Annotated in this window: 114 protein-coding genes, 3 pseudogenes and 2 riboswitches (2 of these 119 cut by a window edge); of the genes and pseudogenes, 67 read left to right on the top strand and 50 right to left on the bottom strand. The window is 54.2% G+C overall.

Annotation, left to right across the window (positions count from 1 at the left end; translation table 11 throughout):
- The 8 genes from pbpG to ACWAU4_RS21640 form a co-directional block, all read right to left on the bottom strand.
- On the bottom strand, positions 1–805 hold the 5' portion of the coding sequence (pbpG, locus tag ACWAU4_RS21675; protein WP_082050271.1) for a D-alanyl-D-alanine endopeptidase. 101 nt of this gene lie to the left of the window's left edge; only the first 805 of its 906 coding nucleotides appear in the window; the start codon lies at positions 803–805; its stop codon lies off the left edge, out of view.
- A 91-nt stretch (positions 806–896) separates the two neighbouring features.
- Positions 897–2,975: a flagellar biosynthesis protein FlhA gene (gene flhA, locus ACWAU4_RS21670; protein ID WP_454290384.1), complete on the bottom strand. Its 2,079-nt coding sequence runs from the start codon at positions 2,973–2,975 to the stop codon at positions 897–899.
- Between the two features lie 11 nt (positions 2,976–2,986).
- Positions 2,987–4,117: a flagellar biosynthesis protein FlhB gene (gene flhB, locus ACWAU4_RS21665; RefSeq protein WP_025009120.1), complete on the bottom strand. Its 1,131-nt coding sequence runs from the start codon at positions 4,115–4,117 to the stop codon at positions 2,987–2,989.
- The gene (gene fliR / locus ACWAU4_RS21660) at positions 4,114–4,893 is read right to left on the bottom strand and encodes a flagellar biosynthetic protein FliR (RefSeq protein WP_044735535.1); all 780 of its coding nucleotides are present in this window, start codon (positions 4,891–4,893) and stop codon (positions 4,114–4,116) included. Before fliR ends, flhB begins: the two co-directional genes overlap by 4 nt.
- A 1-nt stretch (position 4,894) precedes the next feature.
- Positions 4,895–5,164 (bottom strand): flagellar biosynthetic protein FliQ, encoded by a 270-nt coding sequence (locus ACWAU4_RS21655; RefSeq protein ID WP_025009122.1) that lies wholly within the window; start codon positions 5,162–5,164, stop codon positions 4,895–4,897.
- A 4-nt stretch (positions 5,165–5,168) separates the two neighbouring features.
- Complete coding sequence (gene fliP / locus ACWAU4_RS21650) at positions 5,169–5,891, bottom strand: flagellar type III secretion system pore protein FliP (RefSeq protein WP_243890055.1); 723 nt, start codon at positions 5,889–5,891, stop codon at positions 5,169–5,171.
- A gap of 10 nt (positions 5,892–5,901) precedes the next feature.
- Complete coding sequence (gene fliN / locus ACWAU4_RS21645) at positions 5,902–6,255, bottom strand: flagellar motor switch protein FliN (RefSeq protein ID WP_028780412.1); 354 nt, start codon at positions 6,253–6,255, stop codon at positions 5,902–5,904.
- Entirely contained in the window at positions 6,221–6,937 is a 717-nt protein-coding gene (locus ACWAU4_RS21640; RefSeq protein WP_052658227.1) for a flagellar motor switch protein FliM, read from the bottom strand. The genes fliN and ACWAU4_RS21640 overlap by 35 nt, the downstream gene beginning before the upstream one ends.
- Positions 6,938–7,641: 704 nt before the next feature.
- Here ACWAU4_RS21640 and ACWAU4_RS21635 point away from each other — a divergent pair.
- From ACWAU4_RS21635 to ACWAU4_RS21600, 8 genes are all read left to right on the top strand, one after another.
- Positions 7,642–8,490 (top strand): MotY family protein, encoded by an 849-nt coding sequence (locus ACWAU4_RS21635; RefSeq protein ID WP_025009125.1) that lies wholly within the window; start codon positions 7,642–7,644, stop codon positions 8,488–8,490.
- A 70-nt stretch (positions 8,491–8,560) separates the two neighbouring features.
- Positions 8,561–9,805, top strand: a complete 1,245-nt coding sequence (locus tag ACWAU4_RS21630; RefSeq protein WP_044736033.1) for a sigma-54 dependent transcriptional regulator — start codon at positions 8,561–8,563, stop codon at positions 9,803–9,805.
- 26 nt (positions 9,806–9,831) lie between these two features.
- The gene (gene fliE, locus ACWAU4_RS21625; RefSeq protein ID WP_025009127.1) at positions 9,832–10,167 is read left to right on the top strand and encodes a flagellar hook-basal body complex protein FliE; all 336 of its coding nucleotides are present in this window, start codon (positions 9,832–9,834) and stop codon (positions 10,165–10,167) included.
- Between the two features lie 9 nt (positions 10,168–10,176).
- Entirely contained in the window at positions 10,177–11,844 is a 1,668-nt protein-coding gene (fliF, locus tag ACWAU4_RS21620; protein ID WP_025009128.1) for a flagellar basal-body MS-ring/collar protein FliF, read from the top strand.
- A gap of 10 nt (positions 11,845–11,854) precedes the next feature.
- The gene (locus tag ACWAU4_RS21615; protein ID WP_025009129.1) at positions 11,855–12,841 is read left to right on the top strand and encodes a flagellar motor switch protein FliG; all 987 of its coding nucleotides are present in this window, start codon (positions 11,855–11,857) and stop codon (positions 12,839–12,841) included.
- Complete coding sequence (fliH, locus tag ACWAU4_RS21610) at positions 12,841–13,569, top strand: flagellar assembly protein FliH (RefSeq protein ID WP_044735532.1); 729 nt, start codon at positions 12,841–12,843, stop codon at positions 13,567–13,569. The genes ACWAU4_RS21615 and fliH overlap by 1 nt, the downstream gene beginning before the upstream one ends.
- Positions 13,559–14,884: a FliI/YscN family ATPase gene (locus ACWAU4_RS21605; protein WP_025009131.1), complete on the top strand. Its 1,326-nt coding sequence runs from the start codon at positions 13,559–13,561 to the stop codon at positions 14,882–14,884. The genes fliH and ACWAU4_RS21605 overlap by 11 nt, the downstream gene beginning before the upstream one ends.
- A complete protein-coding gene (locus ACWAU4_RS21600; RefSeq protein WP_144190825.1) occupies positions 14,881–15,312 on the top strand; it encodes a hypothetical protein in 432 nt (143 codons plus the stop codon). The genes ACWAU4_RS21605 and ACWAU4_RS21600 overlap by 4 nt, the downstream gene beginning before the upstream one ends.
- Here the strand turns inward: ACWAU4_RS21600 and flgN are convergent.
- From flgN to flgA, 3 genes are all read right to left on the bottom strand, one after another.
- Entirely contained in the window at positions 15,295–15,747 is a 453-nt protein-coding gene (gene flgN, locus ACWAU4_RS21595; protein WP_062793328.1) for a flagellar export chaperone FlgN, read from the bottom strand. The genes ACWAU4_RS21600 and flgN overlap by 18 nt on opposite strands.
- A gap of 7 nt (positions 15,748–15,754) precedes the next feature.
- Positions 15,755–16,039, bottom strand: coding sequence for a flagellar biosynthesis anti-sigma factor FlgM (gene flgM, locus ACWAU4_RS21590; RefSeq protein ID WP_025009133.1), 285 nt, complete (start codon positions 16,037–16,039; stop codon positions 15,755–15,757).
- A gap of 94 nt (positions 16,040–16,133) precedes the next feature.
- On the bottom strand, positions 16,134–16,880 hold the full coding sequence (flgA, locus tag ACWAU4_RS21585; RefSeq protein ID WP_208125289.1) for a flagellar basal body P-ring formation chaperone FlgA: 747 nt from the start codon (positions 16,878–16,880) through the stop codon (positions 16,134–16,136).
- A gap of 80 nt (positions 16,881–16,960) precedes the next feature.
- On the opposite strand from flgA, the gene ACWAU4_RS21580 reads away from it, so the two are divergent.
- The 22 genes from ACWAU4_RS21580 (at position 16,961) to ACWAU4_RS21475 (ending at position 34,558) form a co-directional block, all read left to right on the top strand.
- The gene (locus ACWAU4_RS21580) at positions 16,961–17,311 is read left to right on the top strand and encodes a flagellar basal body rod protein FlgB (RefSeq protein ID WP_025009135.1); all 351 of its coding nucleotides are present in this window, start codon (positions 16,961–16,963) and stop codon (positions 17,309–17,311) included.
- Between the two features lie 2 nt (positions 17,312–17,313).
- The gene (gene flgC / locus ACWAU4_RS21575; RefSeq protein ID WP_025888439.1) at positions 17,314–17,724 is read left to right on the top strand and encodes a flagellar basal body rod protein FlgC; all 411 of its coding nucleotides are present in this window, start codon (positions 17,314–17,316) and stop codon (positions 17,722–17,724) included.
- Positions 17,725–17,735: 11 nt separating this feature from the next.
- Complete coding sequence (locus tag ACWAU4_RS21570; protein WP_107005861.1) at positions 17,736–18,401, top strand: FlgD immunoglobulin-like domain containing protein; 666 nt, start codon at positions 17,736–17,738, stop codon at positions 18,399–18,401.
- An 11-nt stretch (positions 18,402–18,412) separates the two neighbouring features.
- Positions 18,413–19,612, top strand: coding sequence for a flagellar hook protein FlgE (flgE, locus tag ACWAU4_RS21565; RefSeq protein ID WP_025888437.1), 1,200 nt, complete (start codon positions 18,413–18,415; stop codon positions 19,610–19,612).
- Between the two features lie 10 nt (positions 19,613–19,622).
- Positions 19,623–20,354 carry a flagellar basal body rod protein FlgF gene (locus ACWAU4_RS21560; RefSeq protein WP_107110818.1) on the top strand — a complete coding sequence of 244 codons (732 nt, stop codon included), beginning with the start codon at positions 19,623–19,625 and terminating at the stop codon, positions 20,352–20,354.
- Positions 20,355–20,371: 17 nt separating this feature from the next.
- Complete coding sequence (gene flgG / locus ACWAU4_RS21555; RefSeq protein ID WP_025888434.1) at positions 20,372–21,157, top strand: flagellar basal-body rod protein FlgG; 786 nt, start codon at positions 20,372–20,374, stop codon at positions 21,155–21,157.
- Between the two features lie 5 nt (positions 21,158–21,162).
- On the top strand, positions 21,163–21,825 hold the full coding sequence (gene flgH, locus ACWAU4_RS21550) for a flagellar basal body L-ring protein FlgH (protein WP_025009140.1): 663 nt from the start codon (positions 21,163–21,165) through the stop codon (positions 21,823–21,825).
- 11 nt (positions 21,826–21,836) lie between these two features.
- Positions 21,837–22,958: a flagellar basal body P-ring protein FlgI gene (locus ACWAU4_RS21545; protein ID WP_025009141.1), complete on the top strand. Its 1,122-nt coding sequence runs from the start codon at positions 21,837–21,839 to the stop codon at positions 22,956–22,958.
- Positions 22,958–23,356, top strand: coding sequence for a rod-binding protein (locus tag ACWAU4_RS21540; protein ID WP_025009142.1), 399 nt, complete (start codon positions 22,958–22,960; stop codon positions 23,354–23,356). Before ACWAU4_RS21545 ends, ACWAU4_RS21540 begins: the two co-directional genes overlap by 1 nt.
- The gene (gene flgK, locus ACWAU4_RS21535; protein ID WP_096142182.1) at positions 23,353–24,723 is read left to right on the top strand and encodes a flagellar hook-associated protein FlgK; all 1,371 of its coding nucleotides are present in this window, start codon (positions 23,353–23,355) and stop codon (positions 24,721–24,723) included. Before ACWAU4_RS21540 ends, flgK begins: the two co-directional genes overlap by 4 nt.
- A 10-nt stretch (positions 24,724–24,733) precedes the next feature.
- The gene (gene flgL, locus ACWAU4_RS21530; protein ID WP_167715513.1) at positions 24,734–25,651 is read left to right on the top strand and encodes a flagellar hook-associated protein FlgL; all 918 of its coding nucleotides are present in this window, start codon (positions 24,734–24,736) and stop codon (positions 25,649–25,651) included.
- A gap of 49 nt (positions 25,652–25,700) precedes the next feature.
- Complete coding sequence (locus ACWAU4_RS21525) at positions 25,701–26,681, top strand: hypothetical protein (protein ID WP_208125288.1); 981 nt, start codon at positions 25,701–25,703, stop codon at positions 26,679–26,681.
- A 102-nt stretch (positions 26,682–26,783) separates the two neighbouring features.
- On the top strand, positions 26,784–27,566 hold the full coding sequence (locus tag ACWAU4_RS21520) for a flagellin N-terminal helical domain-containing protein (protein ID WP_028780425.1): 783 nt from the start codon (positions 26,784–26,786) through the stop codon (positions 27,564–27,566).
- A 244-nt stretch (positions 27,567–27,810) separates the two neighbouring features.
- On the top strand, positions 27,811–29,148 hold the full coding sequence (fliD, locus tag ACWAU4_RS21515; protein ID WP_129980275.1) for a flagellar filament capping protein FliD: 1,338 nt from the start codon (positions 27,811–27,813) through the stop codon (positions 29,146–29,148).
- Positions 29,149–29,159: 11 nt separating this feature from the next.
- Entirely contained in the window at positions 29,160–29,540 is a 381-nt protein-coding gene (fliS, locus tag ACWAU4_RS21510) for a flagellar export chaperone FliS (RefSeq protein WP_025009148.1), read from the top strand.
- A complete protein-coding gene (locus tag ACWAU4_RS21505) occupies positions 29,533–29,874 on the top strand; it encodes a hypothetical protein (RefSeq protein WP_045283780.1) in 342 nt (113 codons plus the stop codon). Before fliS ends, ACWAU4_RS21505 begins: the two co-directional genes overlap by 8 nt.
- Positions 29,871–31,103 carry a flagellar hook-length control protein FliK gene (locus tag ACWAU4_RS21500; RefSeq protein WP_243756810.1) on the top strand — a complete coding sequence of 411 codons (1,233 nt, stop codon included), beginning with the start codon at positions 29,871–29,873 and terminating at the stop codon, positions 31,101–31,103. The genes ACWAU4_RS21505 and ACWAU4_RS21500 overlap by 4 nt, the downstream gene beginning before the upstream one ends.
- Positions 31,104–31,124: 21 nt before the next feature.
- The gene (locus ACWAU4_RS21495; protein ID WP_037474831.1) at positions 31,125–31,562 is read left to right on the top strand and encodes a flagellar basal body-associated FliL family protein; all 438 of its coding nucleotides are present in this window, start codon (positions 31,125–31,127) and stop codon (positions 31,560–31,562) included.
- A 22-nt stretch (positions 31,563–31,584) separates the two neighbouring features.
- Positions 31,585–32,295, top strand: coding sequence for an RNA polymerase sigma factor FliA (locus ACWAU4_RS21490; protein WP_044736031.1), 711 nt, complete (start codon positions 31,585–31,587; stop codon positions 32,293–32,295).
- A 15-nt stretch (positions 32,296–32,310) separates the two neighbouring features.
- On the top strand, positions 32,311–33,168 hold the full coding sequence (gene motA / locus ACWAU4_RS21485) for a flagellar motor stator protein MotA (RefSeq protein ID WP_025009154.1): 858 nt from the start codon (positions 32,311–32,313) through the stop codon (positions 33,166–33,168).
- Complete coding sequence (locus tag ACWAU4_RS21480) at positions 33,168–34,136, top strand: flagellar motor protein MotB (RefSeq protein WP_208125287.1); 969 nt, start codon at positions 33,168–33,170, stop codon at positions 34,134–34,136. Before motA ends, ACWAU4_RS21480 begins: the two co-directional genes overlap by 1 nt.
- Entirely contained in the window at positions 34,136–34,558 is a 423-nt protein-coding gene (locus ACWAU4_RS21475; RefSeq protein WP_123115370.1) for a hypothetical protein, read from the top strand. Before ACWAU4_RS21480 ends, ACWAU4_RS21475 begins: the two co-directional genes overlap by 1 nt.
- Positions 34,559–34,570: 12 nt before the next feature.
- Here the strand turns inward: ACWAU4_RS21475 and ACWAU4_RS21470 are convergent, their stop codons facing one another.
- The 4 genes from ACWAU4_RS21470 to ACWAU4_RS21455 all read right to left on the bottom strand — a co-directional run bounded on the left by ACWAU4_RS21470 (position 34,571) and on the right by ACWAU4_RS21455 (position 40,383).
- The gene (locus ACWAU4_RS21470) at positions 34,571–35,002 is read right to left on the bottom strand and encodes an acyl-CoA thioesterase (protein ID WP_454290383.1); all 432 of its coding nucleotides are present in this window, start codon (positions 35,000–35,002) and stop codon (positions 34,571–34,573) included.
- Positions 35,003–35,175: 173 nt separating this feature from the next.
- Complete coding sequence (gene mtnC / locus ACWAU4_RS21465; RefSeq protein WP_454290382.1) at positions 35,176–35,856, bottom strand: acireductone synthase; 681 nt, start codon at positions 35,854–35,856, stop codon at positions 35,176–35,178.
- A 239-nt stretch (positions 35,857–36,095) separates the two neighbouring features.
- On the bottom strand, positions 36,096–39,227 hold the full coding sequence (locus ACWAU4_RS21460) for an efflux RND transporter permease subunit (RefSeq protein ID WP_454290381.1): 3,132 nt from the start codon (positions 39,225–39,227) through the stop codon (positions 36,096–36,098).
- 13 nt (positions 39,228–39,240) lie between these two features.
- The gene (locus ACWAU4_RS21455) at positions 39,241–40,383 is read right to left on the bottom strand and encodes an efflux RND transporter periplasmic adaptor subunit (protein ID WP_454290380.1); all 1,143 of its coding nucleotides are present in this window, start codon (positions 40,381–40,383) and stop codon (positions 39,241–39,243) included.
- Between the two features lie 469 nt (positions 40,384–40,852).
- Between ACWAU4_RS21455 and ACWAU4_RS21450 the strand changes: the two genes are divergently transcribed.
- Both ACWAU4_RS21450 and ACWAU4_RS21445 read left to right on the top strand, forming a co-directional pair.
- A complete protein-coding gene (locus ACWAU4_RS21450) occupies positions 40,853–41,800 on the top strand; it encodes a LysR family transcriptional regulator (RefSeq protein WP_101055890.1) in 948 nt (315 codons plus the stop codon).
- Positions 41,801–41,939: 139 nt separating this feature from the next.
- A complete protein-coding gene (locus ACWAU4_RS21445; protein ID WP_226565173.1) occupies positions 41,940–42,677 on the top strand; it encodes a TorF family putative porin in 738 nt (245 codons plus the stop codon).
- 156 nt (positions 42,678–42,833) lie between these two features.
- Here the strand turns inward: ACWAU4_RS21445 and ACWAU4_RS21440 are convergent, their stop codons facing one another.
- Positions 42,834–43,298 carry a GNAT family N-acetyltransferase gene (locus ACWAU4_RS21440; protein WP_308427928.1) on the bottom strand — a complete coding sequence of 155 codons (465 nt, stop codon included), beginning with the start codon at positions 43,296–43,298 and terminating at the stop codon, positions 42,834–42,836.
- Positions 43,299–43,382: 84 nt separating this feature from the next.
- The gene (locus tag ACWAU4_RS21435; protein WP_165565923.1) at positions 43,383–44,042 is read right to left on the bottom strand and encodes a 7-cyano-7-deazaguanine/7-aminomethyl-7-deazaguanine transporter; all 660 of its coding nucleotides are present in this window, start codon (positions 44,040–44,042) and stop codon (positions 43,383–43,385) included.
- Between the two features lie 237 nt (positions 44,043–44,279).
- Between ACWAU4_RS21435 and ACWAU4_RS21430 the strand changes: the two genes are divergently transcribed.
- A complete protein-coding gene (locus tag ACWAU4_RS21430; RefSeq protein ID WP_224867748.1) occupies positions 44,280–45,026 on the top strand; it encodes a substrate-binding periplasmic protein in 747 nt (248 codons plus the stop codon).
- Here the strand turns inward: ACWAU4_RS21430 and ACWAU4_RS21425 are convergent.
- Complete coding sequence (locus tag ACWAU4_RS21425; protein ID WP_101055886.1) at positions 45,023–46,381, bottom strand: isochorismate synthase; 1,359 nt, start codon at positions 46,379–46,381, stop codon at positions 45,023–45,025. The genes ACWAU4_RS21430 and ACWAU4_RS21425 overlap by 4 nt on opposite strands.
- A gap of 342 nt (positions 46,382–46,723) precedes the next feature.
- On the opposite strand from ACWAU4_RS21425, the gene ACWAU4_RS21420 reads away from it, so the two are divergent.
- The 8 genes from ACWAU4_RS21420 to ACWAU4_RS21385 all read left to right on the top strand — a co-directional run bounded on the left by ACWAU4_RS21420 (position 46,724) and on the right by ACWAU4_RS21385 (position 54,457).
- Entirely contained in the window at positions 46,724–48,895 is a 2,172-nt protein-coding gene (locus ACWAU4_RS21420) for a TonB-dependent receptor plug domain-containing protein (RefSeq protein ID WP_454290379.1), read from the top strand.
- 2 nt (positions 48,896–48,897) lie between these two features.
- Positions 48,898–50,247 carry an ATP-binding cassette domain-containing protein gene (locus ACWAU4_RS21415; RefSeq protein WP_101055884.1) on the top strand — a complete coding sequence of 450 codons (1,350 nt, stop codon included), beginning with the start codon at positions 48,898–48,900 and terminating at the stop codon, positions 50,245–50,247.
- A complete protein-coding gene (locus ACWAU4_RS21410; RefSeq protein WP_101055883.1) occupies positions 50,237–50,920 on the top strand; it encodes an energy-coupling factor transporter transmembrane component T in 684 nt (227 codons plus the stop codon). Before ACWAU4_RS21415 ends, ACWAU4_RS21410 begins: the two co-directional genes overlap by 11 nt.
- The gene (locus tag ACWAU4_RS21405; RefSeq protein WP_234595386.1) at positions 50,907–51,461 is read left to right on the top strand and encodes a core component of ECF transporter; all 555 of its coding nucleotides are present in this window, start codon (positions 50,907–50,909) and stop codon (positions 51,459–51,461) included. Before ACWAU4_RS21410 ends, ACWAU4_RS21405 begins: the two co-directional genes overlap by 14 nt.
- Positions 51,462–51,474: 13 nt before the next feature.
- A complete protein-coding gene (locus tag ACWAU4_RS21400; protein WP_101055881.1) occupies positions 51,475–52,206 on the top strand; it encodes a DNA-binding protein in 732 nt (243 codons plus the stop codon).
- The gene (locus ACWAU4_RS21395) at positions 52,207–52,422 is read left to right on the top strand and encodes a hypothetical protein (protein ID WP_025009171.1); all 216 of its coding nucleotides are present in this window, start codon (positions 52,207–52,209) and stop codon (positions 52,420–52,422) included. It begins immediately after the preceding gene.
- Positions 52,423–52,582: 160 nt separating this feature from the next.
- Positions 52,583–53,764: an HD-GYP domain-containing protein gene (locus ACWAU4_RS21390; RefSeq protein WP_412523060.1), complete on the top strand. Its 1,182-nt coding sequence runs from the start codon at positions 52,583–52,585 to the stop codon at positions 53,762–53,764.
- Positions 53,765–53,839: 75 nt separating this feature from the next.
- Positions 53,840–54,457: a paraquat-inducible protein A gene (locus ACWAU4_RS21385; protein ID WP_144218019.1), complete on the top strand. Its 618-nt coding sequence runs from the start codon at positions 53,840–53,842 to the stop codon at positions 54,455–54,457.
- On the opposite strand, the gene ACWAU4_RS21380 is transcribed toward ACWAU4_RS21385, so the two are convergent.
- From ACWAU4_RS21380 to ACWAU4_RS21365, 4 genes are read right to left on the bottom strand one after another with little or no spacing between them, the layout of a single operon-like run.
- Positions 54,448–54,753, bottom strand: a complete 306-nt coding sequence (locus tag ACWAU4_RS21380) for a DUF3240 family protein (protein WP_025009174.1) — start codon at positions 54,751–54,753, stop codon at positions 54,448–54,450. The two genes, ACWAU4_RS21385 and ACWAU4_RS21380, sit on opposite strands and share 10 nt — an antisense overlap.
- Complete coding sequence (locus ACWAU4_RS21375; protein ID WP_101055878.1) at positions 54,750–57,803, bottom strand: efflux RND transporter permease subunit; 3,054 nt, start codon at positions 57,801–57,803, stop codon at positions 54,750–54,752. The genes ACWAU4_RS21380 and ACWAU4_RS21375 overlap by 4 nt, the downstream gene beginning before the upstream one ends.
- A 1-nt stretch (position 57,804) precedes the next feature.
- Complete coding sequence (locus tag ACWAU4_RS21370; protein ID WP_165565926.1) at positions 57,805–58,827, bottom strand: efflux RND transporter periplasmic adaptor subunit; 1,023 nt, start codon at positions 58,825–58,827, stop codon at positions 57,805–57,807.
- Positions 58,824–60,002, bottom strand: a complete 1,179-nt coding sequence (locus ACWAU4_RS21365; RefSeq protein WP_454290378.1) for a TolC family protein — start codon at positions 60,000–60,002, stop codon at positions 58,824–58,826. The genes ACWAU4_RS21370 and ACWAU4_RS21365 overlap by 4 nt, the downstream gene beginning before the upstream one ends.
- A gap of 150 nt (positions 60,003–60,152) precedes the next feature.
- Between ACWAU4_RS21365 and ACWAU4_RS21360 the strand changes: the two genes are divergently transcribed.
- Positions 60,153–60,677: a helix-turn-helix transcriptional regulator gene (locus tag ACWAU4_RS21360; protein ID WP_107005845.1), complete on the top strand. Its 525-nt coding sequence runs from the start codon at positions 60,153–60,155 to the stop codon at positions 60,675–60,677.
- A gap of 405 nt (positions 60,678–61,082) precedes the next feature.
- Here the strand turns inward: ACWAU4_RS21360 and ACWAU4_RS21355 are convergent, their stop codons facing one another.
- Both ACWAU4_RS21355 and ACWAU4_RS21350 read right to left on the bottom strand, forming a co-directional pair.
- A complete protein-coding gene (locus ACWAU4_RS21355; RefSeq protein WP_101059576.1) occupies positions 61,083–62,006 on the bottom strand; it encodes a YeiH family protein in 924 nt (307 codons plus the stop codon).
- A 224-nt stretch (positions 62,007–62,230) separates the two neighbouring features.
- Complete coding sequence (locus ACWAU4_RS21350) at positions 62,231–62,785, bottom strand: aldolase/citrate lyase/malate synthase family protein (protein WP_107005844.1); 555 nt, start codon at positions 62,783–62,785, stop codon at positions 62,231–62,233.
- A gap of 146 nt (positions 62,786–62,931) precedes the next feature.
- Here ACWAU4_RS21350 and ACWAU4_RS21345 point away from each other — a divergent pair, with 146 nt between their 5' ends.
- Entirely contained in the window at positions 62,932–64,470 is a 1,539-nt protein-coding gene (locus ACWAU4_RS21345) for a DUF3612 domain-containing protein (RefSeq protein WP_454290377.1), read from the top strand.
- A 104-nt stretch (positions 64,471–64,574) separates the two neighbouring features.
- Here the strand turns inward: ACWAU4_RS21345 and ACWAU4_RS21340 are convergent, their stop codons facing one another.
- The 3 genes from ACWAU4_RS21340 to ACWAU4_RS21330 form a co-directional block, all read right to left on the bottom strand.
- Positions 64,575–64,892 (bottom strand): hypothetical protein, encoded by a 318-nt coding sequence (locus ACWAU4_RS21340; RefSeq protein WP_187575120.1) that lies wholly within the window; start codon positions 64,890–64,892, stop codon positions 64,575–64,577.
- A 151-nt stretch (positions 64,893–65,043) separates the two neighbouring features.
- Positions 65,044–66,954: a methyl-accepting chemotaxis protein gene (locus ACWAU4_RS21335; protein ID WP_454290376.1), complete on the bottom strand. Its 1,911-nt coding sequence runs from the start codon at positions 66,952–66,954 to the stop codon at positions 65,044–65,046.
- 269 nt (positions 66,955–67,223) lie between these two features.
- Positions 67,224–68,873 carry an electron transfer flavoprotein-ubiquinone oxidoreductase gene (locus ACWAU4_RS21330; RefSeq protein WP_454290580.1) on the bottom strand — a complete coding sequence of 550 codons (1,650 nt, stop codon included), beginning with the start codon at positions 68,871–68,873 and terminating at the stop codon, positions 67,224–67,226.
- 232 nt (positions 68,874–69,105) lie between these two features.
- Positions 69,106–69,241, top strand: a riboswitch (molybdenum cofactor riboswitch).
- On the opposite strand from ACWAU4_RS21330, the gene moaA reads away from it, so the two are divergent.
- The 14 genes and pseudogenes from moaA (at position 69,229) to ACWAU4_RS21260 (ending at position 78,247) form a co-directional block, all read left to right on the top strand.
- Positions 69,229–70,209: a GTP 3',8-cyclase MoaA gene (gene moaA / locus ACWAU4_RS21325; protein ID WP_028780719.1), complete on the top strand. Its 981-nt coding sequence runs from the start codon at positions 69,229–69,231 to the stop codon at positions 70,207–70,209. (Overlaps the previous riboswitch by 13 nt.)
- A 106-nt stretch (positions 70,210–70,315) precedes the next feature.
- A pseudogene (locus ACWAU4_RS21320) lies at positions 70,316–70,468 on the top strand (molybdenum cofactor biosynthesis protein); the annotation flags it as partial.
- Positions 70,461–70,937, top strand: coding sequence for a cyclic pyranopterin monophosphate synthase MoaC (moaC, locus tag ACWAU4_RS21315; protein ID WP_025889198.1), 477 nt, complete (start codon positions 70,461–70,463; stop codon positions 70,935–70,937). The pseudogene ACWAU4_RS21320 and the gene moaC, both read left to right, overlap by 8 nt.
- A gap of 4 nt (positions 70,938–70,941) precedes the next feature.
- Entirely contained in the window at positions 70,942–71,190 is a 249-nt protein-coding gene (moaD, locus tag ACWAU4_RS21310) for a molybdopterin synthase sulfur carrier subunit (protein ID WP_025889200.1), read from the top strand.
- Between the two features lies 1 nt (position 71,191).
- Complete coding sequence (gene moaE, locus ACWAU4_RS21305; RefSeq protein WP_025889201.1) at positions 71,192–71,650, top strand: molybdopterin synthase catalytic subunit MoaE; 459 nt, start codon at positions 71,192–71,194, stop codon at positions 71,648–71,650.
- Positions 71,651–71,662: 12 nt separating this feature from the next.
- Complete coding sequence (gene modA, locus ACWAU4_RS21300; protein ID WP_144168202.1) at positions 71,663–72,463, top strand: molybdate ABC transporter substrate-binding protein; 801 nt, start codon at positions 71,663–71,665, stop codon at positions 72,461–72,463.
- A complete protein-coding gene (gene modB / locus ACWAU4_RS21295) occupies positions 72,464–73,129 on the top strand; it encodes a molybdate ABC transporter permease subunit (RefSeq protein WP_025009185.1) in 666 nt (221 codons plus the stop codon).
- Complete coding sequence (locus tag ACWAU4_RS21290) at positions 73,126–74,220, top strand: ABC transporter ATP-binding protein (protein ID WP_071237337.1); 1,095 nt, start codon at positions 73,126–73,128, stop codon at positions 74,218–74,220. The genes modB and ACWAU4_RS21290 overlap by 4 nt, the downstream gene beginning before the upstream one ends.
- Before the next feature lie 123 nt (positions 74,221–74,343).
- Positions 74,344–74,706, top strand: a complete 363-nt coding sequence (locus tag ACWAU4_RS21285; protein WP_044735496.1) for a NirD/YgiW/YdeI family stress tolerance protein — start codon at positions 74,344–74,346, stop codon at positions 74,704–74,706.
- A 55-nt stretch (positions 74,707–74,761) separates the two neighbouring features.
- Complete coding sequence (locus ACWAU4_RS21280; protein ID WP_025009188.1) at positions 74,762–75,283, top strand: PepSY domain-containing protein; 522 nt, start codon at positions 74,762–74,764, stop codon at positions 75,281–75,283.
- Between the two features lie 2 nt (positions 75,284–75,285).
- The gene (locus ACWAU4_RS21275) at positions 75,286–75,963 is read left to right on the top strand and encodes a response regulator transcription factor (protein WP_025009189.1); all 678 of its coding nucleotides are present in this window, start codon (positions 75,286–75,288) and stop codon (positions 75,961–75,963) included.
- Between the two features lie 49 nt (positions 75,964–76,012).
- Positions 76,013–77,275 carry a sensor histidine kinase gene (locus tag ACWAU4_RS21270; RefSeq protein WP_208126241.1) on the top strand — a complete coding sequence of 421 codons (1,263 nt, stop codon included), beginning with the start codon at positions 76,013–76,015 and terminating at the stop codon, positions 77,273–77,275.
- 3 nt (positions 77,276–77,278) lie between these two features.
- The gene (locus ACWAU4_RS21265; protein WP_156018528.1) at positions 77,279–77,959 is read left to right on the top strand and encodes a TIGR01621 family pseudouridine synthase; all 681 of its coding nucleotides are present in this window, start codon (positions 77,279–77,281) and stop codon (positions 77,957–77,959) included.
- 120 nt (positions 77,960–78,079) lie between these two features.
- Positions 78,080–78,247: a YqaE/Pmp3 family membrane protein gene (locus ACWAU4_RS21260; protein WP_208125277.1), complete on the top strand. Its 168-nt coding sequence runs from the start codon at positions 78,080–78,082 to the stop codon at positions 78,245–78,247.
- A 51-nt stretch (positions 78,248–78,298) separates the two neighbouring features.
- On the opposite strand, the gene ACWAU4_RS21255 is transcribed toward ACWAU4_RS21260, so the two are convergent.
- Together ACWAU4_RS21255 and ACWAU4_RS21250 are read right to left on the bottom strand one after the other, a co-directional pair.
- Positions 78,299–78,733 carry a hypothetical protein gene (locus ACWAU4_RS21255; protein WP_156018529.1) on the bottom strand — a complete coding sequence of 145 codons (435 nt, stop codon included), beginning with the start codon at positions 78,731–78,733 and terminating at the stop codon, positions 78,299–78,301.
- Between the two features lie 113 nt (positions 78,734–78,846).
- Positions 78,847–79,503: pseudogene (locus ACWAU4_RS21250) on the bottom strand (FMN-dependent NADH-azoreductase).
- Between the two features lie 108 nt (positions 79,504–79,611).
- Between ACWAU4_RS21250 and ACWAU4_RS21245 the strand changes: the two are divergent.
- Positions 79,612–80,496, top strand: a complete 885-nt coding sequence (locus ACWAU4_RS21245; protein WP_096142161.1) for a LysR substrate-binding domain-containing protein — start codon at positions 79,612–79,614, stop codon at positions 80,494–80,496.
- Here the strand turns inward: ACWAU4_RS21245 and ACWAU4_RS21240 are convergent.
- The 9 genes from ACWAU4_RS21240 to ACWAU4_RS21200 form a co-directional block, all read right to left on the bottom strand.
- Positions 80,465–80,974 carry a M23 family metallopeptidase gene (locus ACWAU4_RS21240; protein ID WP_208125276.1) on the bottom strand — a complete coding sequence of 170 codons (510 nt, stop codon included), beginning with the start codon at positions 80,972–80,974 and terminating at the stop codon, positions 80,465–80,467. The two genes, ACWAU4_RS21245 and ACWAU4_RS21240, sit on opposite strands and share 32 nt — an antisense overlap.
- A gap of 2 nt (positions 80,975–80,976) precedes the next feature.
- Entirely contained in the window at positions 80,977–81,219 is a 243-nt protein-coding gene (locus ACWAU4_RS21235; RefSeq protein ID WP_025009196.1) for a hypothetical protein, read from the bottom strand.
- Positions 81,220–81,279: 60 nt separating this feature from the next.
- Complete coding sequence (locus tag ACWAU4_RS21230) at positions 81,280–81,762, bottom strand: GNAT family N-acetyltransferase (protein ID WP_208125275.1); 483 nt, start codon at positions 81,760–81,762, stop codon at positions 81,280–81,282.
- Complete coding sequence (locus ACWAU4_RS21225; protein ID WP_208125274.1) at positions 81,762–82,358, bottom strand: hypothetical protein; 597 nt, start codon at positions 82,356–82,358, stop codon at positions 81,762–81,764. Before ACWAU4_RS21225 ends, ACWAU4_RS21230 begins: the two co-directional genes overlap by 1 nt.
- On the bottom strand, positions 82,355–83,281 hold the full coding sequence (locus ACWAU4_RS21220) for an alpha/beta hydrolase (protein WP_208125273.1): 927 nt from the start codon (positions 83,279–83,281) through the stop codon (positions 82,355–82,357). Before ACWAU4_RS21220 ends, ACWAU4_RS21225 begins: the two co-directional genes overlap by 4 nt.
- A gap of 79 nt (positions 83,282–83,360) precedes the next feature.
- Positions 83,361–83,594 (bottom strand): hypothetical protein, encoded by a 234-nt coding sequence (locus ACWAU4_RS21215; protein ID WP_115389461.1) that lies wholly within the window; start codon positions 83,592–83,594, stop codon positions 83,361–83,363.
- Positions 83,595–83,620: 26 nt separating this feature from the next.
- Complete coding sequence (locus ACWAU4_RS21210; protein ID WP_156018532.1) at positions 83,621–84,016, bottom strand: VOC family protein; 396 nt, start codon at positions 84,014–84,016, stop codon at positions 83,621–83,623.
- A 26-nt stretch (positions 84,017–84,042) separates the two neighbouring features.
- Positions 84,043–84,849 carry a hypothetical protein gene (locus tag ACWAU4_RS21205; RefSeq protein ID WP_208125272.1) on the bottom strand — a complete coding sequence of 269 codons (807 nt, stop codon included), beginning with the start codon at positions 84,847–84,849 and terminating at the stop codon, positions 84,043–84,045.
- A 3-nt stretch (positions 84,850–84,852) separates the two neighbouring features.
- Positions 84,853–85,512: a Bax inhibitor-1 family protein gene (locus tag ACWAU4_RS21200; RefSeq protein ID WP_028780736.1), complete on the bottom strand. Its 660-nt coding sequence runs from the start codon at positions 85,510–85,512 to the stop codon at positions 84,853–84,855.
- Between the two features lie 271 nt (positions 85,513–85,783).
- On the opposite strand from ACWAU4_RS21200, the gene ACWAU4_RS21195 reads away from it, so the two are divergent.
- A complete protein-coding gene (locus ACWAU4_RS21195) occupies positions 85,784–87,613 on the top strand; it encodes a LamG-like jellyroll fold domain-containing protein (RefSeq protein WP_208125271.1) in 1,830 nt (609 codons plus the stop codon).
- Between the two features lie 52 nt (positions 87,614–87,665).
- Here ACWAU4_RS21195 and moeB read toward each other — a convergent pair whose 3' ends face one another.
- Together moeB and moeA are read right to left on the bottom strand one after the other, a co-directional pair.
- Positions 87,666–88,418: a molybdopterin-synthase adenylyltransferase MoeB gene (gene moeB / locus ACWAU4_RS21190; RefSeq protein ID WP_208125270.1), complete on the bottom strand. Its 753-nt coding sequence runs from the start codon at positions 88,416–88,418 to the stop codon at positions 87,666–87,668.
- A gap of 7 nt (positions 88,419–88,425) precedes the next feature.
- Positions 88,426–89,670, bottom strand: a complete 1,245-nt coding sequence (gene moeA, locus ACWAU4_RS21185; RefSeq protein WP_144437844.1) for a molybdopterin molybdotransferase MoeA — start codon at positions 89,668–89,670, stop codon at positions 88,426–88,428.
- Between the two features lie 274 nt (positions 89,671–89,944).
- On the opposite strand from moeA, the gene ftnA reads away from it, so the two are divergent.
- On the top strand, positions 89,945–90,472 hold the full coding sequence (gene ftnA, locus ACWAU4_RS21180) for a non-heme ferritin (RefSeq protein ID WP_028780740.1): 528 nt from the start codon (positions 89,945–89,947) through the stop codon (positions 90,470–90,472).
- A gap of 43 nt (positions 90,473–90,515) precedes the next feature.
- Here the strand turns inward: ftnA and ACWAU4_RS21175 are convergent, their stop codons facing one another.
- Together ACWAU4_RS21175 and ribB are read right to left on the bottom strand one after the other, a co-directional pair.
- Positions 90,516–93,713 carry an EAL domain-containing protein gene (locus ACWAU4_RS21175; protein WP_208125269.1) on the bottom strand — a complete coding sequence of 1,066 codons (3,198 nt, stop codon included), beginning with the start codon at positions 93,711–93,713 and terminating at the stop codon, positions 90,516–90,518.
- 258 nt (positions 93,714–93,971) lie between these two features.
- Entirely contained in the window at positions 93,972–94,625 is a 654-nt protein-coding gene (gene ribB / locus ACWAU4_RS21170; RefSeq protein ID WP_025009206.1) for a 3,4-dihydroxy-2-butanone-4-phosphate synthase, read from the bottom strand.
- Between the two features lie 114 nt (positions 94,626–94,739).
- Positions 94,740–94,926: riboswitch (FMN riboswitch) on the bottom strand.
- A 219-nt stretch (positions 94,927–95,145) separates the two neighbouring features.
- On the opposite strand from ribB, the gene ACWAU4_RS21165 reads away from it, so the two are divergent.
- Together ACWAU4_RS21165 and ACWAU4_RS21160 are read left to right on the top strand one after the other, a co-directional pair.
- The gene (locus ACWAU4_RS21165; protein WP_412522395.1) at positions 95,146–97,284 is read left to right on the top strand and encodes a S9 family peptidase; all 2,139 of its coding nucleotides are present in this window, start codon (positions 95,146–95,148) and stop codon (positions 97,282–97,284) included.
- Positions 97,281–97,556, top strand: coding sequence for a GIY-YIG nuclease family protein (locus ACWAU4_RS21160; RefSeq protein ID WP_025889227.1), 276 nt, complete (start codon positions 97,281–97,283; stop codon positions 97,554–97,556). Before ACWAU4_RS21165 ends, ACWAU4_RS21160 begins: the two co-directional genes overlap by 4 nt.
- Positions 97,557–97,851: 295 nt before the next feature.
- On the opposite strand, the gene ACWAU4_RS21155 is transcribed toward ACWAU4_RS21160, so the two are convergent.
- From ACWAU4_RS21155 to ACWAU4_RS21145, 3 genes are all read right to left on the bottom strand, one after another.
- Positions 97,852–98,658 carry a phosphatase PAP2 family protein gene (locus ACWAU4_RS21155; RefSeq protein ID WP_144158179.1) on the bottom strand — a complete coding sequence of 269 codons (807 nt, stop codon included), beginning with the start codon at positions 98,656–98,658 and terminating at the stop codon, positions 97,852–97,854.
- A gap of 70 nt (positions 98,659–98,728) precedes the next feature.
- A complete protein-coding gene (locus ACWAU4_RS21150) occupies positions 98,729–99,943 on the bottom strand; it encodes a sensor histidine kinase (protein ID WP_062793344.1) in 1,215 nt (404 codons plus the stop codon).
- Positions 99,940–100,593, bottom strand: coding sequence for a response regulator transcription factor (locus tag ACWAU4_RS21145; protein WP_162173412.1), 654 nt, complete (start codon positions 100,591–100,593; stop codon positions 99,940–99,942). The genes ACWAU4_RS21150 and ACWAU4_RS21145 overlap by 4 nt, the downstream gene beginning before the upstream one ends.
- Positions 100,594–100,681: 88 nt before the next feature.
- Here ACWAU4_RS21145 and ACWAU4_RS21140 point away from each other — a divergent pair, with 88 nt between their 5' ends.
- Together ACWAU4_RS21140 and ACWAU4_RS21135 are read left to right on the top strand one after the other, a co-directional pair.
- A complete protein-coding gene (locus ACWAU4_RS21140; RefSeq protein ID WP_144190801.1) occupies positions 100,682–101,242 on the top strand; it encodes a class I SAM-dependent methyltransferase in 561 nt (186 codons plus the stop codon).
- Positions 101,243–101,332: 90 nt separating this feature from the next.
- Positions 101,333–102,124, top strand: a pseudogene (locus tag ACWAU4_RS21135) (class I SAM-dependent methyltransferase).
- A 72-nt stretch (positions 102,125–102,196) separates the two neighbouring features.
- Here ACWAU4_RS21135 and ACWAU4_RS21130 read toward each other — a convergent pair.
- Positions 102,197–103,354: an iron-containing alcohol dehydrogenase gene (locus ACWAU4_RS21130; RefSeq protein ID WP_025009216.1), complete on the bottom strand. Its 1,158-nt coding sequence runs from the start codon at positions 103,352–103,354 to the stop codon at positions 102,197–102,199.
- A gap of 193 nt (positions 103,355–103,547) precedes the next feature.
- Here ACWAU4_RS21130 and ACWAU4_RS21125 point away from each other — a divergent pair, with 193 nt between their 5' ends.
- Positions 103,548–104,417, top strand: a complete 870-nt coding sequence (locus ACWAU4_RS21125; protein ID WP_107110851.1) for an AraC family transcriptional regulator — start codon at positions 103,548–103,550, stop codon at positions 104,415–104,417.
- Here ACWAU4_RS21125 and ACWAU4_RS21120 read toward each other — a convergent pair.
- Positions 104,414–104,956 (bottom strand): type II secretion system protein, encoded by a 543-nt coding sequence (locus ACWAU4_RS21120; protein WP_101059595.1) that lies wholly within the window; start codon positions 104,954–104,956, stop codon positions 104,414–104,416. The genes ACWAU4_RS21125 and ACWAU4_RS21120 overlap by 4 nt on opposite strands.
- 151 nt (positions 104,957–105,107) lie before the next feature.
- Positions 105,108–106,172 (bottom strand): type I restriction endonuclease, encoded by a 1,065-nt coding sequence (locus tag ACWAU4_RS21115; RefSeq protein ID WP_025009219.1) that lies wholly within the window; start codon positions 106,170–106,172, stop codon positions 105,108–105,110.
- 284 nt (positions 106,173–106,456) lie between these two features.
- Here ACWAU4_RS21115 and ACWAU4_RS21110 point away from each other — a divergent pair, with 284 nt between their 5' ends.
- Positions 106,457–106,801 (top strand): hypothetical protein, encoded by a 345-nt coding sequence (locus ACWAU4_RS21110; RefSeq protein WP_025009220.1) that lies wholly within the window; start codon positions 106,457–106,459, stop codon positions 106,799–106,801.
- Positions 106,802–106,888: 87 nt separating this feature from the next.
- Here the strand turns inward: ACWAU4_RS21110 and ACWAU4_RS21105 are convergent, their stop codons facing one another.
- Positions 106,889–108,415 carry a tetratricopeptide repeat protein gene (locus ACWAU4_RS21105; protein WP_454290375.1) on the bottom strand — a complete coding sequence of 509 codons (1,527 nt, stop codon included), beginning with the start codon at positions 108,413–108,415 and terminating at the stop codon, positions 106,889–106,891.
- 174 nt (positions 108,416–108,589) lie between these two features.
- Positions 108,590–110,566: a ligand-gated channel protein gene (locus ACWAU4_RS21100; RefSeq protein WP_454290374.1), complete on the bottom strand. Its 1,977-nt coding sequence runs from the start codon at positions 110,564–110,566 to the stop codon at positions 108,590–108,592.
- A 180-nt stretch (positions 110,567–110,746) separates the two neighbouring features.
- Between ACWAU4_RS21100 and ACWAU4_RS21095 the strand changes: the two genes are divergently transcribed.
- Positions 110,747–111,637, top strand: the 5' portion of a protein-coding gene (locus tag ACWAU4_RS21095) for a LysR family transcriptional regulator (RefSeq protein ID WP_208125264.1). The gene runs 27 nt beyond the window's last position; only the first 891 of its 918 coding nucleotides appear in the window; the start codon lies at positions 110,747–110,749; its stop codon lies beyond the right edge, outside the window.

The following is a 111,637-nucleotide window of genomic DNA, read 5'->3' as shown; positions in this document are numbered from 1 at the left end:
TCTTCAGGCGGCCGGCATCGGCCAAATGGGTCAGCTTGCCGAAGGCATCCAGTACCACAAAGGCGACTTCGCGCTTGGCCATTTTGGTGAGCATAACCAGACAGTGGCCGGCGTCATCGGTATAACCCGTCTTGGTGAGGTGGATCTGCCAGTTTTTCTTGTTCACCAGGCGATTGGTGTTGTAAAACGCCAGGTTATATCTTGGCTTACGAAACATGACGCTACGGTTGGGGGCCGAACTCAGTTCGCCGATCAGAGGGTATTTCCTGGCTTCACGCAGCAGTTTGACCAGGTCTCTGGCGCTGGAGACATTCTGCTCCGACAGCCCTGTGGGTTCGACAAAGCGGCTGTCAGTCATCCCCAGTTCTGCCGCCTTGGCATTCATTGCTTTGATAAAGGCCTGGTAGCCGCCGGGGTAGTGATGTGCCAGGGTCGCGGCGGCGCGATTTTCCGAAGACATCAACGCCAGTGCCAGCGCTTCTTTACGTTTCAACTCACTGCCGATACGGATACGGGACACCACGTTTTGCATGATATCGGCCTGACTGACATCCACGGCAATCCGTTCGTTGAGCGGCAACTTGGCATCCAGTGTCACCAGCGCCGTCATCAACTTGGTGATCGAGGCTATGGGCTGTACCTGCTGTGGGTTGTCCTCATAGAGGACCTCGCCGGTTTCCAGATCCACTAGCATGGCGCTGGCCGAGGCCAGCTGTTGCAGCTCGGCCCTGGCCGGTAACTTTTGCGCAGCCCAAACCGGCAGACAGCAGCACAGCAATATTATTAAGCTGGTAAGTCTTCGCATTACCTTAATCTTCCCGCAATCATTTCTCGTAGGACTTTAGTATAAGTTTAAGGTGAATTACAACGATTTACTCCATGCCAATAATGCCCGTTTATCCCAACTGACCGGCGACCATAATGTCTTTGTTTTCAGAAATCTCATTGTAAGACAACACATTAAGACCTCTTGAAAAGGCCAGAGCATAACGGCCCAGCAGCGGGCGCAACTGAGGCGGCACCAGTAGGATAGGGTGATGTCCGGCGGCCTTGGCCTCGGCCAACAGCTGGGGCATTTTTTGCTGTAGCTGCGCCAGCAACTGCGGATCCACAGGGAAACCATCCAGTGACACGCTGCCTTGCTGCTGGGCGGTGCTCAGGGCACTCATCAGTTGTCGCTCAAGCTCTGGGGTCAGGGTCATCACCTTGAGCTGAGGCGCATCTCCACAGATGGCCTGTACTATCGCCTGCCTTAGCGCGCAGCGAACATCTGCCGCCAACAGCACGGGATCTTTGCTGTTTTCACTGCAATCCAGCAGTGTGGTGCCTATGGTCAAAATATCCCGCAAAGAAACCTGTTCCCTGAGCAGTAGCCGGTACACCTTGAGCTGCTGAATCGGCGACAGCGCCTGGCTCAGTGACTCTGCCAGCTTGGGGGCCTGGCGCGCCAGTCGTTCATTGAGTGAAATCACATCATCGTGCTGCAATAGCTCGGCCATTCGCTCCCGCAGCAACTTGGCGACATGGGTGGCGATCACTGTGGCGTTGTCCACGACGGAATAGCCCAGGTTTAGCGCATTGGCTTTCTTTTCCTGCTCTATCCAGACCGCCTCCATGTTATAGGCAGGATCCCGGGTGATGATGCCGTCCAGCTCACCAAAAACATTGCTGCTGCGAATCGCCAGCAGTCGCTCTGGGTCCAGTTCTGCCGTGGCCACCAAGGTGCCCATTATGCTGATTTGGTAGTGAGTGGGGCTCAGCGCCAGGTTATCCCTGACCCTGACTTCCGGCAGCAGATAGCCCGCCTGTTCCGACAGAGTGCGGCGAATTCCGGTCAGGCGTTTCATCAGTTCGGCGCCGCGCTCTTTTTCCACCAGAGACACCAGGCGATAACCTAGCTTGACCTCTATCGCATCGACATAGGGCAGGCTGTCCCAGCTGGGCGCTGGAGGTTCGCTCAGGGCTTCGCCGGCCTGTTTGGCCTGTGGCGGTGGCATGATTACCGGCTTGGTCCGGTACTGTTTGTAGGCGACAAAACCCAACAACAACGCGGCACTGAGGAATACCCAAGTGGGCATGCCGGGTACCAGACCCATGATCAACATCACCAGCGCCGCGGTCGCCAGGGTTTTGGGATTGGCCAGCAGTTGTTCGTTGAACTGGGCCGGCATCTCTTCGGCATCTGAAACCCGGGTGACCACAATCGCCGCGGCGGTTGCCAGCAGCAGCGATGGGATCTGCGCCACCAGGCCGTCACCTATGGTCAAGAGTGCATAGGTCTTGAACGCCTCTGTGCCGCTGAGATCATGCATAAAGATGCCGATACAGATACCGCCTATGATGTTGATTGCCAGGATCAACAAGCCGGCAATGGCATCGCCGCGAACAAACTTGGAAGCACCGTCCATAGAGCCATAAAAGTCAGCTTCCGCGGCGACTTCTTTACGCCGCTCCCGCGCCTGATCCTGGGTCAGCAAACCGGCATTGAGATCGGCATCTATCGCCATCTGCTTGCCGGGAAGCGCATCCAGGGTAAAGCGGGCCGACACTTCGGAGATCCGCTCGCCACCCTTGGTGATCACCACAAAGTTGATAATCATCAGGATCAGGAACACCACGGCGCCAACCACATAGTTGCCGCCGATCACCACTTCACCGAACGCCTGGATCACCTTACCGGCGGCATCGCCGCCTTCATGGCCGCGGATCAGCACCACCCGGGTCGATGCCACATTCAGCGTGAGTCGCAGCAGGGTCGCCAGCAATAAGAGGGTTGGGAAAATGGAAAAGTCCAGCGGCCGCCGAATCGACACACTCACCAGCAACACCATGATGGCCAGCACTATGTTGAAGGTGAACATCACATCCAGCAGCCAAGGCGGCAGCGGCAGAATGATCATCGCCATCAGGGTCAGCAGCAGCAATGGCACCATGGCATGGGACTTATTGGCGGTAAGTAATCGCAGCCAGTTCATTGGGTTATCCTTTAGTCATGTCGCAAGTGGGGTGGAATATGAAATTCCGGCAGCGGTGCCGGCATGGGTTTGCGTCCGGCCCGGGCCGCCTGGATCTGCAAGACGTAATTGAGTACATGGGCCACGGCCTTGAACAGCGCCGCGGGGATCTGTTGCTCCACTGCCGTCGAGTGGAAGATGGCGCGGGTCAACGGCGGGATCCTGAGGATTTCGACACCGTGCTGCTTGGCAATCTGTTGCATATAGAGGGCGACTTCATCGCGGCCCTTGCAGAGAACGAAGGGGGCCTCGGCCCTGGCCGGGTCATACTTGAGTGCCACGGCATAGTGGCTGGGGTTGACCATCAATACATCGGCCTGAGGTACGGCGACCGAGGCGCGGGAACGGGCAAACTGTTGTTGCAGTTGGCGTATTCTGGCCTTGATTTCCGGCTTACCCTCCATCTGTTTATGTTCATCCTTGACCTCCTGCTTACTCATCCTCAGCTCTTTGTAGTGCTGCCAGAGTTGGTAGGGCACATCGACCAGGGCGATCACCAGCATTCCCAGTCCCAGATAGAGGATGTAGTCACTTAGCAGTTGCAGCCCTGTGCTGGCACCCTGCAGCAGATCCTGCTGACTCAGGTAGAGCAAGTGATCAAAATCATGCTTTAAAAACAGCAGCATGATCCCGATGAGCAAGCTGACTTTCAGGCAAGATTTCCCCAGTTCCACCAGGGAGCGGGTGCCACACATGCGCTTGAGGCCGCTCAAGGGAGCGATACGGCTCCACTTGAAGCCCGCATTGCCTAGGTTGAAGACATGGCCGCCGGGCAAGCCGCCCACAATAGCGGCCAGCAGCAGTATCATCAGAAACAGTGGTCCCAGCAGCTCGAGTATCCCCAGCAGCGCAGCGGCCAGGTGACTCTGCATCATTCCCGGGGTATCCAGGTTTTCGCGGCTGACCAGCATATGCAGCTCAGTCTGTTGCATCAGCTGCTGCGCCAGCCAATCGCCGCTGTTGCTCAGCAGCAGGGAACCGGCAATCATCAGCACACAGGCGCCGAGATCCTTCGAGCGCGGGGTTTGGCCTTTCTCTCTGGCCTTGCGCAGCTTGTGACTGCTGGCCTTTTCAGTCTTATCCTGGGAGGAGGATTGACTCATTGGCTCCCTCCCAAAAACTGATGCATGGCAAACAACGCATCGAGGCAAAAGTCACTGTACCTGTCCGGCAGAGTCGAGAAGGACAACAGGACACAGACAAGCCCCATGATCATGGTCATGGGAAAACCCAGGGCAAAGATATTCAAAGAGGGCGCCGAGCGGCTGAGCACCCCAAATGTCAGGTTGACCACCAACATCGCCATCACCGCCGGCAGCGCCAGCATCAAGGCGGCGGCAAACATCCAGCCAAACTGGCCGATCAGCTGCATCAAGGGCAGGTCGAACAAGCCGTTGCCTATGGGCCAGAGGCGGAAGCTGTCCACTATGATGCCGATGGCAACCAAGTGCCCGTCCAACGCCAGAAACAGCAGGGTGCCGTACATTACCAGCATCTGCCCCAGCAGAGGTTGGCTACTGCTGCTGCCGGGGTCGTTGGCCAGCGCCATGGAGAGCCCCATCTGCATCGACAAAATGGTACTCAGCAGGCTGAGGATATGCAGCATCAGGCTGAGAAACAATCCCAGCATCATGCCCAGCAGCAGTTGTTCCAGCGCCAGCAATACTGCCCTGAATGAGAGGGCGTCGAGGACGGGAACCGCCGGTAGTATCGGAATAATCAGCGCCGCCAGCAGCAGTGCCAACAATACTCTAATCAATACGGGGACATGGATATGGCCGAGGAAAGGCATCACCAGAAAAGCCCCCAGAAGACGACTGAAAGGCCACCAGAAAGAGCCGAGCAGTTGCTGCAGATAGTCTGTCGTCAGGCTCAGCATTTTAGCCAATCACATGGGGGATAGAGAGGAACAGCTGGTTGAACAGATCGAGCAGCTTCTGCACCAGCCACTGGCCGGCGAACAGCACCATTAGCAGAGTCAGTACCAACTTGGGCAGAAAGCTCAGGGTCTGCTCATTGACCTGAGTGGCGGCCTGAAAGATGGCGATCAACAGACCCAGCAACAGGCCCGGGCTGATCAACACCAATACCATCAATACCGCAAGGTAGATGGCATCGGAGAAAAAGCTTGTCAGTTCACTCAGCTCCATGGCGCTATCCGAAGCTGGCCGTCAGGGTGCTGACAGTCATAGACCAGCCATCGGCCAACACGAAGATTAACAACTTGAATGGCAAGGAGATAATCAGCGGCGACAGCATCATCATCCCCATGGACATCAACACGCTGGCCACCACGAGATCTATCACCAAAAAGGGCAGATACAGCAGGAAACCAATCTGAAAGGCGGTTTTCAGCTCCGACAGCACATAGGCCGGCAGGATCACAAAGAAGGGGAGCTGCTCCTGGGTCAGGGTCAAGGGTTCCTGGGCGATTTTCAGCATCTGCTCCAGGTCGGTTTCCCGGGTTTGCGCCAGCATAAAATGCCTCAGCGGCTGCTCGGCAATCTCAATCGCCTGCGGCAGCTCTATCTGCCCCTGATCATAGGGAAGGTAGGCCTTTTGATAGATCTCCTTGCCCACGGGTTGCATGATAAACATGCTGAGTACCAGGGCGATACCTATCAATACTTTGTTGGGCGGGCTCTGTTGCAAACCCAAGGCCTGACGCAAAATTACCAGTACTATGATGATACGGGTGAAACTGGTCATCATCAGCAGCATGGCGGGTAACAGGCTCATCACTGTCATCATCGCCAGAATTTCCAGCTTGATGTTGACCTTTTGTGCCTGTTGACCGTCGTCCAGGGTGAAGAGTGTCATGCCATCGGCGGCAGACACGGGAAGGGCCAGCAGTGACAGCAGCAATAAAATGAGCAGGAATAGGCCGCTATTCTTTGACCAAGGTTGCGCCACTGGCAACGACCTCCAGCAGCCGCACACCGTAACGACCATTGACTTCAACCACTTCGCCGCGTCCGAGCAGGGCGCCATTGACCCGGATATCCAAAGGCTCACCCACCATGCGATCCAGGGCAATAACATCCCCCTGTCCCATATGGGTCAGTTCGCCGAGTGTCATCTCAGTACTGGCCAGTTCCAGAGTGACCTGCACAGGCAACTGCTTGAAGAAGCTCATATCCCGGGAGGGCTTTACCTGTACCGAGGTCAACGGCTCTTCGAGCAGTTCATTGTCGAGTAAAAAATCATCACTCAGCGATGTTTGTCCATCCACTTTGATCATCCTCATTTTGTTGGAAAGCATCTTGATTCAGGCGAGCGACCAACTTGCCTTGGTGGCTGTGTACCGAGCCGTAGAACAAGGTCAGCCCTCCCAGTGAAATCGGGCAGCGTTGATGCAGATTCAGTGGAATGATTTCCCCGGGCTGCAGTTCGGCCAGAGCCTGTACCGGCATGGGTTGCCAACCCAGCTCCAGCTTGAGCTTGACCGGGATCTGGGTCAGCTGTTGTTCCAGCGCCTGTTCGAGATTGTCCGCTTGTTGATATTGGGGGGCGGCCTGACCGATACGTCCCAGCAGTTCGTCTGTCATGGCAAACAACATAGGACTGGTGTAATGGCTGTCCGGAAAGCTCATCGACCAAAGGGCCGCGACCCTGTATTCAGTCTCGGCACCGGACAGTTCTATCTGCAATTCGTCCGGCTTGATGGGATCAAAGGGCATGCTTTCCAGCACCGCCTGCATCAGTTTGAGCCCCAAGCGAAATTCCGACTGAGTCGGCGCTCCCAGCGGCGAGTACAGCTTGCCGGATTGACCGCCATAGTAGCTGCTGGCTAGCTGTTCGAGGGTACAGCGATCAATTCGCAATAAACCCAATAGCTTGCGTTGATATTTAAAGGCAAACCAATGATGTTTATTACAACTTTTCAGCAGAATTTCACCGGGCGTTAATTCGGTACGAATCAATGCCGGAAGTCCCTGTCTTGTCAATGGTTTGAGTATTTGATTTAGCGCTTGTAATAATCCTTGATTACAGTTATCCAACTGTCCGAATAAACGACTACGGGCTAATTTTTCTCGAATTAGAGCAATCGGCCTACAATCATGAGTCTGATCTGATTTTATTAGCTCTGCCCGTGCAGTTATCTTCATTCCATTATTACCGTGCAGTTATTTTCATTAAACCATTACCGCGCAGTCGCCGTTCGCAACAATACAGCTACAAAATAAGTTAATTTTTTGATAAAAAATAACCAATGACATATTAGACGTAGGGGGCAGAATATTATCAAAGTCTGGGCATCATACAAGCTGAAAAGTGTGTATTTATTCAGTGTCAAAAAATGGTTCCAAGACAAAAAATTGACACATTGATGTTAATCAAAAAAAGCGCTTTGTAATTTGACAGGATACATTTGTATGAGCTATTTTCGCCGTCAATTTTCTCGATAGAAAAGTGATTGTTTAATATTCTAAGAGATTTTTAACTGTTTTAAGGTTAATCGAATTGGCTATATTAATAGCGATTAAAATAGCGCCTACCTCTGGGTTTTAGGTGCTTGGAGTATATTTAGTTCAATTCGAATTCATCGCTGAAATTAAGGGTAATAACAAAGGAATTTACATTGTAATTATTCCATCTATTTATCCTTCACTAACTGGAATTTACTGTGTTGAAGCCTTTGACCCTAGCCCTGTGTTTCTTGCTGTTCAGCGCTATCAGTTTCGCAGAACCCATCACGCAGACGGTGACCTACAGAGTGGCCGCGGACGATGATGCCTGGCAACTGAGTAGCAGCCCCTTTGGTTGCCGGCTCAGCGTTGCTGTTGCCGGAGCCGGCTTACTGCAGCTGGAACTACTGCCAGGGCAACATTCCAACTTGTCCCTGATCTCCTCCTGGCTCAATCAAGCCCACAGCGTAAACGCCAGCGTTGGCTATCCGGCATGGGGCGAGGGATTTCCGGGCAAGGTGCAGAGCCGGCAGATGCAATGGCAAACAGGAAAGGCCAGCCTGAGAAGCGGGGAACTGGGCGTCTTTATCAAGGGGCTGGAGCAGGGATGGCGCTGGACATTTGAACTTGGACAAAGTGATGGATTCCTGCTTGAGGTCGATACCCTCAGTGCCCGAAGCCAGTTACAACCCTTGCGCCAGTGCCGCCAACAACTGCTCCCACAAGATTATGACTATGTTCATGATTTATCTATTTTTTACCCCTCAGGAATCGCTGGAATGGATTCGTCCATGCAGGCCGATATTCAAGCCGTGGCCCGTTACGTGGCGGTGGATCGCAACATCAAAAAAATCCTGATCGATGGTCATGCAGACGACGGCAGCTCCAGGCTGGCGGATCTGGTATTGAGCAAAGACAGAGTGGAAAACGTGGTGGCGGCTCTGGTGGAGCTGGGGGTGAAACGGCAGATGATAGAGGCCAGACATCATGGCAATCGTCAGCCCTATTCCAAGGAACAGTCCGAAGTGAATCGTAGAGTACGGATTCGACTGGTCAAAGCGGTATGAGGATAGAGTCTTGAAAAACTACAGCGTGGTTGGCTGCAAGGGGCTGGTCAGTACTCAGACAGCTCAGCTCATGGAACAGGAAGGGTTTAATATCATTGAAGGGATCAGCAGCTGGCTGGCGCTGGTCGATGTTTCTGCCTGCAGCCCCGAGCAGGTAGCCGGACGTCTGCATCGACAGCGGGCCCACAATTTGGTGGCGTTGCTGCAACCTGAGCAGACTGAGCTGGCGGTCAAGGCCATGCAGGCCGGGGCTCAGGACTACCTGCTGCTGCCCCTGGATGAAAGCCAACTGATCAAGTTGCTGTTTCGCCTGCGGCAGATGGAGCAGGAAGACAGCGAATTGGTGGTGGCTTCTCCCCTGAGTCGGCAGCTGTTGATGCTGGCCCACAGAACCGCCAAGGCGGATACCACAGTTTTGCTCACCGGCGAGAGTGGTACCGGCAAAGAGCCATTGGCGCATTTCATTCACCGCCATTCCAGTCGCAGGGAGCAGCCCTTCGTGGCGGTGAACTGCGCCGCCATTCCTGAGCAGATACTCGAGTCGGTACTATTTGGCCATGTTAAAGGTGCCTTTACCGGGGCCAGCGCAGATCAACCGGGCAAATTCGAGTTGGCAGAAGGTGGCACTCTGTTGTTGGATGAAATAGCGGAACTGCCTTTATCTTTGCAGGCAAAACTCTTGCGGGTATTGCAGGAGAGAGAAGTCGAAAGAGTCGGCGGTCATAAAATCATTCCTTTGAACATACGCGTTATTGCAGCTACCAACAAAAATTTAAAAGAAGCTGTATCTCAAGGCCGATTCCGGGAAGATCTTTATTATCGTTTGGATGTGTTGACACTGGAATTAAAACCCCTTAGGGAAAGGGCGGAAGATATTATTCCGCTTGCGGAACATTTTATTCAGCTTTATGGCTATTTGACCAATGGTCAAGAATGTTATTTAAGCGATGCGGCTAAAAATGCGCTAATTAATTATAACTGGCCTGGTAATGTCAGAGAGCTGGAAAATGTCATTCAGCGGGCATTGGTTATGCGTCATGGCACTATTTTACAGGTTGTCGATTTAGGCATCAGGCTGCCGGAAAATATTGCAAGTGTAAATTCCATTCCGGAACCTTCCAATGGGCTTAAAGCCTCCAAAAAACATGCAGAGTTCCAATATGTCATTGAGATTTTGAAGCGTTTTGGCGGTCACCGCAGTCGCAGTGCCGATGCTTTGGGAATGACCACCCGGGCACTGCGCTACAAGCTGGTACAGATGCGGGACGCGGGCATAGATATCGACAGCCTTTTAGCCAAGGCCAAGGCCGCCTGAATGGCTGACAACAGAGAATGGCAGCAATGAGCAACAATAGTATTTCCGCCGGTTTTAACAATATCCAGCAAACACTGGCCATCCACAAGGAGATTGCCCAGGGCGCAATCATGCCTTCCATCGATGGTCACACTCCCCAAGTCGTCTCCTTTGGCAGCCTGATGAAGCAGAAGCTGCAGGAGATCAATCAAGATCAGCTGACATCATCAATGCTGACCCAAGCGGTCGACAGCGGCAGGAGCGATGATCTGGTGGGCGCCATGGTGGCGTCTCAAAAGGCCAGTCTGTCGTTTTCGGCCTTGATGCAGGTGCGTAACCGCCTTGTTCAAGCCTTTGATGATGTTATGAAAATGCCCATTTAAGGACAATAGATGTCAACGAGTTTAGCTCTACCGGCAAAACCGTCTGCCGCCGGACAGAAGCCCATGCTGGAAGCGATCAAGGGGAAGCTATCCCATGTAAACCAAATGCTGTTGCTGGCTATACTGGCCTCGGCAGTGGCCTGTGTGCTGGTGTTGTTCCTCTGGAGTGGCAGCCAGGGATATCGGCCCTTGTACGGGCTCAAGGAAAAGGTCGACAGCAGCCAGATCATTGAAGTGCTTGAGGGTGAAGGCATTGACTATCGCCTGGAAGCCAATTCGGGACAGATCCTGGTGGCGGAAAACAAGTTGAGTTCGGCGCGGCTCCTGCTGGCGGCCAAAGGAGTACAAGCTCAACTGCCGGAAGGACTGGAAAACCTGGCCAAGGCGCCCATAGGTACCAGCCAGTTTATGGAGCATGCCCGCTATCTTCATGGTTTGGAAGGGGAACTGGCGCGCACCATAATGGCGCTCGAAGCCGTACGTTATGCCAGAGTGCATCTGGCGATTCCCAAGCGAACCCTGTTCATCCGTGCCGAGCCGGAAAAGCCGACCGCTTCTGTGTTGTTGGAACTCTATTCCGGGGCGCGTTTGGATGAGTCACAGGTCAGCGCTATTGCCAACCTGGTTTCCGGCAGCATTACCGGCATGACCCCGGCACAGGTGCAGATAGTCGACCAGGCCGGCAACTACCTGAATGCCGATATGGCCTCCGGCCAGGACATCAGCCAATCCCGCAGCAAGCAGCTCAAGTATACCCATGAGCTGGAAAACAACCTGATCGCCCGCGCCGAATCCATGTTGAATCCGATTCTGGGACGGGACAATTATCAGGTGCAGCTGGTCGCCAGGGTGAACTTTAACCAGATAGAGGAAACCCGCGAGTCTGTGGATCCCAATCCTGTGATGACTCAGGAAACACTCAACAAAGACCAAACCAACGGCAACCTGGCCTTGGGGATCCCCGGCGCTCTGAGCAACAAGCCTGTGTCTGGCAAGAAGGGCAAGAAAGAGGACAATCAGGAAAGCAGTCTGCGGCAACAGGAAACCCGCTCATACGAAGTTGGGCGCTCGGTGCGGCACACCAAATTCCAACAGATGCAGCTGGAAGGGCTGTCGGTAGCCATTTTGTTGAACCAACAGGCGGCAGGCAAAGAAGGTTGGCAACCACAGCAGTTGCAGCAGATAAGCGACATGGTTAAAGACGCCATAGGTTTTTCCGAGGCTCGTGGCGATCAGATCAATATCAACAGCTTTGACTTCGTGGTGCCGGAAAAGCCTGTGATAGAAGCTTTGCCCTGGTGGCAGAACGAGCATCTGCGTGAATACCTGAAATATGGCATAGGCACTCTACTGGCCTTACTGCTTATTCTGTTCGTGTTGCGCCCCCTGGTTCAGCACCTGACCCGCGGTGATTCAGGCTCAAGACACTCTGGCAACAAGGCCGGTGACAAAGCCGCTGAAATGGCGCTGGAAGCCGAGCCCCTGACACAAGCCATTGAGCCGCCTCAGCTGGCATTGCAGGCAGAGGACAGCAAGGCCTTGCCGCAGTCGAATCTGCCGCCGCCCGGCTCGCCACTGACGGTGAAAATGCAGCACCTGGGACTGCTGGCAACGGAAGAACCCGCCAGAGTCGCCGAAGTGATCAGCCATTGGATGAAGGACAAAAATCGTGACTGAACAAACGACTCTGGACAATCTTGAGCAGGCGGCCATGTTGCTCTTGTGTATGGGTGAGGAAGGTGCCTCTCAGGTCATGGCGCACCTCGACCGCCAGGATGTGGAACAACTGAGTTACAAGATGGCGCGCCTGTCTTCGGTGACCCAGCAGGAAGCGGAATCTGTACTGGATCGCTTCTTCAACCGCTACAAAGAGCAGGCAGGTATCGCCCGGGCGTCGAGAGCCTATCTCCAGAAAACCCTGGATTTGGCACTGGGTGACAGAGTCGCCAAGGGGCTTATCGACAGCATCTATGGCGATGAGGTCAAGATGTTGGTTAAGCGGCTGGAGTGGGTCGATGCCAAGCTGTTGGCGCGGGAGCTGCAACACGAACATGTGCAGCTGCAGGCCATCATGTTGGGACTCTTGCCACCGGAAATTGCCGCTCAGGTATTACAACATCTGCCGGGAGACAACCAGGACGAAGTGCTGGTACGCATAGCCCGCCTCGGCGAGCTGGACCGGGATGTGGTGGAAGAGCTGCGGCAACTGGTGGAGCGCTGCATGGTGATGGCGATGGAGAAGAGTCATACCCAGGTGTCCGGCGTGCGTCAGGTGGCCGACATTCTCAACCGCTTCGATGGTGACCGTGAACATCTGATGCAGATGATACGCTTGCAGGACAAGCATCTGGCCAATGATGTTACCGAAAACATGTTCGACTTTATCATCCTGGGCCGTCAAAAGCCGGAAACCCTGCAGGAAATCCTCGGGGCGGTCGAAGCCGAGTCGCTGGCACTGGCACTCAAGGGTATTGATGGTGAACTGAAACGCACTCTGCTCAACGCCCTGCCCAAGCGGATGTCTTCCGCCATTGAGACCCAGGCCGAGGCCTTGGGCGCTGTGCCGCTGAGCATGGCCAATGAGGCGCGACGCAACATTATGGAAACGGCCAAAGAGATGATGCAGAACGGCGAAATCGAGCTGCAACTGTTTGAAGAACAGGTGGTTGAATAATGGGTGCAGATAGTCGCCTTTGGCGCATAGGTGCATCTCAGGTGCGCCGTTATCAATTTGCTCCCCTGGAAGGGGAGAGTCCTGAACAAGGCAACTGGCAAGACTTCCAGCAAGCGTTGGAGCGGGGCTATCAGGAAGGCTGGGAACAGGGCTTTGAAGCCGGCAAGACTCAGGGCGAAACCGAGGGGCGCCAAGCGGGCCAGGAATCCGGGCTGCGGGATGGGCTGGAGCAGGGGCGCAGCCAGGGATTGGCACAGATAGATGAGCAGTTGAATCAGCTATTGACGCCCATGACGGCATTGCAGCAGCTGCTCACCGAGAGCCACGCCGAGCAGATCCAGGCGCAACAGCAGTTGATTGTCGACCTGGTCAGAAGGGTGGCACAGCAGGTGATCCGCTGCGAGTTGTCGCTGCAGCCGCTGCAGATCATTGCTCTGGTTGAAGAAACCCTGCAGGCACTGCCCAAGGATGCCAGCGATATCAAGATCCACCTGGAACCCTCAACCATCAAACAGCTACAGCATCTGGCGGCCGACAAGGTGGCTGACTGGCACCTGGTGGCCGACGACAGCCTGAGCCAGGGCAGTTGCCGGGTGGTTTGTGATCAGTGCGATGCCGATGCTTCCATGGAAACCCGCCTCAACAACTGTATGGATCAGGTTGAAGCTCATTTGAACGACGACCTGATTCCAGAAGCCGAGGCCACAGTCGCCAGCAATGAAGACTAATGTCCTGGCCGGAAACTGGCCCCGGGTACCGGTAGCCCAGATATACGGACGCCTGACCCGCGTGAGTGGCCTGTTGCTGGAGGCGGTCGGCTGCAACCTGGGTATTGGCGATCGCGCCATGGTGGAGCGGCGCGATGGCGCCTATGTCGAGGCCGAGGTGGTGGGGTTCCATCAGGGGATCCTCTGCCTGATGCCTATCACAGACACCCAGGGGCTGAGCCCTGGCGCCCGGGTCATTCCCCAGACAGAGACCCATAAGATCCCTCTGGGTGCCGGCCTGCTCGGCCGGGTACTCGACGGCCTTGGCCAGCCGCTGGATCAGCTCGGGCCGCTGAGTGGCGTGCAGTTTTGTCGCCCGGTCACTCAGGTACCCAATCCTCTTGCCCGGCAACCCATTACCCGTATTCTCGATGTGGGGGTCAGAGCCGTCAACGGCTTGCTGCCGGTTGGCTGTGGTCAAAGGGTAGGCTTGTTTGCCGGTCCCGGGGTGGGCAAGAGTGTACTGCTGGGGATGATGACCCGCTTCACCGAGGCCGACCGCGTGGTGGTAGGGCTCATCGGCGAGCGCGGCCGAGAGGTGCGCGAGTTTATCGAGCAGGCCTTGGGTGAAGAGGGGCGCCGCCGCGCGGTGGTGGTTGCCGCTCCGGCAGATACTTCCCCCTTGATGCGCCTCAGAGCCATGCGCCTGTGTCACCAGATAGCCTGTGGCTTTCGCGACGAGGGCCATAGGGTGTTGCTGCTGGTGGATTCACTGACACGTTACGCCCAGGCACAGCGGGAGATAGCCCTGAGTTTGGGGGAACCGCCGGCCACCAAAGGATATCCGCCTTCGGCCTTCGCCCAACTGCCTTCATTGGTGGAGATGGCGGGCAACGGCACTCATCCACAGGGAACCCTGACGGCGTTTTACACTGTGCTGACCGAAGGGGAAGATACGCAGGATCCCATCGCCGATGCGGCCAAGGCGATACTGGATGGTCACTTCTTCCTGAGCCGCCGCTTGGCTGAGGCCGGGCATTTCCCGGCACTGGATTTGGGAGCCTCTATCAGTCGTTTGGCGCTGCAGATTGCCCCCAAGGAACAACAGCAGGAGATGGCACTGGTTCGGCGTATGTTGGCGCGTTATCAGGAAGTACGTGAGCTCTTGCCGTTGGGCGGTTATCAACCTGGGCAGGATCCCGAGTTGGATGCCGCCGTGAGCCATTACCCGAGGATTGCCGACTACCTGACCCAAACCACAGACGAGGCGGTTGACCTTTCGGGTAGCCAACAACAACTGCAATCGCTGACCCGCGCACTGCGAGGTGAGTCATGAAACTGTTGCAACGCCTGAGCCATCTCGAGCAGCGTAAGCTCAGCGAGTTGGCGGAGCAAAAACAGGCGCTGCAGCAACGTCAGGCCCAAGTGCAGGGGCAACAGCAGCAGGTGGCGTTACTGGAGTCCCATTACAGCCAGTTTCGTCAGGGTTCAATTGTGGGGCTTTGCAACAGTCAGGCCTTGCTGCAAAGACTGCAACCATTGAAGCAGAGTCTCAATACTCAGCAGCAGTTGCTCGGCAATGAACAACAAAGGCTGCAGGGCTTATGGCAGCAGCAGTTGGGGCGTTATCAGCGGGTAAATTGGTTTGACGGGCAGCAACAACAGCGACAGCGACGACGGCTGGAGCAGCAGGAGCAGTTTCAGCTTGATGAGTTGGCGGGCGGCAGTACGGCGCGGCTTAAGGCTTCAGGGAAACTGAGGTGAGGCGAGATTCTGTGGGTACTCATCGGCATTTCCCAGCCCCAGAATGCCGCGGATGATCTCCTGTTGGCGCACCAGCAGTTGGCCGTTGAGCTCGTTGAGTCTCTGGCTCTCTCTGGCCTGTTGCAGCAGTTGCTGCCACAGTTGTTCCAGTTTGTGAGCTGCCTGCTCGGGCAGTTTACTCTGCAGTTGGCGTATGCCCTGATGATCATTGCTGACACCTATTTGTGCCAGATGTGCGGCGCGCTGCAGCGAATTGTGCTGTAACTTGGCAACTAACTGATCCTGCTGCTGGTTATGCTGGATAAGCCCTTGATTGTCATGGCGCAGCATCAACTGGCGCTGCTGTTGCAGCAGCTTCTTTAACTCCCGGTAGTCCAGTATGTCCTGGCGGATCCCGGCGACCAGACTTTGCAGTGCTTCGCGTTTATTGCTCATGGATGGCTTACTTGTCCTGTTTCCCGTGCTGCTGCAGCATAGCTTTGGCCATGGCCTCGACATCCAGTTCAAAATTGCCCTGTTGCAGTGCCTGACGCAAGCTGGCCACCTTGAGTTGATCTACCTCGCTCTCCTGAGCCAGTTGAGTCTGGGCCTGATTCAGCCAGTGATACTCAGGGCTTACCTTATCCTGCTGGGCTGCGGATACCGTGGTTTCCTGGCGTTGACGCCGATTCGCTGCGGTGACGCCACTGTCGCTGACAACCGCATGCAGACGCTGAGTGATTTCCATTGAACCCCCGAAATAATGTGCTCTAGTGAGTAAAGGCGACCGAATCCGTAAAAAATAAAATTATTTTTGTGATGTGGCTACTTTTGCTGAGTAATTACTTTTGTGGTGTAACTATGCCCTGCGCTATCGGGTAGGCCTTGATGACCTTCTGCGAGCTTAAGTTTCGCACCCTAATCACTTCTCCCCGGGAGGCACTTTCCAGCGCGGTGCCCGGCATTTGAGCTTCAAAACCCTCCTGGCTGACCTGGATGGTCACCTGTTCACCGGCACGCACCCAATCACTCTGGCTCAGCTGTCGCAGCAAGATGGCTTCACCTGCGCGGATCCTGCGCGCCACCTGTTTGCCTATGAGCTCGCGTTGGCTGCTGACAATGTCTCTGTCACTGGCCTGCAACTCCAGCCAGCGCCACTCTATGTTCCGCGCGTCGATGATGCTGCCTCTGTGCAGGGTTTGTGTCAGCACAGGCAATTGGGCCTTGGCTTCGACCCTGGCCCGTAGAAAGAAACGCCAGTCGGCCGCCGGACAACGCACCTCCAAAGATACCCGTCCCCAGAGCGGCGCCGAAGGGTTGGCCAGGCTGATGTCCGGCTTTTGCGGGCAGTCGGGTAAGCGCTTGACCCCGGATGGCAGTGTCATTCGAATCTTGCTTTGAAGCGGTTTCATCTGTTGCGCCGCAGCAAACTGCTGCAATTGCTGCTGCAGATATTGTCTGGCCGCTTGCTCGACCTGGTTGGCCGAGGCGGCCGCCGGCAACGGAAGCAGCGGAAACAACAGCAAAAGCAGCAAGGCAAAAGGGGAAATCAGGGTTCCGCAATTATTGATGGTTTGCTTGTTAGTCATTGTATTTTAAAGGTAAAAAATATTGGCATGGTATTTGTTACAGGGAGCGAAAACCTATGGATACCTTACTAGGAGAAACCATGGCTATCAAGCTCGATGCGGCATTGGGTCTGCATCCTCAATTATTGGATTTCAGGGTTGAGCGCAGCAAGGTGCTGGCCGGAAACCTGGCCAACGCCGAAACACCCGGCTACCAGGCCAGGGATCTGGACTTTGGTGCTCTGATGGCGCAGCTGGATGCCGGTATCCCCTTTGGAGGGCAGTACACAGTGGGGTATCGGGTGCCTTATCAGTCCAGTGCCGATAACAGCACGGTTGAACTGGGACAGGAGCAGGCGCGTTTTTCACAAAATGCCATGGACTTTCAGACCAGCCTGACCTTTCTCAATATGAAAATCCAAGGCCTGAAGGCCGCTATCGAGGGTAAATAGTCGTGTCATTTGCAGAGATATATCAGGTTGCCGGCAGTGGCATGACGGTGCAGACCCTGAGACTGAACGCTATCGCCAGTAACCTGGCCAACGCAGGTGTGGCTGCCGAGTCCAGTGATAGCGCCTACCGGGCGATAAAACCGGTATTTTCCACCCTCTATCAGCAACAAAACAACAGCGTCAGTGCCAAGGTGCAGATCAAGGCCCTGGTGCAGTCCGATGCACCGTTGGAAACCCGTTATGAACCCGGCCACCCGCTGGCCAATGCCGATGGCTATGTGACCTATTCCAATGTCAACACAGTGGAAGAGATGGCCGACATGATGGCCGCCAGCCGCGCTTTTGAAACCAGTGTCGAAGTGATGAACCGCGCCCGCTCCATGCAGCAGGGACTCCTGGCTCTGGGAAAATAAGGGAATAGAGGATGCAACAGGTACAGAACGTCAATACCCGCGAAGATGGCCAGAAGACAGATGCCATCCGTGCCAACGGCAATGATCCCGCTTCGCTGAAGAACGAGTTCATGTCGTTGATGATAGCCCAGATCAAGAATCAGGACCCTACCAACCCCCTGGATGCCAGTGAGTATCTGGGCCAGTTGGCGCAGTTTTCCCAGGTGGAGAGCCTCGAGGCGATGCGCCAGAACCAGAAAAACCAGATGACCATGATGGAAAACCTCGGGCTGGTGCAATCGGCTTCCCTTATCGGTAAGCAGGCCATGGTGCCGGCAGACAGCTTTACCGCGGCCGAACATGTGATAGACGGCAAAGTCTATCTGGAGCACAGCGCCTCGGCGGTGACTGTGGAGATCAGCGATAAAAACGGGGAAGTCGTCAAAACCATGGAGCTCGGCAGTCAGGCGGCAGGTGATGTCAGTTTTCAGATAGATCCCGAAGGACTGGGGCTTCCTCCGGGGGAATACCAATTGAAAGTTCAGGCCAGCGACGGTGAAAAAGCATTGAAGGCTCAGTCATTTCTCGCCGGCGAAATCAGCAAGGTTCATTTCGTCAGTGCCAAGGGCATGATGATGGCTGAGCTGGCCAACGGTTTGGGCACAGTGTCTGTGCTGGATATTTCCGAAGTTTCATAACAGGAGACAAGATGTCTTTCAATATTGCGCTAAGTGGATTGCAGGCCACAAGTCAGGACCTCAACACCATAAGTAACAACATTGCCAACGCCTCTACCTGGGGCTTCCGTGGTGGTCGCAGCGAGTTTGCCGCCATCTACAACAGTGGCATGGGTGCCGGTGTCAATGTGATGAATACCAGCCAGAACTTCTCCCGTGAGGGCACGCTGACCTACACAGGCCGTGAGCTGGATATGGGGATCCAGGGCAGTGGCTTCTTTATGTTGCGTGGCACCGATGGCTCCAATCTTTATGCCCGCGCCGGGATTTTCGGCCAGGATGCACTGGGCTTTATCACAGATCCTGTCGGCAACCGTCTGCAGGGCTATCCGGCCACGGCCGATGGCGTGCTGCAAACAGGCACCATGGGTGACTTGCAGATCAAGACAGGTTCTCTGCCGGCCAAGGCGTCGACTCTGGTCAATCAGGTGTCCAACCTGGATGCGCGTATGGAAGCCATAGATCCTGCAACGACGCCATTTTCGCCCACAGACCCGGCGAGTTATCACTCCTCGGGTACTGTCAGTGTGTTCGACTCACTCGGCAACCAGAGATCCCTGACCCAGTACTACGCCAAGACAGGCGACAATGAATGGAAAGTCTACTTCGTGCTGGACTCGGCTGTTCTCGAACCCAAAGACGGCCACAGCCTGCAGTTTGACAAGAAGGGCAGCCTGAGCGGCGGCGACAAGCTGAGCCTGACTCTGCCCGCCAAGGCCGGTGCCGAGGATGTCAGCCTGGCGGTGAACTATGAAGGGTTCACTCAATATGCCAATGACTATAACAACTCCAGCCTGAGCCAGGATGGTTATGCCGCCGGCGAATTCAACAAGATACGCCTGGATGACAGCGGGATGCTCTTCGGTACCTACACCAATGGTCAGGAGTTGCTGCAGGGCCAGGTGGTGCTGGCAGATTTCAACAATCCCAATGGTTTGACGCCGGTGAGCAACAACGCCTGGCAGGCCTCTGCTTCAGCTGGGCAGGCCACAGTCGGCGCACCTGGCAGCGGTACTCTGGGCAGCCTGAAGGGCGCCTATCTTGAGGGTTCCAACGTGGATACCACGGCCGAGATGGTGAGCCTGATGACGGCGCAGCGTAACTATCAGTCCAATGCCAAGGTACTGGACACCAACTCGACCATGCAGCAGGCGCTGCTGAACGCCATCTGACGGATGACTCATGGATAAGATGATTTATACCGCGGCCCAGGGTGCCAGCCGCATTCTGCAGTCCCAGGCGATTCGGGCCAACAACCTGGCCAATGCCGATACCCAGGGCTTTCGTGCCGATCTGGAGCGGGTTGCTGCGGTTCCTGTGCCTGAGACTCAAGGAAGCTTTGCTTCGCGGATCTTGCCGCAGACCCAGAATGTCGGTTTCAACAGCCGCCATGGAGAGATAGTCAGCACTGGGCGCCGGCTCGATATGGCGATTAAGGGCGATGGCTATTTCACAGTGCAAACACCTCAGGGCGAAGCCTATACCCGTAACGGCGCCATCAGCGAAGGTGCCAACGGTGAACTGACAGTGGCGGGGTTCCCCTTGATGGGCGCCAATGGGCCTTTGGTGCTGCCTCAGTATCGCGAGCTGATTGTCAGTGAAGACGGCCGCCTGTCGATAGTGGCCGAGCAGGGTGGGCTGATTGAAGAGGTTGCCCAGCTCAAGCTGGTGAACGCTGCCCAGAATCAGCTGCACAAGGGCGCCGATGGTTTGCTGTATGCCAACAACGGCGAGGCCCAGGTGTCCGAGCAAGTGCGGCTGGCTTCCGGCGCGCTGGAGAGCAGCAATGTCGATGCCGTTGGTGAGTTGCTGGCCTCCATGGAGCTGGGACGTCAGTTTGAAGTGCAAATTAAGTTAATGAAAAGCGCAGAGAAGTTGGCTGAGGCGGGTAATCGCCTGCTGCGTGACGCCTAATATTGAGGAGAGTCTAAATGCAATCGGCATTATGGGTGAGTAAGACAGGATTGACTGCTCAGGATGTGAAGATGACGACCATCGCCAACAACCTGGCCAACGTTAATACCACAGGTTTCAAGCGCGATAGAGTCGGTTTCAACGATCTCTTCTATCAGGTACAGCGCCAACCAGGCGGCCAAGTAGACGAGCTCAATGAGTTGCCATCCGGGCTGCAATTGGGCACGGGCGCCCGAGTAGCCAGTACCCAGAAGGTGTTCACCACAGGCGACATACTCACTACCAATCAGCAACTGGACATCGCTATTGAGGGCCAGGGGTTTTTCCAGATTGAAGAAGCCAATGGCGAAGTGGCATACAGCCGTGATGGCCAGTTTTATCGTAACAGCGACGGCATGATGGTGACCTCCCAGGGGCTGCCCTTGGTGCCCAACATCCAGATCCCCGAAACCGCCACCGGGATCACCATAGCCGAAAACGGTGTGGTGAGTGCCAAAGTGGCGGGTCAGGCAGAGGCGATGGAGCTGGGACAGATCACCCTGGCGCACTTTGCCAACCCGGCCGGGCTCGAGTCCCGAGGCAATAACCTGTACCACGAAACCGCGTCTTCCGGTGTGCCGATAGAAGGGGTTCCCGGCGAGGAGGCTTTGGGCAGTTTACGCCAGGGGGCGCTCGAAGGGGCCAACGTCAATGTGGTCGAAGAGATGGTAGAGATGATCTCGACCCAGAGAGCCTACGAGATGAACGCCAAGGTGGTCTCAGCCACTGACGATATGCTCAAGTTCCTGAACCAATCGGTATGAAGATCATGAGACTCTTGTTGGCGCTGCTGATGCTGTCGCTCAGCGGCTGTATCTCCCACTTCCCCGACGCAGAACAGCAGCCGGGCAACAAAGAATGGGCGCCGCCTGAGGTGGACTACTCCTTGCCGGAAGCCAAAGACGGCAGCCTGTATCGCCCCGGTTTTATGCTGACCCTGTTCAAGGATAAGCGGGCCTTTCGCGAGGGAGACATACTCACAGTCTCCCTGGATGAGAAGACCTACTCCAGCAAGAAGGCCAATACCCAGACCAATAAGTCTCAGGATCTGAACTTTGGCGTTCAGGGCGGGGTGGATGACAGTAGTTTCAGCGCCAATGGTGAGGGCAAGTTTGGTCGTGGCTTCAATGGCAGCGGCGCCACGACTCAGCAGAACCAGCTTTCCGGCGCCATTACTGTGACAGTGGCCAAGGTGATGCCCAACGGCGTGCTGCTGATCCGCGGTGAGAAATGGCTTCGCCTCAGTCAGGGGGATGAGTATCTGCGTCTTATCGGGCTTATCCGCTCCGACGACATAGACAACCAGAACACCATCTCATCGCAGCGGATTGCCGATGCCCGCATTATCTATGGTGGCCAGGGCGCCATTGCCGACAGTAATGCCATGGGCTGGGCGGCTCGCTACTTCAACAGCCCCTGGTTCCCTATGTAACAGGAATGAAGATGACAAGACTGCTTTTAGCTCTGCTGTTGCTGGGGCTTACCATGCCGGGCCAGGTGTTGGCCGAGAAGAGTCGCCATCTGCTGGATATGGTAGATGTGCAGGGTATTCGCGAAAACCAACTGGTGGGCTATGGCCTGGTGGTGGGGCTCGATGGGACAGGTGACAAGAACCAGGTGAAGTTTACCGGCCAGTCGGTGGTGAACATGCTGAAACAGTTTGGGGTGCAGATTGATGGCAGCATGGATCCCAAGCTGAAAAACGTTGCCGCCGTGGCCGTGGTTGCCAATGTGGCGGCGCTGGCAAGTCCGGGGCAGACTCTGGATGTGACCGTCTCCTCCATAGGGGATGCCAAGAGCCTCAGGGGCGGCACTCTGTTGATGACGCCTTTGCGGGCGGTCGACGGTGAAATCTATGCCGTCGCCCAAGGGAATCTGGTAGTGGGCGGCGTGTCGGCCCAGGGCCGCAACGGCACCTCCATGACCATCAATGTGCCTACCGTCGGCAGTATTCCTGGGGGCGCCTTGCTCGAGGCTGTCATTCCCAGCTCTTTTGCCAGTAATCCGCAGGTGATACTCAACCTCAAGCAGGCTGGCTTTCGCAGTGCCCGCAATATTGAGAAGGCGATCAACGCCGTGTTTGGCCCGGATGTCGCCAAGGCCGAGAGCCATGCACGGGTGAGCGTCAGGGCGCCGCAATCCGAGCGGGAGCGGGTAATGTTTATGTCTATGCTGGAAGACATCATGGTCGAGCCCGGCCGCATTCCTCCCAAGGTGGTGTTCAACGCCCGCACAGGGACTGTGGTGATGGGCGGTGATGTGGTGGTGCGCAAGGCCGCCGTCAGCCACGGCAACCTGACAGTGACCATTACAGAGAAGCAGCAGGTGAGCCAGCCCAATCCGGGGATTTTTGGCGATGCCGCCGGTCAAACCGTGGTGACCAATGACTCGGATGTGGATATTCAACAGGAAGACGGACGTATGTTTGTCTGGCCAGAGGGTAGCTCTTTGAATGATATCGTACGTGCCGTCAACAGCATGGGAGCCTCTCCCATGGATCTGATGGCTATCTTGCAGGCACTGGAAGAAGCCGGTGCCCTGGAAGCTGATCTGGTGGTGATCTGATGAAAGTAACCCAAACTCCGGGGCTGCTGGGGCGGCTCGATTCGGGCGAGCTGATTAAGGCGCATGGCGAAAAGGGCGCCCTGAAACAGGTCAGCCAGCAGTTTGAAGCCATGTTTTTGCAGACTGTGCTGAAACAGATGCGTACCGCCAGCGATGCCATTGCCGATGAAGAGAATCTGCTGTCATCCAGCAACGATGGCCTGTATCGGGATTGGTATGATTCCGAACTGGCACTGAGGTTGTCGCAGATGCAATCGACCGGGCTTGCGGATGTTATGAGTCGACAATTAGGGGCAAAACTTCAGTTTAGTGCCGAACCGGTCGCTTCTTCTGAGAAGACGACCATGGCAATGCAACCTGCACTCCTGGTTCCGCCAGTTCACAAGGAGACTGAATGAATCTGCTCAATAACGCCATGTCCGGGCTGAATGCCAGCATGGCGGCCTTACAAGTCATGTCCAACAACACCAGCAACGCTATGGTGCCTGGCTATTCCCGCCAGCAGGTGTTGCTCAGCTCAGTCGGTGGCGGCGCCTATGGCGCCGGTAATGGCGTCAGTGTTGATGGGGTGCGGCGGATTTCGGATCAGTATCAGGTGATGCAACTGTGGCGTACCGGCAGTGATGTGGGCTTCGCCGGTGTTAAACAGAGCTATGCCGGCCAGCTGGAACAGCTGATGGCCGCCGACAGCAACAACCTTTCTACCGGCTTGGATCATCTGTTTGCCGCCATGAATGCGGCCATGGAAAAGCCCAATGACCCGGCGCTCAGACAGGCGGTGCTCAATGAAGCCAACGGCGTGGCGCAGCGTTTCAACTCGATAGCCTCAGGGCTGGACAGTCAAGAGCAACAAATCGTCGGCCAGACCCAGGCCAGCATCAAAGAGATCAATACTCTGCTGGAGAAGATAGCTCGCTTGAATGAAGATATCGCCGCCGACGGGGCTGCCAAGGTGCCTTCGGCCTCGCTATTGGATAACCGGGATGCCGCAATAGCTGAATTATCTTCACTCATGGATATCCGGGTAGTGATGGATGACAAGGGCCTGGCCAATATCTCGCTCTCTCAGGGGCAGCCGCTGCTGAGTGGTATTGTTCCGGCAACACTCAAGGGCGTGACAGATCCGGCAAATCCCAAGCAAATCAATTTAGAGCTCAGTTTTGGCCAGTCTCAGTTTAAGTTACAGGAGACGGGTGGTCAGCTGGGGGCTCTGCTCAACTACCGGGATACCAACCTGAAACAGAGTCGGGCTTTCCTGGATGAACTGGCAACCCAGTTGGCACAACAGATGAATGACATTCAGGCTAAAGGCACAGATCTGGCTGGCAATAAGGCGACTCAAGCCATTTGGCACTTGGATGCTTCCAACCCGGCGGGCAGTCTGCGGCTCAATCAGGGCCTGAACTCCGGCGATCTGGCGTTCGGCCTGGATGGCACTCCGGGGGATAATAGCAATCTCAAGGCCTTTGTGGCCTTGGCCAATCAGGAGCTGGACTTCGCCTCCATGGGCAGTCGAGCCACCCTGGGCAATGCCTATGCCAGTAAGGTGGGTGAGCTGGGCAGTATTTCCCGGCAAGCGCAGCAAGAGAGCAAGACAGCGCTGGCACTACAGAAAGAAGCACAGAGCCAATGGGCCAGCACCAGTGGCATCAATTTGGACGAGGAAGGGGTCAACCTGATCGTTTATCAACAGTCATACCAGGCCAATGCCAGGGTGATAGCCACGGCCGATAGGCTGTTCCAGTCCCTGCTGGACAGTATTTAAGGAGTCCTGAATGCGGGTAGCCATGTTTAATATGTACAGTGCCAACTTGCACTCAATGCAACAGACACTGAGTCAACTGGGGCAACTGGATCAACAGCTGTCCAGTGGCAAGGCCTTGCTGCGTCCTTCCGATGACCCCATAGGCAAGGTAAAAGTGCTCAACTGCGAGCGGGACCTGGCCAAGACTTCACAGTACATAAGCAATATCGACAGCCTGTCGACCAGTCTCGGGCGGGTGGAAACTTATCTCGATAGCCTGGTGCAGGCGCAGAGCCGGATGCGGGAAATTGTCATTTCCGCCAACAGTGGTCAACTGTCGGCCGCCGACCAACAGGGTTATGCCGATGAACTATCGGCCCTGATGGACACCTGTGTCGATATCCTCAACGCCAGGGATGCCGACGGCAACTATCTGTTTTCCGGCAACCTTAGCCGTACTCCGGCGGTAGCACAGGACAGCAGTGGTCGCTATCAGTTTCAAGGGGATGCCCAGCATCGTCAGGTGCAGATAGCTGCCGACTCCTGGGTCGATGCCAACGTCACGGCGCAGGAGTTCTGGTTCGGTAACGGTAGCCAGGATCTGCTCAATCAAGCCGCCGAGTATGTCGAAGTGCTGCGGGATCCGGCCAAGGCTCCCGGTGATGCCGATTTTGAGGCCGTGGCAGGCGCCATGATGCAGTCTCTGGATGAGACTCTCTCCAGTATAGGCGCGGCGATTACAGACATAGGTGGCAAACAGAACCGCTTGAGTCTTGGCAAGAGCAGTCATCAGGAGATGGCACTGTTCACCAAGGAAGTGATAGGCGAAACCGAGGCGCTGGACTATCCGGCGGCAACCTCAGAGTTTCAGATGAAGCTGACGGCCTTGCGGGTGTCGCAGCAGAGTTTTGTCAAAATCAGCCAACTGACGCTGTTCAACCAGCTTTAATCAGGATTGGGGAGACGCCTAACTTGTTCCAAGACTGTCATAGGGTGCCATGATCCATTCGGTTACCGATGCCCTGCAACTGGCCGGGCAGATAAGACCCATCAGCCAGAGTGCCCCCCTGCTCGATATGACAGTGGTCAACAGCACTCAGGAGAGTTGGCGCGAGCTGCTGCCTTATCGGCAAGTGGCGTTCGAGCGCTGGGAGCGGGCCACCCGGCTGCAACATAACATCAGTGCCATGCAGCTGGTGGATGCAGGTTTTGAAGAGGTGCTGCGGGTTCTTGAGAGGATGCGGCCCTTGCTGCTTATCAAGCCTTCTGCCGAGCAGTTTGAGCGACTGTTGTCGCTGCAAAAGCAGTTGCAGCAGTTGCAGCCCAGTTATCTGCAGTACCCCTTGTGGGATCCCATGTTCAACATCATCTATCCCAGACGCAGAGCCTTGCGGCGGCGCTTTCGACTTAAGGCGGTTTCCCTGCTGGAGCCCAAACACAGGGAAGAAAGCCTGCAACTGCTGCTGCCGGGTGCCGATGGGCCACAGAGCCTGTCGTTGCAACTGCCGGCCAATACCGACCCGAGCCGTTTGGCACAGTTAATCAACGAGCAGCTGGCGCCTTTGGGTATCTCACTCAATGTCGAAAACCAACAGGCTGTGTTTGAATGCGATGACCAACTGTGGCAACAGCTGCAGGGTAATCTCAGTCTCAGTGGCCAAGGTATGCGCCTGCCGGCCGGTGAGATGCACAATATCAGGCTGGAAGAACTGCTGGACTGGCGCGATCCCAGAGAATGGCGTTTCGACAGCCCGGAGATGTTGCGTCAGACCCGGGCCAAGCTGGAGCGTACTGCGCGGCGGATAGAACACTGGCGTCAGGATTGGCAGGTACAGAAACAGCAAGTCACCAGCAATTTATCGCAGCAACTAGGGGAAATTTCTCTGCCACCTGTGGATGCTTGCTTCGGCTCGCAACTGGAGGCGTTGCTGGCTCAGGCCAACATCGGCCGAGGTCACGCCGAGGATCTGCTCAAATAATTTGGTCTTTTTAAAGTTTTTTTTCAATCAGGCTTTCAGTTTGGTTTTTTCGGGTCGCTTTGTTGTTAATGACACAAATACACTCTTCGGGAGAAACAAACCATGTTGTCTGTACATACTAACTATGCCTCTCTGGTTGCCCAGAACTCCGTAAACAAAAACAACAGCCTGCTGTCTACCGCCATGGAGCGCCTGTCTACTGGTATGCGCATCAATGGTGCCGATGATGACGCCGCTGGCCTGCAAATTGCCAACCGTCTGAACGCCAACGTTGTTGGTATGAGCACTGCCAGCCGTAACATCTCTGACGGTGTCTCTATGCTGCAAACAGCCGACGGTGCCCTGAGTGAACTGAGCTCTATCGCCAACCGTATGAAAGAGCTGGCAACCCAACACGCCAACGGTGTGAACTCTGCCGATGACAAAGCTGCTCTGAAATCTGAATTTGATGCACTGACAGCAGAAGCTACCCGTATCAAGACCAACACTGAATATGCCGGTGAAAAACTTTTCACCAAACTGGGTACAGGTGTTGCCATGCAGATTGGTGCCAGCAAGGCTGAAACCATGACAGTGACTCTGGGTGCTCAACCTGATGAAACAGCTCTGGATATTGCCGATCTGGATACCATCAACACTTACATCAATGAAATCGGTACCAACCGTTCTACTCTGGGTGCCAATATCAACCGTCTGGGCCACACTGCCTCTAACCTGGCCAACGTGACCGAAAACACCAAGGCTGCTGCCGGTCGCATCATGGACGCTGACTTCGCCAACGAATCAGCTGCCATGACCAAGAACCAACTGCTGGTTCAAGCCGGTACCAACGTACTGTCCCGTGCCAACCAGAACACTGGTCTGGTTATGGGTCTGCTGGGCTAAGCAAACATTTTGTTCCAAGCGCCGTCAGTCAAGATGGCGCTTTTTTTTAAGCTCGACAAAGAAACGGCGGAAGAGCTGATTCCTGTTTGAGGCCTTCCGAGGAAGAGACTGTACCAAGCTACAGTAGTCACTCTTAAATAACTTTCAAATTTTACAAAGGGTTAGCTTTGCCGTTTGAATGGCATACCTCTTGCTATCCCCGAATATTCCAAGGACACGAGTCTGTGTCTATGAGGAGTTGAAAATGATTTCCGGAATGAGTGGTGCCCAATTCGCGCAGCAGCTGATCAGTGCCGAGAGGGCCGGTAAAGACAATCTCTATCAAAGCAGCAAGACGGGCTACCAGAAACAGTTGGATGCCTACACCTTGCTGGATAAGGGGCTCGATCGTCTTAACAGCAAACTGACAACCCTGGGAACCGATGCCTTCAAGGGCAATATCGCCGAGGTCACAGATGAAAACATCTCTGTCAGCAGCTCGGCCAAGGCGCCGCAGGGGAATTTTCAGCTGTCGGTAGAGCAGTTGGCTCAGGCACACCAACTGGTCAAGCCCTTTGCATCGGAAGATGCCACTCTGCCGGCATCTGGGGTTATTCAGATCAGCATGGGTGGCAAGAGCATGAGTGTGGATCTGGCCATGGTTAACAGCGGTGGCAGCGTTTCTGTCAGTGAGCTGCGGGATATGATCAACCAGCATCCCAATAACCCGGGCGTGCAGGCTAGCCTGGTACGCACCGGCGGCCAGGTGCAGCTGATGCTGACCTCGAAGGAAACCGGCAAGGCCAACAGTATTAGTATCAGTCTGGATGGTGCTGACTGGGGCATGGTCGAGACTCAGGCCGCTCAGGATGCCAAGGCTACGCTCAATGGCATGAGTATCACCTCGGCCAGCAACATGCTGACTCAGGTTGTGGACGGGGTGGATATCGAACTGCGTAAGGTTCATGAAGCCGGTGACAGCAGCAATATCAGTATCAAGGCGGATCAAGAGGCCGGCAAAGAGGCAGTTAAAGCCTATGTGGATACAGTCAATGAACTGCTGCGGCAGATAAGTCAATTGACTCGAGGCCTGGGGGTTGATGCTCTGGATGACTCGAAAGACAAGGACGACAAGGATAGCAAGAGCAGCAAGATAGATGAGAGTCAGCTGGGGATCCTCAAGGGTGATACCAGCCTGAGAACCCTGCAACAAAGGCTGCGTGAGCTGAGTTTCCAGGCTGCTCCCAATGGTTTGACTCTGGCCGACGCCGGTATCGAACTGACCCGTAATGGTGAGCTAAAGCTGGATGAGAAAAAGCTGGAAAACGCCCTGAAGACCCAACCGCAGGCGATCAGTGATCTCTTCGGAGCCAAGGGCGGCATGGTCGATAAGGTTCAGGAGATCACTAAACCTTATACCCGTTTCGATGGCTATATGGATATGAAGAAGAACAACCTGAAACGCCAGTTGGACCGGGTCGAAGACAATATGGAACGCCATAACCGCATGATGGAACAGCGTTATCAGATCTATCTGAAGCAGTTCACCGCGATGGAAACCACCATCAATGAGTTGAACAGCGCCAGTGGATTGTTTTACTGAGGAATTATTCGATGTTTTATGAGCAGGATCCTTTCAGCGGCTACCGTCAGGCCAGCTTGGATGCCCGGGCCGCGGCGGCCAATCCCCATGAGATGGTGCGTATGTTGCTGGATGGTTTGCTGGATGAACTGGCCAGAGCCTCGGGGCATATGGAACGCAAGGCGTTTGAGGCCAAGGGCCAGAGTATCAACAAGTGTTTGAATGTGATCCATGGGCTTGATGTGTTGTTGGACATTGAAAACGGCGGCGAAGTAGCAACCAACCTCAACCGTCTCTATGACTATTGCAGCCGTCAACTGGTTAGCGCCAGTGTCGAAAATAACCCAGAGGCACTGCAGCCTGTGGTGCAGGTTATTCAACAGATTAGGGAAGGTTGGGCCCAACTTGAGTGAGTCTGTGATAGCCCGCTGGCAAGCCTTGGGACAACGCCTGCAACAGCAGGCAGCGGCCGAAGACTGGCAGGGAGTATGCCGGGTCAACCGGCAGATGATCCAGTTGCTCAGGCAGCAGGGAAAGCCCCGTTCTCAGGCTGAGTTACAGGCGCGCAAACAGTTGGAGCTTTGTCACTCGCAAGTGATGCAACAGCTGCAAACCAAGAGTGAATCGCTACAGCGGCAGATGCAGCAACTGCTGGCACAACAAGAGGGCATGTCCGCCTATCAACTGACCCAACTCAGCCAACCCGAGTTTCAAGAGGGAAACATGAGTAAAGGAGACCTGTATTGAGTATTGCGCTGATCCCGGCGCTGGCTGAAACGCCGGCGAAAAAAGTGCCCTTGTCCGCTCACCCGGACAACAGTGGCAGAAAGGACTCTTATCGGCAGGAAGAACAGTCTCTTTCTCAGGCCGCGACTCAGCCGGCCAACTCCACAGCTTCCGGCATGAATGCCAAAGCGCAGGGTGCTCAAGAGAAGGGCTCTCAGGTAAAGACTACTCAAGGGCAAAGCGGCACAGTAGAGGATAGGGAATCAGGGACAGAGTCGGCAGGCGAGATGCCGGCCAATACTGTGGTGGTGCAAGAACTCTTGCCGCCTTTGATGCAGCCAACTGCAATCCAAGTGACCACTCCGCCAGGAGCACCCCTGGCGCAATTGCAGGGCCAAGGTCATGATGAAAATACAGTGCCACCTTTGGCCGGCATCACGGCGCAGGGCATTGTGGGCACGCAGCAAACCAATCTGTCACTGGCAGGCATCAGCCAACCTGTGGCAGCGAACCCGTTCAATGGTGAGGGCAGAGGTGCGGGTGATATGCGGGGACAAAGCCTGCAATTGGCCGCCGCCTTCCCTCAAGCGGCTACTCAAGTTTCGAGTGCGGCAACTGAGGCCAAAGGCACGCCTTTTCTGCCCGTTGGCACCATGGCGCAGACCGCCATGCCGTCGCAACAGCTAACGGTCAATGCCGCGGCGCAGCTGGCGGCCTGGCATGCAGATCCTTCCAGCAAGCCTGTGGCTGAGCTTGGTCTGCAGCCGGAGGTTGCCGCATTGACAAGCGAGCGCCCGGGCGTGAGCCAGTGGGGCCCCTTGCCTCTGAGTGCTCAGGGAACCCAGGTGCAGCATGCCAGAGAGCTGTTGCTGCCACTCAGAGATCAACTGCGTTTTCAGATAGATCAACGTATTCAAACTGCCGAGCTGCAATTAACCCCGCCCGAGCTTGGAAGGATAGAACTGAACATTCGCCTCGACGGTGACCGGCTGCATATTCAGATGCATGCGGCCAACAACCATGTGCGCGATGCTCTGCTCAGCGGCCTGGAACGCCTGCGCAGTGAACTGGCCATGGAACACAAAGGCAACATTTCCCTGGATGTAGCCACCGACAGCGAGCGACACCAACCTGAGCAGGATGCCAGAGAAGGGTATGCCGGCGCGATCGCTTCATCCCGGGTGGACGAAACCAAAGGTGACACAGAAGCCGAGCGCAGACGCGATAGGCAACTGAACCTACTGGCCTGATGATAGAGATGAAAGATTGATATGAAACGAAATTTACTCATAGTTGCGTTACTTATTCTGGCCACTGGAGGCGGTTTTTTCATCGGCCATCAGCCGCCCGCATGGTTGGGGAAATGGTTATCGGCGGAAGAAGAAGTGCAACCACAGGCCAGTTTTTACCCGCTGGATAAGATGATTATTTCGGTACCGGGTGATGAATATCCCCACTACCTGTTGCTCGAGCTGGCGCTCAAGTCCCGTAGTGACAATGCGGCCCAGGAGATCAAGGCTGCCGATCCACTTATTCGCAACACCATGATGCGAATGTTCAGCAGCAAGTCTTTCAACGTGCTGAATCAACCGCAGAATCTGGAAACGCTGCAACTGGAGGCCAGGGAATCCCTGATCAAGGTGCTGACCAAAGATCAATTTACTCTGGATATTGAAGAGGTCCTGTTCACCCGTATGGTCATCCAGTAAAGGAGGCACCTTGGACAGTGAGATGACAGCCTATGATTTGGGTTATCAGGCGTATGGCAATGAGCGGCAATCCGAGCAGGCGTTGTTACATCAATATCTGCCCTTGGTAAAACGCACAGTTTGTTCCCTCAAGAGTCATTGTGGCCCGCTTATCGGCCAGGAGGACATGGAGCAGATAGCTCTGATGGCCCTGCTGGAGGCTGCCCGGCGCTATCCTGGAGAGTATGATGCCGGCTTTATCTCCTTTGCCGGCCAGAGGATCCGTGGTGCCATTCTCGATGAACTGCGGCGCCTGGATTGGCGGCCACGCTCGGTGCGCCAGCAGGCACACTCATTCAACGATGTGGTCAGGCAGTTGACCCGGGAGTTGGGCCGTTACCCGAAAGACAGTGAAGTCACTGCAAGAATGGGCCTGACCCAGGAAGAGTACCGGGATTACCTGCATGCAACCCTGGCAGAATCCATGACCAGTTTGGATGAGATGCTGGGAGAGGGGTTGTCACTGGGCGGTCAGGACAAGGAAATTGTCGATTTTGAACGCAATCAGCTGTTAATTGCGGCAATCAAGCAACTGAGCAACAGAGAACAGGTAATTCTGTCGCTTTATTATCAGCATGAACTCAATCTCAGAGAGATTGCAGCCACCCTGGGGTTAACCGAAACCCGGATATGTCAATTACACAAGGTTGCCGTGCGCCAGTTACAGGCGATTTATCGGCAGGCTCAACTCTGATTTGGAAACCTGATAATGAGTAAGTTTGTTGGTTTAATGGTGATTTTGGTGTGTGTCTTCGGCGGCTATGCCTGGGCCGGCGGCAATCTGCTGGCCTTGTGGCAACCGGCAGAAATCCTGATCATCCTAGGTGCCGGCATCGGCTCTTTGCTGATTGCCAACCCCCGCGCTGTACTGGTGGAGCTGTGGCAGCAGTTGCGCCAGATCGCCAGACAGGATACTCCTGAGCCGGAACTCTACCCTCAGCTGTTTGGCCTGATGAACATGCTGATGGCGCAGATCCAATCCCAGGGGATGAAGGTGCTGGATGCCCATATCGAAAATCCGGACGAGAGTTCGTTGTTTTTGATGTATCCGGTGGTGCTTGAACACCCTCAGTTGCTGCAGTTTTTGGTTGATAACCTGCGCCTGCAGTCGATAGGTAAAATCTCTCCCCACGACCTGGAAATGATACTCGAGGAAGAGATCCACAGAATCGAAGAAGACAGCCTGCGCCCCTCGCTGGCACTGGGACGAATCGCCGAAGCCATGCCGGGATTCGGTATTCTGGCGGCTGTGATGGGGATCATCATTACCATGTCCAACATTGATGGCCCCATCAGCCTGATCGGGGTCAAGGTAGCGGCTGCTTTGGTGGGCACCTTTATTGGGATCTTCGCCTGTTATTGCTTACTCGAGCCATTGTCAAAGGCGCTGGAGCATCAAGTGGATCGGCAGATCAGCCAGCTCAAGTGTATTGCCGCCATGCTGACGACGTTCGCCAAGGGCAAACCACCGATACAGGCGATAGATGCCGGCCGCAAACAGATCCAGACCGAGAGCCGCCCCAGCTTTGTGGAATTGGAACAGATACTGACAGAACAGAGAAGTTAATGGCACCAAGACAGGAAACTATCATTGTCCGTCGTGCTCGGGCGGGCAAACAACACGGTGCCCATGGTGGCGCCTGGAAGGTCGCCTTTGCCGATTTTACCCTGGCAATGATGGCGTTGTTTTTGGTGCTGTGGATCATGCAGGTGGCGGATCAAAAAGAGCGGGAAACCGTGGTTAAGTACTTGAATGGTGAGTTGTATCCCTCCGGCGATATCAACCCTTTCGATCTGCGTAACATCCCCTCGCTCATCGATCTGCAAGGGCAACCCAGTGTGCAGCAACCTGTGGTTCCTACCCCGGCCAGTGGTGATGAGATGCGTGGCCCTGCGCTGCGCACCCATGTACCAGAAGGCAAGTGGCAGCCCAAGGCCGGTATGGGGCCCAAACTGAATGCCATTATCCCAGGCGAGTTTGCCACTCAGGTGCAACTGGAAGTGTTGGCGCGGCAGATCCAGCGGGTCGTCGACCAGGCGGATATGGGTAAAAACGTACAGTTGGACGCCGTGCCTCAGGGAATAAGGATTCGCATTCACGACAACAATGAACAATCTATGTTCAAAGTGGGCCAGGCGCAGATGCGGCCCTATTTTGAAGATCTGTTGTTGGCCTTGGCGCCTGTTTTACAACAGGTGAAAAACCAACTGATCATCTCTGGCCATACCGACTCGCTGCCCTATGTCGGTCGCAGTTATACCAATTGGGAGTTGTCCAGTGAAAGGGCGCTGATTGCCAGACAAACCATAGAGTTTGGTGGCGTGCGTCAGGGGCAGATTCTTCAGGTTAACGGCATGGCCGACCGGGTACCCTTTATCGATAATGAGCCCTTTAACCCGGCCAATCGCAGAGTGGAGATACTGATCCTCACCAAGGAAGCTTCCGAGCAGATCCAGAGCCTGGCAGGCGGAAAGGCACTCTTTGAGGCCAATGAGGCGGCCCGCTTTAATCAGCCAAGGGACAGGTACCAGTGATGACGGACAATAGCAGTGACGAGGCGCAGCGACGTGAGCATTTGCGTATCAGCCTGAGGCTGGGTAATGACGCCGACTTCCTGCTCGACTGTGATGGCATGACGGTGCAACTGGGACACTGGCACTGGTGGCGCCCCGGCAAGCTGGGGCTTGGAAATATCAAAGATATCAGCCGCGGCGGGGTTGGTTTGATCTCCGCCTGCCGTTTGCATCAGGGCATGAAACTGAAATTGCTGCTGAACGATGACCTAGTGTTACCCATCAGCATAACCCATGGCCGACAGTTGTACGGTCCACTGTGGTTTTACGGCGGCCGTTACCTGGAGCTGTCGACAGAAGATCTGTACCGGGCACTGCGCTTGGTACAGCAGCACAGGCGCAAACTGCGACAGGGCCGGCGCCAGCCTGTTCTCGAGCCCTGACTTAGCCCTGGCTTAAGCTTCCTGGCTGTGTTGCCTGAGAATGGTCAGCAGTTCCTGCGGTAGTTTGGCCTTGGTGCCTTTCTTGAAATCGTACATCACGGCGACAGAGCTGCCTGTAGTGGTAATGGCTCGCTGCGCCTTACTGTACGCCTCGTAATGCATGGTAAACCTGTCTTCACCTATGTCGCTTATTCTGATGCCTATCAACAGGGTATCCGGGTAGGTGACTGGACGTTTGTACCTGGCTTGGTTTTCGCTAATCACCGGCCCCATCCCCTGTTTGTACATCTCACCCAAGGGAAAATGGCGATTGAAGAAGTCGATTCTGGCGCTCTCAAAATAGCGGAAATAGACCACATTGTTGACGTGTTGCAGGGCATCCATTTCGCCCCAGGCCACCGGGATTTGTGAGTGTTGTGGGTAACGCTGAGTAAAATCTTCCATATTTAAACGACCGTTTTATTTTTGTTGGCTCAGGATAACAACAGCGGCTCTCTGTCTCAAGAGGGGAACAACATTCCGTACAGGCGTTGATTTTCCGGGATAAGAAATAGGTGCTGTAAACAATAAGGGGAGCCATTGGCTCCCCTTGATTTAGCGGCTAACTCTGCTTGTTATCAGTCAATCTTCAGCTCGGCGAAACTCTTCACCTGCCGGAAATCACCTGTGCGTTGTCCGGCCTCTCGTACCATTTGGCAGGTGATCAGCCCGGCAGCGGCAGCGGCCTTGAGTTCGTCCACCATGTCGGAGACAAACAGTATCTGCTTGGGGCTCAAACTTATGGTGTTAATGATGTTGCAGTAGGCTTGCTTATCCAGCTTGCCGCCGGTGCGGGTATCAAAATGACCGTTGAACAGCTCGGTCAGATCGCCGCCGTCACTGTGGCTGAACAGTAACTTCTGGGCTTCCACTGAGCCGGAAGAGAAGCTGTATACTCTGAGTCCCTGAGCCTTGTATTCCTTGATGGCTTCAATGAAGTCAGGATAGATATGACCGGTGAACTCGTTCTTGGCATAGCCCTGTTTCCAGATCAGGCCCTGCAGCGTTTTCAGCGGCGTGGCCTTGCGGTCTTCGGCAACCCACTGCTGGAGTATTTCTATTACCCGCGGCAGATCGGCATCCGGCTCCAGCGCCATCTCTTTGGTGTCGCTGATACAGTTTTCTACCAGGATATTATCTTGATAGCGTTCCAAAAATTCCGGCAATGCCTTGGCCGAATAGGGGAAAAGCACATCCTGAATAAAGTTAAGATCTGTCGTAGTGCCGGCGGTGTCGACGACTATGGCTCTGATACCCATAAGGTGAATTACTCCAAAAAGTGCTGTTTTCTGTGCAGATCCTAAGCTTTATTGGCGCGCTTGACCAGCTTCTTTAACCCTTTGTTGCCCACCAATTTTACATTTTGGGCGGAATGACAAGTCCTAAGGCCGGATGCGAACCTAACAGGTGTTAAGTCTTTGAAGCTCCATATAGAAGTGGTTTGCAACAGGCAACAAAAAGCCCGGCATATCAGCCGGGCTTTGAGGCGACAGGCGAATTATTTGGCCTGTTTTCGCAGTTTGCGCTCTTCACGCTCACGCTTACTGAACATGCGCTCTACCACCACGAAGAAGAGTGGGATAAAGAAGATACCCAGGAAGGTTGAGCTGATCATACCACCCAGTACCCCGGTACCTATGGCATTCTGACTGCCTGAACCCACACCTGTACTGACGGCCAGAGGTACAACCCCGAGACCGAATGCCAGCGAGGTCATTAGAATTGGCCGCAAACGTACCCGTACTGCGTGCAGGGTGGCGTCGACAAGTTTGGAGCCCTGCTCATAGTATTCCTTGGCGAATTCCACGATCAGAATGGCGTTCTTGGTCGCCAGGCCCACAGTAGTCAACAGACCCACCTGGAAGAACACGTCGTTTGGCAGGCCGCGGCCATTCATGGCGATCAGGGCACCGATAATACCCAGAGGCACCACCAGAATTACCGCGAAAGGCACAGACCAGCTTTCATACAGAGCCGCCAATACCAGGAATACCACCAGGATAGACAGCGCGTAGAGTGCAGGCGCCTGGTTGCCTGACAGACGTTCCTCGTAGGAGAGGCCGTTCCATTCGATACCAAAGCCTGGTGGCAGCTGGTTAACCATGTCTTCCATGATGTTCATCGCTTCACCGGTACTGAAGCCCGGAACTGTTGCCCCCTGGATGTTCATCGCCGGTAGACCGTTGAAGCGTTCCAGACGCGGTGAACCATACTCCCAGCTGCCGGTGGCAAAGGCTGAGAAGGGCACCATGTCTCCCTGGGTGTTACGCACATACCAGGAATCCAGATCTTCAGGTTGCATCCGGTATTTGGCATCGGCCTGAACATAAACCTTCTTCACCCGACCACGGTCGATGAAGTCGTTGACATAGGAGCCACCCCAAGCGGCAGAAAGCACGTTGTTGACATCACCTATGTTGACACTCAGTGCCCGCAGCTTGGCATGATCTATATGCAGCTGATACATGGGCGCATCTTCCTGACCATTGGGGCGTACACCCACCAGGTTGGGATTTTGAGCCGCCATGCCCAGCAGTTGGTTACGGGCCTGAACCAGCTTTTCGTGTCCTTGACCATTCTTATCCTGCAGGAAGAGGTCAAAACCGTTGGCCGTACCCAGCTCAATTACCGCAGGTGGTACGAAGGCAAACACAAAGGCTTCTTTCATCTGGCTGAACACCGCCATGGCGCGGCCGGCAACCGCCTGAACATCACTGCCTGGAGCTGTACGTTCAGACCAGTCTTTCAGCCTGACGAAGGCGATACCCATGTTCTGCCCCTGACCGGCGAAACTGAAGCCCGCCACACTCATAACCGATTTGACGTTTTCGTCTGCCAGGAATTGATCCGAGACCTTTTCCAGTACCTTCATGGTACTTTCTTGAGTGGCGTTGGTTGGCAGAATCGCCTGGGTAAACAGCATGCCCTGATCTTCGTCCGGCAAGAAGGCGGTTGGCATGCGGATAAAGATCCAGCCTACGGCCACAACCAGCGCCAGATAGATGGCACTCATACGTACCGAACGTTTGATGATGCCGGCAACAGTACCTTCGTACTTACCCGTCATGCGCTCGAAGTTGCGGTTAAACCAGCCGAAGAAGCCGGTTTCGGCATGGGTATGCCCCTTCTTCAGTGGCTTAAGCATAGTGGCACAAAGTGCCGGAGTCAGTATGATTGCCACCAATACTGACAAGGCCATCGCCGATACGATAGTGATGGAGAACTGACGGTAAATAACCCCGGTAGAGCCGGACATGAAGGCCATAGGTACAAACACTGCTGACAGTGTCAGACCGATACCTACCAGTGCACCGGTGATCTGGCCCATGGATTTCTTGGTCGCTTCCTTGGGGCTGAGCCCCTCTTCGGACATCACCCGCTCAACGTTTTCCACCACCACGATGGCGTCATCCACCAAGAGGCCGATGGCCAGTACCATGGCGAACATGGTTAGGGTGTTAATCGAAAATCCGGTGAAGGACAGGATGGCGAAGGTACCCAGCAATACTACCGGCACCGCAATCGTTGGGATCAAGGTGGCACGGAAGTTTTGCAGGAACAGATACATGATGACGAACACCAGTACCACGGCTTCCAGCAGAGTACGAACCACACCTTCGATGGAGTTCTTTACGAAGGGGGTTGTGTCATAGGGATACACCACCTGCATGCTGGCCGGGAAGAAGGGACGCATCTCTTCTACCTTGGCGCGCACGGCTTCGGCGGTATCCAGTGCGTTGGCACCAGTGGCCAGCATGATCCTCAGACCTGTGGCAGGGCGTCCATTGTAGAGTGATTCGATGGAATAACTCTCAGAGCCCAGTTCAACCTTGGCGACATCACTCAGATAGACATTGGCACCCGAGGGGTTCGACTTGAGGATAATGTTGCGGAATTCCTCAGGCGTTTGCAGACGGCTCTGAGCCGAGATAGTCGCATTCAACTCCTGGCCTTGGACCGCAGGGGCACCACCCAACTGACCGGCAGAAACCTGAGCGTTCTGTTCTTTAATCGCAGCGATTACATCCAGAGTGGTTAGGTTGTAGTTGGTCAGCTTCAGTGGGTCGACCCAGATACGCATTGAGTACTGGGCACCGAACAGGATGGTTTCACCTACACCGGGTACACGACTCATGGGATCCTGAACGTTGGAACCCACGTAGTCGGCCAGGTCGGCCTTGGTCATGGAGCCGTCATCTGAAATAAAGGCGACTACCATCAGGATGCCGGAGCTGGATTTGTTAACCCTTACACCTTGAGCCGTTACTTCCTGAGGCAGCAAAGCCATGGCGGCCTGCAGCTTGTTCTGTACCTGAACCTGGGCGATGTCGGGATCCGCCTCGGCGTTAAAGGTCAGAGTGATTTCGGCGTTACCGAAGCTGTCACTGGTGGACTTGATATAGCGCAGGTGGTCGAGACCTGTCATGCGCTGCTCAATCACCTGGGTCACAGAATCTTCAACAGTTTTGGCCGACGCACCTGGATAGTTGGCCGCAACCACAATGGTTGGTGGCGCAATATCCGGGTACTGGGAAACCGGCAGGGCCTTAATGGCCAAGACACCTGCCAGCATGATAATAATCGCGATCACCCATGCGAAGATGGGGCGATCGATAAAGAAACGTGCCATAACTTCCGCCCTGTTATTGCTGGTTTGCTGTCATGGGTTTGGCCGTCACAGCCATGCCGGGACGGATTTTTTGCAGCCCTTCGACAATCAGTTTGTCACCTGGCTTGAGTCCTTCTGTTACCCGCCACTGGTGATTGATGACATCGGCAGTCTTGATCACCCTTGCTTCAACCTTGTTTTCGCCATTCACCAACATGGCCACAGCTTCACCCTTGGGACTACGGGTGATGGCTTTTTGTGGTACCAGAATCGCTTGAGGATCGACACCTGTGTTGAGAATGGCGCGCACATACATACCAGGCAGCAGCGTATGGTCCGGGTTAGGGAACTCGGCTCTCAGCGTCACAGAACCTGTGCTCTGATCGACACTGACTTCGGCAAACTGTAAGCGACCCTTATGATCATAAGTCGAGCCATCTTCCAGCAGCAGAGTCACTTCGGCGTCATCGGAAGCCTGTAGTTTACCGGCTTTCAACATGCTCTTGAGACGTAGCATCTGGGTACTGGACTGCACTATATCCACATTGATGGGATCCAGTTGCTGGATAGTCGCCAGAGGTTGAGCCTGGTTAGCAGTCACCAGAGCACCGGCAGTAACGCTGGACTTACCGATACGACCGGAGATAGGTGCCTGTACTTCGGTATAGTTGACGTTAATGGTTGCAGTATTGATGGCCGCCTTGGCCACTTCCACTGCTGCCAGCGCTTCTTTATAGGAAGCATCTGCCTTGTCGTACTCTTCTTTACTTATGTACTTGGTTTTGACCAGTTCCTGATACCGGGCCTGAGTTGCCTTGGCAGAAGCCAGAGCCGCTTCGGCGCGGGCCAGATCCGCCTTGGCGCTCTGTAGAGAGGCCTTATAGGTGGAAGGGTCAATTTGATACAGTGACTCACCCTGTTTCACATCACCGCCCTCGGTGAAGCTACGTTTCAGAATGATGCCATTAACCTGAGGCCGAACTTCGGCTTCAAGGAAAGCTATGCTGCGCCCAGGCAGTTGCACTTGCAGTGCCTGCGGAGCCGACTTGACTTCCAGGACACTGACTTCCATAGCGGGGGCCGCCTGATTGCTTTTGGCTTGTTCAGCTTCCGACCCACAGGCCGTCATCCATAACGCCATACTTACAACTGAGGCAACTTTTAGTACATGCCGCATGATAACTCCTAATCAGTATCTGCTTGCCGGGAAGGGAAAGTGTCTTGTACGACAGGCTTCCTGGCGCAGTTCGCCAGCAAAATTTTCGAACCCATATTTATCGCACAAGCATTCTGTATCAACAAGCTACAGGATAAGCGAAAAGTGTAAATGAATGAAAATTTTTTAATCAATAAACGACACTATTGCCATTTATTTACATTTAGTTGTGAGATTTATGAATTCAACAACTTATGTATCCAAATCCCGTTTCTGCCCGTTTGGAAAAGATTCTGTTTTTGCCCTGGAGGCAGAGAGTTCTTTCCCAACAACAGCAAGCGTTTTAAGGTTGAGTGACCCATGGCTAAACCGCAGAAATTTCTCTGCACCATGCTGGATCCTCCACCGCGAGGCGAGTATTCTACTACTGTCACTATAATTTGATTAGTCATATAGAAATAAACCCACTGTCCCACAGGTGCAACAATAAATGGATCTAAACAGGGTACAAATATTTGCTCAAGTTGTTGAACAAGGTAGCTTTACCGGCGCCGCCAAGGCGTTGGGGCTAACCAAGACTACAGTTAGTCGCAAAGTCGCCGAACTGGAAAAGGCGACCGGTGTTCAACTATTGTTCAGAACCACTAGGGCATTGAGGCTAACCGAGGCCGGTGCCGAATATTACAACAAGATCACCAAGATTCTGGTGGATCTGGAAAATGCCGAAGCCCAGCTCAGTGCCAACCAGCAGCGGGTTAAGGGCAATCTGAGGGTAGTCTGCCCTATCGAGATGGGACAGCTATTTCTCGGCCCGGTATTTGCCCGTTTTCTTGAGGCTTACCCGGATATTACCATAGAAGCTGAATTGACTAATCGCAAGGTGGATATGGTTGAAGAAGGGATAGATATACTGTTCCATCTGTGCGGCATCGAAGATTCACGCCTGCAGCATTATCAACTGGTGAAGACCAGCACCACCCTGATGGCCAGCCCTGAGTATCTTAAACGCCACGGCACTCCGCAGACCCCGGATGATCTTTGGCATCACAAGGGCATAGAGCAGGGGGGGATCCAGCTTATCAATGACGGTTGCTGGAAGATTTTTGATGGCAATGAATGGCAGGTGATCACTCCTGAGGTTCAACTCAAGGTCAATAATATTACCTTGGCCCGGGAAGCGGCCATTGCCGGTTTGGGGATCACTTGTCTGCCGCCGATGATCGCCGATGAAGCCTTACAAAAAGGGGAGTTGGTGGCCGTGCTGGAAGACTTTCCTATGGAACATAACACCCTGTTGCTGTCTTATCCAAAACGGGCCTATTTGCCTCGTAAATACATAATCTTTATTGATTTTATCTATCAGGCCTTGTTCGGTTACTGGGGTAACATGCTGCTGGAGATCCCCGAGTATGTGAAGCATCCCGAGGGTTTCGAATAAGCCGCTATGACTGCGGCGCTGCCGCAGTCATTCATAATTGTTCACATTCATTCCTTCACGGTTCATTCACCTAGATAACCCTGTTCATAACTTCTTCTTACTATCCGGGCTAACAATTCTCAAGCTCTGGTGGATAAAGATGAACCCAACTCATAAGCTGTTTTTATCAGGTTTGCTGCTGTGCAGCAGTTCCATGACTCTGGCTGACGAAGCTCCCCGTTTCGCCGGTGGTAGTTTTGCCGGCAATCTAACCTATGCCTCTGACTATGTGTTCCGCGGCGAATCGGAAACCCTGGATGGTGATGTGCCCGTAGTCCAGGGAACATTCAGCTGGAACCATGACGCCGGTTGGTATGCCGGGGTATTTGCCTCCAACATCAAGTTTGCCGACCCCAATCTTGAGATAGTCACAGCGCCTTTCATCGGCAAGAGCGGTGAGTTGGGTGATTCAGGTTTCACCTATGATGTCATGCTGTTCTCATATCTCTATCCCGGCGCGTCTTACTCTAACTACACAGAGCTGTGGCTTAAACTCGGCAAGTCTTTCGGTCGGGCCAATCTGCAACTGGAAGTGACGCCAACTGTGGATGACTGGTTCGGTGTCGATGGTTGGCACGGGGTCAACTATGCCTTGCACCCCAGCTATGTTTTCGAGAATGGTATCAAGGTTTCTGGCTCTGTCGGTTATCAGGACTTGAACGGTAATGGTGCCGAAGGATGGGGACACTGGAACCTGGGGGTAAGCAAAGAATTTTATGGTTTCAACCTGGATCTGCGCTACCACGGCAGTACGGTTGAAGCAGATCACAAGGTCTATGGTACCCAGACAGAGATCTTCGATGACAGGTTGGTGATAGGAATCAGCAAAGCGTTTTAAGAACTGCTTCCCTGCAGTCTTTGTGAGTACGCCATTTGGCGTACTCTTTTTTTAGGTAAGGTGCGAACAAGTCCTATCTGTGCTCTGCGTCGGCTAACAGGCCTGGATGTAAGGCGTGGTTCGCAGCAAATACCCCTAGTCCTTTGCAAGACTTCCTTAGTACATGCTCTTTTCAAGATAGAGGCGGTTGTCGGCAATATGCCCAGGCTCGGCGCGGAAATCCACCACCTGATACTTATGGCTGATCAGCATATTCAACATAGAGCGGAACTGGTTGCGGGTCTTAACTTGGATCTGTTTGTAACCGGCTTGAGTGGCCCAACGCTCCTGTGCTTCCAGCATACTGCGCGCCAGCCCCAGACTGCGATAATCGGGTAATACACCGCCTAACCAACTGTAAAAACAATGCTCGTCCAGAGCATAACCCAGCTTGAATCCCGCCAATTCACCTTCCACAAAGGCCAACAACAATAAACAGGCATTGCCTGTCAGTCGACGTTCGAACTCTTGCTGTTGGTAGCCGGAATCAAACTCGGGGATCTGAGCACTCAAGGCCATGATCTCATCGATCTGTTGCTGATCTATTTCAGTAATAGCTTTGATTTCAATGGAGTACATCATTATTCTCTCAACGGGCCGCAAAATGTCACAGATTGCGGGATAAAAACTGGCCAAAATTATAACAGGTCTGGCCAGTTGAATGCATCAGGAGAATTGCTGCTGGTTTTCTGTCTGCAAGATCTTGTCCTGTAGTACCCGCAGCAGCACACCATAAGCCGGCAGGAACAGCCCCAGACTAACCAACAGCTTGAAGCTGTAATCCACTGCGGCAATTTCCGGCCAGTTGGCGGCCATAAAGGGGTCACTGGAGGCGAAGAAGGCGATACTGAAGAACACCAGAGTATCCACCAGGTTGCCCACCAGGGTAGAGGCCGCCGGAGCGACCCACCAGGCACACTGGCGGCGAATTCTGGCAAACACTGCGATATCCATCAACTGGCCCACCAGATAGGCGGCAAAACTGGCAAAAGCGATACGGAATACAAAGGTATTGAAGTCCGACAGGGCACTCAGCCCCTGAAAGTTACCCTGATGAAACAGTACGCCCATGGCATAGGAGATTAGCAAGGCCGGTAGCATGGCCTTGAAGATGATCTGCCGGGCGGTAGCTTGGCCGAATATCCGTACCGTCAGATCGGTTGCCAGATAGACAAAAGGAAAGCTGAAGGCGCCCCAGGTTGTGTGGAAGCCGAATAGCTGAAACGGGAGCTGCACCAGATAGTTACTGGCACTGATAATAAGGATGTGAAAACTGACCAAGAGGATCAGTGCGCGTTTGAGCTGCGCGCCGGTTAACATTAACATATTGTGACCTTTTTAGTTGGCTGGGCGGGGTGAGGGAACCCGCATCTTCGGTTCGACCGAAAGGGCGCACATTATAGTGCCCATAATCCGGCTGACAAGGGGGAAGCGTAAAAAATGTCCAGTCCATCTAAGGAAGTTCCTATATTTGGACCTTTAAGTCTATGCAGGGCAGGCATGGGACTTGTTCGCACCTCCCTTAAAGCTACTCTACACTGAAAGGGAAGACAGGAGAGTTAAATGAATCGAATCTGCTGCCTGCTGCTGGCCTTATTGACGTTTGTCTGGCCGGCCATTGCCGAACCGACCAAGATCCAGATAGCTACCGCCAGTTGGGGCGGTTATACCGAAACCAATGGTGAAGGTTATTATTTTGAGTTGTTGCGAAGGGTATTCCCCGAGCCGGAATGGCAACTGGAAATTCAGTTTGTTCCTTTCCCTCGCTCTCTGTATATGTTGGAGCGCGAACAGGTTGATATGGTGTTAGGGCTTTATCTGGGGGATATCTCCAAGGGAATTTACAGTGCTCACAAAGTAGAAACCGAGGTGATAGATGCTGCAGTAACTCCTGAACTGGCCAGTGTTTGGCAAGGTATGGTGTCTTTGACCCATAGAAAGGTTCAGGCTTTGATCGCTTATCGTTTTTTTACCTTGACCCAGGTACCCATGCTCTATCAGGAAAACAGCAGCCTGCTGGAGATGCTGCGTAAGGTGAATGAAGGCAAAATCGATGCCGTACTCGATTATAAACCCGACATGCAGCCACTGTTGTCGCAGTTGGAACAGCCAAGAAAATTGGTACTTATCGAAGATGTGCTGCGGGCAGATGTTTATTTTGCCTTCGCCAATAATCCCAAAGGGCTCGAGCTGAAGGCCTTGTTTGACCAAGGCTTTGAGCAGTTGGAGCGTTCCGGGGAATTGGCAGAGATTAAACTGCAGAGCCTGGAGTCGCTGCAACTGAGGGTACAGGAGCAGCCATCACCTTAAAAATCCAGCAAAATCGACATTATGGTGGCGAGTTTGTTTTCCAGCTCCTGCCACTCGGCTTGTGGATCTGAACCTGCGACTATGCCGGCACCGGCAAACAGGTTGATACAGCCGGGTTCCAGCAGGGCGCAGCGGATGGCTACCGCAAATTCACTCTCATATTTATTCAGATAACCACAGGCTCCGGCATACCAACCACGCATATAGCCTTCCCGCTGGCGCAGAAAACTGATGGCAGATTCCCGCGGTAAACCACCGACGGCCGGGGTTGGGTGCAAGGCCTGCAGCAGTTGAAAATCTTTCACCCCGTGACGCAGTTCGGCACGAATCGATCTGTGCAGATGCTGAATATGGTTGAGTTTGAAGATGGTGGGTGTCTCATCGGCACCGACATAGCGGCTCAGCGGGGTCAACGCCTTGACAATATGCTCTCTGACCAGCTGATTTTCATTACTATTCTTGTTGTCATCCAATAGCTGCTGCGCCAGGCGTTCATCTTCTTCTGGGCTCAGGCCGCGAATGGTAGTACCCGCCAGTGCTTCGGTATACAGTTCCTGCTGCTGACGGCGATAAAGGCGTTCGGGTGAGCAGGAGATAAAGCTGCGTTCGGGGCTGAATTCGAAACCGAATTGAAAACTGTTGGGGTTACGTCCTTGCCAACTGGCCAATACTTGCCAGGGATCCGGAGTGTCTTTCACCTGTAGCTGAGTCAGGCGTGACAATACTACTTTGGGAGTGTCCTGATTGAATCTAGGGGCGGTAACTTGTTCCACCAGTGTCTTCCAACGCGGATAATCGGGCCTGTCATTGCGTGACAGTTGTTCAGTCTTGGTTGGTGGCGTCATGGGGCGGGCCGGCACCAGTGCATCCAGTGCGGCTTGTGCTTGGGCTATCTCTTGCTGCTGGTCTCCCTGCCCCAGATTCAGATTAACCAAGAGCCGGAAATAATCTGAACTGCGCCTCAGCTCAATTCGGGGTAACAGGAATCTGGCGCGGCCGAACTCGGGCCAGGAGGCGATTTCGCGATCGAAGGCGACGCCGCCGTAGTAGCGGATCTCCTGATTACTGGAGTAGGCCCGTTGTGTCTCATAGACTTCGGCCAGAGCCTCGTCTGTGACTTCATCTTCGAAACGGAAATCCAGGCAACTGCCGATGGCGGCCACCTCCTCGAGTCTGTCCCTTCCTTGCCAATAAATTCTTGGGTAGCTGGGCTGGGAAGCCAGCCAGGAGATCAATGGGATCGCCTGTACCTCCGCGGCCAGTTGGACAATAGGTTCTGCTGGTGTCAGCTTGGCCAATTGACACAGCTTGTCTTTGAGTGACGAAATGGCCTGAGACAGGGTAAGTGCAGACAAGGGGAGCTCCGAACAAAGGGATCCGGAAGCAGAAAGCGTCCGGCTAACAGTATCTTTAACACAAACTAAAGTTCCACACCTCGAGTGTCAAGCCGTCGAAGGGGCCGGTGTGACGTATAGCATGATCCCATTAATCAGCTTAGGTTAATGTGATGTAAGTGGACATTTTTGCTAGGCAAATTGTCTTGCTGGGACAATCTGTCCGTAGTCGACTCTGTTATCTACTCCCTTTGTATTAATTTGTCGATCTGTATTGGTTTTTACCGTCACTGAGCTTGTAGCTTTTTTGGGCGGCGCCAGAATAGCCCGGATAATCCCAATCAGAAACGACAGAAGAGCCTTATGTCCCATATTCCGGTAAAACTCTCTGCCCTCGCACTGGCGCTGGGCTGTGCCATGCAGGCCAATGCGGCCTCTATTGAACGTGACCCTCTGGTCAATAACGCCATGGACGTGATAGTAGTGCACGGTGAGCGTGCCAACGCCACCGAAGTTGCCACCACCAACTGGAGCATTTCTGAAGAAGAAATCAAAGCTCTGGGGGCCCAGAGCCTGGATGAGGTGTTGAAGAATGTTCCCGGCGTTTACGTGCGTTACGGCGGTGAGGGCACTCCAAGGGTGGATATCCGTGGCTTCAAAACCCGCCATGTGACTCTGTTGGTCAACGGTGTACCGGCTAATAGTGCCGATGATGGTCAGTTTGATCCCAGCGTGATCCCAACCAGCCAGATTGCCAGAGTTGAAGTCTCCGTTGGCCCAACCTCGGTTCTCTATGGTCCAGGCGGCGCCGGCGGTGTTATCAACATCATCACCAAGCGTGGCGACAGCGCTCCGGCGGTATCCGGCAACCTGGAATTGGCCAAGGATGACACCTTCAAGGGCGATATCAGTGCCGCCGGTTCGGGCGATAACTGGCAGGGACTCATCAGTGCAAGTTATCAGCACACAGATGGTTTCCCTATGTCTTCTGACTATCAAACCACTGAGTATCAGGATAAATATCAGCGCAACAATGCAGATAAAGAACTGTCCAATCTGTATGCCCAAGGCAGCTATTGGCTCAGCGATAATACTCAACTCATTGCCAATATGGCACTGCGTTCGGGTGAGTGGGGCAAGCCCCCAAGAGATGGCAGCGGCAGTGGCCGGGTGAAGTTTGAGCGGGTCGATGACTATGATTCACAGACTTTCCAGTTGGGCCTGGCACATAAGTTCAATGATACTTTCACTTTCCGTGGTTTTGGTTATCACAACCAGAGTGATACCTATGAAACCGTGTACGGCGACAATAGCTACGCCGAGCTGACTCAAGCTCAGGATGGCACCTCCAAAGTGCAGGGCGCAAATCTGCAGTTGATCACCGACTTCGACACTGCAGGTATCCTGACTACCTCAGTGATTGCTGAAAAACAGAGCTGGGAAGCGGTAGCTGAAAGCTTTGGCTCCTCGAAGAAGTCCGGCAGCAGCAAGATTGCAGCAGCCAAGGGCTCTGGCGGCGGTAATGGCTCAGGTGGTGGCAGCGGTTCCGGCGGCGGTAGTGGAACTGGTGGTGGCAGCGGTTCAGGCGGCGGTACTGGAACTGGTGGTGGCAGTGGTTCCGGCGGCGGTACTGGAACTGGTGGTGGTAGTGGTTCCGGCGGCGGCACTGGAACTGGTGGTGGCAGCGGTGAGTCTTTCGATGATTCGGCCTGGGTTTATACCGCCGCGGCCGAGTATCAGTTCCAGTCCGACGGTGATTGGGGCTTTACTCTGGGCGGCGCATACCACGACATGGACAAGACCGAAGGCAATGAGAATGATTACTCGGCGCTGGCCTCAGGTTTCTGGCAAGTGGCTGACGATACCCGTCTGAGCCTGAGTGCGGCTCGTAAGGTACGTTTCCCCTCCATGCGTAACCTTTATTCCCTGTCTTCCGGCAATCAGGAGCTGGAAACTGAAATCTCCAAGCATGTTGAGTTAGGGTTGGAGCAGGGGCTGGGTATGAATACCGAGCTGCAACTCTATCTCTATCACACAGATGCTGATGATTACATTGCCAAAGATGCCAGTGGTATGTATCAGAACATAGGCAACTATCGCTTCCAGGGTTTGGATACTGTGCTGTCCAATAACAGCATAGATAATCTGGATTTGAGCTTGAGCTACAGTTATCTGCACGCTGAAGACAGAGACAGCAGCACAGGTTTTGATGGTCTGGACTATCGTCCCAAGCATCAACTGCGTTTCCAGTTGGGCTACAAGTTGCCGACCGAGACTCGTATCCACCTGAATGTGGAACGTATCATGGATCAGAACTACTACGATCAGGAGAAGATCGGCGGTCAGAAGGTATGGCAGGAGAAATCCTTGGATGATTACACCCTGGTGGACATCAATCTGGTACAACCTTTGCTTAAAGATAATCTAGAGCTCTATTTACGAGCCACCAACCTGTTGGACGAGAACTACTATCAGAGTGATTCTTTACCTCAGGCTGGTAGACAAGTCTTTGTTGGGATTAACTGGCAGATCTGATAATGCGCTTACTCGAACTCGAAGGGATCAATTTCAATCATGGTTGTTTGCAGCCTTTGATATTGAGGGATCTGGATCTGAAAATAGAATCCGGATCCTGCCACTGCATCAGTGGCCCCACGGGTTCGGGTAAGTCCAGTTTGCTGGCTTTGCTTGCCGGGCTGCAGCGGCGTCCCTGTGAAGGTGGTATTTTCCGTCGTCAAGGGTTGTTGGTGGGTCTGGTGATGCAAGATCCCCAAGTGCAAATATTGCGTCAAACAGTTGGTGCCGAGGTGGCCTTTGCCTTGGAAAACCTCGGTGTGCCCAGCGGCCAGATGATCTCCAGAGTTCAGCATGCATTGCGCCGGGTGGGGCTGTTTGTCTCGCTGGAAACTCAAGTCAGCAAGTTGTCTCTCGGACAGAAATATCGCTTGATGATTGCAGCCCAGTTGGTGAGTGAACCTGCGGTTTTGCTGTTGGATGAACCTTGGGCGCAACTGGATGATACCGGTGTCGATGAATTGCTGGCAGTGATCCGTAATCTTCGGGCTGAAGGTATGGCTGTGGTACTGGTGGAGCATAATCCCCAGGCTTTTGCCTCGGTTGTTGAACACTTTTGGTACCTGGACCAAGGGCGCCTGTTTCCCGGCAGTTACCGGGTCGAATCCGCCAACCATTTGAAACGCCTGGAGCCGGACCGAAGTCGGGAACTGGTCAGTGCCACTTCATTTGAATTTCGTTATCAGGGGCATTCGCCCCTGTTTGTGTGTCAGCAGGGCCTGTCTTTGGGCGCTGGAGAATTGGTCACTCTGACCGGTAACAATGGTTCGGGCAAGAGTAGCCTGCTGAAGGCGATAGCCGGTATTCAACCCGCGGTGGCGTCCATGCCGCTAAGGGTCTTTGGCCGTAAACCCAAGCCTGGTGCCTATGGCTCCATGTTGGGTTTGTTGATGCAGCGTCCCAACCGTCAGTTGTTTGAGGCCACAGTGATTGAGGAGATGCAGTTCAGCCTGCGCCGCTTCGACTTGCCGCTGTCTCGGGCAGAGAGCCTGCTTGAGCAGCTTGATTTGCTGCATCTGGCTCAAAGTTCCCCCCATACGCTTTCCTATGGACAGCAGCACTTGATTGCCCTGGCTTCTATCGCGTGCTTGACTCCCAGTTTGATGCTGCTGGACGACCCCTTGGCTGGGCTGGACGGCAAACATCTGGGGCAGCTTTGGCAGATACTCAACTATTTGCGTGAACAGGGAGGCAGCATAGTGATTGCCAGCCACAGACCCTTGCCAGATTTACCTTGTAGTCAGTTGTGGCAGTTGCAACAAGGCCAACTGGAAATCGAGTTTTCCCCAGAGGAGGTTACCTGTGTGGGTTAAAGGACAGCGCCATGGCCGCGCTTCTCCCAAGAGGCTGGATCTAGGTGTGTGGGGCAGTGCCACAGCTTTGATCTTGGTAGTGACTCTGTCATCGGCAGCCTTTCTCCTGCCTCAAACTCAGCTTCCCTGGCTGGCGGCTATCAACCTGATCTTGGTGGCTCATGGCATGCTGCAGCGTGGCGCCATAGGTGGGGTAATCCGCTTTGTTCTGTTGCAACTCGGTTTTACTTTGGGGCTGTATGCACTGATGCATGGCGGCGAGCAATTGGGACAAGGCACCTTGGCGGTGGCCCGCATTACTCTGGCTTTGCTGCCGGGATGGTGGCTGTCGGTTACCGTGCGTCCGGAGCGGATCGGTGAAGTGTTATGCCTGGTTATGCCGGCCAAATGGGCCTTTGTGGTGGCCGCTTCTATAGGTCTGCTGCCCTTTATGACTCAGGAGATCGCCGAGATCTATCAACTGCAGCGACTGCGGGGGGCGCGAATTGCTCCCAAACAACTGCTCAATCCCCGCAATTGGCCTGAACTGGCCTACTGTGTGTTATTTCCCCTCTTGATCCAACTGCTTAAGTTGGCCAAACAGATGGCGCTTGCCGCCAAGAGCCGCCACTTTGGTCACACTTCCAAGCCGACCCATTGGCAGGATACCCGGAGCGAACATGGCAACAAATAACATCAAAGGATTTCAATTGCAGGATGCGCTCTTCATCGGCTTTTGTGCCACTTTATTGGTGGCGGTCAAGAGCATGCTCAGATTGAAGCTCGGCTTGTCGGGACATTCTATGCTGCTGATGAGCTTCTTCTATCTCACCTGTTACGGCATCGTCGGACGCATGGGTGCCATGACAGCTTGCGGCGCCTTGGCCGGAGTGGTTGCCATGACCTTGGGGGTGGGCAAAGGCGGCCCGCTTATTTTGCTCAAATTTGTGGTTCCGGCTGTGTCCATGGACCTGGCGCTTCTGCTGCTGGCTAATGCGTTTAACTTGCGTTGGCGTTTCATCGCCCTGGCTTTGGTGGGCTGTATCGCCTGGGCCGCTAAAGGGTTGGTTGAGGATTTGCTGGTGGGTATGAGTGAGCAGGTGGCCTTGGTGCGTTTTGGTCTCAAGTGTTTACAAGGTGGAGCCTTTGCCATAGTCGGGGCCCTGTTGGTGCCCCCCGTTTTGAGACGCCTCAAGGCTCACGATCTTCTCCACAAAGATATTCAGACAGATTGATTAAGGTTTATTGATGAAAGATTGGCTGATTTGTATAGACGATACCGATGATATCGGCACCAAAGGCACCGGTGAGATAGCTTCTGAGATAGCTGAGTTGCTGACCCAACAAGGTGGGCAAACCTCTTTGGTGACCCGGCATCAGCTCTATGTGCATCCGGATATTCCCTACACTTCCCACAATAGTGCCATGTGCTTTGGTTATCGCGGTGAGCTTACCTTGGAGACGATACGTGAGTTGGCCATAGCTCATCTGCTCAGGGAATCTGCCAGCGCCGCCGACCCTGGGTTGGCGCTCTTGTCTCTGGCCGGTTTCAGCGGTCAGGAAGCGCTGATGGCTTTTGGTCGTGAGGCCAAGCAAGAGGTCAAGACCAAGGAGCAAGCTTACGGTTTGGCCAAACGCTTGGGTATCAGTCTCAGCGAGCATGGCGGCACAGGGCAGGGTGTTATCGGCGCCCTGGCGGGCCTTGGGCTAAGGCTCACAGGTAATGATGGCCGAGTGAAAGGCCAGCTGCAATTTGGCCAGACAGATGAAGCGGCGCCTTTTGGCGTTGCCGACATACTAAAGCGCTCTGAGCTCGATGGCGTATTGACCACAGATGGTGAGTGGTTGCAGGAAACCGACACAGTGTGGCTCAGCGGCAAGGTCAAAGCCGTTTGGGCCGAGCATAAGTTTGCCCTCCTGGTCAGCAAACGTGGCGCCGAGTGGCACAATGCCGGTAAACAGCAGCTGAAGGAGTTCTGAATGCAGCAATGGTTTGAACTCAAGCAGGGCAAACGCCTGTTTCTCGGTGGCAGCAGCAATCTACAGGCCGCCCGCGAGGTAGCCGGTCAGTGTGTTTGTTTTGCCGAAGATGATGAAGATGAACAGATAGATGATGTGACCCGCTCCTGTTACAACTGCCAGTATCGCCGCTGGTTGAGTGAAGGGTTTCAGTGTCTTGGCCCAATATCTGAGTGAGATTGGCATCATAAAGGCAAACTTTACCCCCTTGGGTGCATAGGCATTTCCGGATTTGGCTTCTAGAATACGGCAAAGCCGAGTGACATTTGTTGGAGAGTCGTTAACCCCTGACAAACGTTTTTCGGATAAGGACAGAAGCATTTGCCGGAGTGAAAGAATGACTGATGTGGTTCCGACAGCAGCCCTGTTGAAGTTGCCCGTCACCCGATTGGGGATAGGCATGTATGTCTCGGCCATTGAGAACAATGGCCGGTTAGCTGTCGCCAATGCCGGCCAGATCAGAAGCCGCCAGGCGATCACTAAACTCAGCAACAGCGGCATTCGCTTTGTCTGGGTCGATGTTGAGCGTTCCAGCGATGGCTGCGGCCTGAAAAAGCAGCCTCCCGTTTGCAATAGCCATCCTCGTAAAACCTCGGTTAACCCTGAATTGGCAAGAGGTCAGGCCAAACAGCTACTGACAGAGGCCAAGGGCTTAGTGCGCAAAGTCCTCAGTGAAACCTTCGAAGGCAAGGCGATAGAGGTCGAGCCGTTCGCGGCATTGGCAGACAATATGATCGAGTCGGTGATGCTCGACTCGGATGCGATGAAATGCATATCGGCGTTGAGATCCAAAGATGCCTACTTACTGGAACATTCGGTCAATGTCGCCTTCCTGCTGATCACCTTCGGTAAGTATCTCAAGCTAGATCGCGAGATGCTCAGACAGCTGGCCATCGGCGGTATTCTCCATGATATCGGCAAGATCAAGGTGGATAACAAGATACTGCACAAGCCGGGCAAGCTGACGCCGGAAGAGTTTGAGCACATGAAGTTGCACCAGACCTATGCCATCGAGATCATGGAACAGGCCAAGGGCTTGCCTCAAGTGAGCAAGGATGTGTGTCTGATGCACCATGAAAAACTCGATGGCCGTGGTTACCCAAGGGGCCTGAAAGGGGATGCATTGCCGCTGCATGGGCGTATGAGCTGTATTGTGGATATTTATGATGCCCTTACTGCCACCCGCTGCTATAAAGAGGCGATGAGCCCGGCAGCCGCCTTTAAAATTCTGCTCAGTCTGACGCCCTTTCATCTGGATGAGAGCCTGGTGTACGAATTCATTCGCTGTATCGGTGTCTATCCGGTCGGTTCTTTGGTGCAACTGTCCGATGGCCGAGTGGGCATAGTCTGGGAATCCAAAGACAGAGATGTGTTGCACCCCATAGTCAAATGCTTCTATTCCTTGAAGTTTAAGCGATATACCGATGTAACCATGGTGGACTTGCTAAAGTCGGATCTCAATATAGACAGAGGTGTGTCGCCCAGCTCATTGGATGTCGACCCCAAGCCCTTCTATTGATCTGGAGGTAAACTGGGTAAACTGATGGGCCCGCCGAGTGGTGGGCCTTTTTGTTGAGTTTGTGGAGTGACCCCGATGCGTCGAATTTTACCTATCATGACCCTGTTATTGTCGCTGGCCTTGCTGATCCCCGGGGTGACTCAACCTATTTTGAGTGTCAGTGGCACAGTGGAAAAGGCCGAACTGACCGAAGCCGGGTTGGATATGATCGCCGAAGTCGTCAGTGATGGTTCCGGACGCGACAGTGCCAGGGGAATGCTGGCGATGATTAGCGGTATGCTGGGGCTGAACAACCTTCAAGGTGAAATGGAGGTGTTCAACAAGACCCGTAGTATCTGGGGCACAGTGACCGAGCTGCATCAACACGGCAATACCCTGGTGGCGGCGCTGGTGATGCTGTTTTCCGTGATAGTGCCGGCCTGCAAGCTGGGGCTGATGCTGCTGGCTCAGGCACCGCTGTCCAGTAAGGTGCGGCAGATCATCGACAGTATTACCGCGGCCATTGCCAAATGGTCCATGGCCGATGTATTTGTGGTGGCGCTTATCATCACCTATATGGCCGGCAACGCCTCGGCCGGCATGGGGGATTTGGTTCACACCCACGCCAGCCTGGAGTCGGGCTTCTGGTTTTTCCTCGGCTATTGCCTGTTGGCCATCGCCGGCCAGTATTGGCTTAAACCCCGTCAGTCCTGACCCAGCACGCCGTCTGTCGCTATCGGTACTATCCAATAGCGGCAGGGGTTGTGACGGCAGACCTCCGCCAGGGTTTGCAGTAGCGCCTGCTGTGACTCTTGCGGATGCATCACCTCGAACTTGTAGAATTCCCGATACCCTTCCACCTGTTCCTTGAGATTGAAGTGGCTGTGCTCGCGGCTGAAGCCACAGATATTGATCAGGCTGAAGCCGGAGAGGTAGTCCAGCGACATCAGGGTGTCGACCACATCGTCTTTTAGATTGTGCTGCACTATCAGCACCAAGAGTTGTTTCATTGGCGTTTCTCCAGGGTTTGATACAGCAGTGGCAACAGATAAAGGGTGGTGATAGTGGAGGTGATCAGCCCGCCTATGACCACGATTGCCAGCGGCCTTTGAATTTCGGCGCCGGGCCCGGTGGCAAAGGCCAGCGGGATCAGGCCGAACATGGCGGTGGTGGCCGTCATCAAAATCGGCCGCAGTCGGCGGGCGGCACCTTGTTCGACCCGCTCACTGAGGCTGGCAAACAGATGCCGCGACTGTTCATAGTAACTGACCATCACCACGCCGTTGAGCACGGCTACCCCCAGCAGGGCGATAAAGCCCACTGAGGCCGGCACCGACAGGTATTCGCCCGAGATAAACAGGCTGAAGATACCGCCCATCATGGCAAAGGGGACGTTGGCCAGGATCAGCAAGGCTTTGGAGATATTGCCGAAGGTGGTGAACAGGATCAGGTTGATCAGCATCAGCGCCACGGGCACCACCAACAGCAGGTTACGGGTCGCCCGTTGCTGGTTCTCGAATTCGCCGCCGAAATTCAGGCTGTAACCGCTGGGCAGAGACAGCTCAGCGGCCAGCTTGCCCTGTAGTTCTTCGACAAAGCCGACGATATCGCGGCCGCTGACATTGGTGGTGACCACGGCAAAACGGTTGCCTTGCTCGCGTTCAATCAGTATCGGCCCTTCGCGATAGCTTATTTGCGCCAGTTCACCAAGGGGCCTGAGGCTGGCATCCGGCATTACCAATAGCCTTTGCTCCAGTTGCGGCAGGCTGTTGATACCATCTGCTGCCTGGGCGATCAGCACGGGAGTTCGCTTCTTGCCCTGGATTATCTCGGTTATGGCCAGGCCTTCCAGTTGGCTCTTGAGATATCGGCCAAACTCATCGGCACTCATGTTGTAACTGCGGGCCAAACCCTCCTTGAGGCGGAGGTTGATAAAGGGGCTGCCTTCGGTCATGGCGGTTTTGACATCCTGGCTGCCGCGAGTGGCGCTGGTCAGGTGTGCCGTCTCGCTGGCCAATCTTGAAAGTGTCTCAAGATCTTCACCGAAAATTTTAATCGCCACATCGCCTATGCTGCCGGTAAGCATCTCGGAGACCCGCATCTGGATAGGTTGGGTGAAGTTGAAATTGATCCCCGGAAACTTGAGCACTTCGGTGCGTATGGCATCGATAAGCTCCTCTTTGCTGGCAAAGCGCCACTCCTCCACGGGTTTAAGTTCCATGAAGACATCGGTTTCATTCAGCCCCATGGGATCCAGCCCCAGTTCATCGGCGCCGGTGCGGGCCACCAACTGGCGTATCTCGGGGACAGTGGCCAGCAGGTGCTGCTCTATCTGAGTATCCAGTGCCAGCGAGGCCTGCAGCGAAATCGATGGGGACTTTTCCAACTGCAGAATAATGTCACCCTCATCCAGGGTCGGCATAAAGGTTTTTCCCACCTGAGTAAACAGCCCCAGGCTCAGTACCAGTGCCACCAGTGCCGTGGCGCAAAAAGCCTTACCGTGCTGTAACACCCACTGCAGACTGAGCAGGTAGCGCACCTTGAGCCAGCCAATGGCCTTGGGTTCGTTGGCCGCTTTTTCATTGACCAGATAGGAGGCCAGCACGGGGATCACTGTCAGCGACAGTGCCAGTGCCGACAGCATGGCAAACACTATGGTGATAGCCACTGGGGTGAACAGTTTGCCTTCGAGGCCGCTGAGAGTCAGTAGCGGTGAGAAGACTATGATCACTATCAGGGTGCCGGATACTACAGGCACGGCCACATCTTTGGTGGCGCGGTAGATGAGGTGCAGCCTGGGCAGGCGTTTGCCGCCGGCAATCTGGTTGACCATGTTCTCCACCACCACCACGGAGGAGTCCACCAACATGCCGATGGCGATCACCAAGCCGCCGAGGCTCATCAGGTTGGCCGACAGATTGAAGTAGCGCATCAGCATAAAGGTGGCCAGCGCCGCCAGCGGCAGCGACAGTGATACTACCAATGCCGCCCGCAAGTTGCCGAGAAACAGCGCCAGCAACAGAATAACCAACACCACGGCCTCAAACAGGGCATCTGAAATGGTGCCTATGGCAGTGTCTATCAGGTTGGCCCTGTCGTAGAACACATTCAGCTGGCTGCCGGGAGGCAGGGTCTTTTCTATTTGGGCCAGCTTTTCCCGTACCAGTTTAATGACCTGATCGGTATTGGCATCCTTGAGGCCGACGATCAAGGCCTCTGTGGTTTCTTCACCATTACGGGTCACGGCGCCGTAGCGGCTGAGATGACCTATTTCGACTTTTGCAAGGTCTTGCAGGCGATAGCTGCCGCCCTGATTGGTGGCAATCACCAGTTGTTGCAGGGCCTCCAGCGAGTCGATGCGCCCTTCGGTGCGAACCGTCAGGTTATCTGTCCCTAGCGTGATGCGTCCGGCACCCGTGTTGCTGTTGTTGCTCTCGATACGGGCTATCAGTTCTTCCTGGCTGATACCGGCCTGAGCCAGAGCGACGGGATCCGGGGTGATCTGCAGTGTCTTGGCAAAACCGCCGAGAATGTTGACATCGGCGACTCCGGGCACGGTACGCAGCAGCGGCCTGACTTCCCATTCCAGCAACTGACGGCGCTCCAGCAGCGACAGCGAGGGATTCTCCAGCGAGAACATAAAGATTTCACTGAGCGGGGTGCTCATGGGGGCAACGCCGCCTTCCAGATCGGCGGGCAGCTTGTCCCATACCGCCGCCAAGCGTTCACTCACCTGTTGTCTGGCCCAGTAAATATCTGTGCCTTCGTTGAAGTCCAGGGTGATGTCGGTAATTGCATACTTGCTGGTGGAACGCAGTATCGCCTGCTTGGGGATCCCCAGTAGCTCGGTCTCAACCGGTACTGTCACCTGGGCCTCTATCTCTTCGGCTGTCATGCCGGGAGCCTTGAGGATGATTTTCACCTGGGTCGGCGAGATATCCGGGAAGGCGTCCAGCGGTAGCCCCAGCCAGGAATAGGCGCCGGCACCACAGAGCAGCAGCGCTGTTATCAGGGTAAACAGTCTTTGAGTCAGGGAGAAACGGATAATGGCACTGAGCATGCTATTCGCCCCCCAAACCCAGGAGTATGCCTTTGACGGCCGCCACTGAGTCGCTCAACACCTCGGCACCGACCAGAGTCTCATTGGGTGCCAGGAAGTAGCTGTCGGCGCTGGCGCCTAGCACTTGTACGTCGATTGGCCGCAGCTTGTTTTGGCTGTGACTCAGCACCTGGCTGCCAGTGCCCCAGGAATAGAGACTCTGCTTGGGCACCACCAAGGCATTGATGGCCTGCAGCGGAATAACCTGCAACTGCTGCCCGGGTTGCAGGCCGCAGCTTGGGGGAACGGCCTGGCTCCAGGCATCGACAAAGCCCTGTTTGGCCAGCTGGTCCTTGCGGCTAATCTGCAGTTGGCACTCTCCGGCCATCACGGCATTGACACTGTCTTTCTGGGCCAGGGGTAAACGCAGCTTAAGCCTGAGTTCGTCGGCGGGCAGTATCCCCAGCAGTGGGGCGCCGCTCATCAGCGGTTCACTGCTATCGCCGTATTGCAGCAGTCCGGCCATGGGCGCGTGCAATATCAGAGTCTCAGGTTTATCCCCCGGTTTAAGCAATTCACTGAAATGCTGCAGGTGTTCATATTGCAACAAGGTGTCGAAATACTGCCGGCTTATCTGCGACCAGGTTTCGGCACCTATGGCACCGTTGGCTCGCAGCTTTTGGTTGCGATCATAGCGTTGCTTGGCGAGCTTGAATGCCGCTTCGGCGGCGGCAAATTGCAGCTGAAAGTGGGCAATTTCGGCGCCCTTAAGTTGCACCAGTGCTTGGCCTTCATCGACCCATTCTCCTTCGGCCACCAACCAGCGTCGCTGTTGGATGGTTTCCGGGGCCGTGAGATAGAAGCTGCTGCCGGGCTGAGCCGCCAATATTGCCGGTACAGGGGCGGCCTCTATCTGTTGCACTTGGTTCACTGAGGTGAAGCTGAGTGTCAGCTTACCTAGGTCAGCAACCGAAATTTCCTGCGCCCACAGCGGGGAGAAGAACAGTGTCGACACCAGTGTGCCAACCAGGGTTTTAGGGGTCATAGGGTAACTCCGAGCGCTTGCAGTTGTTGGGAATGCAGCTGGGCTTGTGCCAGATGGTTGAGCGACAGCCTGGCTTGGGTATCCAGGGCCTCAAGGTGGCGCCGCAACCAGGACTCATACTGGGCTGGGCCTTGTTCGGCCGTGGTCAGCAGGGTTTCGCTGAGCTGTTTGCTCAGCTGCACGGCTTGTTCCAGCCCTTGCTGTTCTTGTTGTAGCTGGGCTTGACGACGTTTGAGTTGTTGTAACTGTAGTTGGCTCTGCAGTAGCTGCTGTTGTTGCTGTTGCTCCAGTTGCAGCCTTTGTTGCTGCAGTTCGCCAAGCTGTTGTTGGCTCAGGCCGTTGCCAACAGGTAAGGGGATTTCCAGTGCCAGACCCAGAGACTGTTCATCCTGTCCCAGAGTTGCAGTGTTTTTGGCCGTGACAGACATCAGCCAAGGAGTGTCATCTCCTTCGAGTTGGGCGTTTGTGGTGAGCTGCTGACGTTGCTGCTGCAGCGCCAGCAATTGCCACATGGGATGCCCGGCACCGGCATCATCCGGCAGTGGGGTGTCACTTTCATCCAGTGACGGCAGCTGTTGCAGTCCGGTCAGTCGCTTGAGTGCCTCATTGGCTTCTTGTTGTTGTTGCTCCAGTGGGAGTTTAGTGAGCGACAACTCCAGCAGTTCACGTTTTAACAGCAGTACCGAAGTTGCCGGCATTTCACCACTTTGGCTCAGGGCCTGTTGCCGTTGCAGCAGTTGCTGCAGTACCTGTTGCTTGTGGCGCAGTTGCGCCAGCTCCTGCTCGGCTTGTGCCTGTTGCCACCAATACTGACGCAACAGGCCAGAGAGATAGAGGCGCTGCAGCTGGCTTTGCAATTCCAGCATGCGTTCGTTAATGGGCTTGAGCTTGGCATTCTGGCGCTGCATGGCCGGTGACTGAAAAGGCAGGTTGAGCGAGAGCTCCTGCTCATAGCTGTTGTGGCTTTCCAGGCTGCCAAGATGGCTCAAACTGATGCTTGGCAAGCCTGTCAGCCAGTCCGAGCTGTGATATATTGGAGCCAATTGTGCCGAAGATGTGTGCAGCCTGTTTTGACTCAGGGACAAAAGGGCGTCTCTGTCTGTTTCCGGGGCCGCTCTCAGCTGAAACACCATTAACAGCAGGCTACAACCCAGATAGAGGGGGCGGATTTTCATGGGAGTGTCTCTTGGGGAAATACCAGCCGCCAGCCTGGCACTGATTTGGCCTGTCGTCTTCGGTGACCTGTATCATATTTGCACTTATGGGACATATGTACCATAAGGTAACTACATGTTTTTGAAGCCTATTAATCGGGAGTTGCGTCAATGAAGGATCTGGTGATGATAGTGCTGCTCAGTGTGATCATGACGCTGAATCTGCTGGATGTGTTGTCAGATATGCAACTTGGTGTGCCGACTTATCACATAGTGCAGGAGAGCATTTTGGTGGCACTTTCCGCCTGTGGTGCCCTGTATATCAGTTTTGATCTGATCCGCCGCAGCCGCGAGATGCAGTTACTCAAGTCAAAGTTGGCCAATGCCGATGCCAAGATCTGCAATATCTCCAGTCGAATGCAAGCCGCCCGCCAGGAATACACCCAGGCGGTACAGCAACAATTTGAGCTCTGGTCGCTGACCCGCAGTGAGCAGGAAGTGGCTTTATTACTGTTGAAAGGCTTGAGTTTCAAAGAGATTGCCAGTGTTCGCAGCACCAAGGAGAAGACGGTGCGGCAGCAGGCATCGGCAATTTACGCCAAGGCGGATGTTGATGGCCGTCATACCTTCTGTGCCTGGTTTATGGAAGACTTTATTCAACCCGTTGCTAGCGCTGATACTTCACAGGCGGCCTAAGACACGGGTGGCATCTGTCGTTTTGAAGCGACTTTACACGCGTTTCTTGAAGCTAATCCTGCGGCGGCTGAGCAAGTAGGATTAGGCATTTTCCCCGGCAACTTTCCTCCTTGCTACCAGGCTATCCCTGTCTAAGAGAGCGGGTTTCCTGCCAGTTAATGCACATAAAAAGGTATAAAAAATTTTTTCTTAGTGCTTTGGGTTCTTTATTATCGAGAATCGATATTGGCACCCAGGCTCCACAGACACCAATAATAGCGGCATTATTTAACTGTGGAGGTGGCGGTGAAGCCTGGCTATATCCTGCTGTTTCTCTTACTGGTGGTACTGGCATCGACCCAGACCCAAGGCTTGTTGCGGGCTCTGATTGAACTCAGCGCCTTCGCAGGTTTTTGTTACCTGTTTTCAACCCTGCCAGAGAATATAGCCAAGAGACGAGCTGCCGATAAACAGCCAGAGAATCACTCCAAGAAGTAAGGGCTTACTACCACTCTGCTGTAGTTTCCTGAAGGTGATACCACAGCCAATCAGGAACAAACACACCACCAGGGTACGCTTTGCCAGCTCAAATAGTTCCTGATAGATAAATTGGCCCTGAGGTAACACACTGGTGATGGCAATAGCCAGGCAGTAAAACAGAATAAACCCGGGAATATTGAGTTTACCCTTGCCACCAAACAACAAGGCGCTGATTGCCGCCAGAGGCACTATCCACAAGGCACGTGCCAGTTTGATGGTGGTCGCCGTTTTGAGTGCTTCTTCACCGTAGGCGGATGCGGCGCCCACCACGGACGAGGTGTCGTGAATGGCGATGGCGCTCCAAACCCCGAAGTCATGTTGGCTCAGCTGCAGCAGATGACCTATCACGGGAAAAACAAACAGGGCAACCGAGTTAAGTACAAAGACGCAGGCCAGTGCAATGGCGGTTTGTTCGTTGCGGGCATTGATAGCCGGTGCCACCGCGGCGATGGCGCTGCCACCACAGATGGCGGTGCCACTGGCAATCAAGTGACCGACTCGTCTATCCAACCCCAAAACCCGAGTCAACGCCGTGCCCGCCAGCAGGGTCAGCAGTATGGAACCGAGAATTAACGGTAAGTTGCCTACAGAGGCGTCGATCGCCTGTTGCAGCGGAATGCCAAAACCCAGACCGACAATGGAGATGGCCAGCAGTTTTTTGGTCAGTTTCCCCAGATCCCAGTCCGATGGCAACCAGCCGAGATTAGCCAGCACAAATCCCACCAAGAGTGCCAGAGGTGAGGAGATTGCGGGGTGTAGGCAGGCGATGGCAAGCAGGCAAAACAGCCACTTTTTCTGCAGTTGGCTCATGGACAAGAGATAGCAAGATTCCGGGAGCGTTAGTATAAGTGAGGCAAAATGCTAGGAAAACTAAAATTAACTTAATGTCCAGCGTAAGTTCTACTGAATCTCTGACTAAGACAACAGGATCAGGGAAGCCAGTTCCCCGATCCTGAGTCGATGTCATTTCTGGCAGAGTTTGCTGTGCCTTTTGCTGTGTCTAATAAGGCCAAGCCTATGACGCTCTGTTGCGATTAGACCCGTGAAGACAACTGATATTCATGGCCATCTTTGGTGGTAAAGCGTTTGCAACTCTTGTTGCTGCGTGGTTGACCGCCATCATTATGCAACAGGCTAATCCACTCACGCTTGAGGCTGTTTTCCTGGCAGCGACCATCGATGAGACAGCGTTCCAGCTGAATGTCTTCAATGGCGGCGCAGTCGCGGCTGCCGATGCAGCCCTGACGATCAAAACTCAGCTCCAGGTGACAGCCGCAATCATCCTTGAGCAGTATGGCTTCGGGCTCGCTGCGGTGGCCGCTCAGGGCGACAAACTGTTGTGGCTGTTTGAGGCCACACTGGCTGCCATCGGCAAAGCAGGCCAAGAGATGCTGATAGTAGACCACATAGCAAACCACCTCGGCATGTGAGCCGTTTGCCAGTGGGAACAGCCGGTCAAGCAGTTGCTTGGCATTGGCCATCTTGTCGGCGATATGGCGTTCACCGAGTGCTTCCACGGCAAAGACGGCTTCGGCGATGAAAGGGTTGTGCTCTTGATTGATTTTTTGCTGCATAGTGGAGATGTTCATCGTCTCGCCCTCGTGTTTTGCTTTCCTTGACCTGATGGCACTGTCGCCTCATGGCCGGACAATTCCTGTGAATTGCTTAATTTGTAGGCTAGCGTTTTTTTGATTACAATTTCACAATAAAAATTTTACAGTGTGAATTTTACAAAATGCGCCAAGACCAAAGCCTGATCCGTAAGTCACATTTTCTGGGTACTAAAATAAGAAACCTCAGAAAGCGCAATCACTTAACTATGGAAGACTTGTCGGCACGCTGTGTCAGGGTCGATCCTGAGTCGGCGCCGTCTGTGTCATACCTGTCGATGATCGAAAGGGGCAAGCGTATTCCCAGCGCTGGTATGCTGGCGGTCATAGCCGCAGTTTTTCAGAAAGAGGTGAGTTGGTTTCTGGACGATGCGCCGGAGGAGCAGGCTATCACTCCGGACAAAGGGCGGCGCGGTGGTGTCAGTGGTATGCCGCTGGAGCCGGGCTTCCTGTTTTCCAATGATATTTTGCAGATAGCCATTCCCGAGATGCTGTCACAAACGGGGATCAGCGGCCGCCAGTTTGCCCACCTGTTGATCCGCGCCCATCAGGAACATCATCAAAACCATTTCCCCGATCTGGAACGGGCCGCCGAAGAGGTGGGTAAGAAGCGTCTACCCTTGTCGGTAGAAGAGATGCTGGATCTCGCCGCGGCGCAGGGACTGAAGATCCAATGGTTCGCCCGGCCGGCAAAACTGCTGACGGATGCCCAGGGGATCAGTGCCGGGGAGTTGGTGACTTCCTACATGGAGCCGCCGGGAACGCTATTTCTCAACGAGATCCTTAAGTCTCAACCAACCAGGCTCAAGTACGATTTGGCGGTGCATATAGGTCACTGTGTGCTGCACAATCGCGATGGGCTGAGCAATGTGTTGACCGTGGGCCGCAGTGGTTTCAGTGAAACCGATCCCCAGATCCAGAGTTCGTCTCTCAATGCCCAGGATATTCTCCAGGCCTGGCGTGGCTTTGAGGCCAGTTTCTTTGCCGGGGCCTTGCTCTGCCCCAAAGTAGCATTCAGGCAACTGCTGGACAGATACGGCTACGAGATAGATGCTCACCGGCTGGCGGGGGTTTCTCCCTCGGTAGCGATGCGGCGTATGACAGTGGTTTCACCTTATCCTCACTGGCATTATTTCGATGCCTATGCTCCGGGCAAGCTAAAAGCTGTGTATCGGGGCAACGGTATTCCGCTACCCTGGGGGAATATGCGGGCGGTGGCCGACCCTTGTCAGCACTGGGCGGTATTTCGGATGATCACCGAGCCCAAGGAGGGCAGTTCGGCGCAGATATCCATTCTGGATGTGGAGCAACAACCCAGGATCTATTGCTGTGAATCGGTCAAGGTAGAAGACTTGGCCGGTAATCATCATGTGCTCTGTGCCGGAATAGATCTCAATCCAGCCATTGAGGCCCAGGGGGAGGATGCCTTGTCATTGGCGCAGGATCTTAAACAAGCTTGTGTCGAGCAGGGCGGAGAAGGTGCCATTCCCAGAAAGATAAAACAGCAACTGCTGACAGTAGCGCGGATACTCAATATTAATTGGGTCGAGCGTGGTATCGCCGGTGATGCCAGATTGATCTGCTCCAGAGGTGCAGTTTGCCCAAGACGCCCCACCTGTTATGGCGAGCAGCCTGAGGTGAGTTTTCCCTGGCCCAAACAATAACCTTGGAACACTAGCAGAACTTTGGGTTGGCAAACACAGGCCATAGATAACTTATATTCATCTATAGTCTGTCTTGAATAGCGCTGGACTTAACGGGTTTTAGCTCACTCTAATATGGCCATTACAAAGCCCATGGTCAACAGAATAGCCATGATCAGTCTAAGGCTGCTCTGTTGTTTCTGATAACGAATAATCACAGGATCTTGGCTGTTGGCTAGAGTGCCGGACTCCAGCGACTGTTTGACCCTTATCGCTATATTTGGTGAATCATTTTCATCTGTATGAGCCAGTTCAGGATACTGAACCCGTATATGTTTCAGTAGCTGCTGCCAACGCCAAAGCTGCAAGACAAAGAAGAGTCCTGCCAGAATAAACATCAGCCAGGCGATATGTGACAGCGCCCATTCTATCTGTGGTTCCATGAATACTCTTTTATTAGCCGAAAGATAGTTGCGGCTATGTTATACCAATCAGCAGTAAGATTCAGAAGTTGCATGTGTACTCAAGGCTTTGCGGGAATGAGGTTCAGTATTCCCAACGGCAGTTGCAAAGCTGCCGTTGGGGAACCTGAGGTTAAACCTTGAAGCGGGCGACTAAGGTATCCAGCCTATGGGCCAGATTATTGAGTGCGTCACTGGCCGCGGCGGCGGCTTCGGCGGTCTCGGCAGTGCGCTGGGTTATCTCATTGATCTCACTGACGTTACGATTGATATCCTCCACTACAGTGGATTGTTCCTCTGTGGCTGCCGCCACTTGGATATTCATATCGCTTATCTGGGCAATTTGCCCTGAAATACCGCTGAGCGCCTGGCTGGCTTCATCCACGGCCTGAACGCCTTCACGGGAGCGATTACGGCTCAGCTCCATGGCGCTGACGGCTCTGGCGGCTTCAGCCTGCAACTTATCTATCATTACCTGCACTTCATCGGTTGAGGCAGCGGTGCGGGAAGCCAGGTTTCGGACTTCATCAGCCACGACCGCAAATCCACGGCCGGCTTCACCGGCCCGAGCCGCTTCAATGGCGGCATTCAGTGCCAGTAGGTTGGTTTGCTCCGAGATGGCACGGATCACATCCAGAATGCCGCCGATGGATTTGGTATGGGTCGCCAGAGACTCGATTACTTCGCCGACCTGAGCCACATCCTGCGACAACTGGTTAATGGTATCCCGGGCGCGGGTCACCACCTGTTGGCCAGTGGCCGATTCGCTGTCGGCATCTTTGGCTGTTACCGCCGCCTGGGCCGCATTGGCGGCAATCTCGTTAACGGTTGCCCCCATTTCGTTGATAGCGGTCACCACCATCATGGTGCGGTCTTTCTGATCCTGGCTGTCGCTCATGGTCTGCTGGGCCTGCGCCGAGACATCCTTGGCTGATAACCCCAACTGTTCGCTGGTGGCGGCCACTTCGACTACAGAGTCCTGGATCTTGGAGATAAAGCTGTTGAAGCCCTTGGCCAGTTGGGCTATTTCATCTTCACCCTCGACCGGCAGACGTTGGCGCAAGTCGCCTTCGCCTTCGCCTATGTCGCGGAACATTTCCGCCACCTTGCTGATGGGGCGGCTAACAGAGCCTGCCACTATCACAGCCAGGAAGATGAAGCCGGCGGCAATCAATGCTGTCCATAACAGAATCTGGTAGGCGGCCTCTTGCAACAGGGCAAAGATCTCCCCTTGAGGAACCTGAGCCACCAGATACCAATCCATTGACGGAATATAGCTGCTGGCAACCAGCATATCGGTACCATTGACTTCGGTTTCGAGCAACTGGAAGTCGCTCTTATTCAACAGTTTGCTGACATTGCCTGGGTAGAGATCCTGCAAGCTACGCTTGCCTGTCAGACTCTTGTCCGGATGCAGTTGGATCTTGCCCTGATTGTCGGTGAGGTACACATAGCCGCTCTGCTCAATCTTGAAGGAGTTGAGCAGGCGCACCATATCGTCGAGCGACTTGGCCAGCCCCACCAGGCCGCGACCGTTGGGCTGTTGATAGTTAATGAAGAGTTTGACCTCGCCGTTGGCTTCGGTGAACACATTCAACATGCGTTCCTGGCGACTGTCTCTGTAGTTGAAGAACCAGCCGTCCTGCTGTTGATTGAGGATCCGCAGGAAACCGTCCTGGGTGTAATAGGCCGCCGTCTCGCGGTCGGCGTAGGAGGCTTGCGCCAAATGATACTGACGGGTCATGTCCTTGAGTTGTGAGATGACCAAGGGGACTTCGGCTTCGGGACGCCCCTGTTCCAACCAGTGTTTGAGCATCTGACTGTGGGCTAGTTGCTCGGCGCCGTTCATCAGTGTACTGATCTCCAGATCCAACTTATTGCGGATCTGCAGCATCAAGCTGGGCAGCTCGGAACCGAGCATACGTTGTTCGACAACTTCACGGGCACTGCGCTGGCTGAGCACACCAACTAAAATAGTCGACATCAGCACGGCCAGAGTCACCGTCAGTAAAATCTTTTGTTTGATGGTAAGCATAAGTTTCATAGCGATCGCCTATCCATATCCTTATTAATGTGGACAACAGCATTAATTAGCCGGCGTTGGTTACGGCCGCGAGCTAACACAGTGGCAGGGACTTTCCCTTAAGTCTTTGTAGAGTATAGGCATGCCAGCTGTTTTATGGGGCTGGATCTTATTGTAGAACCGGGATTATGACTAAAAATTGCCCTTGCTTCAATAGAGCCTAATGTTGCGTTCGGTAAATAAAAAAACGCGCCTTATAAAGACGCGTTTTTGTGGTTTAGGTTAATCAACTACATATTGGGATAGTTGGGACCACCGCCTCCTTCGGGCGTCACCCAGGTGATGTTCTGGCTGGGGTCCTTGATGTCACAGGTTTTGCAGTGAATGCAGTTCTGGCTGTTGATCACAAACTTGGGTTGCCCCTCGTCTTCAACCACCTCATAGACACCCGCAGGGCAGTAACGCTGCGCCGGTTCATCGTATTTCACCAGGTTGACAGCAATAGGGATGTTGGCATCTTTCAAACGCAGATGGCAGGGCTGATCTTCCTCGTGGAAAGTATTGGAAAGATACACTGAAGAGAGCTTGTCGAAGCTAAGCTTGCCGTCCGGCTTAGGGTAGTCAATCTTGCTGTAGGCGCTGGCTTCACCCATCTGGGCATAGTCGGGATGATCGTCTCTCAGGGTCACAGGGAACTTGCCGCCAAACCAGTTTTGATCGATATAGTTAAAGGCTCCACCCAGGAAGGTGCCGAACTTGTGCATGGCCGGGCCGAAGTTACGCGAGCGGTAAAGCTCATCAAAGAGCCAGCTCTGTTCCAGCCGTTCCTGGAAGCAGTCGAGATCTTTTCCGCCTTCAACCCTGGCAATAAGACCTTCGGCCAGAGTCTCGGCCGCCAGCATACCGCTCTTGATGGCGGTGTGGGTACCCTTGATCTTGGCGAAGTTGAGTGTCCCGGCATCACAACCTATTACCAGACCGCCTGGGAAGCTCATCTTGGGCAGAGAGTTGAGACCCCCCTTGGTGATGGCGCGGGCACCATAGCTCAAACGCTCGCCGCCGCTTAAGGTCTTGGCGATGACAGGGTGGGTCTTGTAACGCTGAAATTCATCGAAGGGGCTCAGATGCGGGTTCTTGTAGTTGAGGTCGATGATCAGCCCCACGGCAACCTGGTTGTCTTCCATATGGTAGAGGAAACCACCACCGCTGGCTCCTTCCAACAGCGGCCAGCCGCCACTGTGAACCACTTTACCTTGTTGGTGTTGCTCGGCAGGGATCTTCCAAATCTCTTTGAAGCCTATGCCGTAGTGCTGTGGTGTCTTGCCGTTATCCAGGTGGAATTTTTCTATCAGCTGCTTGCCCAGATGGCCGCGGCAGCCTTCGGCAAACACAGTATATTTGGCGTGTAGCTCCATGCCCGGCATGTAGCTGTCTTTGGGCTGGCCATCGGCGCCTATGCCCATGTCGCCAATCAGTATTCCCTTGACGCTGCCATCTTCATTGAACAACAGCTCGCTGGCGGCGAAACCGGGGAATATCTCCACTCCCAGGCCTTCGGCTTGCTCGGCCATCCAGCGGCAGAGATTACCGACGCTGATAATATAGTTGCCATGGTTGTGCATGGTCTTGGGTACCAGACTGTTGGGCAGATGTTTGGCATCTTCGGCCGACTTGAGCAGATAGATTTCATCTTCTGTAACCTGGGTATGCAGGGGCGCTCCCAACTCTTTCCAGTCACCGAAGAGTTCTTCCAATACGCTGGGTTCAAAGACGGCGCCGGAGAGAATATGCGCGCCAACTTCAGAGCCTTTTTCGACCACACAGACACTGATCTCTTTGCCGCTGTCTTTGGAGATCTGCATCAAACGGCAAGCCGTAGCCAGTCCGGCGGGGCCTGCACCGACGATAACAACATCGAATTCCATTGATTCGCGTTCCATCATGTCACCTCTATCCTTCAAAGTCCCCCGATGTAAACGGGTGTTTTATTTTTATCCAGCTCCAACCTTACCTGAAAATCCATCCAGGGCACAGTATTTGATCGGAAAGCGGCACAGGGATTCGATGAAATTTCTGAGTGAGACCTGTCACAAAAAGTCCACGCAGATTTGAGCCAAGTCGGGAAATACATTTTTAGGGGTATGGTTCGCCCCCCTTTTCGTCCTATAATTGGCGCAGACGGTTCTCCGAGCTTTTGGTCCTACGTCAGTGAAGATATGGTCCTTTAGCCGTGGCAATTTTGCCACCGGGGTGAGCAAAGAAATGCCCTCACCTCCCTGACTTGGAAAGGTGATCATGTCCCAGTTACAAGACAATTTTGGTCGAAGATTTCACTATTTGCGGATGTCAGTCACTGACGTCTGTAACTTCAAATGCAGTTATTGCCTACCGGATGGTTATCGCCCGGAGGGCAAGCCCTCTTTTCTGACGCTCAGCGAGATTGAGAATCTGGTTGCCGCCTTCGCCAAAGTAGGTACCCGCAAAGTGCGGATCACAGGTGGCGAGCCTACGCTGCGCAAAGACTTTACCGATATCATCCGTGCAGTTGCCGATAACAGCGAAATTCACACTATCGCGACTACCACCAATGGTTATAGGCTCGAGAAGCACGCCAAAGAGTGGTACGACGCCGGGCTGAGGCGGATTAACGTGTCTGTGGACAGCCTGGACCCCAGGATGTTTTATCAGATCACCGGCGAGAACAAGTTCGATGAGGTCATGCGCGGTATAGATGCGGCGCTGGAAGCTGGCTTTGAGCGGGTCAAGATTAACGCCGTGCTGCTCAAGGATCTCAACGACAAGGATCTGCCGCGTTTCCTGCATTGGATCAAACATACCCCCATAGATCTGCGTTTCATCGAGCTGATGGAAACCGGGTTGGGTCACGACTATTTCAAGGCGCATCACCTGGCCGGAGCCGATATCAAGGCCAGACTCGAGGCCGAAGGTTGGCAGTATGATCAGCCCGCGGCCGAAGATGGCCCGGCGCAAAACTTCAGCCATCCTGATTATCGTGGCCGTATCGGGCTCATCATGCCTTATGCCAAAAACTTCTGCGCCAGCTGCAACAGGTTGCGGGTTTCTGCCAAGGGTAAGCTGCACCTGTGTCTGTTCACCGAACATGGTGTCGATCTTCGGGATCTGCTTCAGAGTCCTGAACAGCAGGATGAGTTGATTGCCCGTTTGCATCAGCAGTTGCAGCAGAAGAAAGAGACTCACTATCTGCACCAAGGTATTACCGGTGTGACCCAACACCTGGCCTCTATCGGCGGTTGAGGGTGGCGCTCGTTTGGGCGTCAGATACTTATCATCGCCATCTCGGTAGCATTCAGCAGCAGGAACTGACATGGGACATTGCAGTCATACCCATTTTGAGCTTTTGAATATCGCCAATCAAACGGCGCTGTTTTGTCTGCCCGCTTCCACCGGCGCATGCCGTACGGCCTGGAGCAAGATCCTCAAAGAGCAGCTGGATGCCCGGCACCGGCCCTGTAACTTCGTATCCCATTTGAAAAAGGTTGCTATAGATGACTAATGCCTTTACCCATATCAATGCCGACGGTAACGCCCATATGGTGGATGTGACCGAAAAGTCGATCACCGAGCGCGAAGCCCGTGCCGAGGCTTATATTGAGATGTCTGCGGAGACGCTGCAGATGATCATGAGTGGCAGCCACCATAAGGGCGATGTGTTCGCCACCGCCAGAATCGCCGGCATTATGGCCGCGAAGAAAACCTCAGAGCTGATCCCTTTGTGCCACCCCTTGATGCTGACCAAGGTCGAGGTGGATCTGCAGGCTGAGCCGGAGCAAAACCGGGTCAGGATCACCAGCCTGTGTAAGCTGGCTGGCAAAACCGGGGTTGAAATGGAAGCCCTGACGGCGGCCTCGGTTGCGGCGCTGACTATTTACGATATGTGTAAAGCGGTGCAGAAGGATATGGTGATTACACAGGTAAGACTGCTGGAAAAACGCGGCGGTAAATCCGGTCATTTTAAGGTGTAACGATATGATTAAAGTGCTGTTTTTTGCTCAAGTACGGGAATTATTGGGAACGGCTGCCATTGAAGTCGAGAGCCAGCCGGGTTTGACGGCCGAGGCGCTGCGTGCCCAATTGGCGGCCACAGACGACAAGTGGGCCAGAGTGATGGCGTCCGACAAACTGCTGGTGGCCGTCAACCAAACCCTCAGCCCCTGGCATACAGAGATCAAAGCGGGTGACGAGGTGGCCTTCTTCCCACCGGTAACCGGAGGTTGAGATGCAAAGCGATCGTATTTTGGTACAAACCGCCGACTTCGATGTCCCGGCCGAATATGCCCGCATCGCCGCCGACAACAGCGACGGCGCCGTGGTGACCTTTGTCGGCAAGGTGCGCGACTTCAACGATGGCAGCGCGGTTACCGACCTGACGCTGGAACACTATCCCGGGATGACAGAAGCCGTTTTGGGGCAAATTGCCACTCAAGCCCGTGAGCGCTGGCCGCTGAATCAGCTGACCATAATTCACCGGGTTGGCACTATGCATTTGGGCGAGCAGATAGTGTTTATCGGTGTCAGCAGTGCCCACCGCAAGGCGGCGTTTGCGGCTTGTGAGTTTCTCATCGATTTCCTCAAGACCAAGGCGCCATTCTGGAAACTGGAAGCCGGTGAGAGTGGTCAACACTGGGTTGAGGCTCGCGATGCCGACGAGCAGGCCGCCAAGGCCTGGGAAAAGTAACCGGAGCTTGTGATGGTGCTATTGGAGCGATTGCTGAATTCGACGACCAAGGCCGTGCTGACCGCACTGGCGCTGCTTGGTCTGTGTCTGCCGGCTGCGGCGGCGCAAAGCGTTCATGTGGCTGCGGCGGCCAATATCAAGTTTGCCCTGGATGATATTGCCGAGCGTTATCAGCAACAGACAGGACGCCAACTCAAGATCTCCTACGGCTCGTCCGGTAACTTTGTGGCGCAGATAAAACATGGTGCGCCGTTCGAGCTGTTTCTCTCGGCCGACGAGCGTTATGTTGACGCGCTGGCTGACGCCGGCATCACCCGTGACAAGGGGGTAGTCTACGCTTACGGGCGCTTGGCGCTGGTGGCTCCCAAGAATTCACCGCTGAAATTGGATCAAGAGTTACAGGGGCTGCAACAAGCTCTGGCCGCCGGGCAGATCAAGCGCTTTGCCATCGCCAACCCGGATCATGCTCCCTATGGCGAACGCGCCCGTGCGCTGCTCAAGCAAAAGGGCCTGTGGCAGGAGTTGCAGGCCAACCTCATCTATGGCGAAAACGTTTCCCAGGCGGCGCAGTTTGCCTTGAGTGGTTCGACTCAGGGCGGCATAGTTGCCCTGTCGCTGGCAGTGGCGCCGCAGTTTCAGGCGAGAGGTCACTATCTGGCGTTGCCGGTAGACTCCCATGCCCCGCTGACCCAGCGCATGGTACTGCTTGAGAAAGCCAGCGACGATGCCAAAGCCTTTTATGACTATCTGCAGGGGCAGGAAGCGCGACAAGTGTTCAGCGCCTATGGCTTTGCCTTGCCCGAGGGAGGCTGAATGGATTGGCAGTCGCTGTGGCTCTCGGTCAAACTGGCTGCCATCAGTGTCTTGGTGCTCTTGCCGCTTGCCATCTTGTTGAGCCGCTTGCTGGCCTATCGTGAGTTTCACGGTAAGTCCTGGGTAGAGGCGCTGATCATGGTGCCCCTGGTGTTGCCGCCCACGGTTATAGGCTATTACCTCTTGGTAGGGCTTGGCAGTGAAAGCTGGCTTGGCCAATGGCTGCAGCAAACCCTGGGAGTGCAGCTGGTATTTCATTTCTCCGGCCTGGTGGTCGCCTCGGTACTGGTCAATATTCCCTTTGCGGTGCAGCCTATTCAAAGAGCCTTTGAAGCTATTCCTCAGGATGTGCGCGATGCCTGCGCCTGTTGTGGCATGAGTCGCACCAAACAGCTGTTCAAGGTGGAGTTGCCCTTGGTGTGGCCGGGGATTTTGACGGCCCTGGTGCTGTGTTTCTCCCATGTGCTCGGCGAGTTTGGTGTCGTCCTGATGATGGGGGGCTCCATCGCGGGAGAGACCAAGACGATTTCCATTGCCATCTACGACAGTGTCCAGGCGTTTGACTTCGCCTCTGCCGGTACTATGTCGCTGGTACTCTTGTTATTTGCCATCACCACACTGGCATTGACCACAGGGCTGTCGCGGCGGCTCGGGAGATTGAAATGACCCCGACAGATCTGCATGTCAGCGTTCATCAAACCAAGGGGATTCCACTGCAGGCCGACTTTGTTTGCCGTGCCGGTGAAGTCCTTGCCGTGGTGGGGCCCTCCGGTGGCGGCAAGACCACGCTGCTGAGGATGATTGCCGGTCTCAATAAGCCGCAATCCGGCAGCATATGCTATGGTGATAAACCCTGGTTTTCCGAGACGGTGAACCTGAGCCCGCAGCAACGCCATCTGGGGTTTGTGCCGCAACATTTTGGCCTGTTTCCCAACCTGAGTGCGGTCGACAATGTAATCGCCGGGCTGGATCATCTGCCTAAGGCCGAACGCCGGGCCAGGGCGCTGGACTGGCTGGAGCGGGTCAATCTGCACGGTTTGCCGGATCGTTTGCCGGAGCAGTTGTCCGGTGGCCAGAGACAGAGGGTGGCACTGGCCAGAGCGTTGGCGCGTGAGCCTTCGGTATTGCTGCTGGATGAACCTTTTTCTGCGGTCGATCGCGAAACCCGTGAGCGCCTGTATTTGGAACTGGCACGGCTCAAGTCACAGCTGCATATTCCGGTGATCATGGTGACCCATGACCTCAACGAAGCCTTGTTGCTGGCCGACCGCATGGTGCTTATCAGCCAAGGGCAGTTGCTGCAACAGGGTGTGCCCCATGAAGTGCTGGCTAAACCCCGCAACGAGGCGGTTGCCCGGCAGATGGGGCTGAGAAACCTGTTTGACTCGGAAGTGGTGGCCCTGGAGCAGGAGCGGCAACTCACCTGGCTCAAGTTTGGCGAGCAACTGATTGCCTGTGACTATGACGCGCGCCTGAATCCGGGAGACAAGGTGCGCTGGGTGGTGCCCAATCAAGGCGTCAGATTTAACTCTATCAGCCGTGGCCGCCTGTGCCGCAGCTTCAATAAACTCAATGTCAGGCTCGAATCCCTGCTGGTAATGGGCGAATCTGTGCGCCTGCTGGCGGCAATCGAAGGCGTGGATCAGACTCTCAGCGCCGAAGTGCCGTTACATCTGGCGCGCAAGTTGGAGCTGGTTGCCGGTATGCAGACCGAAGTCGCGCTCAAATCCGAACAAATTCATATCCTCGAGCGCTGACAAAGGCTGCGTTTTTGTGCCTGTTGTTAACTAGATGATCAAAACTTAATCTTGCTTCCATCCTGGCTTCAAGCGCGGAAATCTATACTGCAGCCATTGAAACAACCACAGGAGTGAAACAAGATGCAAAAGTTAACTTATTTATTGGTATTATCCTCATTCTGCAGTGCCGCTGCTCTGGCTGCTTATACCGGTCCAGGAGCCGAAAACCTGGTTAGTACAGCGTCTCAGGTCGAGCAGGCCAACGATGACACCCAGGTGGAGCTGACAGGTTATCTGGTGAAGAGCCTGGGCGACGAAACTTACCTGTTCCGTGATGATTCCGGAGAGGTTAAAGTCGAAATCGACCATGACCTTTGGCGGAATATCAATGCCGATGTGAAAGAAAGCACTCTGGTGAAACTGACCGGTGAGGTCGACACGGAGTGGAACGGCAAGGAAGTTGAAATTGAAAGTATCACTCTAGTTGGTGAAACTGCAAAATGAACCATGGCTTGTATGAGTGGCTGGCCTTCAGTGCCAGCGCTCGGATGGAGGCAAAATGAGACGTTTATTGGCGGGGCTGGTACTGTTTTCTTCGGTGGCAGTCGCGGCTCCCTCGCTGCTGGAATTGTTGAATGATAATGAACGCATTCAACCCATAGAGCTGATGCAGCGTATTGAGTCCCAGTTTCCCGGGGTGATCGTCGAGTTTGAAACCGATGTGGAAAATGGGGTCTTGGTCTATGAAATTGACCTGATAAACCCGGATGATCGTACTACCACAGAGCTGGATATACTCGCCAGCAACGGCGAGGTACTCAAGCGCAAAGTCGAACGCCTCGAGGCAGACGATATGGCCGAGTTGGCAGTGGTCAAACTCCTGGTCAAGAAGCAGCTCAGCTTTTCCCAACTGGTGGAAATGGCAATGCAAAACAGCAATGCTCACCTGCTGGAAGCCCAACTGGATAAAGATCTGGGGATTGCCTACCTGGAGCTGAAAGTAATGGATGAACGAGGCAAGCATAAGCTGGCGTTTGATATCGAAAAACAGCGGCCATTGCCTCTACTGAAATGGGACTGACAATGAAGATACTACTGGTCGAAGATGACGCAACCACACAGGACTATATCGTCAAGGGATTCCTGGAGCAGGGACACAATATTGAAACTGCTGCCGATGGTCATCAGGGTTTGCTGTTGGCGACCAGTAGTCAGTATGACTTGGTAATACTGGATCGCATGTTACCCGGGCTCGACGGCCTCAAGGTGCTGGCGGCGCTCCGGGCCACCGGCAATCAGACCCCAGTACTGATCCTCTCGGCGCTCAGCCATGTCGACGAGAGGGTCAAGGGACTGCGCGCCGGCGGCGATGACTATATGACTAAGCCGTTTGCCTTCTCCGAGCTGCTGGTGCGGGCCGAGAAGCTGATGCTGCGCGGCCAGTCACAGCCGGCCAAGACAGATCTCAAGGTGGGTCTGCTGGAGATGGAGCTGCTGACCCGTAAAGTGACCCTGGACGGCACTGAACTGATGTTGCAGCCCAAGGAGTTCCAGCTGCTCAAGTACCTGATGGAACATGCCAACCAGGTGATCAGCCGCACCCTGCTGTTTGAAGCCGTATGGGACTACCACTTTGATCCCAGAACCAATGTTATCGATGTGCATATCGCCAAGTTGAGACGCAAGTTTGAAGAGCTGGGTCACGGTGAGCTGATTGAAACCATAAGAGGGGCTGGTTATCGTCTCCGCCAAAGCCATTAAGCCTTACCAGAGCAGCGTATGGCGTATCACCATCTTCTTCTCTGTGCTGGTGACTCTGATCATCGGCGCCTTGCTGTTTGCCCTCTATCAACAGCTGGTGACAGAGCAGCAGTCTCAGGTTGAGAAACACTTGGCCTCGGAGGCGCAGCGCTATCAACAGTTGGCCTTGAGTGTGGATCAACGCAGTTTTGCGGCGCAAATTCGCGCCGCCGATCCACAAACCGCACTTATAGCCTGGCAGGGTAGCCCGGATATGGTGGGGGCGCTGACCTTCATGCCCGACAATATGCCGCTGCTACCCAGAACCCGCGATTTCCCCATTCTCACCGGTGGCCCGGATAAGCTGCATATTCTCACAGGCGGCGTGGTGATGACCCGCTATGGCCCTGTGCTGATCGCTACCCGTACCGACCACCTGGCGACGCTGATCGAGAAGTTCCTCAGCGCAGCGGCTACCGCCGTGATGCTGACCGTGGTATTGACCTTGGCCATGGGATACCTGTTCTCCAAGGCGCTGCTCAGGCGTTTGGTGCAATACAACCGCTTGAGTGAACGCATAGAGCGAGGTTACTACAACACCCGCCTGCCGGTGAGTCGCAACAGTGATGAATTCGACATGCTGGCGCGCCAGTTCAACCGGGTGCTGGATACCCTGGAGCACAACCTGACGGCAGTGCGCGGGGTGACAGACAATATTGCCCATGACCTGCGCACGCCATTGTCGCACCTGCGGATAGGGCTGGAGCAGTTGCCGCAATATCCGGCGGAAGAGATCCCGGAGCGCAGCGCGATTCTTATTGAAAAGCTGGATCACTGCCTGGCGACCTTCAACGCCATGCTGTCGCTGACCCGCATTGAAGAAGGGCAGCAAAAACTGGAGCTGGAGAGCTTCAGCTTGCAGCAGATGTGCACCGATCTGCTGGATATGGCCGACGTGCTGGCCGAGGCAGAAGGCCAGCAGCTCAAGCTGGAAACCAGTGAGGACTGCCATATCACAGGCGACAAACACCTCTTGTTCCAGGCGCTGTTCAACCTGGTCGACAACGCCATTCGCTATGCGGGCGAGGGTGCCTGTATCACCATCTCGCAGCAAACCAACCAGGTCATCATCAGCGACAATGGTCCCGGGATCCCGGAGGCTGAACGTGAGCGGGTCTTTGAGCGTCTGGTGCGGCTGGATCCCAGCCGCCATCAGCAGGGTACCGGCTTGGGGCTTTCCATGGTCAAGGCGATTCTATCGCGACACAACGCCAGTATTTCGCTGGAAGATAACCATCCAGGTCTCAGAGTCAGAGTGACATTTCAGGTTTAACCCATGTATTCAGTGATAGCCACAGAGCCCGACTTTATCCTGCTGGACAAGCGTCCTGGGGTTCATTTTCACAGCCAGCACGGTGAGGCAGGTTTGGTGGCCAGTGCCGAGCAGGAGCTGGGCTGCAAGCTCTATCCCGTGCATAGACTCGATACCTTGACCTCCGGCCTATTGCTGCTGGCCCGTTCATCCGAAGCGGCAGCTGAATTTACCCGGATGTTCAGTGAACACAAGGTGCAGAAATATTATTTGGCATTGGCCAAGGGTAAACCGGGCAAAAAGCAGGGTTGGATCATAGGTGATATGGCCAAGTCCCGCCGCAGTCAGTATAAGCTGCTGCGTTCCACCGACAACCCTGCCGTTACCCAGTTCTTTTCCTGGTCGGTTGCCGAAGGGCTGCGCCTGTATCTGCTCAAACCCCACAGCGGCAAGACCCATCAGCTGAGGGTGGCACTTTCCAGTCTGGGGGTGCCTATTCTGGGGGATACTCTCTATGGTGGCAGCGCTGTTGATGCCGACCGTGGTTACCTGCATGCCTATGCGCTGGAGTTTGAATGGAGGGGGCAAACCCTTAGATACCTGAGCTTGCCATCACAGGGCGACTCCTTTCTGCAGCCGGGAGTGTTGAGTCAGATGCAAGCGTTAGCGGAACCTTGGACTTTGGACTGGCCCAAGCGCAAATGAATTCCGGCGTGGTCGAAACGTCGGCTCGCTTCGAGGCAAAGGTAAAAAAGGTTGCAAGCCGGGCGTCATGCTGCCAAGTTAAACGGGTTGCCCCTTTAATTCCTCGCCAGGAGTCATACCATGGATACCAACAAACTCTTGCTCGTCATCATCGCTATTTTACTGCCGCCGGTGGCGGTATTTCTCAAAGCGGGTGTCGGTAAAGACCTGCTGATCAATATCATTCTTTGTCTGTTCTTCTGGTTCCCCGGGCTGCTGCATGCGCTCTGGGTAGTGACCAAGAACTGATATCAACAACCGGCTTCAAGTGTAGAGAACTTGGCGGTAAAGTGGCCGCAGTTACTGAGCGGCCACGATTCTGCCAAGCAGGTTAAAATGCCTGATGCTTGTGCCTTCCTGGCTCTGATTACCGAACAGCTTTAGCCACTTGTCCTGTGGCAGCCTGACTTGACTCTGACTGCTGTAGTGGCTGCTGTTGTGATGAAAGTCGGCGGTATAGTTAAGCTGCCAGACACCGCTCTCTATCGCCTGGAGTTGGTAACTCAAGCTGAACTCCTTATCTGTGACCCTGCCAGCATCTTCATCAGGCAACAGGGCCACTGTCAGTGACCGTGATTTGGCCAGGAACTCCCGGCTGAGTTCCTGTGTTTCCAAAGGAGCTGCACACTGGCAATAACGCAGCTCGAGTTGCAGTGGTTGTGCGTCCTTGGCCAGTGCCATGCCGCTTGCCAACAGGGCCAGCAAGCCAATCACAGGGTTAAGTATCCGCGGCATCTTCAATTCTCCCTCCAAATCGTCTTTTGCCCTTGCAATAGAGGTGGGCTTTCAAGACGGGAGAGCCTAGCATCTTCGCCGGTCGATGAAAGGTTATTTACACTTATGAATGGCTAGAGTATTTGGGCCAACTCTGTCAGCGAGGCTCCGGCTGCTGCGACGGAAGCCTGATGGCGATCGTCGGCAAACTCCTGATATTCGCTGCGCACTTCATAAAACTGTTCCACCCCCAGATAGTGGCTCAGGGTCTTGATATGGGGGCCCAGGTGATTCATTCCGGCGCGGATCCCTTCTTCGCCAAAGCCAAACTCGCCGCAAGAGTAAACCAAAACCAGTTTTTTGCCGCTGAGAATCGGCCGCAGCGGAAAATCGCCGCGCTTTAAGTCGAAGCTGAATGTGCGGTTTATGCGTATGACCTGATCAAACCAGGCCTTGAGTGCCGCCGGCATGCCATAGTTGTACATGGGCGTTGAGATCAGAATGATATCGGCCCGCTGCAGCTCGTCGATAAGGCAGTCCGACAGTGCCAGCAGCCGTTGCTGCTCTGTACTTTGGTGTTCCTCCGGAGTGAATACGGCGGCGATCCAATCTTGGGTGATGGCCGGCGGCGCTTGGTCTCCCAGATCTCGATAGATGAATTCTTATAGGTTATTTTGGGCTTGCCAGTGATCGCAGAATAGCTGCGCCAACGACTTGGAAATCGAATTATAGCTGGGTTTGTCATTGTCGGTTCTTCTCGCGCTGGCATCTATTCTTAAAAGGGTTTTCATCACTTTCTCCGTTTGTTTGCTCAGGGCATAACTATCTGGAATACCGCTCGAGTTGACAAAGGGTCATTTCTCACTTATAGATGAGTAAAATTCACTTATTTGATCGCAATGTTTGCCCATTTACCCACACTGAATAACTTGAGAGTGTTCGAAGCCGCCGCCAGGCATCTGAGCTTCAAGCTGGCTGCGGAGGAGTTGAGCCTGACTCCGACCGCCGTTTCCCATCAGATAAGAAATCTCGAGACTCAGCTGGACACCCGACTGTTTATCCGTCAGACCCGGGCGGTATCACTGACGCCGGCCGGAGCCGAGTTGGCAGAATCCTGTCGCCAGGCCTTGCTCGGCATAGCCCAGGGGATTGAACGTTTGGGAGTGACACCAAACCAGCTGAGAGTTGCCACCACCCATGGCTTTGCCGCCCTATGGCTGGCGCAGCGATTGCCGGACTTTCAGCAGCGTTTCCCCGATATTCGGGTGTCGGTCAGCAGCGATGAGGGGCTGCAGCCTAGCGACCCTCTGGGTGAGACAGATCTCTGCATACGCTACGGCAAAGCGGCAGAAGGCGAAGAGGTGCTGTTCAGTGAGACGTTCGGCATTTATGCCAGTCCCGGTTATCTCAAGAGCAAGCAACCTCAGGTGACGCTGTTGCAGACCCGCTGGCAGAACCCGGCTCTCGACGGGCTCGATTGGCAGCAATGGCAACAGACCTATCACGAGTTCAAAGGTGCCAGATTGCTGGAGTTTACCCAGGAGGATCACCTCGTGCAGGCCGCTCTGGCCGGTGAAGGCCTGGCGCTTGCCAGTTCTGTGCTGGTGGCCTCTTTGGTGGAGCGGGGTTGGTTGAAACCTTGCTTGCCGGGCAAGGTGTTGCCTGGGCTCAGTTATCGGCTGCTGCCGGCTCCCGGCCGGGAGCAGAGCCACAGAGTCAGGGTGTTTCTCGAATGGCTCAGGCAGCAGGCACTCAGCGGGGCGCCAGATAGGTCACAGGATTGAGATAAAACGCCTTCTTGTATCCCTGGGGCGCATCATCCATCAACCAAGGCATGGGCATGAGGCTGACTATGCTGTAGTGCAGATGGGGCGGCTTGCCTTTAGCATTGCCCGAGTCGCCGACCGTGCCCAGTTTGCTGCCCTGAGGTAGATAAAAACCGTTCGGCTCCAGGCTGTCCAGATGGGCGAAATAATGCAACTTCCAGCCTGGCCCCAAGGCCAGCACCACCTTGCCGCCGAGACGCCACTCCCCTTGATAGAGGCGCAGCATGGGCGTCGGGGCCTGCACTTGAGTGCCGCGGGCGGCGAAGATGTCTATGCCCTTGTGTACCCCGGAGGGGCCCCAGGGGTAATACCAGAAACTGTCTTTATGCCAGTCTTTGGCGCTGGCCTGGTGAACCGGCACCTGTGGGTTTTCCGGGATCAGGGCACCGGCAAAGATCAGCAGTAGCAGCAGGATAAAGCCATAACGTTTCTTCATGGTCATAGGTCACGCTGTCGTTGAGCCAACTCTATGATGGCACTGATAGCCGCGCGGGCCTGGGGACTATTGTGCCAGCAGCTCGAGCCCATCAACTGGGCTATGGCGCGGGTGATATCGCTAGCGGATTCATCGGCCAGCTGCGACAGCTGACTGAATCCCAGCTGCTCAAGGCGACCAACGACTGTGGCTCCTACCCCCTTGAGATCGCACATCTGCTGTTTTTCCCGGTCACTGAAGGCCATGGCAACTCTCCTTGTAAATGGTTGTCCCTGGAATAATTCCACTGGATGTTCTTTCTTGGGTTAGATCTCTGCCAGTGGACAAGCCAACAGCAGCAGATCCAGACAGAGAATACCGTTTTCCACTATCGGCTCAGGGTAAGCGGCAAAGAAGTCCGGAACAATACCTTTGATACGAAAACCGCACTTCTGATAGAGGCCAAGCTGAGCCAGGCTGGAGTTGCCCGTGGCTATCCAAAGGCTATCCAGTCCCTTTTCCCGGCTCAGCGTCTGACACTGTTGCAATAGCCATTTACCTATTCCCTGGCCTTGGTGATCCGGATGAACGGCGAGGTTTTTTACCTCAGCCTGAATCTGTGTGGATGCCGGTGTCAGTTGCAGCAGTGCCAGCCCAAGCAGACGATCTTCTGTATCGAGGGCTCTGAGCAGCAGACAGTCTCTCAGGTAAGTCTGCACGGCTTCGCGGCTTGGGTCGGCCAGCAAGAGTAAGGCCCACTCAGGTTCAGTGAGTGTGATGTCTGCGGTATTTGCCAGCTCCAGCTTCATTATATTTGCTCCGCAGCCAGTTCCGGCTCGCCGTTGTGCCAATGACTGTATTCCTCCCAGCGCCGTGCCAGTTCGCCATCACCCAGTTTGGGAATGCCGCTGCGCCTAAGCCACTGCCAAAATGGTCCCCAGAGGTAGTCTTGCCAAAAGGCCAGAGAGCCCTGGAGGCCACCCAGAGTATCGGGATCCAGTTCGGGAAAGCTCTCCCAAGGCATGGGCGGAGTCGGTGCCAGCTGTTGGACTTGCGCCAGAAGTTCACTGTGATCAGATTGCAGACACAGAAGGTAACCACCAAAGTCGGCGGTCAGTTGCAGATAGAGCTTTATCGGTGCCTGAAACTCGGTCTCGAAGTTATCGCCCTGACACTGCAACTGCTGCGCCAGCACTAGATAGTCAGGCAGGCCTTCTCCCAGCTGTTCTATCTCCATGCCATGTCGTTGTAAATAGCGGCGTAGCAGGTCAAGCAGAGCCGGCACCTGATGCCGGCTTATCAGGCAGGAAAGCGCACCGCCCTCGAAAGGACGGCTGATGGATTTTACTTGGGGGTAGCCGTCAGCCAGCGCTTGCCACTGAGTCACATCCAAGCTGCTTGTCATGCCGCTTCTTCACTGTCTCGACGCAGAATGGCCGCCAGTTGGGCCAGACACTCGCGCGCGGCCGAGCTGATATCGGCCAATTGGAAGAAACCATGGATCACGCCCTGAAAGCGGCAGGCTCGAGCATCGACACCGGCGGCTACCAGCTTGCGATACAGGGCTTCTCCCTCATCCCGCAGCGGATCAAATTCGGCGGTAATAATGTGAGTCTGACACAAGCCCTGAAAATCCTCCCGATACAGGGGGCTGATTTCAGGATGGTTGGCGTCGACACCAGAACTTTGCTGATAGGCTTCAAAACCGCTGAGCAAGGCATCGCGGGTGATAATAAAGTCGTCGCCGTTGCTGCGGTAGCTCTCCATGGCAGCGGTGGCATCCAACATGGGGTAGATAAGCAACTGCCGTTTCGGCTGCCAGCCTAGTTGTTTCAGGCGCAGGCAGGTGACCAGCGCCAGATGGCCGCCGGCACTGTCGCCGCCCAGAGTGACGCTATCCGGATCCAGCTGTAGCTGCGCCGCCTGGGCCAGTATAGCCTGGGTGGCCTTGAGCGCATCGTTGTGTGCTGCCGGATAGCAGTGTTCCGGTGCCAGGCGGTAGTCGACGGCGATAACCTGGGCTTTGCCATGACAGGCCAGATAGCTGAGCTGCTGCTCGTGAGTCACAAAGCTTCCGGCCACAAAGCAGCCGCCATGGAAGTAGATAAGCGTGGGCCAAGGCCCCGGGGTGTCCGGCAGGTAACGTCGCAGGCGAATGCCTTCCAGCTCCAGCTCCTGGGTGCAAACCTCGGCGGCGGGTCCCGCCAGCACCACACTGGCTTCATAGCCCTGACGTCGTTCATTCAGTGGCTGCAGACGCGCGTTGGGACGACCGGCTGCAATAAACTCATCCACCAGTCGTTGTATTCCTGTTTCCAATCCCGTCATGGCGGGAACCTCCTGTGAAAACTTGTTATGAGCTCAGAGGCGATCCTCTTGCTCGGATACGATATTCTGCACCTGACCATTACTCAGAGTGACTGTTAGCCCCTATGCTGCCTTGCAATCGGTAACTCCATACTTCTACTGTCTTGCCGGCGGTGGCTCTGCCGCTGTCGACACCAAGTGTCTGGGTGTATTTATCCATGGGGGAACCAGCAAGTTCCAGCAGCTTTATGCGGCTCATGCCGCAATGCAGCAGTTTTCCGTCCTTGAGGCGAAAACTATCGCAGGCAGAGCCAACAAACACAGGGAGAGGCATAAAAGTAATTTCTTCATTTCAAATACCTACAGGGGTTGATGGCATACGGCTTCGACATTGTTGCCATCTGGATCCAACACAAAGGCACCGAAGTAGTGTGCGTGGTAATGAGGCCTCAGCCCAGGCTGACCATTGCACTGACCGTCATGTTCAAGTGCCAGCTGATAAAACCGGCTGACGGCATCGCGGTCGGCGGCAGTGAAGGCAATATGCCGCGGCGTATGGGGCGTCTTGGTTTCAATGATCCAAAACACGGGTTTGTTGTCCGGTCCGAAGGCGCACATACGCTGGCTGGGAAACTCGCTGTTCCACTCGGCCACCAGTTCCATCACCAAGGGGTAACCCAAGGCGCTTAGTGTTTCGAGATAGAAGTCGCGTGTCTTGGGGTAATCTGTGGCATAGCTGCTGAGGTGATCTATCATTGGCACCTTCCTTTGATTGTCATGGTTCAGTGAACCGGCACGAAGAGTTCGTCTGTTATGGTCAGTTTATCTTGCTGCAAGCGGTAGACTGAGTCGAGCATAAAAACAGCACTGCCTTGCCAGCAGAATCCGCCACTTCCCGAAATGCGTAATTGCTTATCGCGGCCCAGATCCAGAGTAGAGAAGCCACAAAAATCGCCACTGCCAAGCTTGCCGTCGGCAAAGGCCAGTTTGTGGCGTTCAGTGGCGGTTATCAGTTCGACATAGGGCGGTATCTGATCGCCAGCGTCAAACTCGGTTTCCGATTGCCCCGGAAACAGCCGCAAACAGGCCTGGCCCATCTGCCAGCTTGAGGGAATAGCCAGCGCATCCGCAGCACCTGCGATTGGACAAGTTTGTTGACTGAAACTGCCGAGCTTTTGCTCTCTGTTGCTCTTGCAGTTGGCGGCGTTGTATTGCAGGGCCGCCAACACGGATTCACCCCCGAGGCGATAAAAGTGGCTGCCCCAATTGAGCTCTTCATATTCGGCCAGAGCTATGCACTCGTTGAGTTGACCACTGCGGGACAGACCCAGCAAGAGCTCGCTTATCAGCCAGTAGTAGCGGCGAACATCTTCGATGGCCGGCTCGGTTGCACCTTTGATTTGGGGGAACAACTCATAGCCACATTCTTGATGAAAGGCGGCGAGCGCCGCCGTTGCCTGTTGATACTCGCCTTTGGCATAACCTTGCTGGAAATCACTCCTGGCCTTGGCCAGAGCCTGAGTGCTGCACTCGGCAGCGCTCAGAGAGTAACAAGCCATGGGGAGCAGCAACAGCAAGAGTAAACGCATGGGTTAATTCCTTCTTCCCAGAATGCTCAAAATGCGCAGGAATAGGTTGATGATATCCATATAAAGCGCCGCGGCGCTGTCGATGGCGTTGTCGACCGTCTTTTCCTTGGCGTTGGCCTGGCCCCAGTCATAGCCAATGTAGCCACAGAAGATCAATACCACTATCCAGTCGAGAATGCCGTGATGGGTCTTGAAGATAAACAGCTCCACCAGTTCGACAATGATCACCAATAGCAGGGCTATGGTCAGGGCGCCGGCTATGCGGGCAAAGAAGGCGGGAAACAGGGTACCCAGTATCATCATTGCCAGAGTCACGATAGTCGTTATCCGCAGCGCCTCCAACACCAGCGTCGGGTCATAGCCGCTGACGACCAGGTTAATTATCAGGCCGAAGGGAACAACAACCAGGTTGTAACCGAGAAAGCTGACCGCAGGCTTGTCCGATGATTGGAACAGATAGATACCCGCCATACAGCAGCCAAAGTAGCCGATAAAGAACAACCAGATTGGAATAGTGGCGATGATTTCGGGGTCGATATTCAGCACCATCAGATAGTTGACCACAAAACCCCAGATCAGGGTCAGGCCGATGACCAGGTTGTATTTGCCGGCACTGATCAGGCCCTTATCGGTGCCGTAGTTGCGTCGCAGGCTGTTGTCCATAGCGGGAAATTTCCTTTTTGCAGATTTCAGGCGAGATTAAAGCGCCACACGATATAGAAAAACCCCAAGCTCAACAAGGCGCTATCGCCCAAAACCCTGTGCGACATCTTCCAACCATCAAGCGCTTGTTGTGATAGAGACTTATGTTGGCCGCCTGTGTGTTTTGATAATGATTTGTAACTTAATGATTTTGAAATAAAAGTGTTTATTTTGCTTCATCTGTCCTTGTTTAAATCCAGACTTTCTTACTAGCCTGAACTGGAGAGATATCATGCGACACTCAATTGGAGCACTGGTTCTGGGTGCCGTGCTTGGCCTGACGGGGTGTAACTCAGACAACGACAATGGCACTCAAGCCGCAGCCGAGAGTTACACTCTGGTGGTCATGCCCGATACCCAAAAGTACTCCCGCTATAATCCCGAGCGCTACAACGCTCAAACTCAGTGGATTGCCGATAACTACAAGCAACAAAATATTGTCTTCACGGCGCATCTGGGGGATGTGGTCGACCTGCCTGACTCTGAGCAGGAATGGCTCAATGCCCGCGCGGCCATGAGCATTCTGGAGGCCAATCCAGCCACCCCATACAGCATATTGGCGGGCAACCATGATGTGCTGGCTTATCGTCAGTCCGGGGTCGATATCAATAGCAACTTCGACAGCGACAGGACCTTGGCGGCAGAGCCTTTCCTCAAGCATTTCCCGGCGTCTTTGCAGCAAAACAACTTTGCCAGTTTCCAGGGGACAGATGCCACCGGCTTCAACAGTTATCACCTCTTCAAGGGCGGTGAGCGCGAGTATCTGTTGCTGGCGCTCGACTGGCGTACCTCGGCGGCCAGCATAGCCTGGGCACAGTCGGTATTGGATGCCCACCCGGAAACACCGACCATACTCACCACCCATCAGCTGTTGAATGTGGCCGATGATGGCAACAACGCCATATTTACCGACAATGGCGCCATGCTGTGGGACAAGTTGATCAAAGACAACGACCAGATCTTCCTCACCTTTAACGGCCATCACCATGGCGAGGCCAAGATGGTGGCCAAGAACCGCTATGGCCGCGATGTGGTCATGATCTTGGTGGACTATCAATCGGGATTCTGGGGTGGCAACGGTATGCTGCAACTGGTGAGTTTCGATGAAGCCAATAAGCGGTTGCAGTTTCGTTCATTCTCACCTTGGGTTGCGGCCATCCCGGAGGCAGAGAGGCAGCCGCAGGATGTGTTGCAACGCTGGGAGTTTGAACAGCCCCTGGACTTTGAAAAGCGTTTTGCCAAGCTGAATCAGGAAGTGGAAACCGAAGGCCCGGGTAAGCTTGAAGGAACACTCGCCTACTGGATATTCGATGCCGAGCATAAGTTAACCAGTACAGACCCGACCAAGGTGCAGTTTATGGATCTTTCCGGGCGCGGCAATACCTTGAGCCTCAAGGCCAAGGCGGGCAGCAGTGGCACTCAGGAACAATTGTTTGAACTGCTCGGTGAAGCTCCTGGCTTCGGCCACGCCACTGGGGCGGCTCGTTTCAAGGGCGGCAACACCCAGGGCGGCTATTACCTCTCCAGCCAGGCACCGACGCTGGTTTCTGCCGATGGCCAGGCTGGTGTTCTGCCGCAGTACACCATAGAGATGATAGTGCGTCTGGCACCAGAGTGGCAGACATCGGAAAATGCCTGGGGCGCTGTCTTTGCCCATAAACCCAGCCAGAGCCAGGTGTGTGAACACCATAAGCTGGATTGTGGCGGCGGCGATCCTTCGCTGGCGTTGACCGCCTCCAGTCTCAAGGAGTTCCAGTGGATCTCCACCTCCAGCAATGGCGTGGGGCCCAGCAACTGGTCATGGGAAGTGGACAGGGATTATTGGTATCACGTGGCCATAGTCAACGACGGCCAATACGCCACCATGTATGTGGACAACTCCAGGGTAATGCGTACCGCCGAAGCCGAGCAGCATGGGCTGGTGAGTATTCCCGGCGGCGAATGGATGGTAGGCGCCTCCAGTTGGGACGGTGAGGTGGCCGATCTGTTCCGCGGTGATATTGCCGAGATCCGGATTGTCGACAGGGTATTGCCTGAGTCTGACTGGCTTAACGCCAAGTAAAAAATGCTGCAATAACAAGAGGCTGCCCAGGCAGCCTCTTGTTATTGCAGCCTCAACCGCAGACGGGGCAGTTGGGGATCTGCGGCAGCTTCATCTCGCGAAACTCCATGGTCATGGCATCGACCATCAGCAAACGACCATAGAGCGGCTTACCGATACCACTTATCACCTTGATGGCTTCCACCGCTTGCAGGCAGCCCATCATACCGACGACCGGCGCCAGAATACCCGACTCGACACAGCTGAGTTGCTGCTCGCCGAACAGACTGCTGAAACAGTGATAGCAAGGCATCTGTTGCTGATAACCGAAGACGGAGATCACCCCTTCCATACGGATGGCGGCAGCGGACACCAAGGGCACCTTATGCCGAAAACAGCTGCGATTGAGCTGTTCGCGCACCGCAACATTGTCGGTGCAGTCCAGCACCAGATGGTTCTCGGCAACCAGTTGATCCAATTCGGGATCATCCAACACCCCATTGATGGTTTCTATCTGAACATGGGGATTGAGCGCACTCAGGCTCTCTTTGGCCGATTCCACTTTGGGCTGGCCTATATTGCCATCCTGGTGCAGTACCTGGCGCTGCAGGTTGGACAGTTCGACAGTATCGAAGTCCACCAGGGTCAACTTGCCGACCCCGGCTACAGTCAGATACTGACCGGCAGCGCAGCCCAGGCCACCGGCACCTATCATCAGCACTTTGGCCTGTTTGAGCTTCTCCTGGCCTTCAATGTCCATCGCCTTGATGGAGATCTGCCGGCTGTAGCGCAGCATCTCGGCATCTGTGAGTATCTCGTCGCTCATATCGGCCTCAGCACAGCACGCTGTTAAAGGGTTCTACCGTGACTCTGGTGCCCGCCGGGGTGTCGCCCTGCATCTGCTCCAGAATAATAAAACAGTTGGCCAGGCTCATGGAGGTCAGCATGCCCGAACCCTGTGAGCCGGTTACCGCCACTTCCAGTTCCCCGTCCTGGTTGCGGCTCAGAATACCGCGCTGGTATTCCACCCGTCCGGGCTGTTTACGTATGGGGGCAGTCAATTTGGCATCCAGTAGTAGTGGGGTTGGTTGTGGCAGCCCCTGCAGTTTATGCAGCAAAGGCCACACCAGCTTGTAGAAGGTCACCATGGATGAAACCGGGTTGCCCGGCAGACCACAGAACACCGCCTTGCCTATATGGCCGAGGGCAAAGGGTTTGCCCGGCTTGATTGCCAGTTTCCAGAAGCTTATTTTGCCTTCCTCATCGAGGATCTGCTTGGTGAAGTCGGCCTCACCGACCGAGACCCCCCCTGAGGTGATCACCATATCGGCGTTGGCCGAGGCGTTGCGAAATGCCTGACGGATAGCCTCAGGATCATCTGCAATAACGCCGAGATCCTGCCACTCAACGCCGGCGCGGCTGAGTAGGCCCTGAATCGAGTAGCGGTTGGAGTCGTAGATCTGGCCGGGAGCCAGCTCTGAACCCACGGGGCGCAATTCATCACCGGTGGAGAAGAAAGCGATTTTGACCTTGCGGATCACTCTAAGGCTGCTGATACCTATGGTGGCCATCACCCCCATTTCGGCGGCACCTATCAGAGTGCCGGCCCTGAGGACCTTGGTGCCGGCCAGCAGCTCTTCGCCGCGGCCACGCACGTTGTCTCCGGCCTGCTTGCAAGGTTCTATGGTGATCAGCTCGCCATTGGCCTCGGTTTTCTCCTGCATTTGCACTGTGTCGAAACCCGCAGGCACAGGAGCGCCAGTCATGATGCGGACACAGCCGCCTGGCTGATACTGGCCTTCAAAGGGATGGCCTGCAAAGGAACTGCCCAGTAATTTCAGGCTGGCCTTCTCGGGTAAGTCGGCATAACGATAGGCGTAGCCGTCCATCGCCGAGTTATCGAACGGCGGCAGGTCTATGCTGCTGGCCAAGTCTTCTGCCAGTACCCGTCCCAGAGAATCCGACAGTTGCACGGTTTCGGTATCTTCCAACGGGGAGACCTGCTCGAGTAGCAGGGGCAGAGCGAGATCCGGGTGCATCAGCCCTGGATGGGCACAGACGTCTTGCGGCTTGGACATAGAGCAACCTTATTTGAGCTATTACTGAACCTGGTTGGCTATTATGCCACGCTGAAAGTGGATGACTATGATCTGCATGCCAGTTTTCGTGCCCTGGGCGCAGGCTTTTCCTTTTACAGTCAGCGGATTGCGGCAAATAACAAATGATAATTCAAGTTAAATGAAAAGTGTTTTCATTATAAATCATTGCGTTAGGTAAAGATTCTTGCATTTGTTGTGCCCCTTGATAACAATAGCGCCCATGAAACAGATACCAGAAACGAGAGGCAAGGATATGTTGGCACAAGCCATGATTGATAAGTTGAACGAGCAGATCAATATGGAGTTTTTCTCCTCTAACCTGTATCTGCAGATGAGCGCCTGGTGTGAAGACAAAGGCTTTGAAGGTGCGGCCAAGTTCCTGCGGGATCACGCCGATGAAGAGATGCAGCATATGCGTCGTCTGTTCACCTATGTCAGTGAAACCGGCGGCATGCCTCTGCTGGGCGCCATTGAAGCTCCCAAGGCCAATTTTGAATCCCTGCTGTCCCTGTTCGAGTACACTTACGAGCACGAGCAGCTGATCACCAGTAAGATCAATGCCTTGGCTCATACCGCCTTCACGACTCAAGACTATTCCACTTTCAACTTCCTGCAGTGGTATGTGGCCGAGCAGCACGAAGAAGAGAAGCTGTTCAAGTCGATTGTCGACAAGATCCGCCTGGTGGGCGAGGATGGCAAGGCGCTGTTCCTGGTGGACAAGGATCTGATGCAACTGGCGAGCGAAGGTGGCGAGACTGTGATGAATGCACAGATGGCTTAAGGCCACCTGGTTATAAAAGAGAGCAGCCTTAAGGCTGCTTTTTTTATGCCAGAAGTTGACGGATAAAGGACTCTCCCTGGATGAGGATCGGGGTCAGGCTCTTGGCAGGCAGAGGTCTTGAAAGTAGATAGCCCTGACCAAAATCACAGCCCATGGACTTGAGCAAGATCCATTGCGCGCGGGTCTCTATGCCCTCGGCCACCAGTTGCAAGTCCAGGCTCTTGCCCATCATGACTATCGCTCGCACCAGGCTGGCATCAGCCTCATTCACCAAGGCGTTATCGACAAAGCTCTTGTCGATTTTAATCACAGAGATAGGGAACTTGCGCAGATAGCTCAATGAGGAGAAGCCGGTTCCGAAGTCATCCATGTGGATTGCCACGCCGAGTTGGCGAATGCTGTTGAGCACCTCCAGACAATGGGGGCTGTCGTCCAGCAGCATGGATTCGGTGATCTCTATATGCAGTCTCTCGGGCGCTATGCCGTGACGTTTGATGGCTTCGGCCAACAAGGTGTCGAAGCTTACCCCACTGACATTGATGCACTGGCGGCTGGAGACGTTGATCGCCATATCCAGTTTTATTCCTTCGGCATGCCATTGGCTGAGGTCTTTCAGTGCTTGTTCCAGAACCCATTCGCCTATCGGCTCTATCAGGCCATTATTCTCCGCAATGGGAATGAATTTCTCCGGTGACACCCAGCCGTATTCAGGGTCATTCCAACGCAGCAGCGCCTCGACTGAGGTGATTTGGCCGGTTTCCATAGAGACTATGGGTTGATAATGCAGACAAAATTCCTGATGCAGCACGGCGCTTCTGAGACGTTGCTCCAGTTGCAAACGCTCCAGCATGCTGGCGTTCATGCTGGGGGTGAAATACTGGTAGTTGTCACGGCCATTGTCCTTGGCGCTGTACATGGCGGTTTCTGTGTTGCGGGTCAGGGCATCTATGTCATCGCCGTCTTCGGGATAGACACCTATACCAAAGCTGACCGAGATCAGGGTGTCCTGGCCATCGATATCGAAGCTACTGCCGAATAGGGCTTTTACCCTGTCGGCCACGGCTGTCAGGGCGGCATCGTTCTTGTAGTGCGGCAAGATCACGGCAAATTCATCACCCCCTATGCGGGCAACAAACTTTTGTTCATCCGGTAGTGACTCCAGCCTTCTCGCCACCTGTTGCAACAAGAGATCGCCGCGTTTGTGGCCCAGTACATCATTGATATATTTGAACCTGTCGAGATCAATCAGCAGAATCGCCAGTTTGTGACCATGAATATGGGCTTGCAACAGCTCGTGGTGCAGCCTCTCGCTGAACATCTTGCGATTGGGCAACTTGGTCAAAATATCGAAATGGGCCTGATACCAGATGTCCTGTTCGTATTTTTTACGGTGGCTGATATCGACAAACAAACCTATGTGTTTGAGTATGTTGTTGTTATCGTCACGCACCAGGGTGATAGCCAAAAACTCAGGATAGATCTCACCGTCTTTACGTCTGTTCCAGATCTCGCCTTCCCATTTGTTATTGGTCAGCAGACTGTCCCACATCTGGCTGAAGAAGCTCTTGTCGTGGCGATAGGAGTTGAGTATTGAAGGATTCTTGCCCTTGACCTCTTCTAGGCTGTAACCGGTAATGCGGCTGAATGCCGGGTTGACCAGTTCAATACGGTTATCGGCATCTGTGATGACAATCCCCTCGCCGGAATAGTCGAATACTGCCGCGGCCTGTTTCAGTTGTTGATAGGATTTTTGCCTTTCGCTGAGCATTTGTCCCAGTGCCTTGGCCATGTCGGCCAATTCATCCTTGCCCTCGACCTTGATATCCAGATCCAGATTGGGATCCCTGGTCATCAAGCGCATGTTGTTGGCGATGGCATAGATACGTCTGAGCAGATTGTGACTCAGGGCCCGGCCAAGAAACAACAGCAGGCCGATAGTGATGGCAGCCGACAGCAGATAGAGGGCGATAAGGCGCAGTGACTGACCGCGTTGGGCGTTGGAAAGATTGAGAATATCATCGGAAACACTGTCGGCTATGGCATCCATCTGGCGGATCCTTTCGCTGGCCAACTGCCACCAGACTTCGGGAGTCACCGGGGGCTTGGGTTGGCTCAGGGCCTTCAGGGCATCGAGCATCTCATCGTCGGAAATCTGCACCAGGGGGTCTATCTCTTCCACCTTGGCGCCCCGGCTTTGCATGGCCGCTATCAGCTGCATCTTGTGGCGATATTCGTTGAGCTTGTCCCTTATCTGGGCAATCGCCTGTTGCTGATTGGCACTCAGAGCCTTGCTCGATTTCAATTTTTCGAGGATCTGCTCCAGTGATTCCAGCTTGGCGTTAAAGCCTTGTTGGTATTGGCCATCGCCACGCAGCAGGAAATTTTTGAACTCATGCAGCAGGCCACCATACCCCAGCAAAGAGGCAAACTTATGCGCCTGACGCGTGATGGCATCTTGCTGACGCAGCTGCTCCCTGACATTGTTCAATGCCTGACTCTTGCTGTCCTGCAGCATAGCCTCCAGGCGTTGTTTGTGTTCCACAATGGCGCTGGCGCGGAATAGATCTATGCTCTGATCCTGCTCTGTTATCAATGCCAACAGCCGCTCATAACTGTCGGTGTCGAACTGACGCTTCAGCAGCATGCCGTTGATCAGGCCGCGCTCACGCACCGCCAACTCCTGAATCCGCAACAGTGCGGCCAGGTCGGCATAGGCTCTGGCCTGCTGCACATTGCTCGACAGGGATTGCAGATTGGCAATGCCCAGCAAGAGTTCGTAGTTGAAATCGGAATAGAAATTCAGCGAGGCGCTCTCATCACGGCTCAAGAGTTCGCGCCGGTTGTTTTCCAGCGCCTGCTTGCCGAGTCGCAGAGCCTCCAGTTTGGTTTGCAATAGATGTTGGGCCGCAGGAGAGAGTTGTCTGGAAAGCTGTAACAGATGGGGAGAGCTTTGCAGGGCTGTTATCTGTGCCGATACCCGCTGCTGCTGCACCTGCAGACTGTCGGCAAAGCATTCACCATTACAGGCGATATAGGCGGCGCTGAGGCCTCTTTCCTGCTGTAGCTCATAGATGAGATCGGCCAGGCGCCGACCCACCTCGACAGCATGATAACTTTGGCTGGCCAAACGGTAGTTGTGCAGCAGTTCAAACAGGCGCACGCAACCCAGTAGACTAAGAACCAAAACAGGCACTAAGGCAAACAAGAGTAATTTGCGCTTTAGGCTCAGTTGGCTTAACACCTATGGCTCTCCTTGAAATTCTACTGACAAAGACCTGCTTGCAATCTACTCGAATACAGGCCATAAGGCTTGATAAGTAACATATTGCCTATCAGGGGGCGACCCGTTATTCAAGGATTTCTAATCTAGGTCACGAAAATAAACCTTAAAAAGTGGAGGGTTAATGTGAGCCTTGTCGCAACAAAGTTTACCTGTTTGTTTAAAACAAAAGCGGCTATAAAGCCGCTTTTGATCAAATAGTTAAAGAACGCTTGTTTATTAGCCGGCGTTGGCCAGCAGAGATTCGCGATAGCTGACAATATCCTCGATGGAAAGAACCGGCAGGTCGTGTTTGTCACCAAAGGCAATGATTTGTGGCAGTCTGGCCATGGTGCCATCCGGATTGGTTACTTCGCACAGCACTCCGGCGGGTTTTAGGCCAGCCAGTTGCATCAAGTCCACAGTGCCCTCGGTGTGACCGCGGCGGGTCATCACACCACCGGGCTGAGCCCGCAGTGGATAGACGTGTCCTGGGCGGGCCAGGTCTTCCGGTTTGGCGTTGTCTGCAATGGCGGTCTTGATAGTCGTCACCCGGTCGGCAGCGGAAACGCCTGTAGTGACTCCGACTTTGGCCTCAATGCTCACGGTAAAGGCGGTGCCGAACTGGCTGGAGTTGTTTTCCACCATGGGCGGCAACTGCAGCGCCTTGATTTTCTCGTCGGTAAGGCAGAGACAGACAATGCCGCTGCATTCGCGGATCAGCATCGCCATCTGGGCGTTGGTCAGGCTCTCGGCGGCGAAGATAAGATCGCCTTCGTTTTCTCTGTCTTCATCGTCGACCACCAAAACACCGCGGCCTTGACGCAGTGCTTCCAGGGCGGTTTCGACTCTTTCAATCGGGGTGCCAAAAGGCGCTAATAATGACTGATTCATGGTAAAAATCCTTAAATTACGGCTTGGGTTTTCCAGAATCAGGGCAAAGAAAGGAATAGCGGGCCTCTCTGCCGCTGGCAGAGACGTATCACTAAGCGGATCGCCTCGCGGCAATCTGATTCTCTTTCATCCGGACTGAGCCATCTAAATGGCAACACCGTCGGCTCTGGAATAGTCACGCTAGGTCGTGATGACACCAGATCTGCTGACCCCGCCAGAATCTGGCGGGCGCTCGCGGGCTTTCATGTCGCTGACATGATTTACCGCCGGTGGGGAATTTCACCCCGCCCTGAGAATTGACCTGTCACTTGTATGTGGCAGGCGGCAACAGCATGCGCCTGTTACATACAAATGACAAGCGGACAGGGTCACATTTTCTGCGGGTGAAGGGGAGCCTTTGAGAGAAGGGCTTAGATGGCAGGGCTTGCCGTTGGCGCCGGTCGGCGTCACTATATGCAGGCGGCCTGTAGTCGAGGGAGTAGGCCGCTGATATTAACGCTTCTCAGGCTAAGGAAGAGTGATGAGTCGAGCAGGATCCCTGATGTTGGTTTTAGGCACAGCCTTGTGGCTGTGCGGATGCAGTGGAATGAATTCAGAAAATAAGCTGGTGGCACCGGTTGCCGAAAAACGTCCTCACACCATGAGTCTTCACGGTGTGACCAGGACAGACGACTATTATTGGCTGCGTGACGATGAGCGCAAGGCCCCGGACGTTATTGACTATCTGGAGCGGGAAAACGCCTATACCGCCGCGCGTCTTAAGCCTTGGGAACCGCTGAAACAGAAACTGTTTAAAGAGCTGACCTCCAGGCTGGAGCAGGATGAGAGCAGCGTGCCGTATCGCTGGCATAACCATTGGTATTATCGCCGTTTCGAGGCCGGGCTGGAGTATCCGGTGATCGCCAGAAGCCGTGAGCTCAATGGTGAAGAGCAGTTGCTGCTTGATGTTAACCGGCGCGCCGAGGGGCAGGAGTTTTACGCTCTGGGCGGAGTGTCTGTCAGCCCGGATGAGCAGATACTGGCCTTTGCCGAGGATACCCTCAGCCGCCGTATTTACAGCGTCTATTTTAAAGATCTTGCCACCGGTGAACTGCTTGCCGACAAGCTGACGGGTGTCGATGGCCGGGTGGTCTGGAGCAATGACAACCGTTATGTGTTCTATATCGCCAAAGACCCACAGACCCTGCTGGGATACCAGGTTTTCCGGCACAAGCTTGGAAGTCCCCAGAGCGAGGATGTGCTGGTTTATGAAGAGCAGGACGATACCTTCTATATCTCCCTCGGCAAGAGTCTGGATGAATCCCTGATTGTATTGCACCACGAGAGCACCACGACCAGTGAAGTTTCCCTGCTCGATGCCAACGCCCCGCTCGGCGAATTCCGGGCGTTTCTGCCGCGGGAAGAGGGCCACGAATACAGCATCGCCAAGCGTGGAGATGAATTCTTCATCCTCAGCAACTGGCAGGCGACCAATTTCAGGCTGATGAAAACCACGGCTGCCGATGCCGGCGACAAGCGCAAGTGGCAGCAGGTACTGGCCCATGATCCCGAGGTGCGCCTCGAAGACCTGTTATTGCTGGACGATTATCTGATAGTACAGAGCCGCAGCCAGGGGCTGAGCCATATCAAGGTCTATCCCCATACAGATCTCAGCCGGGGCTATGAATTGGCCTTTGATGACCCGGCCTATGTGGTTGGTCTGGATATCAATCCCAGCCAGCACAGTCGCGAACTGAGGTTATATTACTCGAGCCCGACTACCCCCGAGAGTATTTACAGCTATCAACTGGATAAGCCGGGCGAGCGCAAACTACTCAAGCAGGAAAAGGTATTGGGGGACTTCGAGCCCGGCAACTATCAGGCTGAGCGCTTGCTGATCCCGGCCCGTGATGGTGCCCAAGTGCCCGTGACTCTGGTGTATCGCAAGGACAAGTTCCGTAAAGACGGCAGCAACCCGCTGTATCAGTACGGTTATGGTGCCTACGGCCATATCATAGAGCCGGACTTCGACGCCTCTATTCTAAGCCTGCTGGATCGCGGCGTGGTCTATGCCATTGCCCATGTCCGGGGCGGAGAGATGCTCGGCAGGCCTTGGTATGATGATGGCAGGCTGTTTAATAAACGAAACAGTTTCAATGACTTTGAAGACACTACCCGGGCACTTTTGGATCTGGGTTATGCCGCACCCGGCAAAGTGGTTGCCGCCGGTGGTAGTGCCGGTGGTTTATTGATGGGCGCCGTGGTCAATCAGGCTCCGGGTCTTTACCTGGCGGTGGCCGCCCATGTGCCCTTTGTGGATATAGTAACCACAATGCTCGATGAGTCGATTCCGCTGACGACCAATGAATATGATGAGTGGGGCAACCCCAATGACAAGCCCTACTTTGACTATATGCTGAGTTACTCGCCCTATGACAACATTCGCCATCAGGCCTACCCGCATCTGTTGGTGACTACAGGGCTGCACGACTCCCAGGTACAGTATTTTGAGCCAGCCAAGTGGGTGGCCAAACTCAGGGACTACAAGACGGACGACAATCTGCTGTTATTACAGACGGATATGGAAGCCGGCCATGGCGGCAAGAGCGGACGTTTCCGGCAATTTGAAGATACTGCGCTGGAATATGCTTTCTTCCTCGGCCTGTTGGGACTGGAATGAGTGGTGATAACTGGCAGCTGTATATCCTGCGCTGCGCCGGGGGCGAATTGTACACAGGGATCACCAAGGATGTGACCCGGCGCCTGCAGGAGCATCAGAGTGGCGGCCCCAAAGCCGCCAAATATCTGCGTGGTCGCGGGCCTTTGCAACTCGTTTATCGTGAAGAGATTGGCAGCCACGGTGATGCCTTGCGGCGGGAAATGGCGGTAAAAAAGCTGAGCAAGCGCGCCAAACTGAGTTTGATTGCGAAGTCAGCGGCTATGCCGGGGTGAGTGACCTTAAAAAAGAAAAAGGAGCAGGAGCGCCAATGGTCAGGCCATTACAGCGGGCGCTTCCTGCGGTCGGGAAGAGGGTCCCCAAGGAGGGGCCTATGGCCCATCAGGAAGATAGTGACAAAGAGCCGCGGTCGGCGAGTTCCACAACGCCAGTCGACGACTGTTTCTCTTATCAGCTAAAGCAGAAAACATGCCAAAACATAATGCATTGTTTATGTTTGCTATTTTTGCAACTATCTTCCAGCAAGTGTCCGCAGTAGTGTCCTCTTTCCTTAAAAAGTGACCGATTTGGCTATTCGGGTGTCCGCCGGACACTCGAGCAGGGCCCAGAGTGGTTTTGCCCGAAGCGAGAGTGGGTGATCAACAGCCAGGTGTTGGCCAACAGCGCACCTCCCAGCAGCAAGGCGCGTTGCCAGTGCAACCAATACTGCTCCGGGAAATCACAAGGATGCTTAACTGCCGCAGTCAACACGCTGATAGTCAGTAGTGTCAGCAGGGGTAACTGCCAGGAAGGCGGCAATATAAGTTTGTGCTGTAGCCGACAGGCCATAATGGCTATCAGCCAGCCCAGCAATGCCCCCAGCGCGACATCCTGCGGCCAGTGTGCGCCAACAGCAATTCGGGACAAACCCACCAAGATAGCCAGTCCCAGTAGGCAGCAGGCCCAAAACCTGTCAGTGAAGAGTTGCCAGGCCAAACCGGCTAAAAGGAATACAGTCGCCGTGTGTCCGGATGGCAAACTATGCCTTAAACGTACTTCTCCAACTATATATGCCTCATCCACTGACATGGCCGGTCGGCCTACATTGAAATAGTGTTTCAGCAAGCTTATCACCAAGGCACAAGTTACCGAGGCAAGCAGGGTCGCCGTCAGCCATTGAGGGCGGCGCATCAGCAGTAAGAGCCAGAGAGAACCGGCCGTGGTGCCGTTACCCCAGTCGGTTAGAAGTGCCAGCGCTTCTTCGGAAAAAGCTTGTCCCAATTGGTTAATTTGAATAAATAACGCCTGATTCATCTCGGCTTTCAACAACAGCAGATGTCCCAAAAACAGCAGCCCTGGAAGTATAAGGCTTGCTGGTGTCGCACTGGGTGAGTACATACAGGTCTCCGGTCTATGGTCAATACCGGGAGAATAGAGAGCCAAGTGTCGTTGAATTGTCGCAGCCGGTTCAGTTGTCTAGAGTCGTTCCAGCGGGAAAAGTGACGGTTGCACAGTAGCCCAGTGGTGAAGAAGATATTTGGAACCCCCAATGGTAACGGCGGCAGATGTCCCTTACCAACACCAATCCCACCCCGTATCCATCATGAGGGCTTTGGGGCTCGGCAACATAGTTGCCAACACTGATAGATTGTGCATTGGCTTTCAGGCTGACTTGGCCCTGAACACTGTGTTGAAAGGCGTTTTGCAGCAAATTGCTGATCAGCGAAGTCACCAGTTGCGGATGCGCCTGCAGCCTGAATGGCGTTATTGTCATTACCAACTCGCAGTCTGTCGCCTGACGTAGTGGGGTCAAAGGTTGCAACAGAGCTTCAATAAAGGCTTGATCCAACTTCATCCACTCGGCTTCAGCAGTTTTTTTGCGCCGGGCCAGCAGCAATAACACTTCTGCCAGCGACTCCATTTGGGTGACTGCGCGACGGATCCTTTCCCGGGTTTGGGCTCGTTCTGGGGCGAGATTGTGGAGTGAAAGTTTGAGCACAGTCAGAGGTGAACGAAATTCGTGGCTGATGTAATGAGTAAACGCGCGTTCCCGGGCAAGGGCTTGGCTGAGCTCGTTATGGCTTTTGTTCAGTGCGTGCTGCAGTTCAATAAATTCACTGGTATCGTCCTCAATACTTACAGGATCGAGGTTTTCCGGCTCGTTTTTCAGTTTCTTGGTGAGCCGACTGAACGGCGCTGCAATCGCTGAGGCTTGATGACTGATATAGATACTCGCCAGGGCAAACAATCCAAGGGCGGTAAACACCAAAATCGCATCTACCATGAAGGCATCCCAGCCCTCGAGTTCAAGCAGGTCGACCCTTTGCAACAGGTACAGTTTTTTGCCTTTATGGTTCAATACCAACAAGTTGTATTCGCGGCCATCGGAGAGGTGCAGGTTGTGTAAACCTGGGATAGGTGAACCGAACTCTTGTGCCAGTTCGCCTGGAAGTTGCTCGTACAGGGTCAATAACTCACCAAACTGGCCCGATAAGGTTCCCAGGTTACCTGAGTCATAGAGTGCCAACACATTGGGGGCGATCAATGTTAAATAGCGACTGTGCAAGCGATTTTCCAGCACTCTGGCCCCTGTCTCCACTACCAGAAAGTAAAACAACATCAGGAGCGCGGCTCCTCTGAGAAAGCTGCGATTGATCTTGTGAGCGATGGAAAAAGTTGTCACTGCAACTTGTACCCTATCTTGGCTATGGTCTGGATCCTTGGTGTAGCAAAGGGTTTGTCCAGTTTTTGTCGCAGCAGATAGATGTGCTTTCGCAAGATGTCCTCATCCGGGAGTCCGTCCTGCCAGAGAGCCGACTCCAGCTCTTCTTTGCTGATGACTTGATTGGGGCGACGCATTAGGCAGGTTAACAGGGTAAAGCTGGCTGGGCTGAGACTGATTTGCGCCCCTTCCCGCCACACTTCACGGCGCTTGAGATCCAGGGAGATTTCCTTATAGCTCAGCCTTGAGGCGAAACCTTCTCCTGAGGTGCGGCGCACAACGGCTTGCATTCTCAGCCATAGTTCCTGGGTATCAAAGGGTTTAACCAGATAGTCGTCGGCACCTGTTATCAGCCCGGTATGAATATCTTCACGGGTATCTCTGGCTGTCAGCATGATTACCGGACAGTCGATCCCTTGGTTTCTCAGCTGTTGGCAAAGGCTGATGCCATCTAGCCCTGGCAGATTCAGGTCCAGCAGAATTAATTGATAGTGATGCGAAAGCGCCAATTGCAGCCCTTGGTTACCGTTTCTGGCGAAGTCCCAGTCCAGCTGTGGCAGTTGTTCGGCGATCAAGGCGGCAGTATCCGGATTATCTTCAATTAACAACACCCTCACTTTCCTTAATCCCTCTGACAATTCGTAGACACTTGTCCAATTAGAGTTCGCTTCTTTCCTATGGTTCATTTGGAGGCGGAAGATGCGCAACTATTGCTTGGGCACCACGATACAAAGAAAATTCTGGCGTCGATCTTTAGGACATTGGCTCAACCAGCAAGGGTGGCAGAGAGGTGTTGAGCTGGGAGTCAAGAGTGGTCGTTCCACGGCGGCTATGCTATCGGTTAACCCCGGTTTACAACTGACAGGAATAGATCTTTGGCAGAATCAGCCCGGAAACTCTGCCTATGCAAACAATGCCGAGAACGAGAGAAAGGCGAGAAGGATTTGTCGCCGTTACTCGGGTTTAACCTTACTCAAGGGGGATGCCTTACAGCTGGCAGGACATTTTTCCAATGCCAGTCAGGACTTCGTCTTTTACGACCTATATGACTATCGTTGTTCCAACACAGAGTTCGTGACTCAGATATTACGGCTCTGGTATCCCAAAATTGCCCCAGGCGGGGCAATAGTCGGGCGTGACTTTGACAATCAGGACTGTTTGCGGGCCTTTGCCGATTTAGGTCTTCCGCATCCTGTGGCTTGTATTATTCGCGGGCGGGCGCATCCCAGATTAAAGGCGGTGTTTAAGCCTAAGCAATAGCGAATTGCGTGTATGAAGCTAATTTGATCTATCAAAGGGTTAAGTTGTAGCATCCGCCATGTTGACGATTGAATAGACAGGGAGCTTTTGATGACAAGCAAGGCAGAAGCAGAGTACCAAAGGCTGAATCAGCAGGCCTGGAATGAGCGTACCAAGTTACATCTGCAGTCAGAGTTTTATGACGTTAAGGGTTTTCTCAGTGGTCGCAGTTCGTTGCGGGAAATAGAGCTGGCCGAACTATCGGTCAAGGGCAAGTCCTTGCTGCATCTCCAGTGTCACTTTGGTCTAGATACTCTCTCCTGGGCCAGGGAAGGGGCCGCCAGTGTCGCAGGCCTGGATTTGTCTGACGAGGCCATTACCAGCGCCCGCCAACTGGCGGAGCAAGCCGCTATCGACGCCGAGTTTGTTTGTGGCGATCTCTATCAGGCGCCGGCTTTGCTGCAGCGCCAATTCGATCTCGTGTATGTCTCTTATGGCGCGCTGGTTTGGTTGCCGGATCTACATCGCTGGGCAGAAACTGTGAGTGCTTGCCTTAAGCCGGGCGGTGAACTCTACCTGGCCGAGTTCCATCCATTGCAGGCATTGTTTGACGGTTATGACTACTTCCACACAGGTAAGGCCGATGTAGAGTTGGAGGGCAGCTATACCGAGAATGCTCAGGAAGCACAGCATACCACGGTTTGTTAGTCACACTCCCTGAGTGATGTCATCAGCGCCTTGTTGGCCAATGGTTTGCAGTTGCGGGCTTTTCGCGAGTATGACTTCAGTCCCTATGACTGTTTCGAGGGCTTGCAGGAGGATACGACGGGGCGTTTCAGGTTATATCATCAAGGCAAAGCCATTCCCTTGGTCTACAGCTTGAGAGCGGTCAAGGAAGGCTAAAGAAACAGGGCCTAAAGGCCCTGTTTAAACTGTATTTTATCTCAGGCGTGAGAATCGTTTGGTTTGCTGAACTTACCAGGCCAGCTCAAGGATTTCACGGCTGCTGTCCAGACCGAGATCGCCGGTTTCAGATAAGGCGGTCATGCCGTGAGCTTCCAGTGCGGCAACGACATCGGCGATACGCTCTTGCGGTACATCATAGTCGCGCAGACGAGTCTTGAGGCCGACCTGTTCAAAGAAGGCCTGAGTGGCTGCAATGGCTTGCTCGATACGGCTGTCTTCATCACCCGAAGTGATATCCCAAACCCGCTCGGCATATTGCAGCAGTTTGGCGCGTTTCTGTTCCTTGCGCACCCGCCATACAGAGGGCAGGACTACGGCCAGCGTTTGCGCATGATCTATGCCGAACATGGCAGTCAGTTCGTGGCCTATCATATGAGTGGTCCAGTCTGCCGGTACGCCGCTGCCTATCATGCCGTTGAGCGCCGAGGTGGCACTCCACACCAGGTTGGCGCGGGCATCATAGTTCTCCGGCTCGGCCACGGTGACAGGGCCCACTTCAATCAGGGTCTTCAGTATGCCTTCGGCCATTCTGTCCTGAACTCTGGCATCCACGGGAAAGGTGACGTATTGCTCGACCACGTGTACGAAAGAGTCGACTACGCCGTTGGCGACCTGGATCTTCGGCAAACTGAAAGTCAGGCTGGGATCCAGCACGGAGAATACCGGGAAGCTCTGCGGATGAGTCACGGGGAACTTGCCACCCTGATGGCTGACCACGGCAAAGGCATTCATTTCTGAGCCTGTAGCCGGCAGTGTCGCTACCGTACCGACAGGCAGTACCTCTGTCACAGGAACCGGGTTGAAACCGTGATGCAGCAAGCTGCTGCTGTCGCCATCGAATTTTGCCGCCAGGGCAATAAACTTGGTGCCGTCCATCACTGAACCGCCACCGACGGCCAACAGAAAGTCGATGGATTCGCGCCGCGCCAGCTCGGCAGCCCTGGCCAGGGTGTCATATTTAGGGTTGGCTTCAATGCCACCGAATTCAAATACAACACGGTCGCCCAGCGCGGTTATGACCTTGTCCAGAGTGCCGAAGCGTTTGACACTGCCACCGCCGTAAGTCACCAGCACTCTGGCATTGGCCGGTACCAGTTGATCCAGTTCTGCCAGTCTGTCTTTACCAAATACTATGTGGGTAGGGTTGCGATAGTCGAAATTGAGCATGATATTTCTCTCTTCTACAGCCGAAAAACTATGGTTGCCATCTTAGTCCCCTCTGCTTGGATTGAAATACACATTGCTGGAGCATTTATGCCTATTCCTGCCTAGTTTGGTTAATTGGGGCTTGAATATGGCTATTTTGATGCTTTTTTCTGTAATGGTGCTAGTATCCAAACCCTGATGATTGGAGAGTGTTATGAGTGATATTGCAGCCTTAATGGCGGTCCTGGCGGTGGATGAAGGGGTGAACAGCACCAGCCTGCCAGGGGTGCATCTGTTTCGCAGTTCGGCCTATGGCAGCCGTGGCCCCATGTGTTATTCCCAAGGGATCATGATAGTCGGCCAGGGTCGTAAACGTGTCTATCTCGAAGATAAGATCTATGACTATGATCCGCAGAACACCTTGGTGATGACAGTGCCTATGCCGGTGGAGTGTGAAACCTTTGCTTCCGAGGAAGAACCGGTATTGGTACTCATGGTGGATATAGATCTGCAGCAACTTAACCAGTTGATCCGCATGATGGATCAACACCACAAGGTGCCCAAGGATCTCGATGATGCCCGTCAGAGCGGCTTCTTTGTTGCCGCCAACAGCGAAGACATGCTCTGCTGTGTCGAGCGTTTGCTGCTGGCTCTGCAGTCGCCGTTGGAAGCCGAGGTCTTGGGTAAGGCCATGGTGCAGGAGTTGCTGTTTCGGGTGTTGGCTTCCGACAATGCAGCGCCTTTATATGCGCTGGCGCTCAGTCATACCCGTTTATCCCGGGTAGAGAAGGCGCTCAAATATCTGCATCAGAACTATCGTGAAAGTGTGGAGGTAGAGCAGCTGGCTGAGTTGGTCAACATGAGCCCCTCGGCATTTCATCGCTGTTTCAAGGAGGTCACGGCCTCATCGCCCATTCAGTACTTGAAGAAGATCCGCCTCAATAAGGCCAAAGAGCTACTGCAAAGACAGCGCCTCAAGGTGAAGGAAGCGGCACTGGAAGTGGGCTATGAGAGCCCGGCCCAATTCAGCCGGGAGTTCAAGCGTTACTTCGACCAGAGTCCGGGAGAAGCTGCCAGGCTCTAAGGCTGACTCCAGAAGGTTTTGCGAACCGAGACCTCACCCGTATCCGGCTGATACTCCATGATCAGTGTCGGTTCATTTTGCTGGATAAAATGCACTGAGCGGTAGATGCAGGTATTGGGCGTTTGCTTATAGGTATAGGCCACGTCGACAGTGGTTGTAGGCAGATTGGCATCTTCTACATAGGCTATGCTGAGGTCGGTATCAGTGAGGCCATGCCACAACTGTTCGCAGGCGTTGAAAATGTGAGTGTCTTTGCCTGCGGTGGCATAGGGCCAGCCGTTGGCACTGGAATCAACACTGCCATCACCAAAGCTGGCCAGATTGTCGATGGCGCCCTGATACCCCTTGGCCAGATAGCCACTGTGATAGAGTTTTACCGCAGATTCAAAGGCGGCATACTGGCCCCTGAACACCTGCTCAGTGGCGTCGTCGCGCAGATTGAGGAACTTGGGCGCGGCCACCACTGCCAGGATCCCGAGGATAATAATCACCACTACAAGTTCAATTAGGGTAAAGCCCTGATACTGCTTTGCTTTCATTACATCGCCCGGTTTATAGAATAGAGATATTGCCAACTGAATCGTCGCTAGCGCGGCAGTCTAGCCAAGCCTCTGACGTCTGGCAAGTCGGGGATAATAAGAATAACGGCGAACTCACTTAATGAAGTGGCTCGCCGTTCTATCTTTTGCTTTACTCGTAGAAGGTGATTGTTTGCAGTAAGGCTTCACTATGCAGGAATATATCGTCTACTGAGTCTAACGGATGACGGGTTTCATTCTTCTCATGATCCATTAATCCGAGATATTTCTGTTTGGTATTAAAGTGCAGTCTGCAAATAGGCTTGCGATTATTGTTGTCCAGTAGAACTCCGAAATAGCTTTGCGTATCTCGTCCGGTGATTCTACTAACATCGACTTTTTGTCTAAGAATCGCCTTGATGACATTGTAGCCTTCAACCTCTTCTTCGGTCGTAATTATCCTTGGCTTATTTTCGATTTCGCCATCTGAGCCTGAGACTTCCTCAACGTCATCGGTCGCTCTATCTCCCATTGCAGACTTAAGTCTTTCATTAATACCGTCCTTCATAAATTGTTTGAGAGCTTTGGCCGTGATCTCAGTAAACTGTTGTTTTACCTTTGGAGTTAACATGCCGTCATAAACCCTGCTGGCAAAAAAGCGTACAAACTCTTCTTCAGGATTTTTGAACTGATCACTGATAATTCTCTTTATGTCACTTAGATATTTAAGTTCTCCTGCGGCATTGACGATAGATTCCATGTCAAATGTCGATTTTGTCAACTTTTTAACTTCCGGCACTATGTGTTCATCAATATTCTCCAGATCCAATACCAAAAAAGGCTTTTCATCCATCTTGTTGGGAGCGTCCAGATCAGTAAAAAAGAGGTACTGAACACCGTTGGTTAATATGGCAATTCTTGCCTTGGTGACTGAAAAATAGCGGAATAATTGGCTAGCATGTTTTATTGATAGCTTTTCGTTATATTTCTTGCACTCAATCAACATCAATACCTCTCCGTCTTTCATCAGCGCATAGTCGACTTTTTCTCCTTTTTTCGTTGGAGTATCGGCAGTGTACTCAGGGAGTACTTCATCTGGGTTGAATACGTCGTACCCCAATACAGAGCTTAGGAAAGGCATTATTAGTGCGTTTTTAGTTGCTTCTTCGGTTTGAAGGCTGGCGGATATTTGGGGGATGCGCTTTGATAGAGCTTGAATTCGTTCAATAAAATCCATTTCGTTCACCTGTCATTTATCTAGAAAATGGGTGCTCCCAAGTACCACCATATAAATAGAAGCAGTTTTAAGGTTTTCGGCACTGACCGATAGTTCTCGTTAGCTGATTTAGGGTTTAGCTTAAAGTTTGCACAATATCCAGGTTAAGGTATTGTTTTGTATCAAACTATAGCTTTGTTCACACTCCGGTGACCTAAAGCATGGCAATCTTCGACTAGGCTGGTTGAGCCTGTGGCGGGATGACGGGCTAATATTGATACAGAAACTATCAGGGAGGAAAACAGATGAAATGGATTGGGATCTTGTGTGGCTTGCTGGTGTCACTGCCGGTAGCCGCGGCAGAAGGGGAATACTTCTCTGAGGAGATAGTTCAGCAAGGCACTTTAGCCAATGAAACCCTGCTCAGGGATGCTATGCCGGGAGTGGCTGCCGAAGTGGCTCGTCGCGGCTGCGAGGTGCCGGAGCAGTTTTTTGCCTTTGTGCTGGCGATGCCCAAAGGCAAAGTTGGTGAGCGCTACTGGCATGAACGCTGGATAGTCGAGGGTTGTGAGCGTGAGTATCCGGTGGATATCGAATTTCGTGAAGATGGTGTCAACGCCGCCTACTGGACCATCAAGAATAAAGGCTGAACCGCTGGGTTAGCGGTTCTGGCAATCATCTCAGAAAAGACAGACCCAGGCCTTGGCCGGGGTCTGTCTTCAAAGGTTTAACACAGCTCAGGCGGCCTCGGGGTTATTTTGCGGCAACTGCGCCCGAACCTCTTCGAGACGCTGCTCATACCAGGCGGTTTCGGCCTCGGTAAAGCTCTGCAGCAGTTCCTGTTGCTGCAGTACCTGATCACCCAACAAACCGAACTGGTTATGTTCTTCCAGTTCCAGCTGCAGCCATACGGCGGCATCTACCCTTTGGTCCAGTTCGAGGTAAGTTTCATACAGCTCTTCATAGGCCAGGGTTTCTCCGCCGAAGGCGGCCTTCTCCAGCCAGGGCAGCGCTTGTTGCAGTTCCTTGTATTCTCGCTTATTCGCATACAGCAGAGCCTGGCCCTTGAGGAGATCCAATCTGGCCTGGGTCAGGCTGTCTATGGGGTGCAGCGCCAGATATTCCTGCTTGAGTGCTTCGGCCTGCTGTTTTTCAGATTGGCTCAGACGCGCCGCCAGTGACTCTTTGGCCGCGATATACTCGGCTTCGTCCCCCATAGCGGCAAACTCGAAATGCATCAGTGCCAGCGGCAACTGGCGATTGACGCCCAGCCCTTGTTCATAGAGTTTACCGAGTTGAAAATGGGCACTAAGATCCCAAGCCTGTGCCAGGGGTTCGAGTATTGCCTTGGCACGCAGATGATCCTGACTGTCGCGGGAGTGGTCGAGCAGGAAGCCGGCCAACACAGGACCTGCCACGCTATCATCTTCATCGGCCGCGGCCTTTTCCAACCATTCTCTGGCCTTGTGCAGATCTTGAGGTAATTGGTCACCGCGCAGGTAGTGCTGTCCCAGCATCAACTGAAAGTAACTGCTGTCCTGGGCCTGCTCTATCAACAGCTGCTCGGCCTGGCGTTTATCCACCGGGCCGCCTAGGCCTTGCAACATCATTTCCGCCAGATGACCGGCGCTGGCCGCTTCACCCAGCTGGTGTGCCTTGGTGAGCCAGAATCTGGCCTGCTGCAAATCGGCTTCGCCTTGCCTGGGCTCCTGCAGCAATATCCCCAGATGAAAGCAGGCTTCGGGATCATCTTTGGCGGCGGCCAACTCGAGCCATTTCATCGCCTTGCTGCCGTCCTTATCGAGTATTGGGTTACGGGAATAGACCCGTCCCAGTTGGCTCTGGCTCTCAGTATCACCGGCTTCGGCTCTGGGGAGTAAGTTTTGCTCCAGTAGCTGAATATTGTCACCAAAAGCAGGGTGTTGGCGCAGCTCCAACATCAGGTCATGGAGCTTGGTAAATTCATTGTCCAATGACGAGGCCTTGGCGGCCCAATGCATCGCCTTGTCGGCATCGTTGGGCACCATCTCCAGCTCGGGACGGGTATAGAACTCATAGAGCATTTGGGCGGCGGCGGGATGATCTTTATTGGCGGCCTGTTCCAGCAGCGCTATGCCTTCATCGACTCTATTTCTGCCAATCAGTCTCAGGCCTTCATTGGCCATGGCATCCGGGTCGCCGCTTTTTACCGCCTGGGCTCGTTGCCACTTTTTCAGGGCGATAAAGAAGGCCACAAACGCGATAATGATCAGTATCAGTTTCATTGTTTTCCTTAACCTTGGGAATTTGGCGCGGACACAGTAAACGCTGTCATGGCGTTTTTTGCAACAGCTATTAAAAGACCGCGGCGGTGCGCGGTCTTTGGAGTGAGAGAGTTGAACGGCGCCAGTATATCCCTGAACTGTTCTGGCTTATAAAAACGGCATAAGGCTTCCTCGTTAGAAACTCCAGGTCATCCCCAGCCAATAGCGGCGGCCGTCTTCGATATAGCCGTATTCTTCCTGGGTAATCTCTTTGTCCAGTAGATTATAGATACCGGCGCTGAGTTTGAGGTTTTCCATCAGCTGCAGGTTGGCACCTATATCCACCAGAGTGTAAGAGGGGGCCACTAGAATCGACGAAGAGGGGCCCGTGGTGGGTTGGCTCTCTTCACCCCGGTAGTGCACTCTGGCCCAACTGCCCCAGCGGTCGTTGATTTGCCAGTTCAGGGAGGTTTGCAGCAGGTGCTTGGGCAATTGATTCAATGGACTGCCCTGATAGCGCCCTGTCTTTTGCTCTGAGTCCGTATAGGTGTAGTTGGCCGAAAGCTGGATGTCATCATTGATGTCATAGTTGAAATCCAGCTCGAACCCTTGAGTTACCGCTTCATCCACATTCACGTAAGTGGTGGGATCGGAGCCAAACTGGTTCGGACCGTCGGTACACTGACTCTCGGGGCAGGGTACTCGGGTAATTTTGTCTTCAAACTCGTTATAGAAGACGGTCAGGGCCGTGGTGATATTGTCGCCGAAGCCTGTGTGCAGCCCCAGCTCGTAGTTGATTGAAGTCTCGGGTTTGAGATCCGGGTTACCATACATATTGCCACCGCGGCTGACCTGGCCCCAATCCGGCACAGTTTGTCTCAGGCTTGGGGCCCTGAAGCCGGTGGAAACACCACCTTTGAGCGTTGTGCTGTCGGTCAGATCCCAGACTCCGTAGATACGGGGGCTGAAGTGTTCGCCAAAGTTTTCGTCATCATCCATGCGTAAACCGGCCGTCAGGGCAAAGGTGTCGCTCATGCGCCATTCGTTTTCGGCAAATACCGACCATTGGCGTCTGCTGATGTCACTACGGTCACCTATCTGGTTACCTGTCTTGTCGCTGAGATCCTGGTAGTTGAAGGCGGCCCCAAAGGTGGTGGTATGACTATCACCAACGCCGGTGACCAGACTGGTCTGGGCATCAGTGTTCTTGATGGTCATCTCTCGGCTTTTGTTTTCGAACTCTTCATATTTGACCCAGGTATTACTCGTGCCTATTTCCCAGCGGCCCGTGTGTGCCAAGGAGTATTTGCGGCTCTCATATTCGGTGGTGGAGGACGCCGGGCAGCCGTAACGACCGCAGGATTCACCGGGAGCGAGCGGGGCGACGGTTTTGCCCAGGGTGCTGTCCAACTCTTGAACGGCACTGCTGACTTCCAAAATGATGTCGTGGTCGTCACTCGGGGTCAGCGAGAAACGGGCACTGAGATTGTTGGCATCTCGACCGCGGTAACCGCCGGTTATCTGGTCTTCTTCACGCTTGGTGTACTGGCCATAAAGTTGTAACCCCAGCCAGTCAGGGATCAGGGCACCGCTGACAAAGAAGTTGCCCTGATAGATATTGCCGGATTCGCTGTGTTCCTGAACTGTGCTGTCCAGTCTGAGTTCTCCCTGCCAGTTTTCCGGAACCTTGCGGGTGATGATATTGATCACCCCGCCTATGGCGTCAGAACCATACAGGGATGACATGGGGCCGCGCACCACTTCGATTCTGTCTATTGCCGACAGTGGCGGAGTCCAGGCGCCTTCGACTCCCGGGCCATCGCTATTGGTGCGAGTCTCCCGGGATGACTGGCGCATACCGTCCACCAGGATCAGTGTGTATTGGCTTCCCATGCCCCTCAGGCTAATGTCACGGCGATCGCTGCCGCCGGTAACCACGACACCGGGAACATCCAACATGGCATCGGTAATATCGCGATAGAAACGGCTATCCAGCTGTTCTCGGGTAAGTACGCTGATAGAGGCGGGAGCATCCTTGAGTTGTTGCTCGTAGCCGGAGGCGGTAACCACTATGACTTCCATGTCTTGGGACGCTTCATCGGCCTGTGCTGCAGGTATGAGGAAGAGTGCGGCAATGGCACTGGCCAGAGGGCTGATTCGACACAAAGACATCGGCTTTAAACTCCTGAATGCATAAATGCAAATTTGGTAAATGAGAATGATTTTCAATGGCGAGAATTTACGCCGATGATACAATCCTCTCAAGCGCATTTTTCTGGAAACACAGTTAAGGAATGCTTTATGGCGACCGCTGTAACTGAGATGTTTTTGCTGTTGTGATGGGGCTTAAAGATGAATAGGCAGATGGTCAAGGCGATGCTGGTATTTGCCACCACAGTTGAGAAAGGCACCATGAATGCCGCCGCCAGGCAGTTATGCATGAGTACTTCTGCCGTTAGCCAGCAGATCTTCAAGCTGGAGCAGCAACTTGGGCTTGGGCTACTTAATCGCAGCACCAGGGCGTTGACACCGACCGAGGCAGGTAAGCTCTTTTACCAGAGCTGTGTACAGATGATTGCTCTTGCCGATGAGACAGAGCTGCAGTTGAGTCGTTTGAAGGACGGTCCGGCCGGTGAGTTGCGCATAGCCGCCCCTGTTGGCTTTGGTGGCGGTCTTCTCAGTGAGCCGCTAAGGCGTCTGTTGGAAGCGCATCCCGGCATTCAATTGTCGCTGCAGCTGCAGGATGAGACTGTGGATCTGGTGGGTAGTGGCATAGATCTGGCCATCTGTATCGGGCCTTTGGCCGATTCGGCGCTGGTGGCTCATCATCTGGCCGATTGGCAGATGCTCTTGTGCGTGGCACCGGACTTTCTGCGTAGGAGAGGGAGCTCAATGCCCATGCATCCTGGTGAATTGCAGAACTGGGAGCGTCTGTGCCATAAGGGGAGTATGGTGCAGGACAGTATGTTGAGTCATACCGTCAGTGGTGAGCAGCTGTCTTTGGCGCCAGGGCGTCTGGCGGTCAACAATATGCAGAGTCTGATCCGCTTTACCTTGGATGGTTTGGGTTATGCGGCCTTGCCGGAGCCTGAAGTGCGGCAGTTTTTGCAGCAGGGCACTTTGTTGCCTCTATTGCCTGACTGGCAACTGCCGCAGTACAGCGTTTACGCTCTGACCGCGGGACGAGAGGCGCAGGCGCCAAAGATCCGCGAAGCCATAGCAACCCTGAGTGCCTGTTTTGCA

The organism is Shewanella sp. FeAMO (genome assembly GCF_053653955.1).
This window is presented reverse-complemented; position numbering and strand designations above follow the sequence as displayed.

What these genes read in the sequence shown, in the direction of transcription:
- flhA (WP_454290384.1), bottom strand. Translation starts at nt 2,975, where the DNA reads ATGAACTGGCTGCGATTACTTACCGCCAATAAGTCCCATGCCATGGTG.
- flhB (WP_025009120.1), bottom strand. Translation starts at nt 4,117, where the DNA reads ATGAGTCAATCCTCCTCCCAGGATAAGACTGAAAAGGCCAGCAGTCAC.
- fliR (WP_044735535.1), bottom strand. Translation starts at nt 4,893, where the DNA reads ATGCTGAGCCTGACGACAGACTATCTGCAGCAACTGCTCGGCTCTTTC.
- ACWAU4_RS21655 (WP_025009122.1), bottom strand. Translation starts at nt 5,164, where the DNA reads ATGGAGCTGAGTGAACTGACAAGCTTTTTCTCCGATGCCATCTACCTT.
- fliN (WP_028780412.1), bottom strand. Translation starts at nt 6,255, where the DNA reads ATGATCAAAGTGGATGGACAAACATCGCTGAGTGATGATTTTTTACTC.
- ACWAU4_RS21630 (WP_044736033.1), top strand. Translation starts at nt 8,561, where the DNA reads ATGGAACAGGAAGGGTTTAATATCATTGAAGGGATCAGCAGCTGGCTG.
- fliE (WP_025009127.1), top strand. Translation starts at nt 9,832, where the DNA reads ATGAGCAACAATAGTATTTCCGCCGGTTTTAACAATATCCAGCAAACA.
- fliF (WP_025009128.1), top strand. Translation starts at nt 10,177, where the DNA reads ATGTCAACGAGTTTAGCTCTACCGGCAAAACCGTCTGCCGCCGGACAG.
- fliH (WP_044735532.1), top strand. Translation starts at nt 12,841, where the DNA reads ATGGGTGCAGATAGTCGCCTTTGGCGCATAGGTGCATCTCAGGTGCGC.
- ACWAU4_RS21605 (WP_025009131.1), top strand. Translation starts at nt 13,559, where the DNA reads ATGAAGACTAATGTCCTGGCCGGAAACTGGCCCCGGGTACCGGTAGCC.
- ACWAU4_RS21600 (WP_144190825.1), top strand. Translation starts at nt 14,881, where the DNA reads ATGAAACTGTTGCAACGCCTGAGCCATCTCGAGCAGCGTAAGCTCAGC.
- flgN (WP_062793328.1), bottom strand. Translation starts at nt 15,747, where the DNA reads ATGAGCAATAAACGCGAAGCACTGCAAAGTCTGGTCGCCGGGATCCGC.
- flgM (WP_025009133.1), bottom strand. Translation starts at nt 16,039, where the DNA reads ATGGAAATCACTCAGCGTCTGCATGCGGTTGTCAGCGACAGTGGCGTC.
- flgA (WP_208125289.1), bottom strand. Translation starts at nt 16,880, where the DNA reads ATGACTAACAAGCAAACCATCAATAATTGCGGAACCCTGATTTCCCCT.
- ACWAU4_RS21580 (WP_025009135.1), top strand. Translation starts at nt 16,961, where the DNA reads ATGGCTATCAAGCTCGATGCGGCATTGGGTCTGCATCCTCAATTATTG.
- ACWAU4_RS21570 (WP_107005861.1), top strand. Translation starts at nt 17,736, where the DNA reads ATGCAACAGGTACAGAACGTCAATACCCGCGAAGATGGCCAGAAGACA.
- flgE (WP_025888437.1), top strand. Translation starts at nt 18,413, where the DNA reads ATGTCTTTCAATATTGCGCTAAGTGGATTGCAGGCCACAAGTCAGGAC.
- ACWAU4_RS21560 (WP_107110818.1), top strand. Translation starts at nt 19,623, where the DNA reads ATGGATAAGATGATTTATACCGCGGCCCAGGGTGCCAGCCGCATTCTG.
- flgG (WP_025888434.1), top strand. Translation starts at nt 20,372, where the DNA reads ATGCAATCGGCATTATGGGTGAGTAAGACAGGATTGACTGCTCAGGAT.
- flgH (WP_025009140.1), top strand. Translation starts at nt 21,163, where the DNA reads ATGAGACTCTTGTTGGCGCTGCTGATGCTGTCGCTCAGCGGCTGTATC.
- ACWAU4_RS21545 (WP_025009141.1), top strand. Translation starts at nt 21,837, where the DNA reads ATGACAAGACTGCTTTTAGCTCTGCTGTTGCTGGGGCTTACCATGCCG.
- ACWAU4_RS21540 (WP_025009142.1), top strand. Translation starts at nt 22,958, where the DNA reads ATGAAAGTAACCCAAACTCCGGGGCTGCTGGGGCGGCTCGATTCGGGC.
- flgK (WP_096142182.1), top strand. Translation starts at nt 23,353, where the DNA reads ATGAATCTGCTCAATAACGCCATGTCCGGGCTGAATGCCAGCATGGCG.
- flgL (WP_167715513.1), top strand. Translation starts at nt 24,734, where the DNA reads ATGCGGGTAGCCATGTTTAATATGTACAGTGCCAACTTGCACTCAATG.
- ACWAU4_RS21525 (WP_208125288.1), top strand. Translation starts at nt 25,701, where the DNA reads ATGATCCATTCGGTTACCGATGCCCTGCAACTGGCCGGGCAGATAAGA.
- ACWAU4_RS21520 (WP_028780425.1), top strand. Translation starts at nt 26,784, where the DNA reads ATGTTGTCTGTACATACTAACTATGCCTCTCTGGTTGCCCAGAACTCC.
- fliD (WP_129980275.1), top strand. Translation starts at nt 27,811, where the DNA reads ATGATTTCCGGAATGAGTGGTGCCCAATTCGCGCAGCAGCTGATCAGT.
- fliS (WP_025009148.1), top strand. Translation starts at nt 29,160, where the DNA reads ATGTTTTATGAGCAGGATCCTTTCAGCGGCTACCGTCAGGCCAGCTTG.
- ACWAU4_RS21495 (WP_037474831.1), top strand. Translation starts at nt 31,125, where the DNA reads ATGAAACGAAATTTACTCATAGTTGCGTTACTTATTCTGGCCACTGGA.
- ACWAU4_RS21490 (WP_044736031.1), top strand. Translation starts at nt 31,585, where the DNA reads ATGACAGCCTATGATTTGGGTTATCAGGCGTATGGCAATGAGCGGCAA.
- motA (WP_025009154.1), top strand. Translation starts at nt 32,311, where the DNA reads ATGAGTAAGTTTGTTGGTTTAATGGTGATTTTGGTGTGTGTCTTCGGC.
- ACWAU4_RS21480 (WP_208125287.1), top strand. Translation starts at nt 33,168, where the DNA reads ATGGCACCAAGACAGGAAACTATCATTGTCCGTCGTGCTCGGGCGGGC.
- ACWAU4_RS21475 (WP_123115370.1), top strand. Translation starts at nt 34,136, where the DNA reads ATGACGGACAATAGCAGTGACGAGGCGCAGCGACGTGAGCATTTGCGT.
- ACWAU4_RS21470 (WP_454290383.1), bottom strand. Translation starts at nt 35,002, where the DNA reads ATGGAAGATTTTACTCAGCGTTACCCACAACACTCACAAATCCCGGTG.
- mtnC (WP_454290382.1), bottom strand. Translation starts at nt 35,856, where the DNA reads ATGGGTATCAGAGCCATAGTCGTCGACACCGCCGGCACTACGACAGAT.
- ACWAU4_RS21460 (WP_454290381.1), bottom strand. Translation starts at nt 39,227, where the DNA reads ATGGCACGTTTCTTTATCGATCGCCCCATCTTCGCATGGGTGATCGCG.
- ACWAU4_RS21455 (WP_454290380.1), bottom strand. Translation starts at nt 40,383, where the DNA reads ATGCGGCATGTACTAAAAGTTGCCTCAGTTGTAAGTATGGCGTTATGG.
- ACWAU4_RS21450 (WP_101055890.1), top strand. Translation starts at nt 40,853, where the DNA reads ATGGATCTAAACAGGGTACAAATATTTGCTCAAGTTGTTGAACAAGGT.
- ACWAU4_RS21445 (WP_226565173.1), top strand. Translation starts at nt 41,940, where the DNA reads ATGAACCCAACTCATAAGCTGTTTTTATCAGGTTTGCTGCTGTGCAGC.
- ACWAU4_RS21440 (WP_308427928.1), bottom strand. Translation starts at nt 43,298, where the DNA reads ATGATGTACTCCATTGAAATCAAAGCTATTACTGAAATAGATCAGCAA.
- ACWAU4_RS21435 (WP_165565923.1), bottom strand. Translation starts at nt 44,042, where the DNA reads ATGTTAATGTTAACCGGCGCGCAGCTCAAACGCGCACTGATCCTCTTG.
- ACWAU4_RS21430 (WP_224867748.1), top strand. Translation starts at nt 44,280, where the DNA reads ATGAATCGAATCTGCTGCCTGCTGCTGGCCTTATTGACGTTTGTCTGG.
- ACWAU4_RS21420 (WP_454290379.1), top strand. Translation starts at nt 46,724, where the DNA reads ATGTCCCATATTCCGGTAAAACTCTCTGCCCTCGCACTGGCGCTGGGC.
- ACWAU4_RS21415 (WP_101055884.1), top strand. Translation starts at nt 48,898, where the DNA reads ATGCGCTTACTCGAACTCGAAGGGATCAATTTCAATCATGGTTGTTTG.
- ACWAU4_RS21405 (WP_234595386.1), top strand. Translation starts at nt 50,907, where the DNA reads ATGGCAACAAATAACATCAAAGGATTTCAATTGCAGGATGCGCTCTTC.
- ACWAU4_RS21400 (WP_101055881.1), top strand. Translation starts at nt 51,475, where the DNA reads ATGAAAGATTGGCTGATTTGTATAGACGATACCGATGATATCGGCACC.
- ACWAU4_RS21395 (WP_025009171.1), top strand. Translation starts at nt 52,207, where the DNA reads ATGCAGCAATGGTTTGAACTCAAGCAGGGCAAACGCCTGTTTCTCGGT.
- ACWAU4_RS21390 (WP_412523060.1), top strand. Translation starts at nt 52,583, where the DNA reads ATGACTGATGTGGTTCCGACAGCAGCCCTGTTGAAGTTGCCCGTCACC.
- ACWAU4_RS21385 (WP_144218019.1), top strand. Translation starts at nt 53,840, where the DNA reads ATGCGTCGAATTTTACCTATCATGACCCTGTTATTGTCGCTGGCCTTG.
- ACWAU4_RS21380 (WP_025009174.1), bottom strand. Translation starts at nt 54,753, where the DNA reads ATGAAACAACTCTTGGTGCTGATAGTGCAGCACAATCTAAAAGACGAT.
- ACWAU4_RS21375 (WP_101055878.1), bottom strand. Translation starts at nt 57,803, where the DNA reads ATGCTCAGTGCCATTATCCGTTTCTCCCTGACTCAAAGACTGTTTACC.
- ACWAU4_RS21370 (WP_165565926.1), bottom strand. Translation starts at nt 58,827, where the DNA reads ATGACCCCTAAAACCCTGGTTGGCACACTGGTGTCGACACTGTTCTTC.
- ACWAU4_RS21365 (WP_454290378.1), bottom strand. Translation starts at nt 60,002, where the DNA reads ATGAAAATCCGCCCCCTCTATCTGGGTTGTAGCCTGCTGTTAATGGTG.
- ACWAU4_RS21360 (WP_107005845.1), top strand. Translation starts at nt 60,153, where the DNA reads ATGAAGGATCTGGTGATGATAGTGCTGCTCAGTGTGATCATGACGCTG.
- ACWAU4_RS21355 (WP_101059576.1), bottom strand. Translation starts at nt 62,006, where the DNA reads ATGAGCCAACTGCAGAAAAAGTGGCTGTTTTGCCTGCTTGCCATCGCC.
- ACWAU4_RS21350 (WP_107005844.1), bottom strand. Translation starts at nt 62,785, where the DNA reads ATGAACATCTCCACTATGCAGCAAAAAATCAATCAAGAGCACAACCCT.
- ACWAU4_RS21345 (WP_454290377.1), top strand. Translation starts at nt 62,932, where the DNA reads ATGCGCCAAGACCAAAGCCTGATCCGTAAGTCACATTTTCTGGGTACT.
- ACWAU4_RS21340 (WP_187575120.1), bottom strand. Translation starts at nt 64,892, where the DNA reads ATGGAACCACAGATAGAATGGGCGCTGTCACATATCGCCTGGCTGATG.
- ACWAU4_RS21335 (WP_454290376.1), bottom strand. Translation starts at nt 66,954, where the DNA reads ATGAAACTTATGCTTACCATCAAACAAAAGATTTTACTGACGGTGACT.
- ACWAU4_RS21330 (WP_454290580.1), bottom strand. Translation starts at nt 68,873, where the DNA reads ATGGAACGCGAATCAATGGAATTCGATGTTGTTATCGTCGGTGCAGGC.
- moaA (WP_028780719.1), top strand. Translation starts at nt 69,229, where the DNA reads ATGTCCCAGTTACAAGACAATTTTGGTCGAAGATTTCACTATTTGCGG.
- moaC (WP_025889198.1), top strand. Translation starts at nt 70,461, where the DNA reads ATGACTAATGCCTTTACCCATATCAATGCCGACGGTAACGCCCATATG.
- moaD (WP_025889200.1), top strand. Translation starts at nt 70,942, where the DNA reads ATGATTAAAGTGCTGTTTTTTGCTCAAGTACGGGAATTATTGGGAACG.
- moaE (WP_025889201.1), top strand. Translation starts at nt 71,192, where the DNA reads ATGCAAAGCGATCGTATTTTGGTACAAACCGCCGACTTCGATGTCCCG.
- modA (WP_144168202.1), top strand. Translation starts at nt 71,663, where the DNA reads ATGGTGCTATTGGAGCGATTGCTGAATTCGACGACCAAGGCCGTGCTG.
- modB (WP_025009185.1), top strand. Translation starts at nt 72,464, where the DNA reads ATGGATTGGCAGTCGCTGTGGCTCTCGGTCAAACTGGCTGCCATCAGT.
- ACWAU4_RS21290 (WP_071237337.1), top strand. Translation starts at nt 73,126, where the DNA reads ATGACCCCGACAGATCTGCATGTCAGCGTTCATCAAACCAAGGGGATT.
- ACWAU4_RS21285 (WP_044735496.1), top strand. Translation starts at nt 74,344, where the DNA reads ATGCAAAAGTTAACTTATTTATTGGTATTATCCTCATTCTGCAGTGCC.
- ACWAU4_RS21280 (WP_025009188.1), top strand. Translation starts at nt 74,762, where the DNA reads ATGAGACGTTTATTGGCGGGGCTGGTACTGTTTTCTTCGGTGGCAGTC.
- ACWAU4_RS21275 (WP_025009189.1), top strand. Translation starts at nt 75,286, where the DNA reads ATGAAGATACTACTGGTCGAAGATGACGCAACCACACAGGACTATATC.
- ACWAU4_RS21265 (WP_156018528.1), top strand. Translation starts at nt 77,279, where the DNA reads ATGTATTCAGTGATAGCCACAGAGCCCGACTTTATCCTGCTGGACAAG.
- ACWAU4_RS21260 (WP_208125277.1), top strand. Translation starts at nt 78,080, where the DNA reads ATGGATACCAACAAACTCTTGCTCGTCATCATCGCTATTTTACTGCCG.
- ACWAU4_RS21255 (WP_156018529.1), bottom strand. Translation starts at nt 78,733, where the DNA reads ATGCCGCGGATACTTAACCCTGTGATTGGCTTGCTGGCCCTGTTGGCA.
- ACWAU4_RS21245 (WP_096142161.1), top strand. Translation starts at nt 79,612, where the DNA reads ATGTTTGCCCATTTACCCACACTGAATAACTTGAGAGTGTTCGAAGCC.
- ACWAU4_RS21240 (WP_208125276.1), bottom strand. Translation starts at nt 80,974, where the DNA reads ATGAAGAAACGTTATGGCTTTATCCTGCTGCTACTGCTGATCTTTGCC.
- ACWAU4_RS21235 (WP_025009196.1), bottom strand. Translation starts at nt 81,219, where the DNA reads ATGGCCTTCAGTGACCGGGAAAAACAGCAGATGTGCGATCTCAAGGGG.
- ACWAU4_RS21230 (WP_208125275.1), bottom strand. Translation starts at nt 81,762, where the DNA reads ATGAAGCTGGAGCTGGCAAATACCGCAGACATCACACTCACTGAACCT.
- ACWAU4_RS21225 (WP_208125274.1), bottom strand. Translation starts at nt 82,358, where the DNA reads ATGACAAGCAGCTTGGATGTGACTCAGTGGCAAGCGCTGGCTGACGGC.
- ACWAU4_RS21220 (WP_208125273.1), bottom strand. Translation starts at nt 83,281, where the DNA reads ATGACGGGATTGGAAACAGGAATACAACGACTGGTGGATGAGTTTATT.
- ACWAU4_RS21215 (WP_115389461.1), bottom strand. Translation starts at nt 83,594, where the DNA reads ATGCCTCTCCCTGTGTTTGTTGGCTCTGCCTGCGATAGTTTTCGCCTC.
- ACWAU4_RS21210 (WP_156018532.1), bottom strand. Translation starts at nt 84,016, where the DNA reads ATGATAGATCACCTCAGCAGCTATGCCACAGATTACCCCAAGACACGC.
- ACWAU4_RS21205 (WP_208125272.1), bottom strand. Translation starts at nt 84,849, where the DNA reads ATGCGTTTACTCTTGCTGTTGCTGCTCCCCATGGCTTGTTACTCTCTG.
- ACWAU4_RS21200 (WP_028780736.1), bottom strand. Translation starts at nt 85,512, where the DNA reads ATGGACAACAGCCTGCGACGCAACTACGGCACCGATAAGGGCCTGATC.
- ACWAU4_RS21195 (WP_208125271.1), top strand. Translation starts at nt 85,784, where the DNA reads ATGCGACACTCAATTGGAGCACTGGTTCTGGGTGCCGTGCTTGGCCTG.
- moeB (WP_208125270.1), bottom strand. Translation starts at nt 88,418, where the DNA reads ATGAGCGACGAGATACTCACAGATGCCGAGATGCTGCGCTACAGCCGG.
- moeA (WP_144437844.1), bottom strand. Translation starts at nt 89,670, where the DNA reads ATGTCCAAGCCGCAAGACGTCTGTGCCCATCCAGGGCTGATGCACCCG.
- ftnA (WP_028780740.1), top strand. Translation starts at nt 89,945, where the DNA reads ATGTTGGCACAAGCCATGATTGATAAGTTGAACGAGCAGATCAATATG.
- ribB (WP_025009206.1), bottom strand. Translation starts at nt 94,625, where the DNA reads ATGAATCAGTCATTATTAGCGCCTTTTGGCACCCCGATTGAAAGAGTC.
- ACWAU4_RS21165 (WP_412522395.1), top strand. Translation starts at nt 95,146, where the DNA reads ATGAGTCGAGCAGGATCCCTGATGTTGGTTTTAGGCACAGCCTTGTGG.
- ACWAU4_RS21160 (WP_025889227.1), top strand. Translation starts at nt 97,281, where the DNA reads ATGAGTGGTGATAACTGGCAGCTGTATATCCTGCGCTGCGCCGGGGGC.
- ACWAU4_RS21155 (WP_144158179.1), bottom strand. Translation starts at nt 98,658, where the DNA reads ATGTACTCACCCAGTGCGACACCAGCAAGCCTTATACTTCCAGGGCTG.
- ACWAU4_RS21140 (WP_144190801.1), top strand. Translation starts at nt 100,682, where the DNA reads ATGCGCAACTATTGCTTGGGCACCACGATACAAAGAAAATTCTGGCGT.
- ACWAU4_RS21130 (WP_025009216.1), bottom strand. Translation starts at nt 103,354, where the DNA reads ATGCTCAATTTCGACTATCGCAACCCTACCCACATAGTATTTGGTAAA.
- ACWAU4_RS21125 (WP_107110851.1), top strand. Translation starts at nt 103,548, where the DNA reads ATGAGTGATATTGCAGCCTTAATGGCGGTCCTGGCGGTGGATGAAGGG.
- ACWAU4_RS21120 (WP_101059595.1), bottom strand. Translation starts at nt 104,956, where the DNA reads ATGAAAGCAAAGCAGTATCAGGGCTTTACCCTAATTGAACTTGTAGTG.
- ACWAU4_RS21115 (WP_025009219.1), bottom strand. Translation starts at nt 106,172, where the DNA reads ATGGATTTTATTGAACGAATTCAAGCTCTATCAAAGCGCATCCCCCAA.
- ACWAU4_RS21110 (WP_025009220.1), top strand. Translation starts at nt 106,457, where the DNA reads ATGAAATGGATTGGGATCTTGTGTGGCTTGCTGGTGTCACTGCCGGTA.
- ACWAU4_RS21105 (WP_454290375.1), bottom strand. Translation starts at nt 108,415, where the DNA reads ATGAAACTGATACTGATCATTATCGCGTTTGTGGCCTTCTTTATCGCC.
- ACWAU4_RS21100 (WP_454290374.1), bottom strand. Translation starts at nt 110,566, where the DNA reads ATGTCTTTGTGTCGAATCAGCCCTCTGGCCAGTGCCATTGCCGCACTC.